This window comes from Photobacterium sp. R1 (assembly GCF_054600795.1).
On the sequence record NZ_BAAHZP010000001.1, the window covers coordinates 171,452 to 286,794 of the forward strand.

At 50.3% G+C, this 115,343-nt stretch carries 106 protein-coding genes, 1 other RNA gene and 2 pseudogenes (2 of these 109 running past the window's edge); 63 read left to right on the top strand and 46 right to left on the bottom strand.

Translation table 11 applies throughout. The features are described 5' to 3' along the window. A protein-coding gene (gene fadI, locus ACYP03_RS00860; protein WP_248143666.1) for an acetyl-CoA C-acyltransferase FadI crosses the window boundary here: on the top strand, positions 1-99 show its end. 1,212 nt of this gene lie to the left of the window's left edge; 99 of the gene's 1,311 nt are visible here — the last part of the coding sequence; its start codon lies beyond the left edge, outside the window; the stop codon is at positions 97-99. A 14-nt stretch (positions 100-113) separates the two neighbouring features. Then, a complete protein-coding gene (gene fadJ / locus ACYP03_RS00865; RefSeq protein WP_459778122.1) occupies positions 114-2,258 on the top strand; it encodes a fatty acid oxidation complex subunit alpha FadJ in 2,145 nt (714 codons plus the stop codon). Positions 2,259-2,352: 94 nt separating this feature from the next. Here fadJ and ACYP03_RS00870 read toward each other — a convergent pair whose 3' ends face one another. Both ACYP03_RS00870 and ACYP03_RS00875 read right to left on the bottom strand, forming a co-directional pair. Further along, entirely contained in the window at positions 2,353-2,658 is a 306-nt protein-coding gene (locus tag ACYP03_RS00870) for a hypothetical protein (protein ID WP_036748566.1), read from the bottom strand. 269 nt (positions 2,659-2,927) lie between these two features. Then, on the bottom strand, positions 2,928-5,693 hold the full coding sequence (locus tag ACYP03_RS00875; RefSeq protein ID WP_330960746.1) for an insulinase family protein: 2,766 nt from the start codon (positions 5,691-5,693) through the stop codon (positions 2,928-2,930). 221 nt (positions 5,694-5,914) lie between these two features. Here ACYP03_RS00875 and sixA point away from each other — a divergent pair, with 221 nt between their 5' ends. Both sixA and ACYP03_RS00885 read left to right on the top strand, forming a co-directional pair. Beyond that, the gene (gene sixA / locus ACYP03_RS00880; RefSeq protein WP_248143669.1) at positions 5,915-6,409 is read left to right on the top strand and encodes a phosphohistidine phosphatase SixA; all 495 of its coding nucleotides are present in this window, start codon (positions 5,915-5,917) and stop codon (positions 6,407-6,409) included. 96 nt (positions 6,410-6,505) lie between these two features. Next, positions 6,506-6,865 (top strand): hypothetical protein, encoded by a 360-nt coding sequence (locus ACYP03_RS00885; RefSeq protein ID WP_459778126.1) that lies wholly within the window; start codon positions 6,506-6,508, stop codon positions 6,863-6,865. 77 nt (positions 6,866-6,942) lie between these two features. Here the strand turns inward: ACYP03_RS00885 and smrB are convergent, their stop codons facing one another. Continuing rightward, positions 6,943-7,476 carry an endonuclease SmrB gene (gene smrB, locus ACYP03_RS00890; RefSeq protein ID WP_248143841.1) on the bottom strand — a complete coding sequence of 178 codons (534 nt, stop codon included), beginning with the start codon at positions 7,474-7,476 and terminating at the stop codon, positions 6,943-6,945. Between the two features lie 54 nt (positions 7,477-7,530). Here smrB and prmB point away from each other — a divergent pair, with 54 nt between their 5' ends. The 9 genes from prmB (at position 7,531) to ACYP03_RS00935 (ending at position 17,617) form a co-directional block, all read left to right on the top strand. Continuing rightward, positions 7,531-8,463 carry a 50S ribosomal protein L3 N(5)-glutamine methyltransferase gene (gene prmB / locus ACYP03_RS00895; RefSeq protein WP_459778128.1) on the top strand — a complete coding sequence of 311 codons (933 nt, stop codon included), beginning with the start codon at positions 7,531-7,533 and terminating at the stop codon, positions 8,461-8,463. A gap of 243 nt (positions 8,464-8,706) precedes the next feature. Further along, a complete protein-coding gene (locus ACYP03_RS00900; RefSeq protein WP_459778130.1) occupies positions 8,707-8,997 on the top strand; it encodes a hypothetical protein in 291 nt (96 codons plus the stop codon). Positions 8,998-9,053: 56 nt separating this feature from the next. After that, on the top strand, positions 9,054-9,452 hold the full coding sequence (locus ACYP03_RS00905) for a hypothetical protein (RefSeq protein ID WP_248143675.1): 399 nt from the start codon (positions 9,054-9,056) through the stop codon (positions 9,450-9,452). A 104-nt stretch (positions 9,453-9,556) separates the two neighbouring features. Beyond that, the gene (locus tag ACYP03_RS00910) at positions 9,557-10,318 is read left to right on the top strand and encodes a VIT1/CCC1 transporter family protein (RefSeq protein WP_330960745.1); all 762 of its coding nucleotides are present in this window, start codon (positions 9,557-9,559) and stop codon (positions 10,316-10,318) included. A 160-nt stretch (positions 10,319-10,478) separates the two neighbouring features. Continuing rightward, positions 10,479-11,969: an alkaline phosphatase D family protein gene (locus tag ACYP03_RS00915; protein ID WP_459778132.1), complete on the top strand. Its 1,491-nt coding sequence runs from the start codon at positions 10,479-10,481 to the stop codon at positions 11,967-11,969. A 66-nt stretch (positions 11,970-12,035) separates the two neighbouring features. Then, a complete protein-coding gene (locus ACYP03_RS00920; protein WP_459778134.1) occupies positions 12,036-12,824 on the top strand; it encodes an alpha/beta fold hydrolase in 789 nt (262 codons plus the stop codon). A 71-nt stretch (positions 12,825-12,895) separates the two neighbouring features. Further along, a complete protein-coding gene (locus ACYP03_RS00925; RefSeq protein ID WP_459778136.1) occupies positions 12,896-13,534 on the top strand; it encodes a glutathione S-transferase family protein in 639 nt (212 codons plus the stop codon). Between the two features lie 416 nt (positions 13,535-13,950). Further along, positions 13,951-16,746 (top strand): hypothetical protein, encoded by a 2,796-nt coding sequence (locus tag ACYP03_RS00930; protein ID WP_459778139.1) that lies wholly within the window; start codon positions 13,951-13,953, stop codon positions 16,744-16,746. A 169-nt stretch (positions 16,747-16,915) separates the two neighbouring features. Then, entirely contained in the window at positions 16,916-17,617 is a 702-nt protein-coding gene (locus tag ACYP03_RS00935) for a hypothetical protein (protein ID WP_459778140.1), read from the top strand. 101 nt (positions 17,618-17,718) lie between these two features. Here the strand turns inward: ACYP03_RS00935 and ACYP03_RS00940 are convergent, their stop codons facing one another. After that, positions 17,719-18,300, bottom strand: a complete 582-nt coding sequence (locus tag ACYP03_RS00940; protein ID WP_248143683.1) for a TetR/AcrR family transcriptional regulator — start codon at positions 18,298-18,300, stop codon at positions 17,719-17,721. Positions 18,301-18,434: 134 nt separating this feature from the next. Here ACYP03_RS00940 and ACYP03_RS00945 point away from each other — a divergent pair, with 134 nt between their 5' ends. Together ACYP03_RS00945 and ACYP03_RS00950 are read left to right on the top strand one after the other, a co-directional pair. Next, entirely contained in the window at positions 18,435-19,475 is a 1,041-nt protein-coding gene (locus ACYP03_RS00945; protein WP_459778141.1) for an alkene reductase, read from the top strand. Between the two features lie 238 nt (positions 19,476-19,713). Further along, positions 19,714-21,018 (top strand): winged helix-turn-helix domain-containing protein, encoded by a 1,305-nt coding sequence (locus tag ACYP03_RS00950; RefSeq protein ID WP_459778142.1) that lies wholly within the window; start codon positions 19,714-19,716, stop codon positions 21,016-21,018. A 53-nt stretch (positions 21,019-21,071) separates the two neighbouring features. Here ACYP03_RS00950 and ACYP03_RS00955 read toward each other — a convergent pair whose 3' ends face one another. Both ACYP03_RS00955 and ACYP03_RS00960 read right to left on the bottom strand, forming a co-directional pair. Next, positions 21,072-21,404 (bottom strand): PBPRA1643 family SWIM/SEC-C metal-binding motif protein, encoded by a 333-nt coding sequence (locus ACYP03_RS00955; RefSeq protein WP_248143688.1) that lies wholly within the window; start codon positions 21,402-21,404, stop codon positions 21,072-21,074. A gap of 176 nt (positions 21,405-21,580) precedes the next feature. Beyond that, on the bottom strand, positions 21,581-22,309 hold the full coding sequence (locus ACYP03_RS00960; RefSeq protein WP_459778144.1) for an SDR family NAD(P)-dependent oxidoreductase: 729 nt from the start codon (positions 22,307-22,309) through the stop codon (positions 21,581-21,583). Between the two features lie 122 nt (positions 22,310-22,431). On the opposite strand from ACYP03_RS00960, the gene ACYP03_RS00965 reads away from it, so the two are divergent. From ACYP03_RS00965 to ACYP03_RS01000, 8 genes and pseudogenes are all read left to right on the top strand, one after another. After that, positions 22,432-23,346: a LysR family transcriptional regulator gene (locus ACYP03_RS00965; protein WP_459778145.1), complete on the top strand. Its 915-nt coding sequence runs from the start codon at positions 22,432-22,434 to the stop codon at positions 23,344-23,346. Positions 23,347-23,454: 108 nt separating this feature from the next. Continuing rightward, positions 23,455-24,291, top strand: coding sequence for a hypothetical protein (locus ACYP03_RS00970; RefSeq protein WP_330960734.1), 837 nt, complete (start codon positions 23,455-23,457; stop codon positions 24,289-24,291). 120 nt (positions 24,292-24,411) lie between these two features. Further along, a pseudogene (locus tag ACYP03_RS00975) lies at positions 24,412-24,604 on the top strand (YkvA family protein); the annotation flags it as partial. Between the two features lie 219 nt (positions 24,605-24,823). Continuing rightward, complete coding sequence (locus tag ACYP03_RS00980) at positions 24,824-25,426, top strand: glutathione S-transferase family protein (protein ID WP_459778147.1); 603 nt, start codon at positions 24,824-24,826, stop codon at positions 25,424-25,426. Between the two features lie 354 nt (positions 25,427-25,780). After that, positions 25,781-26,830 (top strand): selenide, water dikinase SelD, encoded by a 1,050-nt coding sequence (selD, locus tag ACYP03_RS00985; RefSeq protein ID WP_459778149.1) that lies wholly within the window; start codon positions 25,781-25,783, stop codon positions 26,828-26,830. Continuing rightward, positions 26,827-27,597 carry a sulfite exporter TauE/SafE family protein gene (locus tag ACYP03_RS00990; RefSeq protein WP_459778151.1) on the top strand — a complete coding sequence of 257 codons (771 nt, stop codon included), beginning with the start codon at positions 26,827-26,829 and terminating at the stop codon, positions 27,595-27,597. The genes selD and ACYP03_RS00990 overlap by 4 nt, the downstream gene beginning before the upstream one ends. Positions 27,598-27,618: 21 nt before the next feature. Beyond that, positions 27,619-28,764, top strand: coding sequence for a cysteine desulfurase family protein (locus ACYP03_RS00995; protein ID WP_459778153.1), 1,146 nt, complete (start codon positions 27,619-27,621; stop codon positions 28,762-28,764). Between the two features lie 250 nt (positions 28,765-29,014). After that, a complete protein-coding gene (locus ACYP03_RS01000) occupies positions 29,015-29,596 on the top strand; it encodes a GNAT family N-acetyltransferase (protein ID WP_459778156.1) in 582 nt (193 codons plus the stop codon). A 100-nt stretch (positions 29,597-29,696) separates the two neighbouring features. Here the strand turns inward: ACYP03_RS01000 and queC are convergent, their stop codons facing one another. Further along, positions 29,697-30,395: a 7-cyano-7-deazaguanine synthase QueC gene (gene queC, locus ACYP03_RS01005; protein ID WP_330960837.1), complete on the bottom strand. Its 699-nt coding sequence runs from the start codon at positions 30,393-30,395 to the stop codon at positions 29,697-29,699. A gap of 54 nt (positions 30,396-30,449) precedes the next feature. After that, positions 30,450-31,553: a PLP-dependent cysteine synthase family protein gene (locus tag ACYP03_RS01010; protein WP_459778161.1), complete on the bottom strand. Its 1,104-nt coding sequence runs from the start codon at positions 31,551-31,553 to the stop codon at positions 30,450-30,452. Between the two features lie 138 nt (positions 31,554-31,691). On the opposite strand from ACYP03_RS01010, the gene ACYP03_RS01015 reads away from it, so the two are divergent. The 3 genes from ACYP03_RS01015 to ACYP03_RS01025 all read left to right on the top strand — a co-directional run bounded on the left by ACYP03_RS01015 (position 31,692) and on the right by ACYP03_RS01025 (position 35,937). Continuing rightward, positions 31,692-32,153, top strand: a complete 462-nt coding sequence (locus tag ACYP03_RS01015; protein WP_459778163.1) for an Lrp/AsnC family transcriptional regulator — start codon at positions 31,692-31,694, stop codon at positions 32,151-32,153. Positions 32,154-32,410: 257 nt separating this feature from the next. Continuing rightward, positions 32,411-34,156 (top strand): ABC transporter transmembrane domain-containing protein, encoded by a 1,746-nt coding sequence (locus ACYP03_RS01020; protein ID WP_459778165.1) that lies wholly within the window; start codon positions 32,411-32,413, stop codon positions 34,154-34,156. Beyond that, entirely contained in the window at positions 34,153-35,937 is a 1,785-nt protein-coding gene (locus tag ACYP03_RS01025) for a SmdB family multidrug efflux ABC transporter permease/ATP-binding protein (RefSeq protein WP_459778168.1), read from the top strand. The genes ACYP03_RS01020 and ACYP03_RS01025 overlap by 4 nt, the downstream gene beginning before the upstream one ends. Positions 35,938-36,040: 103 nt before the next feature. On the opposite strand, the gene tesB is transcribed toward ACYP03_RS01025, so the two are convergent. Then, on the bottom strand, positions 36,041-36,910 hold the full coding sequence (gene tesB, locus ACYP03_RS01030; RefSeq protein ID WP_459778171.1) for an acyl-CoA thioesterase II: 870 nt from the start codon (positions 36,908-36,910) through the stop codon (positions 36,041-36,043). A 122-nt stretch (positions 36,911-37,032) separates the two neighbouring features. On the opposite strand from tesB, the gene ACYP03_RS01035 reads away from it, so the two are divergent. Beyond that, positions 37,033-37,455 carry a YbaY family lipoprotein gene (locus tag ACYP03_RS01035; protein WP_248143717.1) on the top strand — a complete coding sequence of 141 codons (423 nt, stop codon included), beginning with the start codon at positions 37,033-37,035 and terminating at the stop codon, positions 37,453-37,455. Positions 37,456-37,535: 80 nt separating this feature from the next. Here the strand turns inward: ACYP03_RS01035 and ACYP03_RS01040 are convergent, their stop codons facing one another. Next, complete coding sequence (locus ACYP03_RS01040) at positions 37,536-37,850, bottom strand: MGMT family protein (protein WP_248143719.1); 315 nt, start codon at positions 37,848-37,850, stop codon at positions 37,536-37,538. Positions 37,851-37,947: 97 nt separating this feature from the next. Here ACYP03_RS01040 and ACYP03_RS01045 point away from each other — a divergent pair, with 97 nt between their 5' ends. The 4 genes from ACYP03_RS01045 to ACYP03_RS01060 all read left to right on the top strand — a co-directional run bounded on the left by ACYP03_RS01045 (position 37,948) and on the right by ACYP03_RS01060 (position 42,315). Next, positions 37,948-38,679 carry a VP0952 family biofilm-associated protein gene (locus ACYP03_RS01045; protein WP_459778175.1) on the top strand — a complete coding sequence of 244 codons (732 nt, stop codon included), beginning with the start codon at positions 37,948-37,950 and terminating at the stop codon, positions 38,677-38,679. Positions 38,680-38,829: 150 nt separating this feature from the next. Next, positions 38,830-38,926: signal recognition particle sRNA small type (ffs, locus tag ACYP03_RS01050), an RNA gene on the top strand. Between the two features lie 690 nt (positions 38,927-39,616). After that, positions 39,617-40,771: an SAVED domain-containing protein gene (locus ACYP03_RS01055; protein ID WP_459778177.1), complete on the top strand. Its 1,155-nt coding sequence runs from the start codon at positions 39,617-39,619 to the stop codon at positions 40,769-40,771. Next, positions 40,771-42,315: a nucleotide-binding domain-containing protein gene (locus tag ACYP03_RS01060; RefSeq protein ID WP_459778178.1), complete on the top strand. Its 1,545-nt coding sequence runs from the start codon at positions 40,771-40,773 to the stop codon at positions 42,313-42,315. The genes ACYP03_RS01055 and ACYP03_RS01060 overlap by 1 nt, the downstream gene beginning before the upstream one ends. Positions 42,316-42,889: 574 nt before the next feature. Here ACYP03_RS01060 and ACYP03_RS01065 read toward each other — a convergent pair. From ACYP03_RS01065 to ACYP03_RS01075, 3 genes are all read right to left on the bottom strand, one after another. Beyond that, the gene (locus tag ACYP03_RS01065) at positions 42,890-43,252 is read right to left on the bottom strand and encodes a PaaI family thioesterase (RefSeq protein WP_459778179.1); all 363 of its coding nucleotides are present in this window, start codon (positions 43,250-43,252) and stop codon (positions 42,890-42,892) included. A 124-nt stretch (positions 43,253-43,376) separates the two neighbouring features. Beyond that, positions 43,377-43,778, bottom strand: coding sequence for a hypothetical protein (locus ACYP03_RS01070; RefSeq protein ID WP_459778180.1), 402 nt, complete (start codon positions 43,776-43,778; stop codon positions 43,377-43,379). Then, a complete protein-coding gene (locus ACYP03_RS01075; protein WP_459778181.1) occupies positions 43,775-44,545 on the bottom strand; it encodes an alpha/beta hydrolase family protein in 771 nt (256 codons plus the stop codon). Before ACYP03_RS01075 ends, ACYP03_RS01070 begins: the two co-directional genes overlap by 4 nt. A 172-nt stretch (positions 44,546-44,717) precedes the next feature. On the opposite strand from ACYP03_RS01075, the gene ACYP03_RS01080 reads away from it, so the two are divergent. Next, on the top strand, positions 44,718-45,302 hold the full coding sequence (locus tag ACYP03_RS01080; RefSeq protein ID WP_459778182.1) for a TetR/AcrR family transcriptional regulator: 585 nt from the start codon (positions 44,718-44,720) through the stop codon (positions 45,300-45,302). 272 nt (positions 45,303-45,574) lie between these two features. Here the strand turns inward: ACYP03_RS01080 and ACYP03_RS01085 are convergent, their stop codons facing one another. The 4 genes from ACYP03_RS01085 to ACYP03_RS01100 are packed head-to-tail and all read right to left on the bottom strand — an operon-like array spanning position 45,575 to position 51,576. After that, positions 45,575-47,572, bottom strand: coding sequence for an acetyl/propionyl/methylcrotonyl-CoA carboxylase subunit alpha (locus ACYP03_RS01085; RefSeq protein ID WP_459778183.1), 1,998 nt, complete (start codon positions 47,570-47,572; stop codon positions 45,575-45,577). A gap of 2 nt (positions 47,573-47,574) precedes the next feature. Then, complete coding sequence (locus tag ACYP03_RS01090; protein WP_459778184.1) at positions 47,575-49,179, bottom strand: carboxyl transferase domain-containing protein; 1,605 nt, start codon at positions 49,177-49,179, stop codon at positions 47,575-47,577. Continuing rightward, entirely contained in the window at positions 49,167-50,360 is a 1,194-nt protein-coding gene (locus tag ACYP03_RS01095) for an MFS transporter (RefSeq protein ID WP_248143741.1), read from the bottom strand. Before ACYP03_RS01095 ends, ACYP03_RS01090 begins: the two co-directional genes overlap by 13 nt. Before the next feature lies 1 nt (position 50,361). Further along, positions 50,362-51,576: an aminotransferase class I/II-fold pyridoxal phosphate-dependent enzyme gene (locus ACYP03_RS01100; RefSeq protein WP_459778185.1), complete on the bottom strand. Its 1,215-nt coding sequence runs from the start codon at positions 51,574-51,576 to the stop codon at positions 50,362-50,364. Positions 51,577-51,738: 162 nt separating this feature from the next. On the opposite strand from ACYP03_RS01100, the gene ACYP03_RS01105 reads away from it, so the two are divergent. Continuing rightward, positions 51,739-52,626, top strand: a complete 888-nt coding sequence (locus ACYP03_RS01105; RefSeq protein ID WP_248143743.1) for a LysR substrate-binding domain-containing protein — start codon at positions 51,739-51,741, stop codon at positions 52,624-52,626. Between the two features lie 80 nt (positions 52,627-52,706). Here ACYP03_RS01105 and ACYP03_RS01110 read toward each other — a convergent pair whose 3' ends face one another. Continuing rightward, on the bottom strand, positions 52,707-53,972 hold the full coding sequence (locus ACYP03_RS01110; RefSeq protein ID WP_459778186.1) for an MFS transporter: 1,266 nt from the start codon (positions 53,970-53,972) through the stop codon (positions 52,707-52,709). A 126-nt stretch (positions 53,973-54,098) separates the two neighbouring features. Here ACYP03_RS01110 and ACYP03_RS01115 point away from each other — a divergent pair, with 126 nt between their 5' ends. Together ACYP03_RS01115 and ACYP03_RS01120 are read left to right on the top strand one after the other, a co-directional pair. After that, positions 54,099-54,905: a helix-turn-helix domain-containing protein gene (locus ACYP03_RS01115; protein ID WP_459778187.1), complete on the top strand. Its 807-nt coding sequence runs from the start codon at positions 54,099-54,101 to the stop codon at positions 54,903-54,905. A gap of 224 nt (positions 54,906-55,129) precedes the next feature. Then, positions 55,130-55,549, top strand: coding sequence for a hypothetical protein (locus ACYP03_RS01120; protein WP_459778188.1), 420 nt, complete (start codon positions 55,130-55,132; stop codon positions 55,547-55,549). 225 nt (positions 55,550-55,774) lie between these two features. On the opposite strand, the gene ACYP03_RS01125 is transcribed toward ACYP03_RS01120, so the two are convergent. Further along, positions 55,775-56,686, bottom strand: a complete 912-nt coding sequence (locus ACYP03_RS01125) for a LysR family transcriptional regulator (protein WP_459778189.1) — start codon at positions 56,684-56,686, stop codon at positions 55,775-55,777. 92 nt (positions 56,687-56,778) lie between these two features. Between ACYP03_RS01125 and ACYP03_RS01130 the strand changes: the two genes are divergently transcribed. The 5 genes from ACYP03_RS01130 (at position 56,779) to ACYP03_RS01150 (ending at position 60,737) form a co-directional block, all read left to right on the top strand. Continuing rightward, the gene (locus ACYP03_RS01130; RefSeq protein ID WP_459778190.1) at positions 56,779-57,003 is read left to right on the top strand and encodes a hypothetical protein; all 225 of its coding nucleotides are present in this window, start codon (positions 56,779-56,781) and stop codon (positions 57,001-57,003) included. 67 nt (positions 57,004-57,070) lie between these two features. Beyond that, positions 57,071-57,481, top strand: coding sequence for a hypothetical protein (locus ACYP03_RS01135; protein ID WP_459778191.1), 411 nt, complete (start codon positions 57,071-57,073; stop codon positions 57,479-57,481). Positions 57,482-57,744: 263 nt separating this feature from the next. Further along, positions 57,745-58,752 (top strand): HAD family hydrolase, encoded by a 1,008-nt coding sequence (locus ACYP03_RS01140; RefSeq protein WP_459778192.1) that lies wholly within the window; start codon positions 57,745-57,747, stop codon positions 58,750-58,752. Between the two features lie 137 nt (positions 58,753-58,889). After that, positions 58,890-60,245: an MBL fold metallo-hydrolase gene (locus ACYP03_RS01145; protein WP_459778193.1), complete on the top strand. Its 1,356-nt coding sequence runs from the start codon at positions 58,890-58,892 to the stop codon at positions 60,243-60,245. Between the two features lie 33 nt (positions 60,246-60,278). Beyond that, complete coding sequence (locus ACYP03_RS01150; RefSeq protein WP_459778194.1) at positions 60,279-60,737, top strand: ATPase; 459 nt, start codon at positions 60,279-60,281, stop codon at positions 60,735-60,737. Between the two features lie 207 nt (positions 60,738-60,944). On the opposite strand, the gene ampC is transcribed toward ACYP03_RS01150, so the two are convergent. Next, positions 60,945-62,138, bottom strand: a complete 1,194-nt coding sequence (ampC, locus tag ACYP03_RS01155; protein WP_459778195.1) for a class C beta-lactamase — start codon at positions 62,136-62,138, stop codon at positions 60,945-60,947. A gap of 173 nt (positions 62,139-62,311) precedes the next feature. On the opposite strand from ampC, the gene ACYP03_RS01160 reads away from it, so the two are divergent. Then, positions 62,312-63,205: a LysR family transcriptional regulator gene (locus ACYP03_RS01160; protein WP_459778196.1), complete on the top strand. Its 894-nt coding sequence runs from the start codon at positions 62,312-62,314 to the stop codon at positions 63,203-63,205. A 52-nt stretch (positions 63,206-63,257) separates the two neighbouring features. Here the strand turns inward: ACYP03_RS01160 and ACYP03_RS01165 are convergent, their stop codons facing one another. Continuing rightward, positions 63,258-64,253: a helix-turn-helix transcriptional regulator gene (locus tag ACYP03_RS01165; RefSeq protein ID WP_459778197.1), complete on the bottom strand. Its 996-nt coding sequence runs from the start codon at positions 64,251-64,253 to the stop codon at positions 63,258-63,260. 121 nt (positions 64,254-64,374) lie between these two features. Here ACYP03_RS01165 and ACYP03_RS01170 point away from each other — a divergent pair, with 121 nt between their 5' ends. Further along, positions 64,375-65,043: a glutathione S-transferase family protein gene (locus ACYP03_RS01170; protein WP_330960696.1), complete on the top strand. Its 669-nt coding sequence runs from the start codon at positions 64,375-64,377 to the stop codon at positions 65,041-65,043. A gap of 211 nt (positions 65,044-65,254) precedes the next feature. Continuing rightward, entirely contained in the window at positions 65,255-65,770 is a 516-nt protein-coding gene (locus ACYP03_RS01175) for a hypothetical protein (RefSeq protein ID WP_459778198.1), read from the top strand. 74 nt (positions 65,771-65,844) lie between these two features. Here ACYP03_RS01175 and ACYP03_RS01180 read toward each other — a convergent pair whose 3' ends face one another. From ACYP03_RS01180 to ACYP03_RS01190, 3 genes are all read right to left on the bottom strand, one after another. After that, positions 65,845-67,815 (bottom strand): HEAT repeat domain-containing protein, encoded by a 1,971-nt coding sequence (locus ACYP03_RS01180; protein ID WP_459778199.1) that lies wholly within the window; start codon positions 67,813-67,815, stop codon positions 65,845-65,847. Positions 67,816-67,885: 70 nt separating this feature from the next. Beyond that, on the bottom strand, positions 67,886-68,752 hold the full coding sequence (locus ACYP03_RS01185) for a hypothetical protein (protein ID WP_459778200.1): 867 nt from the start codon (positions 68,750-68,752) through the stop codon (positions 67,886-67,888). A gap of 1,061 nt (positions 68,753-69,813) precedes the next feature. After that, a complete protein-coding gene (locus tag ACYP03_RS01190; RefSeq protein ID WP_459778201.1) occupies positions 69,814-70,980 on the bottom strand; it encodes a multidrug effflux MFS transporter in 1,167 nt (388 codons plus the stop codon). A gap of 99 nt (positions 70,981-71,079) precedes the next feature. Between ACYP03_RS01190 and ACYP03_RS01195 the strand changes: the two genes are divergently transcribed. Then, on the top strand, positions 71,080-71,886 hold the full coding sequence (locus ACYP03_RS01195; protein WP_459778202.1) for an AraC family transcriptional regulator: 807 nt from the start codon (positions 71,080-71,082) through the stop codon (positions 71,884-71,886). A gap of 54 nt (positions 71,887-71,940) precedes the next feature. Further along, positions 71,941-73,449 carry a hypothetical protein gene (locus ACYP03_RS01200; RefSeq protein ID WP_330960690.1) on the top strand — a complete coding sequence of 503 codons (1,509 nt, stop codon included), beginning with the start codon at positions 71,941-71,943 and terminating at the stop codon, positions 73,447-73,449. A 92-nt stretch (positions 73,450-73,541) separates the two neighbouring features. Here ACYP03_RS01200 and ACYP03_RS01205 read toward each other — a convergent pair whose 3' ends face one another. Both ACYP03_RS01205 and ACYP03_RS01210 read right to left on the bottom strand, forming a co-directional pair. Beyond that, entirely contained in the window at positions 73,542-75,836 is a 2,295-nt protein-coding gene (locus ACYP03_RS01205; protein WP_459778203.1) for a penicillin acylase family protein, read from the bottom strand. A gap of 324 nt (positions 75,837-76,160) precedes the next feature. After that, positions 76,161-77,108, bottom strand: a complete 948-nt coding sequence (locus tag ACYP03_RS01210) for an ABC transporter substrate-binding protein (protein ID WP_459778204.1) — start codon at positions 77,106-77,108, stop codon at positions 76,161-76,163. Positions 77,109-77,438: 330 nt separating this feature from the next. Between ACYP03_RS01210 and ACYP03_RS01215 the strand changes: the two genes are divergently transcribed. From ACYP03_RS01215 to rarD, 4 genes are all read left to right on the top strand, one after another. Further along, complete coding sequence (locus tag ACYP03_RS01215; RefSeq protein WP_459778409.1) at positions 77,439-78,398, top strand: HlyD family secretion protein; 960 nt, start codon at positions 77,439-77,441, stop codon at positions 78,396-78,398. Continuing rightward, positions 78,391-79,317, top strand: coding sequence for an ABC transporter ATP-binding protein (locus ACYP03_RS01220; protein ID WP_248143765.1), 927 nt, complete (start codon positions 78,391-78,393; stop codon positions 79,315-79,317). Before ACYP03_RS01215 ends, ACYP03_RS01220 begins: the two co-directional genes overlap by 8 nt. Beyond that, the gene (locus ACYP03_RS01225; protein WP_248143766.1) at positions 79,314-80,432 is read left to right on the top strand and encodes an ABC transporter permease; all 1,119 of its coding nucleotides are present in this window, start codon (positions 79,314-79,316) and stop codon (positions 80,430-80,432) included. The genes ACYP03_RS01220 and ACYP03_RS01225 overlap by 4 nt, the downstream gene beginning before the upstream one ends. Positions 80,433-80,529: 97 nt before the next feature. Further along, positions 80,530-81,435 carry an EamA family transporter RarD gene (rarD, locus tag ACYP03_RS01230; RefSeq protein WP_459778205.1) on the top strand — a complete coding sequence of 302 codons (906 nt, stop codon included), beginning with the start codon at positions 80,530-80,532 and terminating at the stop codon, positions 81,433-81,435. A 45-nt stretch (positions 81,436-81,480) separates the two neighbouring features. Here rarD and ACYP03_RS01235 read toward each other — a convergent pair whose 3' ends face one another. The 12 genes and pseudogenes from ACYP03_RS01235 to ACYP03_RS01290 all read right to left on the bottom strand — a co-directional run bounded on the left by ACYP03_RS01235 (position 81,481) and on the right by ACYP03_RS01290 (position 93,259). Then, entirely contained in the window at positions 81,481-82,611 is a 1,131-nt protein-coding gene (locus ACYP03_RS01235; protein WP_459778206.1) for an HlyD family secretion protein, read from the bottom strand. Beyond that, the gene (locus ACYP03_RS01240) at positions 82,611-83,009 is read right to left on the bottom strand and encodes a DUF3302 domain-containing protein (RefSeq protein WP_459778207.1); all 399 of its coding nucleotides are present in this window, start codon (positions 83,007-83,009) and stop codon (positions 82,611-82,613) included. Before ACYP03_RS01240 ends, ACYP03_RS01235 begins: the two co-directional genes overlap by 1 nt. A 160-nt stretch (positions 83,010-83,169) precedes the next feature. Beyond that, a complete protein-coding gene (gene proX / locus ACYP03_RS01245; protein ID WP_459778208.1) occupies positions 83,170-84,186 on the bottom strand; it encodes a glycine betaine/L-proline ABC transporter substrate-binding protein ProX in 1,017 nt (338 codons plus the stop codon). Between the two features lie 10 nt (positions 84,187-84,196). Further along, positions 84,197-85,342: a glycine betaine/L-proline ABC transporter permease ProW gene (gene proW, locus ACYP03_RS01250; protein WP_248143771.1), complete on the bottom strand. Its 1,146-nt coding sequence runs from the start codon at positions 85,340-85,342 to the stop codon at positions 84,197-84,199. 1 nt (position 85,343) lies between these two features. Continuing rightward, positions 85,344-86,534, bottom strand: a complete 1,191-nt coding sequence (gene proV, locus ACYP03_RS01255) for a glycine betaine/L-proline ABC transporter ATP-binding protein ProV (protein ID WP_248143772.1) — start codon at positions 86,532-86,534, stop codon at positions 85,344-85,346. Between the two features lie 230 nt (positions 86,535-86,764). After that, positions 86,765-88,216, bottom strand: coding sequence for a sensor histidine kinase (locus ACYP03_RS01260; RefSeq protein WP_459778209.1), 1,452 nt, complete (start codon positions 88,214-88,216; stop codon positions 86,765-86,767). Beyond that, on the bottom strand, positions 88,203-88,862 hold the full coding sequence (locus ACYP03_RS01265) for a response regulator (RefSeq protein ID WP_330960682.1): 660 nt from the start codon (positions 88,860-88,862) through the stop codon (positions 88,203-88,205). Before ACYP03_RS01265 ends, ACYP03_RS01260 begins: the two co-directional genes overlap by 14 nt. A 3-nt stretch (positions 88,863-88,865) precedes the next feature. Next, the gene (locus ACYP03_RS01270; protein ID WP_459778210.1) at positions 88,866-89,513 is read right to left on the bottom strand and encodes a tetratricopeptide repeat protein; all 648 of its coding nucleotides are present in this window, start codon (positions 89,511-89,513) and stop codon (positions 88,866-88,868) included. A gap of 14 nt (positions 89,514-89,527) precedes the next feature. After that, complete coding sequence (locus tag ACYP03_RS01275; RefSeq protein ID WP_459778211.1) at positions 89,528-90,337, bottom strand: SDR family oxidoreductase; 810 nt, start codon at positions 90,335-90,337, stop codon at positions 89,528-89,530. Between the two features lie 31 nt (positions 90,338-90,368). Then, positions 90,369-91,061: a TenA family transcriptional regulator gene (locus ACYP03_RS01280; RefSeq protein ID WP_459778410.1), complete on the bottom strand. Its 693-nt coding sequence runs from the start codon at positions 91,059-91,061 to the stop codon at positions 90,369-90,371. A 585-nt stretch (positions 91,062-91,646) separates the two neighbouring features. Beyond that, positions 91,647-92,642 (bottom strand): annotated as a pseudogene (locus ACYP03_RS01285) (AMP-binding protein); the annotation flags it as partial. Further along, positions 92,639-93,259, bottom strand: a complete 621-nt coding sequence (locus ACYP03_RS01290; protein WP_459778212.1) for a thermostable hemolysin — start codon at positions 93,257-93,259, stop codon at positions 92,639-92,641. The gene ACYP03_RS01290 and the pseudogene ACYP03_RS01285, both read right to left, overlap by 4 nt. Before the next feature lie 313 nt (positions 93,260-93,572). On the opposite strand from ACYP03_RS01290, the gene ACYP03_RS01295 reads away from it, so the two are divergent. Both ACYP03_RS01295 and ACYP03_RS01300 read left to right on the top strand, forming a co-directional pair. After that, positions 93,573-93,794, top strand: coding sequence for a hypothetical protein (locus ACYP03_RS01295; protein ID WP_248143777.1), 222 nt, complete (start codon positions 93,573-93,575; stop codon positions 93,792-93,794). A 278-nt stretch (positions 93,795-94,072) separates the two neighbouring features. Beyond that, entirely contained in the window at positions 94,073-94,324 is a 252-nt protein-coding gene (locus ACYP03_RS01300) for a GlsB/YeaQ/YmgE family stress response membrane protein (protein WP_248143778.1), read from the top strand. Positions 94,325-94,397: 73 nt separating this feature from the next. Here ACYP03_RS01300 and rsmS read toward each other — a convergent pair whose 3' ends face one another. Genes rsmS through dinG form a run of 5 tightly spaced genes read right to left on the bottom strand, consistent with a single transcriptional unit; the run spans position 94,398 to position 99,012 of the window. Next, on the bottom strand, positions 94,398-94,595 hold the full coding sequence (rsmS, locus tag ACYP03_RS01305) for a pleiotropic regulatory protein RsmS (protein WP_248143779.1): 198 nt from the start codon (positions 94,593-94,595) through the stop codon (positions 94,398-94,400). Further along, positions 94,595-95,560 carry a histone deacetylase family protein gene (locus ACYP03_RS01310; RefSeq protein ID WP_459778213.1) on the bottom strand — a complete coding sequence of 322 codons (966 nt, stop codon included), beginning with the start codon at positions 95,558-95,560 and terminating at the stop codon, positions 94,595-94,597. Before ACYP03_RS01310 ends, rsmS begins: the two co-directional genes overlap by 1 nt. A 3-nt stretch (positions 95,561-95,563) precedes the next feature. Beyond that, complete coding sequence (gene priC, locus ACYP03_RS01315) at positions 95,564-96,118, bottom strand: primosomal replication protein PriC (protein ID WP_459778214.1); 555 nt, start codon at positions 96,116-96,118, stop codon at positions 95,564-95,566. A gap of 23 nt (positions 96,119-96,141) precedes the next feature. Further along, positions 96,142-96,915 carry a sulfite exporter TauE/SafE family protein gene (locus ACYP03_RS01320; RefSeq protein ID WP_459778215.1) on the bottom strand — a complete coding sequence of 258 codons (774 nt, stop codon included), beginning with the start codon at positions 96,913-96,915 and terminating at the stop codon, positions 96,142-96,144. 3 nt (positions 96,916-96,918) lie between these two features. Next, positions 96,919-99,012 (bottom strand): ATP-dependent DNA helicase DinG, encoded by a 2,094-nt coding sequence (gene dinG, locus ACYP03_RS01325; RefSeq protein WP_459778216.1) that lies wholly within the window; start codon positions 99,010-99,012, stop codon positions 96,919-96,921. Positions 99,013-99,564: 552 nt separating this feature from the next. On the opposite strand from dinG, the gene ACYP03_RS01330 reads away from it, so the two are divergent. Both ACYP03_RS01330 and ACYP03_RS01335 read left to right on the top strand, forming a co-directional pair. Continuing rightward, positions 99,565-100,515: a porin gene (locus ACYP03_RS01330; protein ID WP_248143784.1), complete on the top strand. Its 951-nt coding sequence runs from the start codon at positions 99,565-99,567 to the stop codon at positions 100,513-100,515. 154 nt (positions 100,516-100,669) lie between these two features. Next, entirely contained in the window at positions 100,670-101,299 is a 630-nt protein-coding gene (locus ACYP03_RS01335; RefSeq protein WP_459778217.1) for a YccT family protein, read from the top strand. Positions 101,300-101,338: 39 nt separating this feature from the next. Here the strand turns inward: ACYP03_RS01335 and ACYP03_RS01340 are convergent, their stop codons facing one another. Continuing rightward, positions 101,339-101,686 carry a conjugal transfer protein TraR gene (locus ACYP03_RS01340; protein WP_248143786.1) on the bottom strand — a complete coding sequence of 116 codons (348 nt, stop codon included), beginning with the start codon at positions 101,684-101,686 and terminating at the stop codon, positions 101,339-101,341. 373 nt (positions 101,687-102,059) lie between these two features. On the opposite strand from ACYP03_RS01340, the gene ACYP03_RS01345 reads away from it, so the two are divergent. The 5 genes from ACYP03_RS01345 to recR all read left to right on the top strand — a co-directional run bounded on the left by ACYP03_RS01345 (position 102,060) and on the right by recR (position 106,453). Next, complete coding sequence (locus ACYP03_RS01345) at positions 102,060-102,452, top strand: YbaN family protein (protein ID WP_248143787.1); 393 nt, start codon at positions 102,060-102,062, stop codon at positions 102,450-102,452. A 181-nt stretch (positions 102,453-102,633) separates the two neighbouring features. Further along, positions 102,634-103,194 carry an adenine phosphoribosyltransferase gene (gene apt, locus ACYP03_RS01350; protein WP_248143788.1) on the top strand — a complete coding sequence of 187 codons (561 nt, stop codon included), beginning with the start codon at positions 102,634-102,636 and terminating at the stop codon, positions 103,192-103,194. Between the two features lie 192 nt (positions 103,195-103,386). Beyond that, the gene (dnaX, locus tag ACYP03_RS01355) at positions 103,387-105,486 is read left to right on the top strand and encodes a DNA polymerase III subunit gamma/tau (RefSeq protein WP_459778218.1); all 2,100 of its coding nucleotides are present in this window, start codon (positions 103,387-103,389) and stop codon (positions 105,484-105,486) included. Between the two features lie 31 nt (positions 105,487-105,517). Then, a complete protein-coding gene (locus ACYP03_RS01360) occupies positions 105,518-105,847 on the top strand; it encodes a YbaB/EbfC family nucleoid-associated protein (RefSeq protein WP_330960673.1) in 330 nt (109 codons plus the stop codon). A 3-nt stretch (positions 105,848-105,850) separates the two neighbouring features. Further along, positions 105,851-106,453, top strand: a complete 603-nt coding sequence (recR, locus tag ACYP03_RS01365; RefSeq protein ID WP_248143791.1) for a recombination mediator RecR — start codon at positions 105,851-105,853, stop codon at positions 106,451-106,453. Positions 106,454-106,508: 55 nt separating this feature from the next. Here recR and ACYP03_RS01370 read toward each other — a convergent pair whose 3' ends face one another. Continuing rightward, on the bottom strand, positions 106,509-107,060 hold the full coding sequence (locus ACYP03_RS01370; RefSeq protein WP_248143792.1) for a regulatory protein ToxS: 552 nt from the start codon (positions 107,058-107,060) through the stop codon (positions 106,509-106,511). Continuing rightward, positions 107,045-107,953 carry a winged helix-turn-helix domain-containing protein gene (locus ACYP03_RS01375; RefSeq protein ID WP_459778219.1) on the bottom strand — a complete coding sequence of 303 codons (909 nt, stop codon included), beginning with the start codon at positions 107,951-107,953 and terminating at the stop codon, positions 107,045-107,047. Before ACYP03_RS01375 ends, ACYP03_RS01370 begins: the two co-directional genes overlap by 16 nt. A 164-nt stretch (positions 107,954-108,117) precedes the next feature. On the opposite strand from ACYP03_RS01375, the gene htpG reads away from it, so the two are divergent. The 5 genes from htpG to zwf all read left to right on the top strand — a co-directional run. Further along, the gene (htpG, locus tag ACYP03_RS01380) at positions 108,118-110,016 is read left to right on the top strand and encodes a molecular chaperone HtpG (protein WP_330960669.1); all 1,899 of its coding nucleotides are present in this window, start codon (positions 108,118-108,120) and stop codon (positions 110,014-110,016) included. A gap of 166 nt (positions 110,017-110,182) precedes the next feature. Further along, the gene (gene adk, locus ACYP03_RS01385; RefSeq protein WP_459778220.1) at positions 110,183-110,830 is read left to right on the top strand and encodes an adenylate kinase; all 648 of its coding nucleotides are present in this window, start codon (positions 110,183-110,185) and stop codon (positions 110,828-110,830) included. 159 nt (positions 110,831-110,989) lie between these two features. Beyond that, positions 110,990-111,958, top strand: coding sequence for a ferrochelatase (hemH, locus tag ACYP03_RS01390; RefSeq protein ID WP_459778221.1), 969 nt, complete (start codon positions 110,990-110,992; stop codon positions 111,956-111,958). A 121-nt stretch (positions 111,959-112,079) separates the two neighbouring features. Beyond that, on the top strand, positions 112,080-113,381 hold the full coding sequence (locus ACYP03_RS01395) for an inosine/guanosine kinase (RefSeq protein ID WP_459778222.1): 1,302 nt from the start codon (positions 112,080-112,082) through the stop codon (positions 113,379-113,381). Positions 113,382-114,016: 635 nt separating this feature from the next. After that, on the top strand, positions 114,017-115,343 hold the 5' portion of the coding sequence (gene zwf / locus ACYP03_RS01400) for a glucose-6-phosphate dehydrogenase (protein ID WP_248143798.1). Its footprint extends 173 nt past the window's final position; only the first 1,327 of its 1,500 coding nucleotides appear in the window; the start codon lies at positions 114,017-114,019; its stop codon lies beyond the right edge, outside the window.

The following is a 115,343-nucleotide window of genomic DNA, read 5'->3' on the forward strand; positions in this document are numbered from 1 at the left end:
ACTCTGCGTGAGCTGCAGCGTCGTGGCGGCGGTCTGGCTTTGAACACCGCCTGTGCGGCTGGTGGTCTGGGTGCAGCAATGATCCTGGAGGCTGAATAATGACGGATGTAACCATGACTGAACAAGAACAGAACGCACCGGAAGTCCCTGTATCTGCCTTTCGTCTGAGCTATGGCGACAACGGGATTGCCTGGCTGACGATAGATGTCCCGGGTGAAAAAATGAATACCCTGCAGGCGGCGTTTGCCGAGCAGGTCGGTGCTGTGTTGGATGAGCTGGAAAGCAAAAAATCAGAGATTAAAGGTCTGGTTGTGCACTCTGGCAAGCCGGATAACTTTGTGGCTGGTGCTGATATTCGTATGCTGGCGGCCTGTACGACGGCAAAAGAAGCTGAGCAGCTGGCAACGCAGGGGCAGCAAATGTTCCAGCGTATTGAAGACTTACCGTTTCATGTTGTCGCGGCGATTCACGGCCCTTGTCTGGGTGGTGGTCTGGAGCTGGCGCTGGCGTGTCACAGCCGGGTATGTACCGATGCCGGTGCGACGAAGCTGGGTCTGCCGGAAGTTCAGCTGGGTCTGCTGCCGGGTTCCGGTGGTACTCAGCGTCTGCCGCGTCTGATTGGCGTTGCGAATTCGCTGGATCTGATCCTGACCGGTAAGCAGCTGCGTGCGAAAAAAGCGAAGAAGCTGGGCGTGGTGGATGAGTGCGTTCCGGAAAGCATTTTGCTGAAAGTTGCTGAAACACTGGCCCTGAAAGGGAAACCGACCCGCAAGCACAGTTTCCAGGACTGGGCGATGGGTGGCAACCCGGTCGGACGGTCTCTGGTGTTTGATCAGGCTCGTAAGAAAACCCGAGAGAAAACCCGCGGTAATTATCCGGCCGTGGATGCAATTCTGGATGTCATTAAATATGGCCTTCAGCACGGCATGGCGAAGGGGCTGAAAGAAGAAGCACGCCGCTTTGGTGACCTGGTGATGAGCCCGGAGTCGGCAGCACTGCGCAGTATTTTCTTTGCGACAACGGCGATGAAGAAAGAAACCGGTGTGCGTGAAGATGTTCAGCCTGTGAACGCGAAACGCGTCGCTGTGCTGGGCGGCGGCCTGATGGGCGGCGGTATCAGCCATGTGTCAGCGACCAAAGCCGGTTTGCCGGTCAAAGTGAAGGATATCTCGAATGACGGGATCCTGAATGCTCTGGCCTATAACTACAAGCTGCTGGAGAAGAAACGCAAGCGTAAGATGATCAGTAAAGCCGAGCTGCAAAAGCAGATGCTGCTGATCAACGGTGGTGTCGATTATCAGGGCTTTGACAAGGTTGATGTGGTGATTGAGGCCGTGTTTGAAGATCTCAGCCTGAAACACCAGATGGTGAAAGAGGTGGAGGCGAATGCCAAGCCGGACACCATCTTTGCCACCAACACGTCATCGCTGCCGATCCACCAGATTGCGTCTGTGGCTGAGCGTCCGGAACGGGTCGTTGGTCTGCATTACTTCAGCCCGGTGGAGAAAATGCCACTGGTGGAAGTAATTCCGCATGAGGGAACATCACCGGAAACGGTCGCGACGGTTGTGAAACTGGCGAAGAAACAAGGCAAAACACCGATTGTGGTGGCAGACAAAGCCGGTTTTTATGTGAACCGAATTCTGGCCCCTTACATGAATGAAGCAGCACTGGCACTGCTGAGTGGCGAACCGGTTGAGCACATTGACAGTGCGCTGCTCGACTTCGGCTTCCCGGTCGGCCCGATTACGCTGCTGGATGAAGTCGGTGTTGATGTCGGCGCCAAGATCAGCCCGATTCTGGAAAAAGAGCTGGGAGATCGGTTCAAGAGCCCGGATGTGTTTGACATTCTGCTGAAAGACGGCCGGAAGGGCCGGAAGTCAGGCAAAGGTTTCTATCTGTATAACGGGAAGAAGAAAGGCGTCGACAAGAGCATTTATAAGCTGCTGAATCTGAATCCGGCACGAAAAGCCAGCGGTCATGATATTGCAATTCGCTGTGCGCTGATGATGCTGAATGAAGCGGCCCGCTGTCTGGACGAAGGCGTGGTCCACAGTGCCCGTGACGGTGATATCGGTGCGATCTTTGGGATTGGCTTCCCGCCGTTCCAGGGAGGACCGTTCCGTTATATGGACCAGCTGGGTGCGAAGCGTGTTGTTGAGTTGCTGAATGAGCATGTAGACAAGTACGGTGATCGTTTCCGTCCTTGCGAGCTACTGCTGGAAATGGCAAAGAACGACCAGCGTTTTTACGATTAAATCGTCAGAAATCCATAAATCAAAGGCCTGCAGTTGCAGGCCTTTGTCGTTAGAGGGAGATGGAACATGACGGAAATGTCAGGGAAAACAGAATCTAAACAGTTTTGTGGTGTTTGAAGCCCTGCTGCATGGTGGCATTCAGACGAAAACGGCGATACAGAATTCGGGGTCTGATCAGATGAAGCAGCAGAATTACGGAACCAGCCACCATTAAAGGGTTGAATCCAATCCAGAGCAGGAAGCTCAGGCTGCATAAGGCAATCCCGGTCAGCAGGTACAGCATCCCGTCAAACTGGCGGGGATGAATCGCTTGCATACAGGTACGGCAGAAAAGCCGGCTGTGAATACTCTGATTTTTGGCCGTAATTTTTTCACGGCAGATCGAACAGGCGTGTGACATATCAGTTCCTGAACATTGTCCTGAGAAAAAGTGCTTATTCGACCTCATGGCTTCTTGTGTCTATCTGACACAGACTGCCAGCCAGAGGGGGATATATTTTGATTTCTTAATTTAGTTAATCGACTGAAACCAAAGAAAAATTAGCGGAATTCATAAAAATGTAACCGCGGTTCCAATTTTCAGGGCAATAGTGTGCGATGTCGGCATATCCTCTGAGCAAATTGCTCAGAGGAGATTGAAACGTCAGGGGGAAGGACAAACGGTCAGAATTAGCAGGCCGTTTGCTGAAATGCGGAGACGGAAGTGATGGATTCACCGGCTTCCAGCGGGGTCAGGTTGCTGTGTGCTTCACCCTGGGAGTAGGCAATAAGCCGGTTCGCTGTCCGGGGCTTAATGGCTTCGACCATAAATCGCACCAGCTCAGCCCGGGTTAAGGTCGCCATTTCAGCAGCGATTTTCTGGCGCTGGTCGAAATGCTCGTCTTTGTGACCGATACTGACCCAGTATCGCTGTGCCCGGGCGCGCAGATTGGTGTCCGGTTCCGACAGCTGTGCAATCAGCCCCTGTTTACTGGCCTGCCAGTGGCTTTCGTTCAGTTCGAGCAGGACCAGGGCAAAGGCATTGGTAAATTCGTCGATGGCTTCCAGCAATTGCAGCGGTCCGGCAACCGGAGACTGAATATACAGCAACAGGCCGGGATATCGGTTGAGTGGCAGGTTCGCTGTGCCCACCATATAGCCCAGTTGCTGTTCGGTGCGCAGTTCGTGGAAGAAGGTCGTCGACATCAGGTGATTGGCCAGCGTATAGACGGCAATTTCCCGGGGAGACTGTTCGCGGGACTGATGATAAATCAGGATCGCTGAATCGGCATGGCCGCAGTCGACTTCAAACCGCAGCGTGCCGCATTTCCCCAGATGTACCAGCGGGCGTTGTGCTTCGCCATACAGCTGATCGGTGACCCGGAAGGCATCTTTCAGAACTTCCGCCAGCGCTAAAGCATCATCTTTTCGCCAGTCGCCGTAAACAAAGGCATCAATATGCAGCTCGGCAAACATGGCGTCCACAAATGTTGGCAGCTCAGAAATTTCGACGGTTTCCAGTTCCTGAATCAGGGCCGGATAGGGCGGATTATTGGGCTGCAGCAGACCGGTCAGCTGATTAAACAACTGAGAGATCGGTTTATCTTCCGCGGCATTACGCCAGTTCCGCAGCATCTGCGCTTTAATACTGTTGAAACGATCGGGATGGAAAGTCCGGCCGGAGAATTTCTCCAGCAGCAATTTCAGCAGCAGTGGTTGTTTTTCACTGAAACCAGACAACTGCAACGTGACCCCGCCCTGATGGGCATAGAGGTTATAAGCCATTCCGGCAACTTCTGCCGGATAAGCAGCTTCATTGCAGGATTCCATCAGCATCTCGACACAGAGCCGGGTTTTCACGATGTTCCGGACTGAGCTGACGGCATGCGGGCTGTCAATGGCGACATAGACCTGGCCTTTGGGCACCCGGAATTCATGTTCCTGCTTGTACCACAGGCGAAATCCGGGCAGATCCTGAATCAGCTGCGGAATCTCATCCTGCTGGCTGGTCAGCGGGTGGGGATCCAGCCGCTCACACAGATACGGATTAGGCTTCGGCAGGGTCAGGGCCGGATTCTTACCCGGTTCAGCCCATGCTTTTAACTGGGCATCCGTGAAGGGTCGGACCGAGTATGGGGTGTGATACCAGTTGGCGACGCGGTCATGCTCCTGTCCTTTGGCGACCAGTGTCAGGCGCATGTTATCCGGCCGCAGCATCGACAGGACTTCTTTCAGCAGTGACTCGTCGTAGTGACTCATCATGTAATCGCCGTAGACAATATCTTCCGGCGCATAGTGCATCAGATTCATCACCAGATAGCTGACCGTATCCAGCGGACGGCTTTTTTCCTGATAACGGAAGGCCTGCTCCAGCACGGCCCGTTTCTCGCGATAGCGCCACTCGGCCAGTCCTTGCGCTGCGATTAGGTTGATGTACTGAAAAATGGTGGTCACGATGTGATCCGTCTGCTCCAGCCCTTTCGGGGTCAGATTCAGGCCAATCGTGAATTCCCGGAAATTACTGCCGCTGACACCGCCACCGGCAGCCAGGGTATTGATCAGTCCCTCGCTTTTCAGCAGGGACATCAGACTGCCCGTGCCTTCATTTCCCAGTAAATGGGCCAGATAAGACAATGGCTTGCTGCGATAGTGGACTTCCATCGCCGGGAGCGAGAACGACAGCGTCAGTTTTCTGACTTCTTTTATCGGTTCAATAGCAATAAAACGGGCATTCTCCCTGTCTGTTACCAGAGGGACAGCAATGGCCGGTTTTTCTTTACCGTCATTCGGAATTGCGCCAAAAAACTGTTCGGCAAAAGTCTGAAGTTCATCCAGTGACTGGGGTCCCAACAGGACCAGTCCCATCAGATTGGCAGAGTAGTGCTGTTGGTAGAAGGCGATTAACTCGTCGCGGACCGGTAAATCCGGGCGGTCTTCGAGGGTGCTGAGATCCCCCACGGAAAATTTGGCAAACGGGTGCTCCGGATTGATGGTTTCCTTATGCACCTGATACAGACGACGGACATCGTCTTTCAGCTTCAGTTTGTATTCGGAGTCGACGGCCTGCCGTTCTTTATCGACCGAATCGGCATTAAACAGCGGCGCGGTAAAAAATTGTCCGAAGCGTTCCAGTCCGGCTGCAAATGCGGGCGGGACGATTTCGAAAAAGTAGGTGGTGTTCTCTGTGCCTGTCCAGGCATTGTTGCTGCCGCCGTACTGGTTGACAAACGACTGAAACTCACCCGGATGGGGATATTTTTCGGTGCCGAGAAACAGCATGTGTTCCAGAAAGTGTGCCATACCCTGACGATCCAGCGGATCGTCGAAATGACCAATGCCGACTGACAGTGCCGCTGCCGACCTCGGTGCTGCCTGATCATGGACCAGCAGCACCCTGAGTTGGTTATCCAGGGTCAGATAGCGGTACTCTTTGGGATCGTTCGGACTCTTGAACACAGGAAGCGCCTATTTTTACAGGGAATTAGGCTAATTATGACGCCCAATAATGGCACTGGCAAATTCTGTCTGGCGAGTCGAATTGTTACAGGGAAATGATCCTGTGATCGCGATAGCGATTCAGCCGTCACGCTTTCGTATCGCTTAAGATTAAATGGCTACCCTGTCTGTGCCAGCCTTTGCTAGCATAGCCACAGAAACGCGCAATCGGATTGGAGACTATGCGAATTTTTATCATGCGTCACGGCGAAGCACAGCATTTTGCCCCAAGTGATGCGGAGCGGCCCCTGACCGCACAAGGGAAGTCCTACTCGCGTCAGATGGCGAAGCAACTGGCCAGTCATCTCGACGGTCAGCTGGATCTGGTCTGGGTCAGCCCTTACCTGCGTGCGCAACAGACCTGGCAGGCGATGTCAGAAGAGTTGCCGGTGCCCAAAACGCTGATGACGATTGATGATATTACCCCGTACGGTGATGCCGCGCAGGTAGCCGATTATCTGAAAGCGGTCGTTGAACTGGAAAAACCGGAAACTGTGCTGGTGGTTTCGCACCTGCCGCTGGTGGGCTATCTCAGTGCAGAACTGGTGCCGGGACTGCAACCGCTGATGTTCCGGACGTCCTCGATTGCTGCGGTCGACTTTCATTCTGAAGGTGAACCGTCCGCCTTGTTATGGCAGGAGAACCCTGTTGAGGCCGTTCAGTCGAATCATCGCTAACTTGGGTGCAGGGCGCACTTTTCAATGACCAGACTGTCCTGCCCGGATGGTTCAGGTACAATCCATCTTCAAAGAATGACTGATAATGAACTGGTTATGAAAAAGATACTTTTCGTTCTGTTAGGCAGCCTGGGACTGACTGCCTGTGCAGCCAATATGGTGAAGCCGAATATTGTGGCCAACGGGGCTATTAAATGGGTCAATGGTGTTCGCGAGGAAATGAATATTTCCAAGACGGGCAGTACCTTAACTTTCCTTTCCCCGCCAAGCATTATGGCACCGGGTGGCATTACAATCTTTTCCCGCATCGACAGTGCCCGCAATGGAAACTGCGAACATTACTATAACGAAAGTGCGATGAAAGTGCGTATGCAGATTTGTGACACCGGAGAAGTGACCCTGATTCAGGACGGTCAGGTGATTAACGTCGGTGCCCTGGTGCAGGAAGTGTATTGAAAGTGTTAGCCTAGAGTGCACTTCAGTTCAGAGTCGTCAGGCGTGAACGCCTGACACTCATCGGGTATAAGGAACGGTCAGCGTTCCGGGATCTCAATCAGCACCAGCAGCGCACCGGCACCGCCAAATTCCAGCGGCGCCTGATGGAAAGCCATCACATCCGGGTGCTGAGCCAGCCAGAGCGGTGCTTTCTGTTTCAGAATATGTTTTCCGATGCCATGCATGACGCAGGCGCAGGACACCCCGTCTTTGATACAAGCGGCGATCATTGCTGCCAGCTCGCGTTTTGCTTCCATTTGCGTCATCCCGTGCATATCCAGAAAAATATCCGGCACATAGACACCGCGCCGTAACTTTTTCACTTCATACTTGGACACATCGGAACGGGCATACTGCATCGGACCGTGTTCGCTGAGGTGCGGTTCGAACTCGTCCGAGAAGTAAAACTCGTGGTTTTGGCTGTCTTTGACGTTCACATTGCGCTTATCGGCTTTCGGGCGCTGTCGGCGCGGGGTGATTATGGTATCATTCGACAGCTTTTTAGTGCCCTTAACTGCTTCCTGAAAGAGCGCGAAGTCGTCCTCTTCCAGAGCTGGGTCTTTTTTACTCATCATCAAATTTCCAACTACTTTATCGCGGTATTGTAGCGCCATTTGGAGGCTATTTTGGATAAGATTTTTGTCGACGAAGCCGTCAACGAACTTCACACATTGCAGGATATGCTACGTTGGACCGTCAGCCGATTCAACGATGCGGGCCTGTTTTATGGCCATGGCACAGACAATGCCTGGGATGAAGCGGTGCAGCTGGTTCTGCCGACGCTGCATCTGCCGATTGATATTCCTGCTGACGCGCGTTTCTCGCGCCTGACCAGCAGCGAACGCCGTGCCATTGTTGAGCGCGTGGTCCGTCGTGTGACTGAGCGGACACCGGTTGCCTATCTCACCAACAGCGCCTGGTTCTGCGGACTGGAGTTCTTTGTGGATGAGCGTGTGCTGGTGCCGCGTTCCCCGATTGGTGAACTGATTGAAAATGGTTTTGAACCATTTCTGACCCGTGAGCCAACCCGCATCATGGATCTGTGTACCGGCAGCGGCTGTATCGGCATTGCCTGTGCGTATGCGTTCCCGGAAGCGGAAGTGGATCTGGTCGACATCTCGACCGATGCACTGGCTGTGGCAGAGCAGAACATTCACGACCATGGCCTGGAACAGCAGGTGATCCCGCTGCACTCCGATCTGCTGCGTGATGTGCCGAAAGATCAGTACGACATCATTGTCTCCAACCCGCCTTATGTGGATCAGGAAGACATGGACAGCTTGCCTGAAGAGTTCCGTCATGAGCCGGAGCTGGGTCTGGCCGCAGGTTTTGATGGTCTGGATCTGGTTCGCCGTATTCTGGCTAACGCGCCGGATTATCTGACAGAAGACGGGATTTTGATCTGCGAAGTGGGTAACTCCATGATTCACATGGAAGAGCAATACCCGCACATCCCGTTCACCTGGATTGAATTTGAAAATGGCGGTCACGGCGTCTTCATGATGACCCGTGAACAGCTGCTCGACTGCGCTGCTGATTTCGCTGAATACAAAGACTGATACCTTCCCCCTTTTAGTTTTTCAAACAGCCAGACTGAGGTCTGGCTGTTTTTTTATCTGTCTTTTGTTTTCCCGTCGCTTCCCCGCGCAAAGTCTCAAAACAGACTGCCTCATTTCTCATGTTAAAAATTCATGACCTATAAATGCTGCACAAATATCCGGCATCCGTGACTGAAATGTCAGGGGCGGTAGCGTGTCTGCGCCTGAAAATTTCGGCATAACATAAATGGGAGGGGAAAACTGATGCAACAGAATCCATCGAAACCAACACTTGGGATCGGACTACTTCTGACCGCGATTTTTATGACGGTGTCAGGTTCAGCGTTGTCCTCAGTCGAAGGGAATGTCACAAAACTCATCATCAATGATGGGAAACAAGACCAGTTGGTTCTGACTGGGGATGAGCAGGTAAAATTACCTGAAGCAGCAGCAAAAAAAGGAAAAACTGCACAGAAAGATCAACCTCATGTTGAATCAAATCATGCTGATAATAATAAAAGTAAGGAGGGGAATAACAGTCCCTCTGTGCCGTGAGTAACGGAACATAAACGGACTGAAAAATATGGATGCAGCATGAAAAGGAGAATTCGGTGTTTCTGTCATTATTAGTCGTGACTTTTGTGATTGCTGTTTGTGTTTGTTTTATTGTCTCGAAACTGTTCAGTCAGCCAATTGATGTCATTTTAGAAAGGCTGGTGGCGAGTGATATTGCATTTGCCTGGACCAAATATCTGAAATTCGCCATTTATGTGGTGGGTATTTCTGGTGGTGTGAGAATTTACAGCCTGGAAGAATTTTTACGCGCACCGAGTGAAAACTTCACGCCACCTGTGTTAACGACGGAACGCTGGGTGCTGGAAATTTACCGGACGATTATAGAGTCGCTGCAATCTATCGCCTGGATGTTACTGGTGTTCTTTATTTTTGCACTGATTGCCTATGTCATCGTCAGGGTATTTGAGCTGCGCGCACGCAAGAACGATCCATAAACTCCAGTCAGCTCGCTGGTCTATGCTTACGAGACCTGCTTACGAGGCTTATTTTTAATGTCCGCTTTCGTCAGGCATTTCAGAATCAGTGAGATGGGCTGTATATGCGCCATGACAGTGATGAAAAACTCTCTGAGGAGCACCGTCCGGAAGCGATCAGAGAAAAGCTCAGCAGACCCGCGAAGGAAAATGTTGCTTCGGACGTTGTGCTCGGCGGTATTGACGGGTGTGTGACAACTTTTGCTGTGGTGTCCGGTGTCGTCGGCGCCGGTTTTTCTCCTGTGGTTGCGCTGGTCCTGGGATTTGCCAATCTGATCGCCGATGGTTTCAGTATGGCGGTCAGTAACTATGAGTCGATTAAGACGCATGGCGAATTTATTCAGAGTATCCGGGATACTGAGCAGGAACATATTCAGAAGATACCTGAGGGAGAGCGGGAAGAGATTCGTCAGATCTTCCAAAATAAAGGTTTCACGGGTGAAACGCTCGAAAAGATAGTAGACACCATCAGCGCCGATCAGCAATTATGGATTGATACCATGCTGATTGAAGAACATGGGGTACAAAAAACGAACCGGAATCCGGTGAAAGCAGCCATGGCCACCTTTACTTCCTTTGTCCTTGTTGGCTCTGTTCCGCTGATTCCATTCATGATTCCGGGACTGGAACCGAATCTGCAGTTTGCATTCAGTGCGTGTCTTGCAGCACTGATGTTCTTTTCAATTGGCGCTTTAAAGAGCCGACTGTTCGATAAACCTGTTTTCCGCTCAGGAATCAGCACACTTTTCACTGGTGGAACGGCAGCAGTGCTGGCTTTTCTGGTTGGCTTTGTACTCAGGGAAATCTTTGGTATTTCGGTGTTATAGGCTGAATGGCTTTATCCGCGAAAGCTGAAAAGTGAAAAACACATTTTAAAAATAAAATATTGAGGCAGCCATCTGATTCTTTTAACGTACCCGTCCGGTATTGATAAATCATCATTTTTAAACCTGTCAATAATACATTTATCAAAAGGAAAGGATAAAGATGGCAAATAAAATTTTGGTTGGTCCTTTATTAGGGCTGGAGTCTGAATCGCTCTACACTTTTTGTTTATTAACTGACAGGTCTGTGAGTTCAGTCAAGGTGATGACAGACGCTGGCGAAATCGTTGCAAATGCTGTCGGTGATACTCCTCGGGGGAAATTTTGGCGAGCAGAAGGGAGCTTCGCTGCCAAACCTCTTTACCAAAAAATCACTTATCAGGTGAAGCTAGATAATGAGATTACGGCGGATGGACAGGCGCGTGATGCCTGGACTTTTTATGTACCGGGACAGAATGAAAAACCATTGCTGGCTTATGCTTCATGTAACGGTTTATCGACATTCGACCTCCGAAATAAGACCGATGATCCTTACCGGTTGTGGCGGGAGATGGCTCAATCTCATGCCAGAATTCCCTATTCATTATTGCTGATGGGCGGAGATCAGCTTTACGCGGATTCTGTCTGGAATGATGTGACAACACTGAAAAAGTGGGGAGAACTGTCACGGAAAAGAAAAGTCGCACAAGCGGCGTCTAAAGAAATGCTTGGGCAGCTGGAGCGATTTTATGAGCGTATTTACAGGGAGCGCTGGGCGGATCCTGATATGTCATTGATGCTGGCGTCAGTCCCTTCGGTCATGATGTGGGATGATCATGATATCTTTGACGGGTGGGGAAGCTATCCGAAGGATTTGCATGAATGTGATGTTTACCAGGCAATATTTGGTGTTGCACGGCGATACTTTGAATTATTTCAAATGCGTACGAAAGCGAACCACAGTTTATTAAACCCGTCTGCTGAACATTATGGATTCGCTTTTACATTCAGGGGATATCACATTTTAGCGTTGGATAACCGCGCCGAACGGACGCTGACGCAGGTGATGAGCGAACAACAATGGTCAGATATCAATACTTACCTGTCGAAGACTGTGCAGGGTGGAGATCTGCTCGTCTTATCGGCTGTACCGGTCATCTATCGTGATTTTTCATTCACGGAATCGGTGTTTGACACGACGCCCTGGTCAGAAGAACTCACGGATGATCTCAAAGATCACTGGCGTGCCAAAGAACACCAGGGAGAACGTGCCAGGTTAATCATGCGACTGCTGGATAACACCAAAGCGCGGCAGCAACATGGTAAATACCGGACCCTATTGCTCTCTGGCGATGTACATCTGGGATGCCTTGGCGTGATTAACGACAACAGAGCCGGTGCGAATGTGAAGATCCATCAAGTCGTCTCATCCGGCATTGTTCATCCTGCCCCGAGTCGTATTGCGTGGATTGGCATCATGGCAGTCACCAATGACGATGACGAATTTCTCAATGAAGAACATACGATTCGTATTTCTATGCTCAAACCGTTCAGCTCGGATAAATACATTCGGTCCAGAAATTATGTCAGCCTGAAAGAAGGGACGGATGAAAAATTATGGGTCAACTGGCTCTGTGAGCAAAAAGATCATCCAGCTTATCCGCTGGAATCGTAAAAACGACAGGATATGAATCACACTGTTTTTCGCACTCAGGCAGCATAACCCGAGGAGGCAATTGCGATGAATCCGAATCAGACCAACGTCCGGACAGGCTATGCGCCGGTTAATGATCTCCAGATGTATTTTGAGATTCATGGTTCACCTCATATGGCACAACCGCCAATGGTTTTGCTGCACGGTGGCGGAGATACGATTCAGACATCTTTTGGCGATATTCTGCCCCTGATCGCGCGCGAACGGCAGGTGATAGCGTTTGAGCAACAGGGATATGGCCGTACGGCAGACATTGCTGAGCGGCCATTCACTTTTGAGCAGTCTGCCGATGATACAGCTGCGCTTTTGGATTACCTGCACATCGACAAAGCTGATCTTTTTGGTTTCAGTAATGGCGGTACCATTGCCATGCAGGTGGCGATCCGGCATCCGCAGCGGGTGAGCCGGCTTATTCTAGTGTCGGCACTGTTTCAGCGCGACGGCGCTTACCCATGGCTCTGGGAAGCGATGAAGCATGCCCGGCTCGAGAACATGCCTCAGGAATTACAGGATGCTTATCTTCAGGTGGCGCCACATCCGGAGAATCTGCGCATGTTTCACGATAAGGCTGCCGGGCGGATGGTTGAATTTAAAGACATTTCTAAGGACTCGATTTGCAGCGTGACGGTTCCCGCACTGATTCTTGTTGGCGATGCAGATGTTATACGTCCTGAACATGCGGTTGAAATATCCCGTTTGCTTCAGTACGCACAACTTGCTGTGCTGCCGGGGACGGACCACATGAAAGTCATGACCCGGATTGACTGGCTGGTGCCGATGGTGGATGAATTTCTTGAGAAAACGATAACAATGTGACATCTGCGATTCGGGTGACAGCGGTGTTTCGGCTTAGCCCTCGATGAATGCCCGCACAAAGGAGACGTGAAATGAACAGCTTGATCCTGACAACGTTTGATTGGGTGCCAGAAACGCCGCGCGGATATGTTCGTGATCTTCGGGTGCGCTGGGCGCTGGAAGAGGCCGGATTGCCCTATTGTGTTCGGGGGACATCCTTCCGTGAACGCAGTACTGAGCATTTTGGGTATCAGCCTTTCGGGCAGGTTCCCTGGTTGACTGACGGAGATATCTCGGTCTTCGAAACCGGGGCAATTCTGCTTTATCTTGGCGAGCGCAGTCAGGCACTGATGCCTGCCGATGCGCGCAGTCGCATTGAAGTGATGTCCTGGCTGTTTGCGGCGCTGAACTCTGTCGAGATGGCAGTTTTACCCTGGTCCATTTTTATGTTTACGGGGGATACCGAAACGACACCGGGACGGAAAAGTCTCGACAATTTTCTCGTGTCCCGGCTCAGTCATCTGGAAGAGGCTCTGGCAAAGCGGGAATGGCTCACCGCAAATTTTTCTGTCGCAGATATTGCTATGGCGGACGTATTGAGACTGGTCGATCGGTTCGGCGGGCTGACGCATTATCCTGCTTGTAAGGCCTACGTTCTCCGAGCATCCTCTCGTCCTGCTTTTTTGACAGCTTACGCGGATCAAATGGCATTTTTCGCTGCGGCTGACTGAATAGATGTCGCTCCCGTCTGGCAGTTTCAGGGGATCGTTTTTTCTGGGTACCCAGGTACGGTTTCTCCTTTTCCTTTCTACTTTTTCCTTACTCCCGAAAACTTCATCAGAACGATGCTTTTCCTCATCCCCTGAGTTTTAACTCATCCCAGAATGATTCAAAAGACCAATGAATATAACGTTCAGATTAAATCGGTTGTTCACTCTTGGTATGGAGATCGAATAAAAAAAACTTTGAGGTCAGTGAGTCATTTGAAATAAGCAAATTCAGTTATGCTCGTGCTGACTCAGAAATTTAGTGCATGCGCCGTTTTGTTTGGGGAGGAGGGGAGTGCTGTCAGATGGATGACGAACTTGCCTTTTCTGTGATCGGATTGAGCGCATCAGCGACAAAAAGAAATAAGCCGGAACAAAGCATGAATCATTTTTTTCACTCGAATATTGAAACCGAAAGCGGGAAGCCAGGACTCATTTATATCGATCCGGAGCAAGGGGCCCCACGTATTTATTCAGTTCTTCCGAAAGAGAATGAACCGGGATTGAGTCTGAATTGGGCGACGGCCCTGATGAAAGCCAAAGGCATGACAACACTGACCGATTATTTCAGTGCTGAGCCCGGGTACGAACACAGCCGTATTGCCTGCGATCTCAATGGCTGTTTATATCTGCTGGATGAGAAGCATCAGAAGGCAGAATTCATTCATCACTATGGCATCGATTATACCCAGGCGGTGATGTTGTCTGACGGGCGAACACTGGCTGTGATGTATGAATCCAAAGCGACATACAGCTTTCGTGTTGAACTGTGGCAATTTGTGGACGCTCAATTGTGTCGTTCTGCTCCGATTGAACTGGATTGGGGGACTGACGACGATGATGAGGATGAAGCAGAGGAAGTCTATCTGGAACCCGCTTACGATATTCGCTTTGATGACCAGCTTTTCGCAGGGCCGGATAACAGTCTGATTCTTTATGCCTGCCGTGAGTCCTGGTTTTCCGATCAAATAAATCGCCCGCTGCAATACCTGATGCGCATTGATCTGGATGTGTCGTGCCGGAAAGCCAGCATTCGTACCCAGCAGCTCGAAATATCGCCGAAGAAATGGCAAGCCGAGCACACCACGATTGCAATTGATAAAAAACGAGGCCTGCTGGCGATGCCCAGCACGGTAATTCAGGCGGATGATCTTCAGAACGCAGGGCAGCAGAACTATCTGCACGCTGTGAACCTCATTGATTTAAACCGGATGCCACGGGCTGGTGAACCGCGATTACCTGTTCAGGAACTCACGGTCCGGGTACCGGTGCGTGTCTTTACACAGGCAGAGCTGGGTGAGCGAATTCAGCCTGATAATCATCGTCAGGTGTCTCAATTTATCAACCGGATGTCCGGCTTACAGATGAGTGAGTCGGAAGATGCGCTCTGGATTTGCTGGCAGGATGGTGCCGTCCGTAAAGTGGCACTGGACGGCCAATGGCGTTCGCCCATTCTGGCCGTCGCAGATCAAGACAATCCGGAGCGGATCCGTCAATCGGGCGGTGGAGACTATTTGCTTCGTCCGCCTGTGTCTGCATCGCACCCTCAGATACTGATAGGGAGCTGGCATTCTCTGCATACGCTGAACCTGACGACAGAACAGCTGGCCGCTTTATCTCTGGAAAGTCCGGGGGCTGCGCTGGAAACATGGTCTGCCGTACAGGAAGAAAAATGTTATTGGGGTGAAGACTGGTCCCGGCCTGAAAATCAAAATGATGACCAGAAATATCAACTGGCGATGCTGGGGAAACAAAAGGTGTGGGTTTCAGATTTTCAATCTGAGCAAGCGCTGGGGACGGCGCTGCACCGATTGTCTCTGAAATGTACTGAAATAGAAACATTGTGCACCGGCAATTATCTGATGTTTGCGTTTACGGATGGTCACACGGTCTGGGACGAAGAAAAGTTCTTCAGGACCGTGATTCAGCTCCCCAATGTTTCCAGCGCAGAATGGATGGCAGATATCCTGAACAGCTTTATTGGTTACGATGGGTCGGATTACTGTTTTGGTGAAAATGATAAGCCTGCGCTCGCGGGCTGTGCGCTGCATCTGGGGTTATCCGACAGCCGTTGGCTGCCGCTCATCAGTCGCTATTTGAATGCGATTGACCCCGATCATGAAGCGTTTTTCGCTGGGGAAGGGGTGAACATACTTGCATCACGCCATGACAACAGTCCGGAATGGAAAAGCTTTTATCAGTCTTTACCAGACACAATGGCTTACCATGAAGACGATGATGATTATTTCGATCATGATGACATTGATGGAGCAGATGCGGATGAAGACAGCGAGGTCTGTCATCGTTCCGATGAAGCGATTCTCGCCAGTATTCCTGCTGAGTTGCTGGCGCAACTCGCCGAGAAAAAACAAGCGGCTAAAGCAGCCTATCAGCAGTTGTTAGACAGAATTAATCAGGCCGAAACGCAAGCGCAAATTGGAGTATTGCTGGACGAGTGGTTGCACGAAAGCCATAACGCAGAGATAGATCCGGAGATTGCCAGCTTTATTTACTGGTATCGGTTTGAGGAATGGTTTAAGACGAAAGAACACAAAGCACTGGAAGCTGAGATTGAAAGCTATTTTTCAGACCCGATGGACAGTTTTGTGATGTCGTTGAGTGATGATGACGATATCGATTTCGATCTGGATACTTATCTCGATGCCCTTTTTGAAAAAGCGGAGGCGCTGCAATGCTGGGAATTGCTGGCGCGTTATTTAAGACAGCAAATTCAATGGATCAAAGAAATCAATCATGGGGACGCCTTGTATGCAGAAGAACTGCCTTATGGCAACTATGCTGCGGAAGCCTTGTTGCGTCATGACGTAACAAGGTATGGCGCGCTGTATGTGGAGTTTCTCTCCACATTCCAATACTCTGTCCCGGAAGAAACCGTGGGGGAATTTCTGCGCGAGATCATCCCTGAACTGGGGATCACAACAGAGACTTACCCAATCATCCTAGCTCGCCTGACCTTCGCAGCAGACCAGCATGGCCGGGAAGATTTTGCCGACTGGTGTGAGACGCTGTCGATTCGCGACTGGTTATATGAGCACAATCTGGTTGAGTCGTTTGTGGCCGCTGTTCGGGCACATATCGAGCGGTATCATCATGACGAAGATGATGTGAAAGAAAGTGTGGATGAGATCCGGGAAATGCTGCAACTCGAATCATAACGGAATAGTAAAGGCCGTAATTGAAGCATTGAGTTCCGATGGTGGTTGCTGAAATATGAATAAAAATTAATTCAATTAGCAGGGCTTTGTCTTTCAGATTTGAACGATAAAGCCCTTTTTTGTTTGAGAAGCAATTTCTTTATGAACATAACGCTTTGTGATATTCCATATGTTACTATATGAGAAATTAATTTTTACTCTGTGTTTTGAAATCATGAATGCTGGAATTAACTATCTTTTTGTTGTGATATTCTCTTTAACTCTGGTTGGTTGTGAATCTTTCCGTAGTATAAAGTCAACACCTTATAACCCTCCTAAAACAGGTGCTATAGCCGAGGTTAAATTTCAGCAGTCTACCCCCTTCATCTATGGGACGACTGAAACAGGAATTGAACCTGATACTTCTCTGATGAGTGCAGCGATTCAATATGGCTTTGCTGATTTTAAAGTTTTTCAATACGATGACTCGCAGAAATGCACGGATTATCAAGAGTTGGTTTCGGATAGAAGACTGAGTGGCAAGACATTCATGATCAAAGCGGATGAGCTGGCTACTTTTCAATTAAGACCATTTGGTAATTTTAATAATCCTGATTTTTATTTGTACTGCCCAAATATTTTCACATTTACCCCAGAGGCAGGGAGAAGCTATATTGTAGAGTACGATCTGATAAAATCTGGCGGCCGAGCGTTCTCTTGCAGAGTACATGTCTTCGATGAGGAAAATCCAATGACGCCGGTGCAAGTCATCTCTAGGAGCAAGCCGATTCAGTGGACAAAAAATAGTCCTCAATGCGATAAAGATGACTTAGAGAATATGAAATTAAAACTATTATCAGCTGAGCGTTTTACATATGGCAATCAGATGTGAATATTTAGTGATTTGATAGAAAAAACTGAACTTCGTTTGATCATGAGATAATTCAATTGCTGAATCGATGGCCATTTTTTCAATGGCCATCAGGTCAACTCTTAATTTCCCTGAATGTTCCTCATCAATTCCGCACTGAGCTCACGCAGTACACCGGGAGCCGGGCGGGTATGGGAAAACGCCCGGATGCCGTATATTCCCATCACGAGAAAACGAGCCAGCTGTTCGGCACTGCGTGATGTGGTGATTTCTCCCTCGCGAAGTGCCTGTTCAAACTGGGCGGTGAACAGGTTTTCCCATGATCGGAGCATGGTGCTGATGATGCACTCGATCTCTTCATCCTGTTGTGCTAGCTCACTGAGGGCTTTCTGCAGCAGGCAATCTTTGATGTTTTCCTGCTCGCATTCCGTCACCATTTGATCCAGGTAAGCCGTAATGCCAGCCATGACCGTCGGTTGATGGTCAAACAAGGCTTGAAAGGCCTGACCCCGCTCAGACTGGTATTGCTCCAGTGCCGCCATCAGCAATCCGCGTTTATTCGTAAACGCACAATAGATAGAGCCCGGATGAAGCCCGGTTGCCTGCTTCAGATCCTGCATGCTGGTTTTGCTGTAACCCTTTGCAATAAAAGCATCCATTGCTGAATGTAACACCGCTTCGCGGTCAAATTCGGCACTTCGCATCAATTCACTCTGTATCCTTAAAACCTGCAGGGATTTTAGCTGAACTTGAACACGCATTCAAAAAATACTTGAACGATTATTCAAGTTAGACTAATTTGAATGGGCATTCAAATTACAAACAAGGTGTACAGCGCATGGAAAATTTGTTTCAGCCGGTAGAACTGAATGGTTCTATCACACTCAAAAACCGCATTCTGATGGCGCCCCTGACCCGTTGCATGGCAGATGATGCACTGGTGCCGACTCAGGCGATGGTCGATTATTACGCGCGCCGTGCAGATACCGGATTGATTATTTCTGAAGCAACGATTATTCGTCCGGATGGGCAGGGCTATCCGAATACGCCTGGATTGTATACCCTGGAACAAATCGCGGGCTGGCGGAAAGTCACCGATAAGGTTCATGACAACTGCGGTAAAATCTTTGCCCAGTTATGGCATACCGGCCGGGTTGCGCATCCGCATTTCTTCGGCGGTGAGGACGTGCTGGCCCCTTCGGCATTGGGCGTTGAAGGCTCAGTACCCCGTATGCGTGAACTGAATTACGTTGTACCGAAAGCTGTGACCAGAGAAGAGATTGAAGAACTGGTTGCTGATTATGCTCAGGCTGCAATTAATGCATTGGAAGCGGGCTTTGACGGGGTTGAGATCCACGGTGCAAACGGCTACCTGATTGACCAGTTCCTGCATTTCAGCAGTAATATCCGTGAGGACGAATTTGGCGGCCATGCTGAGAATATGGCTCGTTTTCCGCTGGCTGTCGTCGATGCCGTGGTGGAAGCGATTGGTGAAGATCGGACCGCGCTGCGTCTGTCGCCTGGTGCTTATTTTAATATGACGCCGGATGCCCGCGACCGTGACGTGTTTGATTATCTGCTGGCCGAGCTGGAAAAACGTCACTTAGCTTATCTGCACGTAGGGATTTTTGACGATAACATGGCGTTTGATTATCTGGGCGGGACGGTTTCTCAGTATATGCGGGCGCATTACAGCCAGACGCTGGTTGGTGTGGGCGGTTTTACACCGGAAACCGGAAGTCAGGCGGTTTCAGAAGGTAAGTTTGACTTACTGGCGATTGGCCGTCCGCTGATTGCAAATCCGGATTATGTTGCCAAAGTCAAAGCTGGTGAAGCCTTGGTGGAGTATTCGGACACCATGCTGGCTGAGCTGGTTTAATTGCATCATTGACTGAGATAAACGGAAGGCTGCGGCCTTCCGTTTTTATTTGCAGAGCGGAATGACAAGCTGCCGCGATGCTGACTTGCTTCGACTGGATAATTGGTTTCCTGGCCTGTTTGGGGTGCCAGCAAGTGACATTGGCTCTGAAAAAGCGATACATTGTGTCAATTGATTCGGGCTGTCTTGCCGGGGTGATGCGAATGACACCCGCCACCAAGGCAGGGAAAGAAACCGGGTGGCTTCAGCGCTCTGGTTGCACCAAGAAGGCACTCATGTCATTGTTCAGGGAAAGATAACCGTGATTGAAATCAAACGCTCTCAGGATCTGGCGCGATTACGGCGCCTGGTTTTATCCGCGCAAGGCTTGCTTCATACCCAACCCTTTGGGCGAGGCATTCAGGGGGCACGCAAAGCGATCGATCATTTAGGTTATGTGCAGATAGACACCATTTCTGTGGTGGAACGGGCGCACCACCATGTTTTTCACGCCAGAGTGCCGAATTTCAAGCCGGACATGACGCATCAGCTGCTGCTGGACGGTGACATTTTTGAATACTGGACACATGCGGCTGCGTTTATCCCAATCCATGATTTTCGATTTTCCTTACCTTATAAACACGCAATTAAATCCGGCCAGACGCACTGGTATAAAGAACGTGATCACAAGCTCATGCATGAACTGCTGGCACGTATTCGTGCTGAAGGGCCGGTACGTTCCCGGGATGTGGAAAGCAATACACCCAAGCGAGCGGGATGGTGGGACTGGAAACCGGCCAAAAAGGCGCTGGAGCAGTTATACATGGAAGGTGACCTGATGGTCACTAACCGCGAAGGCTTCCAGAAAACGTACGATTTAACCGAGCGGGTGTTGCCGGCACACGTCAATACACAAATGCCCGGACCGGAGGCGTTCGCAGCGCACCTGCTGGAGCAGCAACTCCGTTGTCATGGTTTGGTTTCACTCAAAGGGCTGACCTATCAGCGGCGAATTCCCGGTCTTCGTCAAGCCATGAAGATACTGGTGAGTGAAAAGTTAGCATCCGGTGAATTAGAACAAGTCAGAATTAGCAGCGGTGATATGTTTGTTCTGGAAATCGGCGCACTGGAGCGTCCGATTCCCCGCCTGAACAACCGGATGCTGATCCTGTCGCCATTCGATAACAGTGTTATCCAGCGGGATCGGCTCAAAGCGCTGTTTCAATTCGACTATCAGATTGAATGCTATGTGCCCGCCGCCAGGCGTCAGTATGGTTATTTCTGCTTGCCGTTACTGTATCGCGGTGTATTCATTGGACGGATGGATTGTAAAGCGCATCGAAAAATCAGCCATCTGGAGATCAAATCACTGCATATTGAAAATCATCCCTTTGATGAAGAGCAGGTGATTGAGGCGTTTGCAGAGGCGCTCCGGCATTTCTGTCAATTTCAGGCTTGCAGTACGGTGTCTCTGACCGAAGCTCAGCCCCGGCATCTTGAAGGGCGTTTACAAAGTGTTCTGAAACTGCTGGACGAATATCAGGATATCGTGACAGGAACATGAGGAAGGAGAGCTGCCAGCAAGTTCATCTGGCAGCTTCAATGATGCAGTCTGGGTCAGCCGCAGCACTTTTTGTATTTTTTGCCGCTGCCGCACGAGCATGGGTCGTTGCGGTTTGGTGTTTTCTCAAACGTCACGGTGGCAGGTTTGTTCAGCAGGGTATCCAGCTCAACCGTATTTTCTTCCCGGGTCGCATCCACGACAATATTGGCCACAATTGCGTGTTCCGCAATGATTGCCTCAATTTCAGCTTTTCGCGCTTCAGTATTCACCACGACCGACACCGGGGCTTCTTCCGTACCTGCTTTGACGTTACGGTTGACGTTATAGCCTGACTGAGCATGGTTTTGCATCACGTCGATGCGGCCTTTGTAATAAAATTTGGACATGGGGACTCATCACTTGCTGGTATGACGTAACAGAGCGGCGATTATACGCAGAAATGGTTATTGATAAAGCAGGGATGAAACAAACACACCGAGAAAATAACCTCAGCGAATTGTTGCAGGGCAGCCTGAATGCCGCCCTTGTGTGTTGCTTTGTTTTCGTTATTTTTTGAAATGCGTTACAACCCATATCCGCCGTTGACTTCCAGGACGGCATTTCGCATTGCAAGCGACTGATCAGAAAGCAAAAATGAAATGGCTCCAATTTGGTCTTCTGCGGACATCACTCTGCCCAAAGCCGTGGTATGCATTGAACCGAATAACTCACTTTGCTGATCTGCCGTCATGCCCGCCTTTGATTGAATTTCTGTGGCAGTGACGCCCGGCCGGACGGAGTTAATCCGAATCCCGTCTGCAGCGAGTTCGAGATTGGCAACCAGGGCAATGGCTTCAAAAGCGGCTTTGCTTGCCGAATAGATCGCGGCGCTGGCAAATGCGTTGGTGACGGCAATGCTGGAAACAAAGACGACACTGGACGGATTGTTCAGGACCGGGTGAAGCTGTTGCAGTGTCATCCAGGGGCCTTTGGTATTGATGTTCATGGTCAGATCAAATGCTTCTTCCGTGGTGGACAGAACTGAGTCCGGATAAAAGACCCCAGCGTTCAGGACCAGCCCATCCAGGCGGATGTTGTCTGCCTGCAGTGTGGTTGCCAGTTGCTTGAGCTGGGCCGGATTGGCGCTGTCTGCAACATAGCCGTCACATCCCAGCGACTGTGTCACCTGATTGATTCTGTCCTGATTGCGGCCGGTAATGATCACGTGATGACCCGTTTTCACCAGATGCTCTGCCAGAGCTTTGCCAATCCCTGATGTACCACCGGTGATTAAAATCGTTTTGCCATTCATGGTGTTTTTCCTTTTCGTAACACATGCTTGAGTGATGCGAGGAGAATATCAGCTTGATTGGTTAACAATAAGGCACCAATATGGACACTTAATGGTGCTGAAAAAGAAACAAAGGAGCAGGGATGGACTTATCTTATCTCAACCTGCCGTTGCTGCATGTGTTTCACCGGGTGGCGGAACGCGGCAGTTTTCAGGCGGCAGCGAATGAGCTGAATTTACCCCGGTCATCGGTCAGCAAGAAGATCAGGCAACTGGAGGCGTTTGTGGGTCAGCCTCTGCTGCATCGTTCAACGCGTCAGCTTCATCTCACGGACGTGGGCCGAAATTTGCTACAGGGGACGGGGGATCTTCGCGCTGTGCTTTCAAATCTGCATGGCATTGTGGATGAAACCCGGGACTCGCCGAAAGGGCGGGTCAAAATTAGTGCCAGTATCCTGATGGGTCAGTGTTTTCTGGTGCCTGTCCTGAAAAAACTGCGCCAGACTTATCCGGACATTGTGATTGAACTGAGTCTGGATGATCAGACCGTCGATTTGCTGGAGCAGAATATCGATATTGCCATCCGGATTGGGCAACTGCCGGATTCTTCATTAATCGCCCGGAAGATCGGAGAAAAACGCTGGGGTTGGTTTGCCTCAGAAAACTATTTGGCTGAACGGGGGTATCCGGCGTCTCCGCAGGAACTGACGCAGCATGATTGCCTGGTGTTCGGCAATGCTTCCAGTACGTTTAATTTCTGGCCTTTCCAGGATAAGGACGGGCAGACGGAAACGCTTGAAGTGATTCCGGCCATTCAGACAGATAACAGCCGGGTGCTGGTGGATATGGCCTGTGATGGCCTCGGCATTGTGATGGTGGACCCCGGATTCATCCAGAAGGAATGTCAGTCGGGGCAGCTTGTTCCGGTACTCACGGACTGGCGACATCCGGAAAGGAGCCCGATTCATCTGGTCTGTATCGGTGAGCGGACCAAGGCTTCGCAGGCGGTGTGGCAGTTTTTGCTGGAGCATTGGCAGCGCACCGGGGAAATCGGGTAGACGCATCGGATCGCTGCGTCAAAAGGTGCAGGATTATCCGTGTCATCAAATCAATCCACCCGATACGTTATTGTATTGCATTATCCGGAATAAAAAGGACGGGAAGCCTTGGACAGTCAGACAATCAAGCTGATATTGACATCAACGGTGGTGTCCGCACTCGTGGGCGGATTGGTGACATTGCTGTCTCAGCAAAGGTTATTAGCCAGGAAAGCTCAGCTCGACTACGAATTTGAAGCAAAGAAGCGGTTGTATGAAGCCGTTGGCCCATTGCGGTTTCAGTTGTTACTGGCGGTCAGGGATGTGGTTCGCCGGTTTCACGCGCATCATGGCACCAACTGGAATATGGATCCGAATGAATATTACGTGAAAAGCTGTATATACCGGATCCTGGCACCTTTAGCGGTCGGGCAACTGATTGAAAGGCAGATGAGTCTGGTTGATTTTGCGGTAGACAAAGAAGCAATCAGTCTGCTTTCTTTCGTGACGGCAGCGGAAAGGATGCTCACTGGCAGCGATATTGTCCTCAATCACCCTGATCTGGACTGGTCTTCTCAAACCCAGCACCTGTTCAGAGATAATCTCCGGTCAGCGGCGGATAAGCTGATTGTTTCGGAGCCCGGCAAACCGGAGCGGGTGATGTCCTTTGCGGAATTTGATCAACAATATGACCTGCTGAAAACAGAGTCTCTGCGAGGTTTGGTCCGGATATTTGAGCATTGTCAGCATTCATTAACCGAAAATCCAATCTTCTGGGTGCGGATGATTGGCTATACCCGGGTCTGTTCCATGCATCTTCAATCCAGATCAGCCGCGAATCTGGGATTTAATGCGCGAGAAATTCCGGTTGATGAAATGATTATGGCAACCCGGGATCCTCATTTTATGTCTCAATTAAATCTGTTCCGGCATTGTCTGAAGGGGATGTTGAATGACGGCATTTAAAGGGTTGCATGTGCCCTGCGACTTAATTTTCACACGTCGTACTGAACAATGAATCGCAAGCCAATGAATCGCAAACTGCAATGGCAGCAATGGGCGGCGGCATTAAAACAAAATACCTATGCGCTGTATTTAGCTTCGCGGGATCAGCGCGTGCCTTGGCTGGCAAAAGTGCTGATTGCCGTGGTGGTTGCTTACGCACTGAGCCCAATTGATCTGATCCCGGACTTTATTCCCGTTCTGGGTTATCTGGACGACCTTCTGTTGTTACCGATTGGGATCTGGCTGGCGATTCGGCTGATCCCCAAAGATGTCTGGCGAGAATGCCAGCAGCAGGCCGAAGAAACGTTCGCTGCATTGCCGAAAAGCCGACGGGCCGCAGTGGTTGTGATGGTGATCTGGGGACTCCTGTTTGCGGGGCTGGCTGTTTTATGCTGGCCGTTCATTGAGGAAAATCTGAGCCGATCATAATCCAGGCATCAGTCAGCTTAAAGCGGTGACGAACCGGTAAAAGAATTCGCGGAATAAGGATATTATGGAAGTCATACTCTACAGTGCGGAAGGCTCAAACAGCGCTGCACGGGTTGAATGGGTACTCAACTACAAAGCTGTGCCTTATACACGCGTTGAAGTGACAGGAGAGGCACTGAAAACAAGTTATTTGCAGGTGAATCCGTTCGGTTATGTGCCCTGTCTGTCCATTGAAGGGCATCTGGTGTCTGAATCGATGGCTATTATCGAATGTCTTGAAGAGCTCTTTCCGCAGCCCAGTGTGCTGGGATGTTCTGTTTTCGGCAGAGCCGCGGTGCGTGAAGTGTGCGAGTATGTGAATTCAAGTATCCATTCACCGCAAAACCGAACCGTCCTGAACACATTCCGTCCTGAACTCTCCGGGCAAGCGAAACGCGAACTCCGGGGCCAGTGGATCTCGGCCTGTCTTCACACGTTGATGAAGAAGCTGTGCCAAACTTCTTCCTTTGCCGTTGGCAGGCAATTTTCGATTGCTGATATTTTTGTTGCTTCTATTTATAAAAAGGCGCTGCAGCATGGTGCTGCCGCGATCCCTTTTTATGACCGGCATTTAGACTGGTTACGACAGGATGAACAGATTGCAACAGCAGAACCCGTTGCGATGTGATGCGCTGACGTCGCAAGATTTCTTAATTTCACGGAAGCACCGGTTTGAAAGTGTGCTTTTTATGTGACTGACCGCAATAAAAAGGAAAGTGACTTGTTTGTTACTTTCCTTTTTTTATGGCTGATTTCTTCATGGGGTCTCTCAGAGAAATGAGACTGGGTGCGGTCGATTCATCTATTAATGAGTTATCTATCATAAGTTATTGTTTTTATTGTCACTTGCTGTCACTAGGCTGACACCTTTGTGAAATAAAAGTGTCATAAACCCGGTGTAAATTTTCCGACGCAAATTTGTCATTATTCTGAAAATAATTTGTAACGTGAAACAATATAAATAAAAAATGGAGCGTCTGAAATGTCAGTCTGTAATTTATTGGACTTTTCTGAATCTGGTGGCTGCGGATGTAAAATCCCGCCTCAGATGCTGACTAATATTCTAAAAACAACACAAAAGAAAAATACCGTTAAAAATGAAGATATATTATTAGGGTTTGAAACCTCTGATGACTGTGCCATTTATAACTTCGGTGGTAAAAAGCTATTATTTTCAACTGACTTTTTTAGTTCAACCGTCAGTTCTCCTTATTTGTTCGGAAAAATTGCAGCGGCAAATGCACTGAGTGATATTTATGCGACGGGAGGCCGTCCTTTAATTGTGAACTCTATTCTGGCATTTCCGCCGGATGATATCCCGATGCCGTACATTGAAAAAATGATCGAGGGTGCACAGGAAGTGATGGCGGAATGCGGGGCAACTGTGGTTGGCGGCCATACTATTAAAAATGCGCAGCCGTTATATGGGTTTGCCGTGATTGGTGAGGCTGAGGATGCGCACATCCGGCAGAATAATACCCCCCGAAATCATGACCTGGTGATTATCACCAAACCATTGGGGATTGGCATTATTTCAAATGCCCTGAAGGCGGGACGCCTGCTTGAAGAAGAGCTGCCTGAGTCAACGCTTGAAATTATGAGCCGGGTGAACCGGATTGGTTACTCGCTGGCTCAGTATCACGGGGTCAGTGCGATGACCGATATTACCGGTTTTGGCCTCGCGGGACATTTGAGCGAGCTGGTGGAAAATACCGGGTTTAACGTCAACATCGACGGAAATGCGGTGCCTGTTATTGAGGGGGTGGAAGCACTGAGCCTGGCGGTGACTAAGAACCCGAGCGGTGCTTATAACAATATCAGCCGTTATGCCCGGTTCATGAAATATGAAGCCGATATCAGCGATGAGCTTCGTCTGATTCTGCACGATCCACAGACGAACGGCGGATTATTATTTACCGTCGACGAGGAAAGCTATCGGGAACATATTCTGCCGTTGTTTGAAGCGGAACAGTCTGAACATTATGTGATTGGGACAATCAGCGAAGGACAAGGGCAGATCATCGTCAAATGAGTCAGGAAATTATCGTTGGCCTGTTAGGGATCATCACAGGCAGTCTGTCGGGTTTACTGGGTATCGGTGGCGGCATTTTGCTGGCACCCTTACTGATTATTTGCATGCCTTGGCTGAACGGAATGGCACTGCCGATGGTCACCATTACCGGATTGACGGTTGCACAGAGCTTCTTTGGCTCCGTCAGTGCACTGTTTCATCACTCCAAATATCAGCAACGGGATAAAAATCTGATTTTCCGTTTCGGCGTACCCATGGGCGTCGCCAGCCTGGCGGTTTCTTTATTCACGTTTCATTTATCCGACGAGGTAATTTTAATCACGTTCTCTATGCTGGCGATCAGTTCAGTTGTGATTACCACCTTAGGCCCGGATTTCTGGAGAAAGTGGCTGGGTGAAATCAGACTGGATTCCGTGGTCCTGCCGGTTATTGGCCTGTTGCTCGGGTTTACTTGCGGGATTGTCGGCCAGGGCGGCGGCTTTATTTATCTGCCGGTGATGATTGCCATATTTGGCTGCCTTCCCAAGCTGGCAATTGCAACAGCGCCTGTGATCGGGATTATTTCTTCTTTCTCGTTATTTTTCGGACGTGCGGCTTCGGACACCCTGGACTGGACGCTCTGCGGCTATCTGGTGGCTGGTATATTCGTCGGCGCAAAAGTCGGCAGCTACCTGTATTTCCGTCTGAATGAAAAGGTACTTGCACGCTGCGTGAATATTTTCGTGCTGCTGAGTTCTATCAAAATTATGTCGATGGCTATCGGCTGATCAGAATCGATTGGTGGAAAAATGATTAATGCGGATGTAAGCGGGTCTGACTGGATCAAGCCCGAGGTTTTTGATTACCTGAAAAAGCAGTTTTCAGAAAAACGTTTTGGTAATCCGAACTCGAATCATTTTATCGGAAACAGATTGTTTCAGGATATTGAGATGGCGAGGGGAACGTTGTGTGGTTTGTTGTCCTGTGACAGCAACCAGCTGATCTTTAATGGTGGTGCAACCGAAGGGATCAGAAATGTGTTTTACAGTTTCTTTGAGCACCACAATTATCAGGATGCAGTGATTCTGCATTCGCCCTATGAGCATTCTGCGACGCTGGAAAACATTCGTTACTGTCGCTCGAAAGGTGCAGAGTGTATCGCCCTCGCGCATGAACAAAATGGGCTGCTGGATATGGCCGGGTTGCAGGCTGCACTGAAAGACTGCCAGGGGAAAGCTGTTCTGGTAGCGGTGATGGCTGCGCATAATGAAACGGGGGTAATCCAGGACTATCAGCAGATTGCTGAATTGTGCCACGCATTTGATGCGGAATATCTGTGTGATACGACGCAACTGATTGGCAAGCAGTCGTTTGATTTTGAGCGAAGCGAGGTGGATTACGCTGTCGCTTCCGGTCATAAGTTTGGTGCTTTACCCGGCACCGGATTTCTGCTGGTGAAAAATTCCTGGCATTTCAGCCCGCTTTTGCTGGGCGGCGGACAGGAATCCAGCCTGCGGGCGGGCACCCAGAATTATCTGGGCATTGCTTCTATGGCCATTGCTTTGCCGCTCGCGCATCAACGGATGGCGAACCAGGCGGAAGTCACCGCTGCACAGCGACACTTTGAACAGGCGCTGAAGCACCACTTTCCCGGAACGGTCATTATCGGAGAAGCGGCACCGCGTGTTCCGGGGCTGACTTTCTGCGCCGTTGGCGGCGTCAGCCGGGAAGCTTTGCAGGCGGTTCTGGAAGATGCCCGCATCATGGTGTCGTCCGGCTCGGCTTGCTCAGACCGGAAATCAGCCTTGTCGAAAGTGGCAACCGGGCTGGGGTACAGCGATGATGTGGCAAAAAATACTCTGCGTTTCAGTTTGGGGTACTCCGGGACGGAAGCAATCTACGCCAGTCTGGCAGAAACGCTCCGGCGTGTTGAGCCTAAAGCGCTGGTCGCCTGATGTTCACGGATGATGTTTGAGCAAAGAGTCAGCTGAAGTTGCTGGCTCTTTTTGTTTTCACTGTTTTTGTACGACAACGGTCATTTTCAAACCAGTGCTGATGGTCGTCCGGCGGGCTCAGAGCCACCAAGAGAGGAGGCTCGCCGTCAGAAGTGGTAAAACTTGTCTCATATCGATTTATGATGCTCCGCCATGCGCTGCTTGCAGGCGCTGAATCGATCATGCTGAATCATGGAGGAGGTTGCCAAAGATGTGGATCAGAAACGAAAAGCTTGAGGGTCAATGGGTTATTTTAGAGCCTTTGGAAGAAGTACATATCGGGCCTTTGAAAAAAGCGGTTTCAGATGGTGAATCCTGGAAGCTGTGGTTTGCCAGTGTCCCGACAGCGGACGCTATGGCTGATTATGTGAACCGCGCCATGCTTGAGGCCCGGGCCGGTGATGTTGCATACGCGGTGCGGCTGAAGTCTTCCGGTGAGATTGTCGGAACCACGCGCTATTACAACGTCGATGAAACGAATCGCAGAGCGATGATCGGATACACCTGGTATTCAGATTCTGTGAAGAGAACCCCGGTGAATACCGAGTGTAAGTATTTGCTCCTGAGCCATTTGTTTGAGGATGCTAATGCCATTGCGGTCGAGTTCAGAACTCATTTCTTCAATCAGGTTTCCCGGGCCGCGATCGAACGCCTTGGCGCGAAACAGGACGGGATTTTGCGCAACCATCAGATCATGAAAGGTGGCTCAATCAGGGATACCGTGGTGTATTCGATCATTGCCGGTGAGTGGCCGGCGGTGAAAGCTAACTTGCTCAGTAAGCTCAAAGATTAAGGGAAGGTCGCGGCTTCATGCGTTGGTTTCATGGTTGATCAAAAAAGCCGACCGCATGATGCGGCCGGCGTTTGCGGTGATGATTCAGGCAATTATTTAATTAAGCCCGGTTTTCTGCCTGTTTATCGGTCAGCGACTTCATCACACCATCTTTGTCATTCAGATAAGATTCCAGACCTTCACGGCGCAGGTCGCATGACGGGCAGTTACCACAGCCGTCACCAATGATGCCGTTGTAGCAGGTCAGGGTATGGTTGCGGATGTAATCCAGCTTCCCGTGCTGATCGGCCAGCGCCCAGGTCTCGGCTTTGTTCAGCCACATCAGCGGCGTCTCAATATTCAGCGGACGATCCATTCCCAGCACCAGCGACTGGTTCAGCGATTTTACGAATGCATCGCGGCAGTCCGGGTAGCCGGAGAAGTCGGTTTCGCACACGCCGGTGATCACCGCTTCTGCGCCGATCTGGTATGCATAAATACCGGCTAAGGTCAGGAACAAAATGTTGCGGCCCGGCACAAACGAATTCGGCAGACCGTTGTCCTGCAACGCATGCGAGACCGGGATGTTGTCCCGGGTCAGTGAGCTGATCGCCAGCTCATTCAGCAGGCCGACATCCATGACTTTGTGAGCGGTCACCCCCAGGTCTTTGCAGATGGCCTCGGCGATTTCGATTTCCAGTTTATGGCGCTGACCATAGTCAAAGGTGATGCAGTGAACTTCATCATATCTGGCCATGGCCTGAATCAGACAGGTGGTTGAGTCCTGTCCGCCACTGAAAACGACAACTGCTTTGCGCATCATGCTGCTCCGGATTTGGTATTGACTGATTGGAGGCACATCCTACCCTGAGAGTCAGGATATGCCAAGCTGCAGTCGCTGCCATTCCGACCAGCTCAGGATGCCGGTCTGCTCGAAAGCCGACAGCTGATCAAAGTATGGCTGAATCTCGCCGATGTTTGCCTCGACCCAGTCTGGATTGAAGTACGTGTCCAGATAGCGCTCACCGCTGTCACACAGCAAAGTCACGATCGAACCGGTTTCGCCCCGCGCTTTCATTTCACTTGCCAGCTGAAGAACGCCGTATAAGTTGGTGCCGGTTGAGGCGCCCGCTTTGCGGCCCAGCAGTTTTTCCAGCCAGAGAATCGTGGCAATGCTGGCTGCATCCGGAATGGTGCGCATTTCGTCTACGACATCCGGGATGAAGCTCGGCTCGACCCGCGGGCGGCCAATCCCTTCAATCCGGCCGCCGCGCTGACCTTTCAGGGCCGGGTTGCGGGTGAGGTAGTAGTCGTGAAACACAGAGAATTCCGGGTCGACCACACAAAGCTGTGTCTCATGCCGCTGGTAACGGATGTAACGGCCAATGGTGGCAGATGTACCGCCGGTGCCGGCGCTCATCACGACCCATGCCGGGACCGGATGTTCTTCCAGCTTCATTTGCTCAAAGATGCTGTTGGCGATGTTGTTATTCCCCCGCCAGTCGGTGGCACGCTCTGCGTAAGTGAACTGATCCATGTAATGACCGTTCAGGCTCTCAGCCAGACGGCGGGACTCGTCATACATCTGGCAGGGATCATCAACAAAATGTGCCTGACCACCATAGAACTCGATCTGCTCAATTTTTTTACGCGCCGTATGACGCGGCACTACCGCAATAAAAGGCAGGCCGAGTAACCGGGCAAAGTAAGCTTCTGACACTGCGGTACTGCCGGAGGATGACTCGATGATGGTGGTGTTTTCACCAATCCAGCCATTACACAGACTGTACAGAAACAGTGAACGTGCCAGTCTGTGTTTCAGACTGCCTGTCGGGTGGGTGCTTTCATCCTTCAGATAGATGTCGATACCGTCAAGCACCGGGATATCCAGTTTGATAAGGTGAGTATCTGCCGAACGTTGAAAGTCGGCTTCAATTTTTCTGATGGCCTGGTTTACCCAGCGAGGATCATGACGCATGACATACCCTTGGAATTTGATATCTGACTGATTGATGAAAAGTTTACTGAATCCAATGGAAAAATCTTTGCTATTATTGTTGTCATTAATCTTAATTGTAGAAAGTTTTTCTACCAGATGAGTTTTTCGGGGGAATATATGGCTGAGATTGATGCAACTGACAGACGACTGCTGGACATGCTGCAGACGGATGCCAGTCTGTCTTTGAACGATCTGGCTGACGCGGTGAATCTGACCACGACGCCTTGCTGGAAAAGACTGAAACGGCTGGAAGAAGCCGGGATTCTGAAACGACGGGTGGCGTTGCTGGATCCGTTGAAACTGGGGCTGTCTTTTATTGCTTTTGTACAAATCAAAACCAGTGATCATTCTCAGGCATGGTATAACCGCTTTGTGGTCACCGTGAGCGAGTTTCCTGAAGTCATGGAGTTTTACCGGATGGCCGGAGAATATGATTACATGATGAAAGTACAGGTGGCAGATATGTCGGCGTTTGATGCCTTTTATAAAAAACTGGTGAACAGTATTCAGGGTTTAACCAATGTGACTTCAACTTTTGCCATGGAACCGCTGAAGTACACCACCGCACTGCCTTTATAAATGTCTGAGACTGAACAGAAAAGTACTGTATGAAAACAGATCTTTTCTTATGACGATAAAAATGCGCAGCATCACCTGCTGTTTTCCAGATTCACCTTATTTTTGAGTTGAAAAACAGGCAGCCTTTTTGCCAATATGTTGCTTAATTGTCACCCTGAAGTGACAGAGTTTCTCCCTCTCAACAGCCCCTGGAACATCATAATTTTCTGTTTTAGCGCTCACCCGGTGTGAGCGTGCCGTATTTTGCTGGAGGAAAAATGCAGGTTTTTTGGCAACTCAGGTGGTATTTCCGGCAGGAATGGCGGCGTTATGGCGGTGCGATCGCCATCTTTGTCGTGATTGCGATTTTTGAACTGATCCCGCCCCGAGCGGTGGGCTGGATCGTTGATGGTGTGGTGGATGGCCAGATCTCTCTGGACACCATGCTGCTGTGGCTCATGGGTTTGGCCGCCATGTGGACGGCGGTTTATCTGCTGCGCATCGTCTGGCGGCTTTGGTTGTTTGGCAGTGCTGCGAAGCTGGGAACCGTGCTGCGGGATAAGTTGTATCATCATTTTACCCGGCAGGCGCCGCAGTTTTTTGAGCGCCATAAAACCGGTGACCTGATGGCCCGTTCGACCAACGATGTGAATGCGCTGGTAATGACCGCCGGGGAAGGTGTCTTAACCGCGGCGGATTCACTCATTACCGGCTTTGCCGTGTTGCTGATCATGACCACACAACTGAGCTGGCAGCTGACTATTCTGGCCTTGCTGCCCATGCCGGTCATGGCGCTGCTGGTGTCCCGTTTCGGCAGTCAGTTACACGACAGATTCGGCGAATCACAGGCGGCGTTTTCTGCCCTGACAGACACGACGCAGGAGTCGCTGAACGGCGTCCGTATGATCCGGGCCTTTGGTCTGGAGCAGCGCCAGCAGGCAGCGTTCGAGAAAGTAGTCGATGCTGCGGGTGACAAAAACTACCAGGTGGTGAAAGTGGATGCCAAGTTTGATCCGGTGATCCAGCTGACCATTGGCATGTCGTTTTTCCTCAGTGTCGGCGGCGGCGCATATTTGATTCACATTGGTGAACTGACGCTGGGTGACCTGACGGCTTTCACTCTGTATCAGGGATTGATGATCTGGCCGATGCTGGCCATTGCCTGGCTGTTCAATATTCTCGAACGTGGTTCTGCTGCCTGGAAACGTTTGCAGGAAATTCTGAATCAAAAGCCGGATATTGTCAGCGGTTATACGCCGTTGCCGGGGCTGCGACAGCCGCTGGAAATTGAGGTGGAGGCATTCAGCTGGCCGCAACAGCGTGAGCCCGCACTGAAAAATATCAACATTCATCTGGCCTCCGGACAGATGCTGGGGCTGGCCGGTCCGGTCGGAAGCGGGAAGTCGACACTGCTGGCGCTGTTGCTGCGTCAGCAGGAGCTGATCCAGGGTCAGATCGCTTATGGCGGGGTGACGATTCGTGAGGCGGTGCTGGATGCGTGGCGAAGCCGCTTTGCGGTGGTGAGCCAGAGCCCGTTTCTGTTTTCTCGCTCCATTGCAGAGAACATTGCGCTCGGAAAACCGGAAGCCAGCCTGTCGGAGATCCGCCGTGCAGCGGCGCTGGCGTGTATCGATGACGACATCATGTTGTTCCCGGAGGGGTATGACACCCTGGTTGGCGAGAAAGGGATCACCTTGTCCGGCGGTCAGAAACAGCGGATTGCCATTGCACGGGCTTTACTGCTGAATGCTGAAATTCTGGTCCTGGACGATGCGCTGTCTGCGGTGGACGGCAAAACAGAGCACCGCATCCTGCATAATCTGCGTTCACAGCCGCAGCGTCAGACCGTGATTGTGATTGCTCACCGGCTGACTGCCCTGGAGCAGGCGGATCAAATTGTTGTCCTTCAGCATGGTGAAATCAGTGAACGGGGAACGCACGCCAGCTTGCTGGCTCATGAAGACTGGTATGCCGAGATGTATCGTTACCAGAAACTGGAACAAGCGATTGAGGAGGGCCAATGAAGGAACAGGCCGTAAATAATGCAGTGCTGAAGCGGTTGCTGGGCTATGCGCTGGCAGATAAGCGTACCCTGGTGGCTGCGATTGGCCTGCTGCTGATTGCTTCTCTGGCTGATGTATCCGGCCCATGGCTGATCCAGCACTTTATCGATAACAACATCACGCGGGATGAATTTCCGGCCACTGAAGTTGCGGTGCTGGTCGCGGCTTATCTGGCCCTGATGATTCTGGCGGGCGTGTTCAAGTACGCGCAAGCGCTTCGCTTTAACCGTCTGGCGATTGATGTGGTGCAGAAAGTGCGGAAGCAGTTATTTGCCAGCGTGATGAACCAACCGCTGTCGGCGTTTGATTATACTCCGAGCGGCAAACTGATCTCCCGGCTGACCAATGACACCGAATCAATCAAAGAATTTTATGTCTCTGTCATCGCGACGTTCCTAAAGAACATCATCCTGATTCTGGTGATGCTGGCTGTCATGACCATCATCAGCTGGCGTCTGACGCTGGTGGTTCTGGCATTGCTGCCTGTTGTGGTGGGCGTCATGGTGGTGTATCAGCGTAAAAGTGCCGGGGCTTACCGGCGGATGCGCGATCTGCTGTCGGATATCAACTCTTCAATGAGTGAATCAATTCAGGGCATGAGTCTGGTACAGCTGATGCGTCAGGAAGAAGGTTTCAAATCGCATTTTGCCAGTCTGACAGACCAGCACCTGAAGGCTCAAATCGGAGTCACCAGGCTGAACAGTTTGCTGTTGCGGCCCCTGATTGACCTGCTGTCAGGAATCGCTTTGCTCACGCTGGTTGCTTTATTCGGCTTCAGCGGGACAACCGTGATTGGGGTGGGGGTTCTTTATGCTTTCCTGAGCTATCTGGGGCGGGTGACGGAACCTTTGATCGAGATGACTCAGCAACTGTCTTTATTGCAGCAGGCGCTGGTTGCCAGTGAGCGCATTTTTGCCCTGATCGACGCCCGTCAGCAGAGCTACGGCGAGGATCGCAGGCCGATTGAAAGTGGTCAGATGGCTTGCCGGAATCTCAGCTTCAGCTACGACGGCAAACAGAAAGTGCTCAGCCATATCAACATTGCGTTGCCGCATCAGGGGTTTCTGGCGCTGGTCGGTCATACCGGCAGCGGAAAAAGTACGCTGGCTTCACTATTGATGGGCTTTTACCCAACATCAGAAGGTGTGGTTGAACTGGATGGCAGACCGCTGGAGAGTCTGAGTCAGCCGGTGCTGCGGCAGGGGATTGCCATGGTGCAGCAGGATCCGCATGTGCTGAGTGATTCGGTGCGTGAAAACGTCAGTCTGGGGCGGGATGTGGCTGATGCAGAGATCTGGCTGGCGCTGGAAACCGTCGGACTGGCCGGTCAGGTGCGTCAGTATACTCAGGGGCTGGATACATTGCTTGGCAGCGGTGAAGTGAATTTGTCGGCCGGACAGCGGCAGTTACTGGCGCTGGCACGGGTGCTGGTGGAGAAGCCCAAACTGCTGATTCTGGATGAAGCCACCGCCAATATCGATTCGGGGACCGAACAGAAAATTCAGCATGCGCTGTCGGTGCTGCGGAAAAATATGAGTATTGTGGTGATTGCGCACCGGCTTTCCACCATCATGGATGCGGACGAAATTGTCGTGCTGCACCATGGCGAAATCATTGAGCGAGGGACGCATTTCAGTCTGCTTTCTGAGCGGAAACAGTACTGGCAAATGTATCAGCTGCAGCAGGCTGGTGATCATCTTCACCAATTGGAAGATACATCGACTGAGACAGTAAAATATTGACGGCAAGCTGACAAAAAAGTACCAGCCTTTCCCTATAAATGGCTCCCGGAATCATGATGACATATCAAAGATTTCGGGAGCTTTATCGTAAGTGGGCACTTATTTAGTGTGAGTGGCGCTGACGCATCAAACCTTCCTGAACAGCTGTTGCGACCAGTTCGCCCTGACGATTGTAAATCTCGCCCCGAACCAGACCCCGCGAGCCGCTGGCTGACGGACTGTCGATGGCATAGAGCAGCCAGTCGTCCATCCGGAACGGGCGGTGGAACCACATGGAGTGGTCAATGGTGGCAACCTGCATCTTTGGTGTCAGCAGTGTGACGCCGTGCGGTTGCAGGGCCGTCACCAGAAATCCCCAGTCGGAGGCATAAGCCAGTACATACTGGTGAATACGCGGATCATTCGGCATTTCACCATTTGCCTTTATCCAAAGGTACTGTCTGGCCGCCTGTGACTGAGGATGAAGCGGATTGATGACATGAACAGGGCGCACTTCAATCGGGCGATCGCAGCCAAAGGTTTCGACAAATTTGCCCGGCAGCTGGTCAGCGATGGCTTTGACGTGTTCCTGTTCTGATTTGAGCGACTCAGGCGGCGGTATATCGGCAGGCATCTGGAACTGATGGTTAAAACCTTCTTCCAGCCCCTGAAATGACGCCGTCAGGTAAAAGATCGGTCGGCCGTTCTGAATGGCCTGCACCCGGCGGGTACTGAAGCTTTTTCCGTCGCGGAGGTTTTCAACATCGTAAATGATGGGTTTTTGAGGATCACCCGGCAGCAGGAAGTAACTGTGGAACGAATGAACAAAGCGTTGTTCCGAAACCGTTTCTTTCGCTGCGGATAAAGACTGACCGATCACTTGGCCACCGTAAACCTGAGGCAGACCAAGATGCTGGCTCTGGCCACGGAACAAACCTTGTTCAAGTTGTTCCAAGTGTAGCAGATTGAGAAGTTCGTTCAGTTCTTTGCTCATTGACGCTCCAATTACAATGTTATCATTAATCAAATTTTTACAATCAGTTGATCAGAAACACAAGACGAAAGGTTCAGAAGCGTTAGAATCATCGACTTGCAGGAGGAATAAGAGGGGCAACTATGAAAAAGATGTTTGCGCTGTTAACGTTATTGATTACAGCAATGGTTATTTCGGCATGTACCAATTTGATCACCAAAGATGCAGGCGTCAGCAAAATTGAAGGCTCACTGGCTTACCGAGAGCGAATTGCGCTGCCAGATGATGCCCTGATCACTGTCACACTCTCTGATGTTTCTCTGATGGATGCCCCCGCAGAAGTGATCAGCAGTCAGTCTTATCTTGCCGGCGGAAAGCAGGTGCCGTTTTCATTCACCCTTCAGTATATGGAAGGTGAGGTCAAACCGGCTCACACTTATGCGGTCAGCGCACGGATTGAACTGAATGGCAAATTGCTGTTTATCACAGATACGGCCAACCACGTGATTACAGACCCGGCTAAAACCACCAAGCTGGATCTGATGCTGGTCAAAGTCAGTCAGTAAAACAGAACAAGTATTCAAGAGCCCGGCGAACATGCCGGGTTTTTTGTTTTGCTCAGGCGGAAAAAGTAACCGAACCTTGGTCAGTGCTCCGGAAAGCCATCCCAGCGGTAGCGTCTGAGTGATACCCGTCCCGTTGATGACACTTCAATGCCGTCAGCAATCAGACATTGACGCTGACGCAGGAAATCTTCTCCCTGCTGCGATATTTTTCCCTGACTGTTAATCACCCGGAACCAGGGCAGGGTTGAGCCTTCCGGTAATTGACCTAATAACCTGCCGACATGGCGCGCATAACCAGGGAAGCCTGCATAGCGGGCGATATCGCCATAGGTCGACACTTTACCCAAAGGGATTTGGGCGATCTGGCTGTAGATTTGGTTTTCAAAGTCGTCCATAGTTATTTCAGGGTCTTTTTCAGGATTAACGAATAACAGATACAACCTGCGAACGTTGCATGGCACCGTTGTAGCCCGTTTGCGCAAGGAGGTGCAAATGCTGAATGCCATTATACTCTCAATCATGAGCGTGGCACTGACTGTGATCGGGGTCAGTACCTTAGGGCTCTCTCAACATTACCTGACGGTGTTAGCCGTTGCTATCCCGGCGTTATGGCTGTTGCCGCAAGGCGGCTTGTCGTCGTTGCTGCTATTGTTCGGCATCGGATTGTATGGTGCTGCATTGCCGTATCAGCCGCTTGCATTGTCTGTCAGTCTTCTGGTGATGCTTCCTGTGTTTTCGGTCAGCTTTTCCTCAAAAGCAAACTGGCAGGTGGGCGCTTTATTATTTGCCATCATGATTGCCATGGACGCCGGGATGCTGGCCTTACAAAGTGAAGGAAAACTGGGCGGTCAGATGTCTTTCACCTTACTGCAGATCATCGCGGTGGGGATGATCTGGTGTGCCGGGCGATTCTGGCGTCCGGTGAAAGGAAATTATGGCTGGCCTTTGCTGCTGGCTGTGCCTTTATGGCTGAGTGATCTGGCACCTGCTGCCTTGATTGTTCTCTGTGTGATCGGACTGATTCTGGCATTGCAGACACTGTACCTGAAACACCCGCAGGGCTGGGTTGACAGGCTGAGCTGGGTGCTCCCGGCGGTAGCCTTTGCGACGGTGGCCATTGATCCTGAATTCGACGTCCCCAATCCGGTACTGGTGTCCTGGCTGATGGTACTCGGCAGCGCCATTTTGGGAGAATACCTGCTGGCTGAAGTCGAAGACGCCTGAGCCGAATCGGACTGCGTTGGGTAATAATCCAGCAGTCAGTGACAGAGTCTTTGTCTTTACCTTGCAATGACTTCGGGGTTCATGGATAATCCATCCCGTTCTCACGACAAGCCAAGCCTTGCGCTGAGATAACAAATCTATGGAGGCCCCCATTGGTCCTCCCGCAACACTAACTCGTGAACCCGGTCAGGCCCGGAAGGGAGCAGCCGCAGCGAGCGACGTGTGTGCCGGGATGTGGCTGGTGGGGGTCTCCACCCATCTGACGTTTGTGTAGTTTTACCATAAGCCGACATATCTTCCTTCGTTCCTGACATCATTTGCAGTATTAGCTGACATAGTCACTTCATTACGTAAATCAATGACATTTCAGTCCTGAAGCGCACTTCTGCGTGTTGTTTGTCTCAGCTTAGATTTGCCCCAAAGTTTGTTAGAGCCGCAACTCTACAGAGTTCTAATCACTTCGTTTTCCCATAATTCTGTTAATGAACGCACATCTATGTGATTGCACTGTGTGTACAGTTCTGCATGCAGCTATGCTGGGTAGATGAGGGGGCACGTAACTTTGCGAACTTAAGTTCGGTAGCGTACCTGAATGGGTTGCTTAGTTAAATAGTACGCTGATGCCCCATTATCAGTTGGGGTCGTCATCCTAAACTATATGTACTGTTCGTTTTTCCCATATTTTTGCTAATGTCATCACGCCTAAATGACCATGCAATACGTGAGGTTATGAATGCAATTGTGGTAGTCACATCTGACGTATGGAGCCTTGATAACGTGGGACGGTAGCGTGTCAAATTGTGCTAACGATGCTAATAACACGTTGATACCCTGAAACTGGTAGAGTTTTTTGCGCCCTATAGACCTCGATGGAGCTAATGGGTGAGCCTAAAGGCACTGACTGGAAAATACAAGTGCACGTTTGAGGATGATTTCTATGGCAAAAGAAGTTACTAGGTATATAAAAGAAAAAGTAAAAACAGCGCTGTGGGGAAAGTCAGCTGGCAGGTGCCAGTTTAATGGTTGTAATAGGCCTCTTTATCAATCTCCAATTACATTAGAACAAGTAAATATATCTGAAGCGGCTCACATCTATTCATTTTCTAAAGATGGCCCCAGAGGATGGGGGCCGCTAGTGATGAATAAGGCTGATCTTAACGATGTGGATAACTTGATGCTGATGTGTCACGACTGTCACAAAACCATAGACCAAGATAAAAAAGGGAAAAAATACTCAGCAGAACTTCTACTAAAGTGGAAAAAAGAACATGAGCATCGTGTATGGACAGTTGCAGGTATTAGTCCATCAAACAAGTCTTATGTGACTTTTTATGGTGCCAATATAGGGGAACAATTGTCTCCTTTGCAATATCAAGAAGCTGTAAGTGCAATGTTCCCTTCTAAGTATCCCTTTAGTGCTGATGCCATAGAGTTATCAATGTCCAGTAGTCTAAAAGACAAAGATCAAGAGTATTGGGTTGCCGAATCAAAGCATTTAGAAGAAATTTTTTGTCAGCAAATAACTCCTAAGTTGAACTTAAATGATTGCACTCATTTCTCGCTATTTTCTCTAGCACCAATGCCTTTATTGATTAAGCTTGGTTGTTTGTTTACAGACAAAATTGACGTTGAAACTTATCAGCCAATCAGAGAACCAAAAACATGGCATTGGCAATCTCCACCCGATGATTTTGAATTTGATGTAACAACACCTGAAGTAATACATGGAACTCCTGTATTATTACTTTCATTAAGTTCACACATCAATCATAGCCGAGTTCATGACGTATTAGGTCATTATGTCGATATATGGGAGGTTAGTACCCCTAAAGGTTTTCAGCATAATGATTTTATTAGAGCCTCTGAACAGCTATCAAAGTTTAGAGTGACGATGAGAAAACTCTTAGATAATATATCTGCCCAATATGGCTTGGATGTGCAACTAAAAGTCTTTCCTGCAATGCCTGTCTCTTGTTCCGTAGAGCTTGGTCGAGTTCGAATGCCAAAAGCAAGTATGCCTTGGCTTATATTTGACCAAAATTATTCAACTAATGCGTTCGAGCCAACAATAACAATACATGGAGGTAAGTAATGAGTAATCTCGTTTCAAGAGAAGAAGCCCTTTTAGAGGCTGCAAGAAAACTAGATATTACACCCTCAAAGTATCGTCAAGCTATTGAGCGCTTCAATTCGATGAAAGCTCACCTAGAACAAGGTGATTACCCAGGAACCACAAGATTACCTGAAGTCTACTTGCAAGGGTCATTTAAACTGGGAACAGAAATCCGTCCATTTAAGAATAGCAATGATGCCGACTATGATATTGATTTGGTATGTAGTCTGGCTCATTCGAAGCAGGTTACTCAACCAAGTACTGTTAAAGAGCAAGTCGGCGATAGGGTTAAACAAAACGGAACTTACTCAAGATTGCTCGATGATGAAGGTAAGCGCTGCTGGACTTTAAATTATGCGGAAGAAGATGGTATCGGCTTTCATATGGATTTGTTGCCTTCAATTCCTGAAAGTAACCAACTGGCACAAGGAAATGCGATTGCAGCGACAAACAAAAGTGAACAAAACCAATATTCTTGGACTACAAGTAATCCAAAGGGCTTCGCACAATGGTTTTACGAAAAAAATGGGATCGCATTTGAACGAGAAAAGTTAACTCAAAAAACGGAAATATTTAATAACCAAAGGCAGCTGTATAATTCAATAGATGATGTTCCTAATATCCATGTAAAAACACCTTTGCAAAGATCTATTCAACTCCTAAAGAGACATCGTGATGTTAGATTTTCTCAATCTGAAGTGGAAATCTTCAAGCCTATTTCCATGATAATTAGTGTTCTTGCGGCAAAGTGCTATCAAAATGAGACAACAATTTTTGAAACTTTACGAAACCTAGTTACGCGGTTGGAGCAGCAATCCAACCAGTTGACTACTCAGTTCGTATATAACCAAGCCCATGCAAATTCACTTTATTCATTAATTACGCGTACACAGGATGGGAAATGGATAATTTCCAATCCAACAAATCCAGGAGAAAACTTTGCCGATAGGTGGCATGAAGATGATCATGCAAGAGCCAAAGCATTTTTTCAATGGGTTGGTTGGCTTAGAGATGATCTGATAAATATAAATCATATGGTTGAAAGTGATTTGTTTACCAAGGCCTTAGTTGATGTTTATAGACCAACTAATCTTCCTGCTTTAAATTTTCAGGTCGCCCACAAAGCTACTGGTAACTGGCCAATAGTATTAAACCCTTCTTATAGTGCATCGGTTAAAGGGAGCTACAAGACAAATGTATTTTGGACGGGGTTTAAGTCTGGTCAACCGCTACTCAAAGGTAAACAACTTAAATTTAAACTTCAAACTGATGTACCTAGACCGTTTGAAGTATATTGGCAAGTAGTCAATACAGGTCAAGAGGCAAGAGATGCGAAGCAACTTCGAGGTGAAATCTCTGAGCATGTGAATATTTCAAGTGCCGACATTTTTAGAACTGAGTCAACCTCGTATACAGGTGATCACTGGGTTGAAGGCTTCATTATCAAAAATGGTATATGCGTAGCAAAAACTGGAGAATTTATTGTTAGCGTGAGAGACACTTATACAAGATGTACATATTAGACTTCAAAGAAGAATTTAGCACCAAGATCCCTGTGCTGACCTTTTGTGGGTGAGTAAACTTGGTCGTTTGGTTAGAGGTTTTGTGATATCCAAGATAATCTGTTAAATGCTAATTTAGCAAAGCTGCTAACTAACTTTTGTCCAGATTAGAGTCTCGATGCTGCCTTACACTCAAATGCATCAATGATTTACCCGTGGGTAAGTGTAAGTAAGTACCTTTTAGACGAATGGTGATTTGGCTGTACTGAGAGAGGATATGTCGACTTATGGTGCAAACAACAAATTCCTTGTTTCAGTCATCTCCCATGTCGTCGTCTTTCCTGACAAATCGGGTTTGATATTCTGTATTGCCTTCATCTCAAATTGCCTGCCGCATTGGAAGTTGTGCCGTGGAGATAAGCCAGGAAGTCAGTATCCACAACGAGCATCGTTAGACTCGCCGAAGAAGCAGCGACCGATTGGGACACCCCAGCAATCGCTGAGGTGTTGTGATTTCAAAGGTGGGTGATGTTGCTGGTATCGAGGACTGTGGTCGATTGGCTCAGGCTAAAGCTAGAGCGAATGGCTGTTTCAATCATGCTTTAGCCGCTGGGCGCTTAATAAAACAGGTGGCTGATCCGCTCGCAAGTAGTTTGCCTTCGCTGTTACGAATCGTGCCTTCAGCAATTCCCAGAGAACGGGAGATATGGGTGATTCTGGCTTCGGCGATGAGCTTTTCATTGATGGGTACCGGTCGCATCATCTTGACTGCAAGATCAACGGTGCCATAGCTGGCCCCGGCTTCGAGCATGCTGTGCACCGCGCAACCTGTGACTGAGTCCAATATCGTTGCGGCGAAGCCACCGTGCACACCTCCCATGGGATTGCAATGTCGTTCGGTTGCGCGACACCCTAAAGTGACAGCACCTTGGGCGACCTCAAGGTTAAACATGCCCATGGTGTCAAAAATACTGGGAGGCGGGATGTCTCCGGTAATGATCGCACTTCAGTGTTCTAAGCCAGTTAATTCTGAAATATTCATGGTTCTTCCTTGATGAGATAAAGAGGGCGCCATAGCCAGACTAGTTCCGTTGTTGCATGAACTGTTTATATAGCACCAAGATATAGCCAATCAGAATGCCTCCCATCAGCGCTTCAAAAAGAATCAGCAAATGGATCTTGGTGGAAATATGACTAAGCGGCGCGAAGTTGTAATGCCCAAGTGTGAGCATGTTACATAGCCCGTACGTTATCAGCAAAAATGCACTGATGTGACAATGTCCTCTTTTTACTTGTTGATATCCCAGGGGAGCCAAAGGCGTCATGGCGAACCAAAACAGGTCAATCATGCGAGGCTGAATCCAAACTGGCTCCGGGTAATTAGCAAAAAACATTATATTGTCGACATAGTGAAAGATACTGCTCACAACAGTCGCCAGCAGTATCCATTTGAGACGGATGAGCGACGGGGTCGGGGGAATCATGCGGATGTATCTTCCGTCGTCAGTGTTTTGAACCAGTCCAGGCTTGCTTGCCACAATGGTTCAGCATGCTTACGGAAGTACCCCATGTGGCCAATCTTTCCTCCCAAGATTTCCGGTGAAAGATTAAGACGAGTGAGAGGGGCGTTGCTGTAGTGCTGAACAAATGCGTCACGTGATTCAGGCATTGCCCAAAGGTCATCTAACGCATTGGCGGCAACGATGGGGGTTTGTACTGATTGATATAATGTTTCGATGCCAGCCATATTCGGATCGTCAAAAAAATAATGACGAAACCGGCACCAGTGACGCCATTGGCTAAAAGCTTGTCTCGGTAAATCTGCACCCATTCCGAGTATGTTCCAGGCGCAATATCCTTTCCACCAGGTTAAAACCGGCAAGACAAGATTCCACATCGTGAGAACCTTCACTTGTTCTGAGAAAGGCATATAACCATGCCACCCGGCGCCTGTGCCAAAGACGTAAAACCCAGAAACATTTTGATGGTTGGGGAGTAATCCGAAGGCGTGTCCGCCATAGGAATGACCGATAATAAAGACGGGAATATCGTCTTTACTCATGAAATCAACCGCCGCTGCCAAGTCAAGCTTGCCCCAGTCCAGCAGATCCATCTCAAAGCCTTTTAGGGTGTCTGGTTTAGACTCCCCAATGCCGCGGTAATCAAAGGTTAAGGTTTCAAAACCTTGTTCGCTGGCAAATTGAGAGAATCGTCGATAAAAGCCCTGAGGCACACCTGTGGCACCAGCCACAATCACTCTCCCTTGTATGGCACCCATTGCGGGGTAAAGCTGTCCGCGAATTAAATACTGGTCTTCGGTATAAAACGACGTTGATATCATCATAGCCTCAAAATTATAACGAGTGTCTTAATTGCTGGTTGCATGTTATCTTATGACAACCGTTATAACAAGAGGTTAACACGTGAGTAAAAACTCGTTAAAGGCGCGCCAACGAGTCATTGAAGCTGCCGCATCGATGCTTGCTTTACATGGTTTGCGAGGGATTAGTATTCGTGAAGTGGTAAAGTTTGCGAATGCACCTCTTGGTTCCACGTATCACAATTTTCCGGGTGGGAAACATCAAATCGTAGCTGAAGCCATTCTGTGGGCGGGAGAGCAAGTATCAGCGCAATTGCAGGCTTGTTTAGAGCAGGATGACCCAAACGGCATCAGCGTGTTTTTGACCCAATGGCGTGAGAGACTGACGAAATCTCATTATCGCGCGGGTTGCCCGATTGTTGCAGCGGCGATTGAAGCGCCTCAGGAAGAGGAAGGGGAGCAGGTTAAAGCTGCTGTATCACACGTGTTCAGTCACTGGCAGTCGCTGATTACGAATCATCTGATCGCTCACGGTCATTCAGTTTCATCGGCACAAACAAGTGCGTTGAGTATTATCGCGAGCATTGAAGGGGCCGTGGTGCTGTGCCGAGCACATCAAAGTATTTATCCGTTGGATGCTATTTTAGAATGCCTGCCTAAAATGGTGGAGTGTCGTTCGGCATCGTAATTGTGTATTGAAAAAATCGCATTGGGCAGCTGTGCCTTCCGGCTTCATTGGTTGTCTTGATAAGCACAAGATGAGATGTCCCCCCTGAAATTCAAACGTGCAAATGTTTAGAGCTGCATCTCCTTCTCATGCCTATTATGCGCAAAGTTAGTTTTCTTATTTTTCGAGCCAATTTGATTACCTTGCAGCGCGTCGCTGGGCCAATCAATAAAATCAACGAAACCATGGGGGAAATGGCTTGAACTGCCGTTCAAGCCATATGAGCTCAGAAATCACGCCTTGGATTCGGAGGGGATATCATTGATTTTAAGCAAGGTATCACCTTTGTTTACGATGTCTCCGGTGAGGACGTTGAGGTGGGAAACCGTCCCTGATTTTTGCGCAAAAATGGTCGTTTCCATTTTCATCGCTTCGATAATGATTAGGGGCTGGCCAAACTCAACGTGTTGCTCATTTTCGACGAGAACCGCGACAATGACGCCTGATATATCTGACTTCGCGGTGTCGGTTTGGCTGGATTGAGAGCCAAACTGATTCGACGCAGGTGTGACTGTGAAAAAAGCCCCTTCAATTTGAATCAGGTAGCGTCCCGCTTCGATCATGGCCTGCCATACGATGGCGCCGACAGTGCCTGACAACAGGTGATCGTTGCGTGAATGCTCGTGGGAACAACGGACACTGAACTCTTCTTCCTCCACAGTAATCACAGACTTATTTGCACTGGCGGAGATCACACAGGGTTGATACGGCGTGTTTTCGACGTCAAAGTGCAGTTTGCCGACGTGTGCTTCACCCAGCTGACGTGGTAATGCAGCCCCGGCGCGGGCGACCCATGGCGTCTGGGTGATATGTTTCAGCGAGTTGCTGAGCTGGAGGCAGGAAGCAACCGCAACCGCAGAGCGGATCAGCATTCCATCGGCCTGACTGTCTAAAAATGCTGAGGTGAAACACCGGTCCGTTAAATCGGTACTGATGTCATTTTTCACAAAGTCCGGATGGGAAAGAATAAAACGCAAAAAGTCAGTATTCGATTTGACACCCAGAATGCTCGTGTGTGCGAGGGCAGCTAACAGCTTGCGTCTTGCTGCGTTTCGATTGGCGCCATAACTGATGATTTTGCCAAACATGGGGTCATAGTAGCTGGAAATCGTGCCCGTTTGAGAAAATGCATGGTCTACCCGCACCTGACCCGGCCATTGCACATTGAAAACCCTGCCTGGATCGGGCTTGAAATCCTGATAAGGATCTTCAGCATAGATCCTCGCCTGAATCGCGTGTCCATGGACACAGACATCTTCTTGTTTCAGCGCTAACGGCTGATTCGCGGCGATACTGATTTGCAGTTCGACCAAATCAATCCCCGTGATCTCTTCAGTGACCGTGTGTTCGACCTGAAGACGGGTGTTCATTTCCATGAAGTAGAATTGATCCTGATCGACGATAAACTCGACCGTCCCCACATTACTATAGCCGGCGTTCTTAACGGCATTGACTGCGGCATTGAGGTATTGATTGCGAACATGCTCACTCAAGTGGGTCACGGGTGCTTCTTCGATGATTTTCTGGTGGCGTCGCTGAATTGAGCATTCCCGGTCGAAGATATGAATGGCATTTCCAAAATGGTCACAGGCGACTTGGACTTCAATGTGCCGGGGTGACTCGACATATTTTTCAAGCAGTAAACGGTTATCACCAAACGCAGTCATCGCGACTCGAAGTGCTTCGTCAATGGCTTGATCAAGCGCGCCTGATTCATGCACGATGGTCATGCCTTTACCGCCGCCCCCCATCACCGGTTTGATGATCAGGGGATAGCCGATACTCCGGGCGTCAGTGATCAATTGCGCTTTGTCAGACGTCCCCTGAAGAGAACCGGGCAACACAGGCAAACCCGCCCGAGCCATGATATCTTTCGCGATCGATTTATTGCCCATGAGGCCGATCATTTCGGAGGTCGGTCCGATCAGCGTGATGTTTTGATCTTCTATTGCCCGGGCAAATTCTGCATTTTCGGATAAAAAGCCATAGCCGGGGTGCACCGCATCGCATTCTGTGTCAATGGCGGCTTGGACGATTTTCTGTATATTCAGGTAGGTGTCCAGCGCCGCGCTGCCTTCCAGATGGACGCATTGCACGGCATGTTCCAGGTATTCACTTCCTTTGTCTTCATCGGAATACAGGCCGACATAAGCAATGCCCAGCTCCTGACAGGTTCGGGCAATTCTTTGTGCTATTTCACCCCTGTTTGCGATCAGAATTTTATTAAACATGGTTACATCCTAAATATACCAAAGTGAGTGTCTTCAACATCCTGTTGCTTACTCAGAGACAAACAGATTGCCAGCCATTCCCGGGTTTGTGCTGGTGAAATGACGGCATCAGCGTTCATTCTCGCACCGACATAGAGGGCCGAGCCTTGACGTTCGTACGTATCGATAATGGGTTGCATGAATTGCTGCTGTGCAGATTCATCCATCTCTTCACCCATGCGCTGGCGCTTTTCCTGTTCCATCATGAGCATCACTTTTGCAGCTTGAACCCCGCCGACAACTGAGGTCTTCGCGTTTGGCCACATGGCCATAAAATCAGGCTCCATGGTGCGCCCGCACATCGCTAAATTACCGGCACCATAACTGCCGCCGATCACCAGGCTGATTGTTGGCACTCGCAGGCAAGAAATAGCGTTGACCATTTTAGCGCCGTGCTTGGCAATGCCGCCGGCCTCATATTCTTTGCCGACCATAAACCCATTGATATTGTGGATAAAAATAATGGGTAAATTGCGTTTGGCGCAGATGGCCATAAAGTTCGTGGCTTTGATGGCACTTTCAGAGAACAGGACACCGTCATTGATAATGATGCCGGCAGCATAGCCACCAATATGACCGGTGCCACAAATGATGCTTTTACCAAAATTGGCTTTGTATTCGATGAGCTCGCTGCCATCCAGTAGCCTTGCCAGAATTTCCCGGGCTAAAATCGGCTTTTTGGGATCCCGGCTGATGAGATAAGGGATTTCCTCGAGCGAATACGCGCTGTCACGGGGTTCAATGTCCGGGCCGCAATCCGGCTCATTGTGGTGGCATCTGCTGACGAGATCTCTGACCAGGTGGAGTGCGTGCGTTTCGTCTTCTGCAAAGTGATCCGCGACTCCGCTGACTTCAGTATGCAGATTCGCGCCGCCGAGGGATTGAGCATCGACTTCGACACCGGTTGCAGCTTTCACGAGCTGTGGACCACCGAGAAAGATCGTCCCGTTTTCTTTCGTGATAATGGTTTCATCGCACATGGCCGGGATGTAAGCCCCACCAGCGGTACAGGAACCCAGCACGGCAGAGATTTGAGCGATGCCCAGGCTAGACATCTCAGCAATGTTTTTGAAAATTTTGCCAAAGTGGTGTTCACCCGGGAACAAATCGTCCTGAAGCGGCAGGAAAACACCTCCCGAGTCAACCAGATAGATGCAGGGCAATTTATGCTTTCGGGCGATATGCTGCATTCTCAGGTGTTTTTTCAAGGTCACCGGATAGTAAGTACCGCCTTTCACCGCAGAGTCGTTGGCAAAAATTGCGCATTTACGACCGTTGATGACTCCGACGCCAGTGACAATCGCAGCGCTGGGAAGCGGTTGATCGTAAACCATGTATCCGGCGATTTGCCCCACTTCAAAAAACGTCGTACCGGCATCAATTAACTGGGCGATACGCTCACGGGGAGAGAGCTTTCCCCGGGATTTTTGCTTGGCGCGGCTGGGAATATCATAAGCGAGCGCTTCACTTTGGGCTTCGTAAAAACCCGCTAAAATGGCGTTGTAATTGTCAAAGTTGACGTTTGCTTCTTCAGACTTGAGGTCCAGTGTGGAAATTAGTTTAGACATGCTGTTTGCTCTTTTCTTGTGAACCCCAGGGTGAAAATGACAACCCCCATAATCGCGACCCAATACGTCCAGCTGTGGCTGTGACCTGCGCCAACCGCCAAGGCTGCGGCAACCCCTGCCATGGATTGCTGCAAGAAACCACACAGGGCAATACTGTGTGCGCCGCTGTGAGCAGAATTGCTTGCCGCCAGAGACATACTGTTCGGAAAAATCACAGCCTGGCCAAAGATAATCAGCAGATACAAAGCGATGTAGCTACCGACAAGGATCTGGCCTGGTATTGATTCACTGAACAGCCAGATCGTCAGCATGAGCAGGGCGCCTGTCAGAAGGATGTATGCCCCTCGATTCATCAGCTGTTGGCTGCCGACTTTGGTGACATAGCGTTTGACATACAGAGATCCCAGGAAGTAAGTCACGCCAATCGCGAGGCCAAAGAAGCCAAACAGTTGACCAGAGAGTTGCAGGTCATGATCGAAAATAAATGGGCTGACTTCCTGTAATGTCACAATCGTGGCAAAACCCAGTCCCCCCTGGGTACAAGGGATGAGGAAGCCCCGGTCCTTCACAATCTGCATGTAACTCGCACTGGATTTTGGCTTCTGCTGGTCACTTTGGGCTGGGCCTTGAAGTTGCAGCTGAGTGATGGCGAGCAAAGAAAAAGCAGCGATGGATGACAAGATTAAAAATCCGATGCGCCAGTCGCTGTACTGGGTGAGCAATGAGCCGATAAACTGGCCGATGCCCAGTGCAGCGATAAATGCCATCGATAACAAAGACAGCTTTTGCGTGAGCGCATCGCCATGCCAGTAGTCTCTCACGATAATCCGGGCAATGATCGCAGCGCCGCCAGCCCCAGCCCCTTGTATCACCCTGGCAATCAGTAAGCTTTCGAGAGACTGGGTAAAATAAAGAACGAGACTGGCCGTAATGAATACGATCAGCGCCATTGAGAGAGAACGTTTCCGGCCGTATTTTTCTGCAGCATGCCCCCAGTAAATCACGGGCAGCGCTGCACCAATCACAAAGAGTGAAATGGACAACTCAGCGGAGTGACGGCTGATCGCCAGTTCACCAGCGACTTGGGGTAAGGCCGGTAAATACAGGGTGGTGGCCATCTGTGCCATTAAAACTAACGTACAAGAGAGCAGTATGACGATTCGGTTACTTTGACTAAGCATGTTATGCCCCATATTTTTGCTTGAGCTGATTCAGTACCAGTGAAAACGCACGGATCTCTTCATCCTGCATGTTCGAGCGCAGCATAATTCTCAAGCCAGCTTTTCCACGCGCAATCACCGGGAAAAAGATCGCAGATGTATAGAAGCCTGAGTCGAGTAAGCCACGGGCAATGTCGATGGTGGCTTGTTCATCACCCAGCGAGACAAATCGAATCGGCAGGCCATCGCCACGTGCTTGTGTCTCGACCAGTTCATCAAACAAATCGACTTTGGCGGCTAATGTGTTTTGTAACTGATTGATCGTGCCGTCTAAGTGAAGTTCTGTGGAGGCAATAATGGCGCCAAGACCCGCCGTGTTGATGCGCTGGGACCAGGTGATTGGGCCGCCATATCTCGCCAGTAAGTTTCTCACTTTATTGTCTGGGTTCTTGCGGAAGAAAACGGCGCCGCCAGAGGCTCCGAATCCTTTATTCAGAGAGGCAATGAGTATCGTCTTCTCGTTCAGTTCACCCGTCTCACTCAATACCATGCCTACGCCATTGTGGCCTTTTGTTGATAGGCCGTGGGCTTCATCAATCAGCAGAAACAGACCGTATTTGTCCTGTAATTCGAGCAGTGCTTTGATTGGGGCAGCCCCGCCAGTGCTGTAGATCGAATCTGCGACAAATGCGACTTGACGGTGCTGTTTACAGATATCTTCCAGTGCCTCGATATCGTTGTGATTAATTGTGATGATTTCCGTTTCATCTGCACAAATCGGCTTCATGTAGTTCAGGCAGAAGTGAGCATGCTTATCAAAAACCATGACTGGCGGGACGTTGTTGGTGAGTGCGCCTGATGCGAGTAATGGAAGTGTTGCCGCCGCGGCCGCTGCACAGGAGGGCAAAGTGAACACATCTGAGTTTGTTAGCTCACCTAACCGGGATTCTGCTTGATTCAATATCTCGTATTGCACTCTGATTCTTGATGTTGAAGAGTTGAGTGCGCCCGTGGACTGAATCCCCTGGATGGCACCTTCGAGGATTTTCGGGTGGCTATCCAGTCCAAGATAGGAGTAAGACGACATGTTGATGAAACGCTGTTGGCCGGGAACAGTTTTGTGAGCGCCGTTACCTAAATTTTCACTGATGATATTAGCGAGCCCATTATTGTTGGTGACATCCCAAAATCCATTACTGATGTCGATTGACTTTTTTATATTTGTATATTTATTCATAACCATTCCTTGTTGCTTTATTGTCAGGTTGTTCAGGCTTTTAAAATCAAAAAAACTCAATTGACGTAATTGTCAATTGAGTGGTAGTGAGTTTTATATTTTTGTGAATTTGTGTTAGCCTGACAAGCAATCTTTTCTTACCGGTGGTTAAGGTGATCTTAATTGAAACGCCACAATCTTCCCTTACAAGGATTACTTTATTTTTATAAATCAGCCTCTTTAGGAAGCTTTAAATCTGCAGCGCAAGATTTATTTGTATCTCCCGCGGCGGTCAGTCAACAAATCAGGCAACTCGAAACCAGTCTTGATACTTGCTTGTTTTACCGGAACCATCGAGGAATAGAGCTGACGCCTTGCGGAGAGAACCTGTACAAAGAAGTTAAGTTAGGGTTTAGTCACCTGCAAGCTGGTGTTGATGATCTGATTGATGATGAACATCCAAACAAGCTTGCGATATCTACCCCAAGCTCTTTCGCTCACCATTGGCTTATCCCGAGATTACAAGGATTTAGAGAGCAGTTTCCCGACATCAGTATACTTATCGAACCCACAAATCGTCTCGCGCTGCCCAGTGATTTAAGTATCGATTTGTGTGTGAGATTCGGCCAGGGTCAGTATCAGGGGATGCACAGTGAATGGTTAATGAAAGACTTAATTTATCCTGTCTGCCATCCTTACTATCAAGAAAAGCACGGTATTTATAGTATCGATGATTTGCATAAAGGGGCATTAATTGAAGATATATGGACGGATATGAGCTGGGAATTTTGGTTAAAATACAATGAAAAGAAACCGGTTAAACCCTCACTTTTATTTGATGGTTCTCTATTTGTTGTAGAAAGTGCTTTGGCCATGCAAGGGATTGGATTAATCAAGCATAGTTTAGCTCACAGATATATTCAGAATGGCACACTGGTTCGAATTGGAGAGCAAGCCATTGAACCCGATTCTTCTTATTTTATTTGTTTGCCGGAAAAGAACCTAAAGCGACCTAAGGTCAAGCTGTTCATTCAGTGGCTGAAAGAACAGGCAAAAGTCTATTCGTCCTGATTGCGATATATTGCTTTATTATCAGCACAATCTGACAGAGTCATTTCATTCTGCCGGTTCATCACTGCCGAGCAGGGCGTTTAAGCCGTTTGCGGCTCTGATTTCTCAGGAATCAAGATAAACAGAGCGGAAGAAACAACAAGCATCACGCCACAAATTGTCCAGCTGACTGAAATGCCGTAATACTCTGAGAGAAAACCGAAAAACAGGGATGCGATCACACCACCACTGGTGACCATACATGAACGGATGGACAGCATGGTTGAACGGACATGCTCTTCTGTGTTTTCGTGCAGCATGACACTTTCTGAATTATTGCCTGCAGTGAACAGGAAGAAAAATAGCAGATAACACAAGGCAAAGCTGAACAGGTGTGTGGTATTGGCCAGGGCAATCAACGCAAGGCCAGCTGACGCTCGGGTCGTGAACATCAGGAACTTGTGTGAGCCTTTTAAATATCTGAGTAATCGGATCGACAGCAGTGATGCGCCGGCAGACATCAGAAAGTAAAGGGCGGAGAGAATACCAAATACCGTGACACCATAAGCCGTCCCCTGAATGAGCTCTGCCAGGTAAGGCTGCCAAAAGTTCTCTATGCAACTCAACACCATGCCAAACACCAGTGTTGTCTGCATCAGCCGATTGAGTACATGATGGCGAATAGATGTTTTGATGGCTTGCAAACTAGCCTGCAGAAAATCCGCGTTATTCTTTTTGGTTTGTGTTGTTTTCGCTTGTGATATTTCAACTTGAGATGTTTTGAGGTGAATCTCTGAAGGAATCAATACCAGAGTCATCAAAATCAGGACCAGGTTGGAGAGAGCAACAATGACGATGTTCAGGTCATAAATACGGGTTGAATTGAAGAATGAACTGGCACTGCTATCGGGAAGCCATCCACCAATGAGTGAGCCTGTTGCCAGGCCGATCGTGACGAACACATTGATTATCGCTAACGCTGAATGAAAAGATTGGTTGCCCTGTGTGTGTCGGAAGCTATCGTAGAACCACGCATCGAGCGTGCCAGAATAGACCGCGTTGGATGCTCCCAGCAGCGCAGCAGCAAACAGAATGAGGGGCAGGCTATCAGCGATAAAAAGTACAATACCCCCCAGGATATTCATGAGCAAAGAGAACAGGTAAGTCTTTCTGCGCCCATAAGTATCCAGAGGTATCTCGAGAATCGCGGTACTGCCAATCCAGACAGCCATGACGAAACCAATATCAAATAAGCTCAGTCCTCTGGACTGAAAGAGCAGCGCTATCACTGGAATCATAATTCCAGCAATCGTCCAGTGTAAGCTCTGCTGAATCCCGAAACGGATGGTCAGTTCTTTTTGGCTCATGATGACAGTTTCCTTCCCGTTGAATATCAGAAAAGAATCTCATGTTGACCCATTGTTTCAATTCATTATTTTAATGGGTCGTATTATGATGCTTTTGGTATCAGGCTGCGATGCAGAGAGAGCAAGATGGATGATCGATTGTCACAAGAAGTGTGTTCCATTCTCAAAAAGGAGCTGAAGAGATGTAATATCTCTTACCGAACTCTGGCGCATGAGCTGGAAATCTCTGAAGTGAGTGTGAAGCGATTACTGAATAATGTGCAGCCACTTTCGATGCAAAGATTGATCAGCATCGGCCGTTTGATTCACTTCCCCCTGTCAAAGCTGCTAGAAGAAGCTGAAAAGAATATCAATGCGGTCCCTATTTTTACCCGGGAGCAGGATCTGGCTTTCTTTGAATGCCCTGCGTTATTTACGTTCTGGTCCGAATTGACGGAGCACCGAACGGTCAATGAGATTGCAGAACGGTATGCACTCAATGATGCTTCAATTCATCTTTATCTGAGAAAATTAGAAATCCTCAGGTTAATTGAGTTACGGCCGGGTCATGTTTGCAAGCTGTTAGTTCCTTCACATACTTCATTTGAGAAAGGTTCCAGGTTCCCAATCTTCTTTACCCAGACGGTGCTGAACCGACTTCAAGCGCGGGTGATCGACTTACCAGCAAAGGATAACCAGGCATTTCTGATTACTTTAAAAGCAGAACTCACCCATGAGGAGTTTCTGGAAATCACGCATAAATTAGATGACTGGATGTTCAACAAGCTGCGAGAAAGCCAGGAGACAAGGGCGAGAGAAGGGCTGAACGTCGCACCCTACACATTTGGTTTTATGGCAGCAAAAGGGGCTTTTCACGATAAGCTTCCGGCAATACCAAATCTTACAGAGAATTTAAGAAACTCAGTCTTCAGCCCAACTCAAAAGCAGTCCTGAACTTCAGAATGGAATAAATGCTTGAGCAAACGGGTGTCCGGCAGGGACCTTATCGAAGAAGTGAGGAGCTTTTGAAAAGGTGATGTGGCATTTCCAGATGCGTTACTTTCATGTCAACTCGAGTCAAAATTCTCTGCAACACTCTCATTTATCGCCATAATTAGGTGGAGCAATCATAGAAAACTGCAACAAAATTTTCGGACCGACTGGGTTAGGGAGACCAAATGAAGCATAAGGCATTGGCGATTTGTTTGACTGCGATTTTGACGATTCAGCTGTCAGGGTGCGGTGTCCTGCTGCATCCGGAAAGAAAAGGCCAAAAGGGCGGCAATCTTGATCCGGCCATTGCAGTATTGGATGCGGCTGGCTTGTTACTCTTCATTGTTCCCGGGCTGATCGCGTTCGGGGTTGATTTGTATTACGGCACGATTTACCTGCCGGGCACAGTAAAAACTTTAAATCAAGAAGAGCTGAATAGGCTCAAGTCAACAGACGGACAGATTCGGCCAGATATGTTAGCCAGGCTTATATCTGATGAAACCGGTCAGTCTGTCTCTGCAGAAGCGATGGTTTCCTATGAAGTCAGCTCTGTTGATGAGTTAAAGCGATTGTTAATTGAAACAAGTCAAAACTCATCCTCATAGATTGTATGGCAGCGGATAGCCTTTCGAAGGCTGGCTGATGAAGAAATCAATCAACCAGCCGTGAATGCGGTTAATTGAGGAAAGGATTGTTGTGTGTCGAGGGTTTGAACAGCCATATTTGATACTTCAGGCAGCCCGTGGGTCATGTGTTTTTATTTCTCACCGGTTGTTGCGACAGTGAAAATCTTCTCAGGAAAGAATTTTTCAGCGCCACTGATGGGAAGTTCAATCCAGTGAAGATGATTCAGCCGGTGCATTGGATTGGTTCAGGATGTGTGAATATTCACCTTTGACGTGCTCAATAAATAGGTCGACAGATTTTGATGTTCTGCTTGGGTTCCACACCATATGAATATCCCAGCTTGTATCTTCCGGAAAGGGAATAAGCTCGATTGCTTCATAGATACCTAAAATTGATTTCTTCGGTAAAATGGCAACGCCTGTATTCGAGAGTATTAATGTAATAATGGTTTGTATGTCTGCCGAGATATTAGTGATGTTGTATACTCTGTTTTTCAACAAGGCCATGGTGTGAATATGCATCATCGATTTGCTGTGATTGCCCATCATCAGTAAATTAAACTTTTCTAAATAACCGTCAACGTTTTCATTTGTATATTGATCTTTTGAAACAGCCAGGACAAATTCATCATTTGAAACTTTAATGCTGCTGAGTGCGTCGGATATAGGTTTTCTCATAAAGCCAATATCTAAAGAGCCAGACAGCAATTGTTCTTCCTGTTCATGAGAGCAAATATCTGAGAGTGATATCGAGATGTTTTGATGCTTATTCTGAAATTTCCGGATGTAGTGTGGCAGAAAGTCATAACTCGACTTTCCAAATCCTATGGATAAAGATGTGAAATTACTTCTGGAAATATTGTTCAGGTGGTCGTCTACTTTTTGAATATGTCTGTTGAGGGCAATAATCTCGTCGATGACCTGTTTTCCTGTGCTCGATAATGTGACGCCCTGGTTATCTCTGATGAAGATTTCTATTTCATAGGCTTCCTCAACATTTTTGATCTGTTTAGAAAGTGCGGGTTGCGAGATACAAAGGATCTGGGCTGCAACTCTGAAGTTTTTTACTCTTGCAAGGGTTTCAATTGAATGCAGGTATTTAGGATTAATCTTCATAACTTTAAGTTATCGCCATTCAAAAAATTCACTATGCACTATAGCATAAAAGTAGATAATTCTGATATCAACTACTGAGGACCGGAGTTTATATGCAGTACTGTGTATTAGTAAAAGAAGATGTGCTCGTATTTGAAGCCGTCAATTCAGATGAATCTTTCAGTGTTATTTTTGGGTTGTTTAAACAGGGCTTTGTCTTGGCGCCTGTATTAGTTGAGGCGAATAATACAGAAAATGCGCGTGTCTGTTTTCACAATCGTTTTCAATGGGAAGATTTGAAAAAGGCCTTCGATACAAAAAAAGTATTACTCTGCTGAATGATGTCATGTCATAATCTCTTTTGATAGTTCTGATTTTAACAGATATTTCAATATGAGGTTTGGCTTGAAAATTTCATTATACAAATTCATGTTCATCTGTGTGTTGCAACTGCTATCAACCGGGATTGCTGTTGCTTCCACGGTGAATATCACCGGCGTTTATTCAAGTTTTGACCTTCATCAAGAATCGGGTGATGTGATTGGGATCGAAGTGATTATTTCTGAGTCATATTCTGGGAGGTATTTTGTGAGCTTTCAGGCCAGTGAAGGGGCGCCAAGAATACCTGTCGTTTCTGAATTGACTGTTCATGAAAACGAAATTAATTTCCAGGTCAAAGAAGAAAATGGGTATCAGGGTTTGTTTCAGGGAACTGTTTTTCAGAATGAATTAAAGGGAAGCTTCGTTGAAGGACAACTTTCACCCAGTGGTGATCAGATGATTGTTCTACCGAGAACGCAAAGTTACTGGCAGTAGCGATTGGCAGTCGTGATTGGTCATCGTGTTTTTAAATGACCGTTCAGGCTGAATCTTTTCTCATGTCTTCAATATGATTAACTCGGCGTCTCATGTCAGATAAAAACACATCAATATGATTGAAGTAACAATGATATTGATTTGTCTCCTAAAGTGAGAGGTTTATCTTGCTTGTTTTTGTGATATTAATCACGTGCGACCTTTGCGCTTGTGCTTAACTTAAAACGTTTTTCATAGCGAAAAGAGGCGAATCGAAGGTGACGATGCATGCGATTAGACCGACATTAGCACTGATGAGGTACGCGTTTCTTTTGCTGTTTGTCTTTCCTCTGGTCTCAGAGAGCAGCGAAGCTGATGCGTTGCCATCCTGGAACGATGGTCCAAGCAAACAGGCCATCATTCAGTTTGTTCAGGAGGTCACGCGTGAAAATTCTCCTCATTTTGTCCCCCCGGGAGAACGGATTGCGACTTTCGATAATGACGGGACATTGTGGGTTGAGCAACCCATGTATACCCAGCTGTTCTTTGTCATCGACAGAATTCAGGCTTTAGCACCGTCACATCCTGAATGGAAAACGCAGGAACCCTTCAAATCGGTGCTGCAGGGAGATGTCAAACAAGCCCTTGCCGGCGGGAATCATTCAATTCTCGAACTCATGATGGCAACCCATGCCGGGATGTCGACGGTAACTTTCTCTACACTCGTTGAGGAATGGATAGCCACCGCAAAACACCCGTCTACGGGGCGTCTTTTTACCGAGATGGTTTATCAGCCTATGCTGGAACTGATTGCCTACCTTCAGGAAAATCACTTTAAAACCTATATCGTTTCAGGTGGCGGAATTGAGTTCATGCGTCCCTGGAGTGAAAGGGTGTATGGCATTCCTCCGGAGTGGGTGATTGGCAGCAGCTTTAAAACCGAATACAAACTGATTGATGGTGTCCCTCAGTTGTTGCGGATGCCGTCCGTTAATTTTATTGATGATAAAGAAGGAAAACCGGTTGGGATTCATCAGTTTATCGGGCGGCGCCCAATCGCTGCCTTCGGAAACTCAGACGGCGATTTTCAAATGCTTCAGTGGGTCACGGCTGGTGACGGGAAACGCTTAGGATTGCTTGTACACCATACGGATAAAGCGCGTGAATGGGCATACGATCGACATTCATCTGTCGGAAAACTGGATAAGGCACTGGATGCTGCGAAGGAAAATGGCTGGGTTGTTGTGGATATGAAAACGGACTGGCGAACCATCTACCCGTCTCCACATTAAGTTCTGTGTACAACTTTGTATCTGCCTTGAATAACCCGTTGAGCGTACCTAATCTAACCGATAGCCATTGCTGTTAGACGAAGCCGCGGCTGATTGTTTTGCAGCGGTCAAACTGAGTGAAACCAGGGGGATGCCGGATGAAAATTACTTTTCTTGGCGGGACCGAAACGGTGACCGGCTCCAAGTTTCTGCTGGAAACCGAAAATACCAGCGTGCTGGTCGATTGTGGTTTGTTTCAGGGATATAAGTGGTTGCGGGAGCGCAACTGGCAGACATTGCCCATGGACATCGACAAGCTCGACGCCGTTCTGTTAACCCACGCCCACCTTGACCATTCTGGCTATCTCCCGGTGCTGTACAAGCATGGCTATCGCGGACCGGTATTTACCCATCACGCCACGAAGGATCTGTGCCAGATACTGCTCGCCGACAGCGGTCATATTCACGAGGAAGACGCCAAGTATTACAGCAAACACAAGCTGGGAAAACACGAACATCCGGAACCGCTTTATGACCGGGAAACCGCTGAGGACTGTATGGTGCTGTTCCAGCCGGTCGATTTTGACGAACCGGTCGAAGTCGGAGACATCCGGTTTCATCTGCAACCGGCGGGGCATATTCTCGGTGCCGCCAGTGTGATCGTGGAAGCTGAAGGAAAACGGATTGGTTTTTCAGGCGATGTGGGTCGTTTTGACGATGTCCTGATGAATCCGCCCCGGCCTTTACCGGCGCTTGATCTCCTGCTGATGGAATCGACTTACGGTAATCGTCTCCACGATACTCAGGATCCGTTTGAACAACTCGCAGAAGTCGTGAATCAGGTCGCGATGCAAGGCGGTGTTTTACTGATTCCTGCTTTTGCGGTGGGACGTGCACAGGCGTTGCAACATATGCTGGCAACTTTGATGGAAAAAGAAGAGATCCCCCGAATCCCCATTTATCTCGACAGCCCGATGGCGATTAAAGTGTCGGATATCTTCTTCCGGTACAGCGATCAGCACCGGTTAAATCAGGAGCAATGTCACCGCATGTGCAAAGACATCACCTATATCCGCACTGTGGATGAATCCAAGGCGATAGAGAAGCAGGCCTTTCCCCATATCATTATTGCAGGCAGCGGGATGGCAACGGGCGGACGTATTCTGCATCACTTCAAACGCCTGCTTGGCAGTCCGAAAACCACGGTGCTGTTTACCGGCTATCAGGTCGGGGGAACCCGGGGCGATAAAATGCTCAACGGCGTCGAAACCGTGAAAATTCATGGCGAATGGATACCGGTGCGTGCCTCGGTGAAAATGCTTTCCAGTTTGTCTGGCCATGCGGATTACCTGGAACTGACCCGGTGGTTACAGCAATCGGCACTGGAAGAAAAAACGCGTATTCAGCTGACTCATGGCGATCCCGAAGCCCTGGAAGGGCTGCGGGTCCACTTGCAGGAGCAGACAAAATTTACGGTGAACGTGGCGGGCTACTGGAGTATTTTGCGCCTGTAGTCTCTGGTTGACTCAACCGATGAGGAAACGGCTATGCAAGTCGAAACCCTGAAAGATGTGCTTCACTGGACGAAAGAATTTCACCATCACCTCAGCCATTGTTTGTCCCGTGGCGTGAACAAGCATACGGATGAACGTGCCCGGATGGTCCTGAATTATCTTGCCGATCATGAGAAACGCCTGAGCCAGGTCGTGAGTGAATTTGAAATATCCGGCGATGCGCATGCTCTGAATACCTGGTGTTATGAGTATTTACAGAAAACCCCGATTGTCCGGCATCAGCACTGCGACGTGCCTTTTGCCAGACTTGATGCCGCACAGATCATGGATGTGATTGTTGATCAGCACCAGCAGGTGATCGCGCTATATCGCTATCTGGCTTCCCGGGCCGATATTCCTGCTACACGGGAATTGCTGGAGACGCTCGAATCGCTGGAACAACATGAGATTATGCGGATGGTTCATTCCACCCACCGGTTTGATGACTTATAGCGACCCCGCGCCTGATGCCGCGAGTTGGTTGCAGGGAGGTAGTTACAGGGGGAGTTTCAAGGCGTTGGTCACCGAAAGTCGGGCGCAGCAAGTCTGGGCACAGAGTCAGGTGTCAGAATTCAGACGGATCAACTGATGCACCCGGTGTTCCCCCTCGGTTTGACTGAGCGAGGAACACACGGAGATTGGCTGTGAAATCCGGACAGATTACTGGACGGCAGCCTTCAAAATCGCGTAGGCAGCTTTGATTCTGTCGGCATTGGGATAATTTTTGTTGGCTAAAATCACGATACCGGTCTTTTTCGCGGGGATATAAGCCACGTATGCGCCGAATCCACCAGTTGAGCCCGTTTTATTCACCCAGATGTGCTCTGGCAGGGGCTTGGGTTCAGGGATGATATCAATGGGCATCGGGTTGAGAATCGTCTCGTTAGAATTGCCTGTAAGCAGTGCATTCAGCGTCACCGGATACGCATACATTTCCCAGGCCAGCCCCTGTGTCAGGGTCGCGGACTGATAATACCCCGTCTTCGTATTGGCCAGCGCTCGCTTCATCAGCGGGCTGACCGGAGTTGTCCCGATATTTGCCTCGATATACCGTACCATATCTGCACTGGTCGATTTGATCCCGTAGGCTTCGGCATCCAGCACGCCGGGGGTGACCCTCACAGCATCACCAGCCTTGTTATAGCCGAAAGCATAGTCGCGCATATTCGCTTCCGGCACGTTCACAAAGGTGCTGGACATCCCGAGTTCCGGCAGGATGCGATTTTCCATCAGCGCCGGATATTCATTCCCCATACTCCGGGCGGCGAGATAGCCAAAGAGACCAATGCTCGGATTTGAATATTGCCTGCGGGTACCTGCCGGAAATACGGGTTGCCATTGGCGGTAATAATCCAGCATCGTCGCGTGGTTCGTGACGTTTTCAGGGAACTGAAGCGGCAATCCGCCTGCGGTGTATGTGGCTAACAGGATGAGCGGCGTGTTTCCAATCGTGCTGCCTGTCAGTTCTGGCAGATACTTTGATACCGGATCGTTGAACGATAGTTTTCCTTGCTGTTGTGCATAACTGGCCAGTGTTGCAGCAAAGGTTTTACTGACCGAACCCAGTTCAAAAATGGTGTTTTCAGACACAGGCTGATGTTGCTGAATATCTGCCAGTCCATAGTTGTAGTAATGTGATTTGCCATTGACGGTGATGCCAAACGCCATGCCCGGAATCTTGTATGCTTTCATCAGCTGCTCAGCCTGCTGATCCACAGCCTGTCTGAGAGGGGCATCATTCTCTGTGGTTTGGTTGTGAACCGGAGCAGCGGTTGATGCCAGGGGCACTGCGGCTGATGCCAGGCAGAGTGCGGAAATAAACAGTGTTCTTGTATTGCAGGCGATGCTTTTCATTGTGACTTCTTTATCAATGTAACGTGAATATGAGTGATATGAACCCATGGAGACAGGGCGGATATTAAAATGAGTCATTTTGATGCACAATGTGCGAAATCTAATAAGAGCAATAAGAAAATCTAGGGTCATGGCCTGAGGGCATTGGATCATAGAGCCATAAGGTTATCGGCATGAATATTACCCATTTGCCGCTGAACGCGATTCGTGCGTTCCTCGTATCGGCGAAACATCTGAACTTTACCAAGGCTGCGGTTGAGTTGTGTGTCACTCAGGCTGCCGTCAGTCAGCAGGTGAAGGCGCTGGAAGCCCAGCTGGGCGTGTCCTTGTTTATTCGTCAGTCCCGGGGGTTAAATTTAACGGAAGAAGGCATGATGCTGCTGCCAGTCGTGAATGGAGCCTTCGATCATTTGTCTGATGCGCTGGAGATGCTGGCGCAGGGGATCCACCGCGAAGTGGTATCCGTTGGTGTGGTCGGCACGTTCGCGGTGAACTGGCTGTTGCCTCGTCTGGCCGATTTTCAGGCGCGTTATCCCTTGATTGATCTGCGCATCTCAACGAACAACAACACGGCAGATCCGGTAGCCGAAGGTCTGGATTATCTGATTCGCTTTGGAAAAGGCAGCTGGCATGCAACGGAAGCGACGAAGCTGTTCCCCGCGCCGTTTACCGTGCTGTGTCAGCCATTGATAGGTCAGGCCATGTCCTCACCGAGAGATGTGCTGAACTATACCCTATTGCGCTCTTACCATCCCGATGAGTGGCAGCTATGGCTGGACGAAGCAAAAGTCGCGGTGCCGAAAGCAAAACTGAGTGCTATCGTCTTTGATTCATCTATCAGCATGATAGAAGCGGCGATTCAGGGCCACGGTGTGGCGCTGGCGCCGCCTGTAATGTTCGAAAGGCAGCTCGCGGAAGAAAAGCTGGTGCAGCCCTTTGAGATCTATTTGCACAAAGGCGCTTACTGGCTGACCAAACTGCACGGTCAGCAGGAAACTCAGGCGCAGCTTCAATTTAAAGCATGGTTGCTCAAGCAAACCGGTGAAGGGAGAGGCACCCTGGGATGAGGTGCTCATATTTTGATGAGACAGGCTTCAGTTCATGGCACTGATTGTGCCATCAGCGGATTGACGTTGGCTCATCATTCCCATCAGCATAATATCCACGCATCACTTCAATCACATTTCTCATGGCCTGCCGCAGCGCTTCTGGCTGGACGACCTGCACTTCCGGGCCGAATCTGAGCATTTCAATCAGCGCCTGTTCTGTATTGCCCGACGGTAAGGTCACGGTGGTCCAGCCGGAATCCTCGGTTTGTGTAATATGCGTATGCTGCCGGACATAAGGGGGACTCAGGCCGGGTAACATTCTGAGTCCTTTCGCGGTCAGTTTGATTTCAGCAGTATTGGGATAGAGTTCTGCTTCCATCTGCCGGGTACTTGCCTGCCAGTAATCGGACAGGTCAAAAGGCGTCTGCAGCTCGAAATTTTGATTCAGTCTGTTCAGATTCTGGATGCGGGCAACCCGGTAGGTTCTGGCCTGATGACGATCCTGAGGCTGAGCCACCAGGTACCAGTTCCCTGCCTTTAAAACCATCCCCAGCGGATTGACGATCCGATGGCTGCTGCCTCGCCAGCTTTGATAATCGAATTCAATCTGTGTTTTTTGCCATGCTGCGGTGAACAATTCCGGCAAATGGCTGACGGTTTCACTTTCTGTAAACCAGCCCGGGGAATCGAGCAAAAAGCAGGACTGGAAACGTTCCGCGTGACTGCGCAGTTCCGCCGGAATGGCCGCCATCAGTTTCAGTCTGGCTTCTGACATGGCAGGGGCGACTCCAAGCGCTTTCGCGGGGCCGGATAAGCCAAGCATCAGCAGTGTTTCGACTTCTTGCTTCGAGAAGCCGTTGAGCTGGGTTTTATACCCGTCCAGCAACCGGTAACCACCATTGACACCTTGTTCGCTGTATACCGGAATGCCCAGCGCACTCAGACTGTCGATGTCCCGGTAGATACTCCGGACGGACACCTGACATGCTCGGGCTAACTCAGGGGCACGGACCAGATCACGGGATTGTAATGTCATCAAAATGGTGAGGAGTCGGCTGGCACGCATGTGTTTTGCTCAGATGATAAAAAAATACAGGTGAAGCATAAAATAAATCCCAAACCTGACAAAAACTGACAGGTTTCTTCACTATATTGGTCTGTAAAGGTCATCACAAGAGGAAAAAACCATGTCAGATTCACCTGCGCAACATGAACTTGTTCTGTTTCATTCGCCGCATTCACGTTCAGCCAGCGCCCTGATTTTGCTGAAAGAGTTAGGCGTTCCTTTTCACCTGCATCTGTTAAATATGAAAGCCGGGGAGAACCGGGAAGCAGAATATCTGGCTGTGAACCCGCTCGGGAAGGTACCGGCAGTGCTGCATCGGGGGGCGTTGATCACGGAGCAGGTTGCCATTTATTTATACCTGGCGGATACCTATGCCGCTGGTGAGCTTGCCCCTGCGCTGGATGATCCGTTGCGTGGCCCTTATTTACGCTGGATGCTGTTTTACGCCGCTTGTTACGAACCGGCCGTTTGTGACAGAGCCATGGGCCTGGTGCCTGAAAACCGGATTGTCAGCCCTTACAGTGATTATGAAACGGTGACTCAGACGCTGATCGATCAATTAAGCCAGGGCCCGTATCTGCTGGGAGAGCGCTTTACGGCTGCTGATCTGTTATGGGCAAACTCGCTCGATTACTGTATCGCTTTTGGCTTAGTGGAAGCGCACCCGGTGCTTACGGCCTATGTGCAGCGCGTGGTTCACCGTCCGAGTTTTGCTGAAGTGAAAGCGTTTGATGCAGAACTGGCCGCCGCTCACGAAGCACAGATTGCCCGGCAGGACGTTGAGTCATAAAAGATAGGCTTCACGAAGCCCTTTGGCGGGCATTACCAGAGAATGACGGAAACGGTTTGCGGAATCTGATATTGAAGGGCGTGTCCCTCATCCTGACGCTAAAATCATGACTGTGGGTTCCACATTCACTGAGATGACCTTCAGGTTGCTTTTCCGAAGAGCGGCTGCGTCCGAACGCTCTTGCCGGCAACCTGAGGGTTAAGGAGACATCATGAATTTTAAATCGTGGAGTGTTTTCTGTCTGGCGTTGGGGCTGAGCGCCGGGGTTATGGCTGAAGAAGCAGATCAGTCTATTTATAACGGCTCTCTGGAAAACCGGGTGAAAGCGCTGAGTGCGATCCAGCCTGGTCTGGGCGTTGTGATGCATGAAATCGGGCGGCGGATGGTGAGTGCGCATCAGGCCGCCAATGGCGAAAACTGGGGATTAGCCCAGTATGAGCTGAAAGAGCTGCTGGAAGCTCAGGAAGTGGCTGAACTGACGCGCCCGAACCGGGCAGAAATGCTCAAAGCGTTTGAAAAAACGTATCTTGACCCGCTCGGCGAATCGATTGAGAAGAAAGATCTGAAGCAGTTCAATCAGCGTTTTTCTGATGCGGTGACGGGTTGCAATGCTTGTCATACGGCGCTGGGTCACAGTTTTATCAAGTTCCAGCTGCCAATGGGGCAGGGCCGTTCGATGTTGGATGTCAATGTGAAGACAGAGCCCAGTTATGAGGAAGGGGATTAGGACAAATAACGCTGCGGTCATTGCTTTCGAACTGAGCCTGCCGACATTACATCAGGCAGGCTCAGGGAGAGGATTTACGGAGTCACATCAGTTTGCGCTTGCGCGTACTTATCAACGATTCCCTGTAACCTGTCTTTAATTTGCTGATTCGATTCCTGCGCAATCTGCTGCTGAATCTGATCGAGCGTTTTGTTGTCGAGTGAACGGTAACTCAGAGAGTTGGCTGCAACTTCGCGGGTTGCGGAATTGGCGTCATCTCTGAGCGTTTGCATCAGATACTGAGTGGCGTCTGCGCCCGGTACAAACCGGAGCGCATGGGTCGCCCGCTGACGAATGTCGGCATTTGACTGCTCGGTATAGCTTTTCAGATCGGAGAATGTCAGATACTGCCCCATATTGCCCAGTACGGTTAAGTGGTGCAGGGTTTGTGAAGGTTCTGCCGATGCTTTCAGTTGCTGCAGTTGCTCCGAGACATAGCCGTTTGCGGTTGTCGTATCTTCCACACCCATGCGCTGAACCATGGCACTCTTCGCCAGATCGACATTGGCAGACAGATTGTCTGTCATCGCCCGGCTGTCCATCAGATTTGAGAAGCGCTCAAACGTTTGGGTATTCCCCTGCGGTGACAGTGCCAGCGAAGCCATGATCGAGGTTGCCGCCTGCGTTTCACTCATCCGGGCGTTTAGTGTGGTCAGCATGGCGTCCTGCGCCGGACGGCTCGCGACTGTACTTAAAGCGCTCAGGTACAGGCTGAAACCCGGTTCACTGGTGCCAAACTTGGTCAGATCGTTCGTGAGCAAATCCAGATTGCCGGGGTAGGCGCGGGCAAAGTTTTGCAGCATGGCGCTCAGCTGGTTTTCTGCTTTCATTCGTTCCAGACCATCCAGTGCGAGCATGGCGTCGTAGAGGTCTTTGATTTCCTGATAGGCCGCTTCAGCGGTCGTGTTCACCCCCTGGGTCGCCTGATCCCGGGCGTCTTTTGCTTCGGCTTGTTGCTGCTGAGAGCCTGAAGCCTTGTTCGTCCCATTTCCTGTCGACAGGAAAACATCGCTGGCAGAAAGCTGAACCTGACGTCCGGCTTGAGTGTGCTTGATCAGCGCCAGCTCGACTGGACTGATATTGTCCGTCCAGGATGTCAGTTTCATGTCCAGCAGGTTTCGGCTGGTGGCCAGCGGCTGGCCGTTCATGTGGTGCTGAACGCTCTCGTCCACCGACAGCTGCGTGAGCATGCGGTTGGTTTGATTCCACAGGGCTTTGTGACTGAAAGTGTATTCAGCACTCAGCTTATTCTCTAAGCCGCGAGCCTGATCATACAGGGCTTTTTTGAGTTCACGGCGCTTAAATAATTGATAGATATTGTTTGCTGAAGTCGTACTGTCGTCCAGTTTCAGGGTGTAGTTGGCGGAGAATTCGCCGTTGTAATCCTGTTCTGTGCGTTGCCATTGATCCTGATCGTTTACTGTCTCAGGAACGATGTTTTGCATCAGGAAGGCGATGGTTTCCATCGTTTTCAGCGACGTATGCGGCTGTGACAGATACACTTCCTGGATTTCCCCTTCAGGGGTGGTGACAAACTCAATGCCTTCCTGAACCTGCTGACGGATTGCATCCACAATTTCCGGGCTGGTCTCCTGGTTGATCACAGCAGTCACGGTCGGATCCGGCATTCGGATCAGATGATAAATCTGATCTTGACGCATTTGACGGTACTGGAACAAATTCCCGGAGAGGTCAAACCGGATGCTTTGTTCAACACTGGTGCCCGGCGCTGAGAAGGCGATATCGCCACCATACCGGACATCAAAAACCTGTTTGTTGTATTCGTAAGAGGCGCTATCAGCTGGTGATGAGGCAGGCTTGCTGCTTTGCTGAAAAGCAGGTGTTTCATTTGTTTCGTTGGACTTTGAGGTCTGTGTCTGGTTTGAAGCGGCCGCGGACTGAGGCTTCGATGCCTCGGCACCGGAAGAACCTGAAAATAGATACAGCGAGGCGCCTGCAACCACACAGCAGACCAGAGCCAGCATGATCAGTAACTTGTTTTTCATAGAATTTTGACTCTTGACACAGAAATGCTCCCCGTACCAGAGGTACGGGGAGAAGGATATCACCCAGAGATTATTTCACTGGAAGGAAGGCCTTACCTTCCGCCAGAGTATGCTCGAAGGTGTAGCCTGGCCACTCATAGATCGTCAGTTTGTACTTGTCGTTCACAGAGCCGTAGATGTTACCACCTGCCAGGTTTGCAGTGTTGGTGATGCCGTAGCCAAATCCGAAACCGTGCTGCTCAGCTTCCCAGCGACCATAGGCTTCAAAAGCCAGATCGTCTTTGACGACAGACATTTCGCCACCTAAAGAGATCTTGTTCAGCAGAATTCGTGCTGAGGCTTCCGCAAAACCTTTTACATCCGCACTCGGCACAGCTTTTGCCGTCAGAGCCAGGTTTTCATAACCGGCTTCCAGACCTACATTCAGCTTGGTTCTGACGCCAACGCCAACATCCAGAATTACAGGACCCAGCGGGATACCGGCATACAGACCCAGGTCTGGGATCGGCAGGATTGGCATATCTTTTTTCAGGGCGCTGCCTTCTTCAGAAGACATGGTGTATTCCTGAGAAATGATATCCGTACCCATGATATTGACGTGGCCGTCAACACCGAACTGCGCATCCGTTGTGGCGGTTGCACCCGCTTTGACGGAGGCTACCTGGATATCGTTGTCCAGCAGGTGACCGTCAATTCCGGCGACGCCTTCAACACGCAGACAGCTCTGACGGCCCTGAACATACAGGAAGCCCTTGATGGTTGAGGATGCCAGATCCTTTGAAGAATCATCGACATCTTTGGTGTAGGAACCGCCAAACTTCGCATCAACAAGCGGGTCGCCAGAGGCAATACAGTCACCATAAAGCGAAGCTTGCGCAAAAGACGAGATTCCTAAAAGTGGTAATGCAGCAAGTGCTAATCGTTTCGTCTTAGTCATTTAAGATTTCCTTATATAATGGTTTGAAAAGGTAATCTTGAGTTCCCCTGAAAATATCCCTGATGGTTGAATACCAGTGAAATATACAAAGTGTCCGCTAATTTCCAACCATCTACACGATTACGCTTCATTTGGAAAACGAAGTGACAGGCAGAAATATTTCTGAACTCTTTTGTCAATGTGTCGGGAACGAGTAATGAGGAAGCAATAGACTTGTTCATCATTCGCCGATACGAAACAATCATTTTTTATTCTTGTTTCCTGACAATTTCAAAGCTATCAAAACAGTTGTTTAAAGTCTATTCAAATTTGTATTTTTTTAATCGAATCTTATTGATGTTATTTATTGATAAATATTGTTGTAAATAAATTTACAATCGAATTACATATGTCGGCTTGTTTTCATTCTAAATCTATTTTTCGTATATTAGTGGAATATGTTTTCTTGGGTGTTCATTGATTTCAATTTCATGTCTTCCGCATAATTATTCCTGTGTTCTGAAATGTATGAATACAATGGTTTACGTTATGCTTTATTTTTAACTTATTGTTTTTAGTGATTTTTATTTGGTTTTGATGTGGGTTTTATTTAGGGGTTTCTGTTTTAGCTCCTGCTGGTTGATGTTATGGAATACTCTGGGTTAGTCAGGTTTTGAACGATGTTCCAATAAATCTGGAATCTAGATAATAACCCGCCAGATGTTGGTTTTTTTACAACAGGAACACGATTTTGGTTAAGAATTATCCATGCCGGATAATTTCAATCTTCCTACTTTAGTATTTATGAATATTTTGGAACCAGATAAAAGTCATGATTTTTTTATGGTTTTTTAAGTCCCCAAATAATTATGGAAACTGGTTTTATGATTTGTATGTCATGAGACTGCTGATGTCAGACGGACTCACTGTATTTAGAATACCGAAAAACAGGTGTTTTATTCTAAGGCGAAATAAGTTGATCAGGACGTGTCCAGAAATTCTCATTTGATAGCACCTTGTCAAAAATGCCCGTCTGAAAACAGACAGGCAATACGGGGCAGATATAAAGTGAGCGATGTGGCTTATTTGTTCTGAATATTCGAAGCACGTAAATCTGCTGTATGAGTGACCTGAATCCACAGCGTCACCAGCATCATGCACAAGGCAGTGAAAAGCAGTATCAAACCCAGATTGCGGACAAGTCCGCACAATGCCAGCGATAAACCAATCAGCAGATAATAAAGAAGCCCGAATAATGCACCTGCGCTTCCGGTGCAATGCTGGTAGCTGACCAGTGCCTGGCTGAGAATATTTGGAATCGCGACTCCGAAGCCCATCACAACCAGCAGCATCGGGGCTAAAAAAGCAATGCTGTCTTGCAGTGCCAAGACACCCAGACTTCCCATGCAGGCAAGGATTGCTGAAATCATCAGTAACCGGGCGTAGTTGAATCCGGTTTGAATGGCTTTCTGATTCAACAGACTCCCCAGCATCGTACCCAGTGCAAGTACCCCCCCGCTGTATCCGAATTGCTGGCTATTCAACCCGAGCCGTTCAAACAGAAAGGGACCTTGCAGGTAATAGGAAAACAGCAGTACGTTGAATCCGGCGACCAACAAGGCGCTGCGCACAAGGTGCGGATCCTGCAACATGGAAACAGCCAGTGTCATCAGTGCTGGCCTGGCAGCCCGTTGTGTCTGTGTTTCAGGAATGAAAACGAGGCTCAGCCCCCATAACAGGGCGGCCATGGCACTGAGTGTGGCAAATACAGCCAGATAGCCGCCCCAGTTGACCATGATGCCTCCGAGCAGCATACCAATCACCGGGCTGATGGAAAGTGCAATGCCGACCCGGGCGAATGCTTTGCTTAAGGCGTGGCCCCGGAAACAATCGCGGAACATGGTCTGGACGACGACAGAGCCGACCGCTGCACCAAATGCGCTGATGGCCCGAAGCACCAGTAAGGTCTGGAAGTTTTCTATCCAGAGCGCGCTCAGGGCGCTGACACCATAAATCATCAGCCCCGCTAAAAGGACAGGGCGACGTCCCCAGATATCACACAAGATTCCCCAGGTGACAACACCGGCTGCAAATGCTGCGAAATATACGGCGAGTGTCTGTCCGGCCAGTGCTTCAGAAACAGAAAAGTGAGCCGCAATATCCGGCAGGGCGGGACTGTAGATCGTTTCTGCAATTTGCGGAAACATGATGAAGCAAATGAGCAATGCGACAGAAGGCGCTGCTTTCATGGGATTCTCCTGAGTGAATGAAAGTGGCGCTAGTCTAAGGTCCAGAGAAATGTTCCAATAACGAAGCTCAGACAGAAAACATCAAAATAGAGACATCTTATGTTGATCGATGCCAATGCTAGGTTTGACCCGGATGCCCTGCCTTCTCCGGTATTGGGGATTGCGTCACGCTTGGGCCAGCATGACTCCGGCCTGCACAAGCACGGTATGTTTCAGTTATTGCATGCCATGCAGGGCTGCATGTCGATTCAGCTGGACGGGATGAAGTGCGTCCTGCCGCCCAACCGGGCTGCCTGGATCCCGGCGCACACGCTGCACTGTGCGACAATGCGCAATGTCGTCGAGTACAGATCGCTGTATTTCGACGCACAATGGGTGCAAGGCCTGCCCCGGGAACTGGCGGTGATTGAAGTCACACCGCTCTTACGGGAATTGATTGAGCGTATGTCATTCTGGGAATGGGATAAGCCCCTCGACAGCATGAAAAACACGCTGGCGCTATTTTTTGAAGAGCTGGCAGAGGCGAAAACGCAGTCCTTATTTTTGCCGTTGCCTCAGGACAAGCGGCTGAGCCGATGGCTTGAGCAACTGGAACGAAAAGAAGACATTGTGCCGTCGCTGAAGATCCTGAGTCAGCAAATTGGCGCCAGCGGGAAAACAATCAGCCGGATCCTGCAAAAGGAGACGGGTATGAGTTATCAGGCATGGCGCCAGCAATGGCGGCTGCTGAAAGCTATCGAATGGCTCTCGGAAGGGAAAGCCGTCAATGATGTTGCCTATGGGCTGGCGTTTTCCAGCGACAGCGCATTCATCAGTTTTTTTAAACAGCAAGTCGGGGAGACACCGCTGCGTTTTCAAAAGATTAATGACTGCAGATTTCTGTCTTCAGCGCAGAAAATAGAATAGCTTTATCCATTCAATTGCATGAGAATACCCCGCTTCAGCAACTGGGTGGGTATTATGGGACTCGACACAACATATGTGCCTGTGAAAGAAGAAGACATCGAAGCATACATTCTTGATGTGATCAGGCAGCCTGAACTCCAGGCACAAAAAATTTCTCAGTTATCACAGATTGAAGCGGATCAGAGCTTTCTGGCGGAAACCTTATACCCGGCACTGCTGGGCAGTCAGCCTTCAGATCCTTTCGACAGCCACTTTGGCCGGGTGGCCGGATCCATTCTTGCCCATTTGCATCCTTATTATTATGAACGCGGCCTGTCTCTGGCCATGCTGAGCGGAAGTGAACCGCTGCGTACACTGGGTTTGGCCGGGCTGTTTCAGGATTTCAGAACATGTTTTCCAGACGTGATCTCCGGCAATGACAGCGGCGACCTGAACTATCGCTCCGGCATGTTTGTTCCTGCCCGGTACGTTGATAGCCTGCTGAACCTGATGCGTCAGCCGGAAGTGCTGCAATGCTTTGACGGTGAGGAGCCCAAAGGGCTGATTGCGGCGCTGCAGTATGCCGGCAGGCACGGAACCGGGGTGCTGGAAACGTTTGATATGGTTGAACCGGGCTGCGGCGAATTTTATACCACGCCTTATCAGCTGCGGGCCGGCTATCTGGGAAACCTTGATGATGAACGCAATGCGCTGCAGGGCGCAGTCGGAACCCTGCATCTCGGATTCCCCATGCCAGGCGGCCACTGGGATATGGATGAGGTCGGGCGTCTGACTTTAACATGGGCGCAGCAGGAAAATTTGTTACCAGCCATCGGGGAAATGGACAGCCGACAGCGTGCGGTGAAAGGTTCGGTCCGTCTGACCTTGATCAATCAGCAGCATATTCCAGTTATTCTGATTCATTCCGAAGAGGAGATTTATGTCCCTGATGTTGACGCTTACCTCGCGGCACTGAAAACATCGGTGTCGGATTTCTTGGTGCAGCACGGGATGGATACCCGTTATTTTGTCTCGCTGACCAAAGCGCAGGAGGTTCCCGAGGCGTTCAGGATCCAGTCAACCTGTCAGGTCGCGCACTCATCCAAACCAAGATTCTGCATGATGAATCAGAAAGCCGCATTTAAAGTGGATGATCTGCTCGTGCAACTTGAATTGACGGCGTTTGGCAAGTGTACGATCCGGGTGAATGATGTCGTGGTCGAGACGCTGAAAATTAAAGCGCGACGTAAAAGACATGTGCTGTTTTATGGCAATGGCGACTGGTATGGCCTGACCCTTGAAGAAGAAAGCGCGTTCACGGGCACGCTGAATATCGGTATTTTCAAAAACATTTATCAGGTGGCGTCTTACAGGTTGATCCGGGGCAGCGAGCGCTTTTCGAGAAAAACGAATTTTGCGATGTCAGCAATGGAGTACTTGTTTTTGTTTACGCTGGTGCTGTCTGTCATGATGCCGCGTCCGGCGGTAATGATCCCATGCATGATTGTGTTTTCACTGATGCGGCGGCTGAATAAGCGTCATCATATTTTTCTGGAACCGCTGGAAATTGGGGAGCGCGCCTGAGCTTCTCAGCGCATGCGGGAAGTTGTTGTGATCACTTCCCGCATGGTAAATAAACCTGTGTTTCATGACGCCGCGTTTCATGAATCAGTGTTTCATTGAGGGATGAGCGTCAGCCGGTATTGAATATTTCCCGGTAATAAAGGTGTTTTCCGATGGAAGGCATAATCATCAAAACCGGCACGGAAGAAGGGTGACAGCGGATTGGCCGATTGCCCGCCGGGGATCGTTAAGATGCCGTCGTCTTCCCGTCCGGGCTGAACCACAAAGCGTTCAGAAGCGCCAAATGCCCGGGTCTGCACCGCCGGTTCATATCGCCCGCCAAACCCCTTAATTTCAGGCATATTCAGCAGCCAGCCCAGTTGCGGCATCGTTTTCGCAAACGGGTGCTGAATTGCGAGTGTGTTGACCCTTCCCCAGTTGAGTTCAGCCAGCTTCTGGTCCGGACTGTATCGTTTGAAGAGTGCCTCTTTTGCATCGGTATAAACATTGATGAGCAGGGTCGCCCAGTCTTTTTCTCCGGCTGGCAGCCAGGATGCTGGTTCTTCCTTCAGCAGTTGCCAGATAGCTGGCTCAAGGTTGTCTTTAATAGGTTTCAGGCTCAGTCCCTCGGCAGAGAGCAGATGCTGGAGCGGGGCAAAAACGGTATCAAGCAAACGGTCCCTGAAGGCACGGGTGAGGGTATAGCCGACGGACTCAGCACAGGCGCATCTCTGCCATTGTTTTAAATACCGGATATCGTCCTGAAAGTGCTGCGGATGTAATGCCAGCTGAGATAACAACAGGGCCTGCCAGCGAGCCATAAATTGTGCTTCATTATCAAGCTGCATCTGGAAAAAATCTGATTCATTAAATTGCTGTCTGGCCATCAGCTTGTCACGGATCTGAACCGCACGGCTGGCAATGGCATACCCGCCATCGCCAAACCGGGCATCGTCACCGGCGCTGACCACCCGGCTGTTGGCACTCCACAGCCGCTGATGTGCCGGGTTTTCGACAACCGGCACCTGTTCTGCGCGCTCCTCCCATAAGGTTGCCGGATAGGCTGATGCTGTCACCGGGTTTTGTTGCGGAGCGGCTCTGGCCGGAATGGCCCCGGTTAAACGCCATGCCGCATTGCCCTGGCTGTCAGTGATCAGCATGTTCTGTACCGGAATCCCCGTGGACCGGGTTGTGGCTAACCCGTCTGCGACACTGGATGCCGTTTCGAGTGCCATGAGATCAAGATTGACCGCGTAGGGCTGATGCGCCACCCATGACAGAGCATAGCGTGCAGAGCCAATGCGGGTAACCGGGCCATCGGCCGAGAGTTCGACCGGGTATTCCACTGCGTTTCCCGGGGTTTTCAGCGTCTCCGTGACCTGAACGGTTTCAGTGTTGTCATCGAGCAGAACCCAGTCCGCGGTATCAATATAGCCATTGGTAAAGCCCCAGGCGATCTTGCCATTGGCGCCAACCACAATGGTCGGGGTTCCCGGCAGGCTGACACCGGTGACCTGGATATTTTGTCCGTGATCCGGATAGTTCAGCTGGGCGCGGTACCAAATGACAGGCACATTTAAGCCCAGGTGCATGTCATTGGAAATCATGGCATGCCCTGACGAGGTCAGTTGTCCGGTCACCGCCCAGTTATTACTACCGTATACCTTTGGTTCACCGATGGGCTGGTGGGCCGCGAGCGAGACGGCCGGAACGTCCAGAGGCGGAATCTCAATCTGTGTCAGTGGCAGATGGGAATTATCTAAAGCGGCCTGCAGCGGATCGGTTTGCGTGACAAAGGCTGTCATCTGCGGCCCGAAGGCCTGTCTCAGACGCTCCATAACCTGTTCGCGCTCAACGGTACCGTTCTGCAGATCCAGATACATGGAATAGATCACCAGAAAACTGTCTTCAGGTTGCCAGGGGGCCGGTGATGTGCCGCTCAGCAGATATTCAAAGCTTCTGACCTGTTGGGCATCCAGCGCTGCATTGACGCCCCGGGCATATTGTCCGAGCAGCGTGCGTTGCTTATCGGTGAGCTGCGCCAAAGCGAGCCGGGCTCGTTTTCGGAACTGATGAAAGCGGTGTTTTTTATCGATCGCCAGCGCATCCTCACCAAAAAGTTCAGCCAGTTCACCGGCGGCATTTCGCCGCAGTAAATCCATCTGGAAAAAGCGATCCTGGCCATGGGCGTACCCCAGTGCAAATGCAGCATCCGTCCGGCTGGATGCATGAATCACGGCGGTTCCAAGACTGTCTCGGTCGAGATGAGCGGGTTGTTCCGGCCCCTGGATGACAATGTTGCCATCCAGTTGAGGCAGGTTGGCCCATAAGAGTCCGTAGCCGGCACCGACGGAGAGAGCCAGTATGCCGGCGATCATGATCAGAGCTTTTGTGATCTTTGAGGTCATGCGCAGTCCTTTGCTGATGTGATTTACGTCATACCGCAGGTTTTACCCAGGCCTTTGTTTATCCGGTGTGTTTCAGAACCAATGGCTTAAAGGAAGGATAGTGATATTTGGTCTGACTTGCAGATTTGATGCGGTAAAGCGGTTGCCGGATCGCGAAGCAGGGGTTAGGAAGAGAAAAAGACAGCCCGCAGCTTGGTGGAATCTCAAAACTGCCGGACTGTCTGTGCTCAACTGTCTTTGCTTGAATGTGTTGTGTCCAAGCAGAGTTCAAAACAGAGTTTAAATTTGGCCGGGATGCTGGTGTAAGCGGGCACCGGCCAGGTCTCAGTTGAGAGTGGTGGTCTGGATATCTGTCGCTTCAAGCGTGAATTGAGGCAGGGTTTTGCGTAACGCATCGGCCATGGCCTCTGAGGCGAGTATGCCCCGGCAATGGGCCCAGTACCGGCCATCCACCTGATAAAACTGTTCACTTTTCACCGCTTGCAGGGTTGGCCAGACCGGTTGCTGCTGCCATTGCTGCAGGGCATTGTCCGGTACGATGGTGCCTGAAAGCAGAATATCCGGGTTGATGGTGCTGATTTCTTCCAGCGTCACCAGACGAAGTGCCCGGTCATCGAGACCAATCTGTTCCGGCACTCTGAGGCCGATGGCTTTCAGGACACCACCGGGATAGGCCGAGCCGGAATAGGCATAAACCCCGTTTTCCAGAGCAACGGCAAACAGGGCTTGCTGGCCGTGAACCGGACTGAGCTGCTTTTCAATGTGACGCATGTAGATGTCGTGTTCTTGCAAACGGGCAGTCATCAGGGCTTCCTGGTCGACCAGCTTGCCGATTTTTTCAGCCACTTCCAGGTTTTCTGCGTAGGTCTCGCCGCGCGATGCCAGCAGTGCCGTTGGAGCAATAGCACTCAGTGCCGGGTAAATCGCCTGATGGCGGTTGACGTCCGCAATGATTAAATCGGGCTTCAGGGCCGCAATCCGGCTCAGATCCGGGCTGGAGCGGTCACCGACAGAGACCCAACCGCTGATGCGCGAAATAACGGCCGGATGCAGGTTCAGCGGGTCATTGTCATCTGCGATCCCCACCGGACTGATCCCGATGGCTGCAAGTGCATCCGCAAAAGCATACTCCAGCGTCACAATGCGTTGCGGCGGTGTGTCCAGAGTCATACTTTTTCCAAGGCTGTCTGTCATGGTTGCAGTGAAGGCGGCAGTGCTGGAGAAAAGAAACAGAGAAAAGGCGATCCAGCGCAGATATCCCAACAGAGGCATGGTACTCCCTTGATTAACAGAGAAAAATATTATGGATTGTGGAGCTGTTGCTGCTTCATTCTAATGGCTTTCGAACGCAGTACAAGGGAAGTCTCCGGATAAAGAGGGGACTTCGGCCAGTTCTGGATCGGGATCGGTTTCCGGTTGCGGTTCCCTAATGCTTTTCCGCAGCTGAGGCCCTATCCTTGCTTTAAAGGCAGATTCAGCTGCGGAGATTTTTATCGAAGGCAAAAGGCGACAGAAAAATATGCAATCCTTGCGCAAGTGCATTGAATTTATGCCATTTCTGATTAGGATTTCAGCAACCATTCGTCATGGAGTGACATATTGATGAAACTTGTCGGGAACTGGGGCATAGCTGTCATGATTGCCCTGCTGCTTACCGGATGTAACCGCGCGTCAAACTCACAGGCGCTGGGGACGCTGGAGCGCGACCGGATTACGCTGACTGCCACCGCAACTGAAATTATCCGGGTGATGCCTGTGGAAGAAGGGCAGCCCGTGAAAGCCGGCGAAGTGCTGGTGAGGCTCGATACAACACGTCAGGCTGCGGTGCTGGCACAGGCAAAAGCACAGCAGGTAAAGGCCGAAGCTTATCTTCTGAGGCTGACCAACGGGGAGCGGGTTGAAGATATTGCGGCCGCCAAAGCGGGACTGGATCAGGCGGAAGCCCGTCTGGTGGATGCTGAAAAAACCTATGAGCGCCGGGAACGTCTGGTCAGACAAAAACTGATCAGCGTGGCAGAACGGGATAATGCCCGGGCGGAACGGGATGCGGCACGTGCCGAAGTGACAGCAGCCCGTGAGAATCTGACCAAGTTGACCCGGGGCGAACGAACCGAAGATATCCAGCAGGCGCAGGCTGAACTGGAAGCGGCGCAGGCGAATGTGGCGTTGCAGCAACGTATTTTGGATGACTTAACAGTGGTCGCAACCCGGGACGGGATTGTCGACAGTCTGCCCTATAACCTGGGGGAGCGTGTGCCGGTGAATGCAGTGGTTGCCGTGCTTCAGGCCAACAGCCGTCCTTATGCCAGAGTCTATGTGCCGGAGCCTTATCGTGTGGCAATGCAACCCGGCAAACAGGCAGCCGTCTATGTTGACGGTGTCTCACAACCTTATGAAGGCAAATTGCGCTGGATTGCGACAGAGCCGGCATTTACCCCGTATTACGCACTGAATGAAGATGACAGGGCCCGGCTGGTCTATCTGGCGGAGTTTGATTTGCCGGATGAAGCCCGATCCCTGCCTTCCGGGGTGCCTGTTCAGGTGGAGATGTCCGTTGAGTGAACTTGCAATCAATGCCGTCGGACTGACGCGGCGGTTCGGTGATTTCACCGCGGTGAATCAGCTGAATCTTCATGTGCCGAAAGGCAGTATCTACGGTTTTCTGGGACCCAACGGATGCGGAAAGTCGACTACGCTGCGGATGCTGACCGGACTGCTCAGTCCGAGTGAAGGGGAAATCAACGTGCTGGGTCTGCGGATTCCGGAACAGGCTGAGGCGCTTCGGATGAAAATCGGCTATATGACGCAGAAGTTTTCGTTGTACGAAGACTTGTCCGTCTCAGAAAACCTGCAATTTATCGGGCAGATATACGGCCTCTCTTCCCGTGAACTCAAACCCAGGGTGGCAGAACTTGCGGACACCTATCAGCTGAGCCGGCTGATGAAGCAACGGGTCGGCAGTATGAGCGGCGGTCAGAAACAGCGTCTGGCTCTGGCGGCTGCGGTAATGCATCAACCGGATTTACTATTTCTGGATGAGCCGACATCGGCTGTCGATCCTCAGTCGAGGCGTGATTTCTGGGAGCAGTTGTTTGATTTGTCTGATCAGGGCACCACGATTCTGGTCACCACCCACTATATGGATGAAGCTGAACGTTGCCACGGACTGGCGATTATGGAGTCAGGTGAGATCAAAGCGGATGGCCCGCCCAGCGAGCTGATGGAACAGATGGGCGTGAGTGTGGTGGAAATTGAGGCGCCGGGTTTGCGGCAGATGAAAGAGCGTCTGCTCTTGCTGCCCGAAGTGGTGTCGGCTGCTCAGCTGGGGATCCGGCTTCGTGTGCTGGTTCGGGCGGCTGAAACCGATCCGGTGGCCTGGCTGAAGCATCAGATGCCGTCGCTGCAGCAGGCAGAACTGACGGTTGTCCGGCCCAGTCTGGAAGATGTGTTTGTTACCAGCACAGGGAAGCCACGCCAATGAATCTTGTGTCCAGCCTGATCCGGATGAAGGCGATTCTGGTCAAGGAGTTCCGTCAGCTTTCCCGCGACCGGATCACCTTCGGGATGGTGGTAATGATCCCGCTGATTCAGCTGTTGCTGTTTGGGTTTGCAATCAATACCGATGTGCGCAACATTCCGGTCGCCGTGGTCGATCAAAGTCAGTCTCAGTACGGGCGGATCATCACTGAAGCGGTCAAGGCCACGCAGGTGGTGACCGTGGTGGATGTTTACGCTACGCCTCATGATGGCGAGCAGGCCATTACTGCGGGTAAAGTCCGCGGCGTTCTGGTACTGCCCCGGGATCTGGACCAGCGGCTGGCACAGCACCGGGAAGCGGGCCAGTGGCTGGTGGACGGGTCCGATACCATGGTCAGCTCGGCACTGCTGCAGCTTCAGAATATGCCGGTGCAGAATCTGGTGGGAGACTATAAAGCGCAGCAGTCCAGCGTCATGACACCGACCTTTGAAGTCGCATTGTATTTCAACCCGGAACGCCGGACGGCGGTGAACATTGTGCCCGGCTTACTGGGGGTGATTCTGACAATGACGATGATTCTCTTTACCTCGGCTGCCATTGTCCGAGAACGGGAGCGGGGGAACCTGGAGCTGCTGATCACAACCCCGGTGCACTCGCTGGAACTGATGCTGGCGAAAATTGCCCCTTATATTGTCATTGGCCTGATTCAGGTGGTGATTATTCTTGGACTGGGTCATTTTATTTTTGATGTACCAATCAACGGCCCACTGAGCCAGATCCTGTTCGGCACCTTATTGTTTATCTCTGCCAGCCTGACGTTAGGACTGGTGATATCCACCATTGCGCAGACACAGCTTCAGGCCATGCAGATGACGGTCTTTATTCTGCTGCCTTCCATCCTGTTGTCCGGCTTTATGTTTCCTTATGAGGGGATGCCGGTTGTCGCGCAGTGGATTGCGGAGGTGCTGCCTGCAACACACTTTATGCGGATGATCCGCGGCATTGTGCTGAGAGGCGCGGATTTGGCTGTGCTTTGGAAAGATGCCTTGTGGTTAGCCGGTTTTACCTTGCTGGGGCTGCTGGTCGCGTCCTGGCGCTTTAAGAAAACGCTGGACTGACAGATCCCGGTTTCTGAGATCGCAAACTGAGGCAACATACTGATATGATGCCGTTCAGTGGCCGCAGGGCCGTGGGTTGCGATTTGCAGGAGTGGATGTGGGGAAAGGTGTTTTTTTATCTGTGTTGTCATCTTGCCTGTTCGGCGGGATGTATTTCTATGCAACGTTACTTCATCCGCTGGATGGAGAAGCGATTTTCAGCTGGCGGTTATTGCTGACACTTCCTTTTCTGACGCTCTTTTTGCTCAGCAGTCATGCCTGGGGGCAGGTGACAGAGATTGCCTTGCAGATCCGTCAGCGTCCGCTGCTCTGGTTGGGAATTCCCCTGTCGGCCGGTTTGCTGGGGTTACAGTTCTGGCTCTTCTTGTGGGCGCCGGTCAATGGCCGGGCCCTGCCTGTTTCTCTGGGCTATTTTATGATGCCGCTGGTAATGGTGGTGCTGGGCAGACTGGTTTACAAAGACAGACTGAGCGGATTGCAGAAAGTCGCTGTGCTTTTTGCCGGGGTAGGGGTTGCCAATAAGCTCTGGCTGTCTGGTGGTCTGTACTGGGAAACCCTTGTGGTCGCGATGGGTTATCCGGCCTATTTTATGTTGCGGCGGAAAATGGGCACGGACAGCCTGGGTGGTCTGTGGTTTGATATGGCGATGATGTTCCCCCCGGTCATCTGGTGGCTGTTTATTCAGACCGAAAGCCTGAGTGTGTTGATGCAGCATTCACAGCTGATTGCACTGGTTCTCGGACTGGGTGTGCTCAGTGCGCTGGCGGTGGGCAGTTATATTGTAGCCAGTCGCCTGCTGAGTTTCAGCCTGTTCGGACTGCTGAGTTATGTTGAACCGGTATTACTGGTGATCGTGTCTCTGTTGCTGGGGGAACGTATTGAGGGCGGAGAGTGGCTCACTTACCTTGCCATCTGGGTTGCCGTGGCGTTTCTGATACTGGATTGTGTGCGCCAGATCCTGACTCAACGGCAAGTCCGGCTGGCCGCCGGAATGAGTGACTGATCCGGTCATGCCCGCGGATTTCAGCGGGCATGGTTCAGTGAGGGTTTAATGGTCCAGGTACAGGTAGTTTTGCCAGCTCTTCATCCGAATCAGTACTTTACGCATCACTGCCAGATGGTGCGCATGATCGGAGTAGACCGCAATTTCCATATTCGCCCCTAAAGGCAGCTTGTAAGCACTGATGTCATCAATCATTTTGAGTCTGACCAGCGGCCGCCCCTGACGCATCAGGATTTCGGTGCCGTATAGCACGCCTTGTGCCTGCGCCTGACCTTCTCCGATGGCTGGCAGTACTTCCACGATTTCTGCTTTGAACGTTTTTCCCGGAATGGCGCGGAAAATCACATCGGCTTCATAACCGGGTTTGAGGCGTAACAGCGAGTTCTGACGAAAGGCACCGATAATGAATTCATCATCGGTATTGATAAAGGTCATGACCGGACGCAGCGGGAGCGGAACAGCCATCATGCCCGGCCGGAGCAGAACCTGAGTGACAAATCCACGGGTCGGCGCCCGGACAATGGTGGAGTCCAGATCAAACCTAGCTTTGACCAGCAGAGCTTCAATCTGGGCTATGCTGGTGTTCTGCCCGTTAATATTGGACTCGAACGCCAGTTTGGCTCGCCGTTCTTCCGCATGCGCAGCATCGAGCGATGCTTCGGCGCTCCGGTAGAACTGTTCGCGGTTGTCCACATCTGCTTTGGTGAATGCACCGCGTTTGTAGCCGGTCGCATAGCGCTGGTATTGCTGGTAGGTTCGATCGCGTTCGGCCTGAGCTTTGACTCTCGTTGACATCGCAGCTTTGTAGGCGGCTTCCAGTCCCAGCACATTTTGTCTGGTTTCTTCCAGCTGTGCTTCCAGTCTGTCAACCTCAGCCTGAAAAGGCGTCGGGTCTATTTTAAAAAGCACATCGCCCTGGTTCAGAGGGGTGTTTGGCCTGACCGGCACTTCGGTGACTTTGCCACGGACATTCGGCATGATGGGCGTCGAAACATAGTATTCTCCTCCCAGACTGGTGTGCGGATGGTTGTAGTTCATCAGCAGTACCAGTGCACCCACCAGGACAATGCCGCCCAGAACGGCAGTCGGAACCGTCCATTTATTCAGAGGGATCCGGAAGATCTTAAAAATAAAAATACAGATTGCAGCGTATGAGAGAACCAGCAGGGTTTCCATTATTGATGGCCCTCGTCATTGTCATTGCTTTTCTGTTGACTGGCGGGATTGACCGGCGGACGGGGAGCGTGTCTGAGTGCGGTCAGTTCGGTTTGCAGCAGCTGAATTTGTGCTTCCATTTTGGAAATCTGGGATTGCAGCAGAACCTGCTCATTCTGAATTTGCTGAAAACCCCATCCCCGTTCTTTTCTCCACAAGGTGGCCCAGATCCATAAAAATGGCCACAGCGCGTGCAAAGTGAATAAACTGACCCATCCGGCATAGTGGATAGCGTCCTGATGGGGATGCTCCCTTTCCTTGGCAATCTCATAGGGAATGTCGTGAATTGCGATGATGCCATAAAACATCACCAGGGCGACGAAGATAAGCAGCCCTAATGCAAAATAATCTAAAAACATAGAGTTACCCTAAATTCCGGACCATGATCTCAAGAGTATAGCGAAAAAATAAGCTTAGCCGATGTAAGGTTTTTGACTTTAAGGCGTCGTTCAGATCAAGCAGGCCGGCGAAATGCCGGCCTGTCGGAGAGAAAGTCTTGTGTGGTGTGTCACCGGAGGATTAAGACGCATCCTCTGCAGCTTGTCTTGCTTGTGCAATCCAGCTGTTAAACAGTTTCTGGTGCGATTTGATCCAGCCGTTGGCGTGGTTCTCAATGTCCTGCTGGGAGTTCTGGCCCTGACTCATCCGCATATTCTGGGCACTGACGTCATTGATATCCAGCTGCATGACTTCAAACAGTTTGGCGGCCGCCGGATTGTCTTCGGCAAATTTTTTGTTTGCCACAATCCGCATGCTGTTCATCTGAAATCCGTAGTTTTTGCCGTTCGGCAAAGTGGTGTCCACTTTTTTACGCTCGCCCGGCAGTGCGGAAAAAGGAACTTCCAGCCAAACCACGTCTCTTCCCGGAACCAGCACGCCGCTGACCCAGTAAGGCGTCCATGTGTAGTACAGAATCGGAGAACCGTTCCGGTAGCGGGAAATTGTGTCGGCGATAATGGCGGCGTAGTTACCCTGATTATGGGTGACTGTGTTGCGCAGCCCGTACACATCCAGCTGATGCTCAATCACACCTTCACAGCCCCAGCCCGGGTTACAGCCGGTGAGATCGGCTTTGCCGTCACCGTTGGCATCAAAGAGTTTGGCCAGTTTCGGATCTTTCAGCTGGCTGATATTGGTGATGCCGTATTTTTCAGCGGTTTTCTTATCAATCAGATAGCCCTGGGCTGCACCGGTAATGTATTCCCCTTTTCGGTAAAACTTATTGTCTCCGCCGGATTTGATAAATTTGTCTTTATGCAGGGGAGACCAGTTCACCGCGAGGAAAGTAGCATCCCCATTGGCAATCGAGGTATAGCCGACGTTGTAATCGACCTCTTTGGTCGGCAGAACCTTGTACCCCAGCGCTTCCAGAGCTTTATTGACAATCAGGGTCTGAAAGGTTTCTTCCGCCACCGTACTCTGTACGGGCTGAACGGAAATTCCCTGACCGGGTTCTTCGGCCGCGGTGGCGGTCCATGTTGCGACACCGGCAAGCAGTGCCGCTGAGAGTGAAAGTGACTTCCAGCGTGTTGTCATGGTGTTCTCCTTAAGATTGTGAATGGGTCGTCAGTTGCGGGGTCTCATCTTTTTTGAACCGGCGATAAATGAAGCCAATCGGGCCGTGTTCATACCAGTGACGGTATGCTTTGCCGCGATCAGATGCCCCCATGGCCTGGGTCAGACGGTCCAGCAGAATAGCCAGAATGACAATGCCCAGACCCCCAATGGCGGCCAGTCCCATATCCAGACGACCAATGCCGCGCAGGACCATTTGTCCCAGACCGCCTACGGCGATCATTGAGGCAATGACGACCATAGATAGGGCCAGCATCAGTGTCTGATTCACGCCAGCCATGATGGTTGGCATGGCCAGCGGCAGCTGAACCTTGTAAAGCATTTGTTTTGGATTCGCGCCAAAGGAATGTGCGGCTTCAATCAGTTCTTCCGGTACCTGCCTGATCCCCAGAATCGTCAGCCGGATGATGGGGGGGAGGGCAAAGATGATGGTGACGACCACACCGGGGACGTTCCCGATACCGAAGAGCATGACAATCGGCACCAGATACACAAAGGCCGGGGTTGTCTGCATTGCATCGAGAACCGGCCGGATGATTTTGGCGGCTTTTTCACTGCGTGCCAGCCAGATCCCGGTGGGCAACCCGATCAGCAGGCAGAAAAAGACCGACGTCAGAACCAGTGCCAGCGTGACCATCGCCTGATCCCAGGCACCGATGGCGCCAATCAGTAAGAGCGAGAGCACGGATGCGATCCCCATCCGGGCGCCCGCAATCTGCCAGGCCAGAATCATGATCAGGAAAATCATCAGCAGTGCCGGCGTCGACTGAAGTAAGGCCTGAAAAGCCGTGAGAATGTAATCAATCGGGACACTGATGGCCTGAAACGCGGGCCGGAAATTAGCGACCAGCCAGTTGATTCCGTCTTCCACCCAGCGATCAAAGGGGATCAGCGCATCCTGAAACGGGTGCATCCAGTCGATACTGGGATCGGCCGGGGCTGATGCCGCTTCGTTCAGCCAGTCAGACCCTGAATTGGGCGTTGAACCGGCGGCATTCCCCCAAGGGTCGGTATTGGCAGCATCTGTCGTTGCAGACCAGGGATCCTGCACAGGTGGTTGTTCCGGCACCGTTTCTGTTCCCGGAGCGGATGATACGGTTTGTGTTTCCTGGCTCATGTCAGGCCTCCCGGTCTAGTGTCTGTAGCAGGCGAGCTTTGGTGATAATGCCATGGTAGCGCTGCTGCTCATCAACGACGGGCACACCGTAAGGCAGGCTGGCAACATGACCAATCAGTTCACCTACCGGGGTATTGGGTAAGAACGTCACCGTGTCATTCAGCAACGCTTGTGTCAGCGGGTGGTTGGCTTTCGTGGCACTTTGTAAGGATTCGGTGGAGACAATCCCGACGTACTGATTGCGGCGATCGACCACGATGCCAAATTCGCGATCCTGGTCGTTGAGTAGCTGCAGGGCGGCGCGCGGGCCGTCGGTTTCGCCTTTTTTGATGACCGTGACCTGCTGTTTGCGGGCAATATCTTTCGCTGTGAAAACATTGGTGACATCCACGCCTTTGAAGAAGGAACGGACATAGTCATTGGCCGGGTGGTGGAGGATCTCATCCGGGGTCCCGATCTGGACCACTTCACCATTCTGCATAATGGCGATGCGATCCCCGATGCGCATGGCTTCATCCAGATCGTGGGAGATGAAAACGACGGTTCGTTTGTCATCACTTTGCAGCCGGATCAGCTCGTCCTGCATTTCGGTCCGGATCAGCGGATCCAGCGCGGAAAATGCTTCGTCCATCAGCAGAATGTCCGGGTCATTCGCCAGCGCTCTGGCCAGACCCACCCGCTGCTTCATCCCGCCGGACAGCTCGTCCGGATAGGAGGCTGCGTAGGCATCCAGGCCGACACGCGCCAGCGCTTTCAGTGCCGTCTCGTAGCGGGTATCTTTATCGACACCGGCCAGTTCCAGTCCGAAGGCGGTGTTGTCGATCACGGTCATATGCGGCATCAGTGCAAATGACTGAAACACCATACTGATGTTGTTTCTTCTGACGGTCCGCAATTCCTCTTCAGAAATCTTGGCAATGTCTTTTCCGTCAAGCAGCACCTGACCATGTGTGGGTTCTATCAGTCGGTTGAGCAGCCTGACCAGTGTTGATTTTCCTGAACCTGAAAGGCCCATGATGACGAAAATTTCACCTTCCCGGATGGTCAGGCTGGCATCTTTGACCCCGACGGTGAGGCCGGTTTCTTCAAAGATGGCATCCTTATTCAACCCTTTTTCCAGCAGTGGGAACGCCCTTTCCGGAGCGCTGCCAAACACCTTGTAAAGGTTTTTTACTTCAAGTTTGACAGTCATAAATTGTACTAGTCCTTCAAAATGAATCTTCCTCTGCAAAGAAATTATTACAGATGAAACATTTGTACTCTAAACAATTATGGCATGTCTTTCAAAGTGATAAGGGGTTTATTTGAATATTTATCAGGTTTTAGGGTGCGGTTATGAATCAGAAACTGCCTATTTGTCTTATAAATAGACAATTTCTGGGGGTGTCTGACAAAAACAGGAATCAGGTGAAGGTTAGATGACTACTGATTGAGGGCGCGGTGAACGGGCAGTGTGACCAGAAAACAGTTCCCGGATGCCGTCTGGTTACCCTCAAGGACGATATCTCCGCCATGGAGCAGAGCAATATCGCTGATAATCGACATGCCGAGTCCGGCGCCATCGCCCCGTTCTGTATTGGCGCGGAAAAACTTTTCAAAGATCCGTTCTCGAATCATGTCCGGGATGGGCTGGCCGGAATCGCAGACACGGATCGCCACCCAATCCTCTGACTGCAGGGTGACGGAGATATTGATGTCGGCATTCTTTCCGGCATAACGGATGGCATTATCAATTAAGTTACTGAATAAACTGGTGAGCAGGACACCATTGGCGTCCATCATGAGGGTATCCGGGCCATCCAGCGACAGATTCTGGTCCTGTTTTAATGCCAGGGGCACCAGAGAGCCGATCACATCGCGCAGGCAGGCCATCAGATCGGTCTCGTTGAAGGGAAAAGCATTCCCGCCTTCGACCCGGGCGAGCATCAGCAGCTGCTGAATCAGGCGGTCGGTCCGTTCAATGCCTTTGAGAATATGGGTCAAGTCGTTTTGCAGATCTGTCGGGTTATCACTGGCCAGTGCATTCTCAGCATTCAGACGCAGCACTGCTAATGGCGTTTTCAGCTCATGGGCTGCGGTGTGTGTGAAACGTTTTTCTCTGACCCAGGCTTTATCCAGCTCTGACAGCAGATAATTGAGCTGATCAATCAGAGGCTTGAGCTCGATGGTGGGCTGAGAAACCTGAATTGCATGCAGTTTGTTGATGGTGCGCCGAGACAGGGCCTGCTGAAGTTCCCCGACAGGTTGCATGATATAGTTGACCAGCAGAATAATAGCAAGCGCCAGACAGGGGATTAGTAAGAGCTGCGGGATCCCGGTTGAGAAGGCGATATCGTCGATCAGTTCATCCCGGATTGCCTGTTTTTCTGCCACGATCAGAAAGGCTGCTTCCTGGTCCGGTGCTGTCGAAGGCAGGCGAATCTGGAAGCTGCGCCAGAGCTGACTGTCAAATGAGATCGGGTGGTAGCCAATTTTATCCGGGACAGAGAGCGGGGTCGGCGGGGCCGCAGGCGAGCGGAGCAGGACACCTTCGCTGGCACTGAACAACTGAAACATCAGTTTCTGTTCATAGGGGTGTCCGTAAGGGGTCGGGTCATCATCATCAAGCCCGGCATGATTGCTGATGCCCTGATACCATTGCTCATAAAACAATTCGAGCTGTTCGGGCGGCATCATCAGTAACTGGGGGGCACTTAACGCAAGCAGTTTTGCGGATTGCCCCAGCCGGGCATCAAAAATCTCGTCAATCTCATGTTTGGATTCAGCGAAAATCAGGCTCCAGGAGATGGCAATCAGCACAGTGGCGGCCGTCACCGTCATCGTGATCAGCCGTTTTTTTATCGACAGCATCGGACGGATTTCAGCGATTCTCAATGATATACCCTACGCCACGGATATTTTTGATCAGCGTGCTGCCCAGTTTTTTCCGCAAATTATGAATATGGACTTCAATGGCATTGTCACTGGCGGTGTCATCCCAGCCGTGCAGGGCTTGCTGAAGTCTGTCCTTACTCAGTACCCGTCCCGCCTGTGCCACTAATGTACTGAGAATTTTGAACTCATTTCGGGTAAGTTTGACGGGTTTTCCCTGAAAACTCACACTATTGTTGTCCAGAGACAGGGTTAAATCCCCGAGCTGGATTTCAGTCTCCGTACTCCCGGACAGACGCCGGATCATGACCCGCAGCCGGGCCAGTAATTCTTCCAGCGCGAAAGGCTTGACCAGATAATCATCGGCGCCACCGTCGAGTCCTTTGACCCGGTCGTCGATGCCATCCCGGGCGGTCAGGATCATCACCGGAACCTGATGGCCGGCACGGCGGATATGACGCAATACCTGCAGGCCATCAATATCCGGCAGCGTCAGATCGAGAATCACAGCCAGAAAATCTTCAGTTTTCAGTGCGTGTTCAACCCCCTGGCCGCGCTGCAGCCAGTCGACGGTATAGCCACGGCGGCTGAGCGAGGCCACCATAGACTCGCCCAGCATCACGTCATCTTCGATCAGTAAGATCCGCATTGACTATTGCAGCTCCTTCAGTTTTTCCTGGATTTCACGCTGGCGACCCGCGTCGGCCAGTTTACGGCCCGGACGTGGTTTGGCATGGCTGGCACGAGTGAGGTAAACAATGGCATCATCTCGCCGTCCGTCCTGCGCCAGAAAATCCCCGTAAAAGTAATTTGGATCAATCCCATCCGGATTAATTGCCAGTGCTTTTTGCAGCATGGCTTCGGCTTTGTCGTCATCCCCAAATGCAATCGGCCATCCGGGCACCTGGTAGTATAACGTGCCCAGGCTGGTATAGGCAGATCCGTCCAGGACTTTCGGGTCGGTCCTGATCACGTCTTCAAGCAATGCCTTTGCTTCTTTGACCAACGGTAGTGCGCCCAGGCCACCTTTGGCACCAGCCAGGCTGCTTTTGTTAATAGCCAGCCAGACTTTCAGGTCAGCGCGGTCCGGTGATTGCTGCAAGGCTTTTTTTGTCACGGTGATGACGTTTCTCAGACATTGCACTTTGTTGTCTTTATTAAAGGTGTCGTACTGGCATTTTGCCCACTGTTGCTGAATATCACTGAGCTCATCGGCATACGCAAGGCTGCTGAGCGAAGCGCCGGTCACACAAGCCATGACCAGCAGGGGTTTGATGAGATTAAAAGATGGCTTTTTCATATGACCTCTAGAAGTTAATGCACTTCAGCTTTGGTAAGAAATTGGCGAATCGTGGCACTTTGTTTACGTATTGAACCTGCAACCGTTGCAGGCAGGAGCTGATTGACTCTGACCCAGAGTTTTTCCGGCCAGCCCAGCCAGCGGACAGGCGTTTCCTGTTGCAGGCTGAGTAAGAGCTGTTCTGCGACCCACTTTGGATGGTCTACCTGATTGCCCAGATGCTGGTTCAGCTCGTTCACGTGGGTTGAGTTCAGCGCGGTATCGGTCGCGCGGGGGGCCAGATAAAGCACGCGGATCCCTGTGCCATCCAGTTCGCGGTCGAGCGCTTCGCTGAATCGGTGAAGACCAGCTTTTCCGGCACAGTAGGTGGTATAGCCCGGGTAGCCGATGGCAGAGAAGGTTGAGCCAACGTTCAGAATCAGACCCGGATGTGCCAGCCACTGGATGGCTTGCTGACTCAGAAGAATCGGTACTGTCAGATTCAGCTGAATTTCTTCGCTGATACTGCCGGCATCTCGTTGGGACAGGCTGGAAAACTGGTTGCTTCCCGCGTTGTTGATCAGACCATGAATGGCTAAGCCTTCGGATTTCCATTGCTGGCAGCTGTCGTGAACTGCATTAACGCCGGCCGTTGTATTCAGATCGGCAACCAGTGTTTTGTGCGCCGTTTCCCGGGGCAGAGACAGTTGCAAGGCTTTGAGTTTGCTCAGATTGCGGCCAACCAGAATCAGGTTGGCTCCGGCATGCGCCAGGACACTGGCAATCTCTGAACCAATTCCCCCGCAGGCGCCGGTTAAGACCAGATATTTATCGTTGATATCCATCACATATTCCTTTTTAAATCAGCGCAATCAATCAGTGTGTTTGTGGGGATGACGGTTCCGGCAGCGGCAGGGAAGCCAGCATCTGGCCGTAGAGGTCATAGACCATGTTGGCGCTCTCAATAATGGCCCGCTGATCGGCCGGATCCGTGATTTGATTCATTAGCTGCTCGAACGTTTTGATGTGCTCCTGATCCAGTTCACTGTGTGACTTCAGGTAGGTCATGGCCTGATCCGGCAGACCCAGAACCTGCTGTACCTGTTGTGCAATCTGGCCGCCGATGCTGACGCTGGTGCCTTCCAGTACCCAGACCATGCCGAAAAATCCGATCGGGTTCCGGCGGTCAATCTGGTGATAGAGATAAGCGACCATCAGTTCGATGGGGGCACAGACCCGGCCCTGGTCCCGATTGTCGCGCACGGCTTCCGCATCGCCGCCGCAGGCTTTGATGTCATTGAGGATCCAGACCTGATGGCCCATTTCTTCTTCAATGTAATGCCCGATAGCCTGGCGCAGCCATTCGTAACTTTCGTCCAGCTTGCCGCCGCAGGCCATGAGCAGCGGGATGGTGTGCTTGACGTGGTGATAAGCCTGAGTCAGGAAAGCAGTGTAGCCGGTAAGATCGATAGCACCCTGCTGACAGGCAGCAAAAATCGGGGCATCAGCCATCCGGTTCCGGGCCGCTTCTGTTTCGGCGATCAGTGTATGAAAAAAACCAGAACCCATTGTTGTGTCCTCTTGAAGATGAATTGGGGTCAGTGTCAGACGTTCGGCGGTGTGCGCAGTCATCAGCACTCGGGGTGATGTCGCCCGATGATTGGTGTCGTCAGAGTGATCCGGGAGTGCAGCCAGTGCAGGCACAATCAATTGCTGAATGGCGTCACGTTTAGGACGCCCGTTTGCAGTCATCAGTCCCGGAATCGCTGAAAGCGGCTTATCCAGCACAACCAGATTGCCGATTCGGGCATAATCCGGGAGTCGCTGATTCAGTGCGCTGATGGCATCTGACAGGTGAGCCGGTGACGGGGTAAACAGCACGCCGGTCAGCTGGGTCTGAGCATCACCGATCACCACCATGCCCATGAGTGCCGGGAAAGCCTGCGCTTCAGACTCAACCCATTCCGGAGAAACATTGCGGCCAAAAGCCGTAATCAGCAGATTCTTTTGCCGACCGGTAATATGCAGGAAGCCGTCGTTGTCCAGGTGCCCCAGATCTCCGGTATCAATCTCCTGTTCGGGGGCATGCTGACCGAGGTAACCCAGCATGGTACTGCCGCTGACGCGGACAACGCCGGATTCAGAAATGCTGACCTGACAATGGGGAAGCGGTCTGCCGCTGCTGCCCGGTTTATCGTCACCGGGCAGGTTGAGACTGACCACGGAGCCGCATTCTGAGAGTCCGTAACCTTCATAGGCCGGGATGCCCAACGCTCTGGCCTGAGTCAGCAGAGCGGGAGAGACCCGGGCGCCGCCAACCGCCACAAATTTCAGCGGACTGACCAGCTCAGGCTGCTGGATTGCGACCTGGCAAAGTGCCATCAACAGTGCCGGAGTCAGAACCAGACTTTCAGGACAGTGGCAGGCCAGGGCATGTGCGAATCGTGCCGGGTCAAACTGACTGGAACCGGACAGCCCGACTTGTTCGCCGGGTAAAATAACCGTGGTTGAGCCCATCAGAATTGGGATGTAAAGGCCGGTAATATTTTCCAGCAGGGTTACCAGAGGCAACAGAACCAGGTGTTTTTGAGGCCGGACGTATGATGACAGGCGCTCGGCCAGCACCTGGCTGGTCGTATGCAGGTGTTCCTGGCTCAGACAGACCCCTTTGGGCTGACCGGTTGAACCTGAGGTAAAGGTAATTTTGCCGGTCAGTGGTGGTACGGGGTGAACTTGTGTGGCCGTAGCATTCAAAGAAGCACACCTATATACAGGCAGATCTGCAATCGTTGTCTGGAAGGAATCCTCATACGCCGTCCAGTTACCCCAAAGCGTATCCACACTGGCTTCCGACAGCATATGCTGAACCTGTTGCTCTGAGAAAAAAGCAGGTACCGGAATCAGCACTTTGTCTGCCGCCATCGCCGCCAAATCCGCAATGGCCCACTGGATGCCATTGTCGGCTCTCAGCGCAATGTGCTGAGCTCCGAGCTGGTTCAACTGAGTGACAGCCAGCATCACTTCTTCAGCCAGCTGGCCGTAACTGACGGTAAATGACTGGCCTGATTCTGAATCGAATCCGTGCAGGGCATCTTTCCCGGGCATCTGTTCTGCGAACCGGAACAGGTGTTTGATGATCTGGCTTCTCATGCCTGACCTCCGAAAGCTTGCAGGACAGGGAAGCGACGCTGGTTCAGCACCTCTAATCCTGAAGCCAGGCTCCCGCCGGAAATTCTGGGCTGCTGCTGATAATAAGTTCCCCAGATAGCATCGGCATTGGGAATGCGTTCAGCGGTGGCTTCGGCCAGTACTGTCGGATTCAGCCCCAGTCGCCGCATCATGGCCTGAAGTGGGCCGGTCGCAGTGAAAATACACCAGTTGTAGCCACAGCGGACCAGATGCTCGGCAATCAGGGTGAAATGCAGGTAAGACATCCCTTTTGAAAATGCCGCCAGCTGCCCGAATTCAATCAGTTCAGAACGGACAATCGCCTGACCGAACCGCTCGGACATCAACTGTTCTGCTGGTTGATCCAGGTATTGTTCAAGAAAAAGGTTGCCGGTATGGGCGGCCTGATAACCGCAGACAGACAACAGCTGTTCATTGTTATCCACCAATGCCAGGAAAGCCGGCATGAAGGAATGAATTCGGGCCTGAAATGCGGAGGCATAGCGAGAAGCAACATAACGTTCTGTTTTTTCACGGAAAGGATGATCTTTATCAATATGCACCAAGGTTAACTTGTTAGAATTATTGTTATTGTCCATCGCATATTCCCTCAGAAGGTGTGTATTAACACCTTAGAAAGGGAAACTTAAGAAAGTCTTAAGGCATAAAAATTTCAGTCGGAATGTCATAAGTGCGAAGTTGTTGTGCGTCTAATTTAAATGTTTTTGTGATGTTTTATTGATCTGGTATTTGTGAGGCAGGTCTGCTTACTCAGCTGGTAGGGCCAGTTTATTGAGGGCTATGTCAATTTTTGACATGGATTTAACGTTTAACATAAATGTCACATCGAGATTTTTTATTGTCATATTCTGTTGCGATGATGGCGGCCAGGGAAAGGAGTACAAGACCGCAATGAACATGAAAATTCGCCCTAATCATCTTGAGCCCATGGGATTCGAAGAGTTTTCCAGGTTGATCGATTTGATACCTGCTACTCGCAGCCCAATGAAAGTGGAACCTTTGCTTGGGATTGTGGCTTCCAGGACTGAAGTTGGCCGTGAAGGTAAAATCATCAATCTGTCCTCCGATTCACAAGTCCGTCCAAACCGGTTACGTCTGGTGAATGGCTATTGAACCCTGCGGGTGAACTGCACTCAGCAACCCGCATCTATCCGTGAGATAACCTCCCTGTTTGCATCGGCCTGAATCTAGGCTGTTTCTGCGACTTCAGATTTTCAGTGACTGTTTCCGGTCATCGCTTCGGTGCCTCCTTTTTCATGCAATACATCAGATTGCAATCCACTGTGATGGTTCTGACGAATCTTTCCTTCGCATTATTTTCGATACATCAGGTTACGTAGAGTCAGCTAAGCTTCTTCTGAGATGGGTCATGACCTTATGAGGAGCGAAACATGGGCATTATTTCCTGGATTATTCTGGGTCTCATCGCTGGGGCTCTCGCCAAATGGCTGATGCCGGGTAAAGATGGTGGCGGTTTAATCGTGACAATGGCTCTGGGGATTGTCGGGGCTTTTGTGGGCGGCTGGGTTGGCAGTTTAATTGGATTCGGTCCGGTCACCGGCGTGAATATCGGCAGTATCTTCACCGCAACCGTTGGGGCATTTATCGTCTTATTTGTTTATAACAAGTTCATCCGTTCTTAATGTGCCCGGTTGTGATTTCTGTCTGAACAGATAGCCGCTCGTTCAGAGCGGCCTGGGCAGATGCGGTGTCCTGCTATTGATGTTGTTTCATTTTCGTCAGCAGGTCATTTTTCACAATTTCAAGGGCAGACAGTGCCACTTCGGGGTCAATCTCATTGGTTTCCAGTAAATAAATCAGATCTACAGCCAACTGAACATCTTTCGGTGCATCAGCAAGGGCTGGGTGCCCGGATGCTGGTGTGTTCGCTGGTTTCTCATGTTTTTTCGTCATCAGATATCCTGAAAATCGTTCGTTGTGCCGGGTTGAGTCGGCTGGTGATGTGGCTGATGCACAGCCAGCGCAGCTAGGAAGAGCTGTGCATGGATGTTGACCAGCTGCTGATGGTCATCACGATAGCCGCCGCCGACCACTGCGGCCAGCGGGATACCGGCATCATGGCAATGGCTGATCACCAGATGATCCCGCCGGAATATGCCTTCTGTGGTGACCTGAAAGTAGCCCAGCGCGTCATCCTGATGGATATCCACACCCGCATCGTATATCACCAGATCAGGCTGATACTGGGCCAGAGCCAGCGTCAGAACGGCACTGAATGCAGATAAATAGTCTTCTGTATTTGTTTCGCGGGGCAGCGCCAGATCGATGTCGGAATCGGGTTTTCGGGCCGGAAAGTTTTTATCGCAATGCACTGAAAATGTAATGATATTGCTGTCATCTGCCAGTAACGTTGCCGTTCCGTCGCCCTGATGGACATCACAGTCAATAATCATCACTTTATCGATACCGGGTAGTGTCAGCGCATGCTTTGCTGCAAAGGCCAGGTCATTGACCAGACAAAAACCGCTGCCAAAGTCGTGGTGAGCATGATGATACCCCCCGCTCAGGTGCAGGCTGATCCCGTGCTGATGTGCCAGCTCGACGGTCAGCCGGGTACCAGCGGTGGACGTCAGTGTCCGTTCAATCAGCTGCGGGCTCCAGGGGAACCCGATACGACGCATTTTAGCCGCTGGCAGTGTGTTGTTTACAAGGTTGTCGATATAGTCGGCCTGATGCAGGGTTTTCAGTTCTGCAGCCGTCACCGGTTCCGGCTGAAAAAAACAGACGTCGGCCCATTGCTCAATGTGCATCTCCTGAGTGAGATGCAGGAATAACCTGTGGTACTTGGTGATGGGATACCGGTGTTTTGGCGGCAGAACCAGTTCTGAGTACACGGGATGATAGACCAGTGGCAGCATGGTTTATCCCTGACGTTCCCGGCGGACGATCGCCTGTTCTATACCGGCCATCGCCTGCTGACAGCGGTTCAGCCGTCCTTCCAGAGCGATGAGTTGTTGTTGCAGCGGTTGCCGCTGGCTGACTTCTGTTGCCTGTTCGAGCTCAAAGGTTTTATCTTTGACCATGGCAGACAGTCGTCTTTCCCAGTCCTGATGCTGAGCCAGATCGTCATACAACTGATGCAGGCTCTTCCGTTGTTTCACCACGTATTTCGGTTCTGCCTCACGAATTTGTTTGGTGGCCATCTCTCGCTGAATTGCCTGGATCTGAGTCAGAATTTTTTCGCAGACGTAGCTGGCTCTGGCGATTTGCAGGTTCCCCGCGGCCTGTTCTTTCATCAAAGCGGCAATTTCCTGCTGGATTTCGCGAATACAGGGCAGCAACAGGCGCGCCCGGCAGTGAAACAGCTGATTATCGAAAAGGGGCTTATCACTTTCTCCCCGCTGATGATCCAGTGCGGAGGCCTGCGGGATCAGCTGTTCAACCAGGCCAGCAAGACGGCTAATATCGGTCGCCACGATATTCTCCTTATCGTTTGGTGTTACAGCCAGGCCTGCCATGCCAGCCGGGCGGCCAGAATGACAACAACGGTGACAAAAACCGGGCGGATAAACCGGCTGCCGAAACGGATCGCAGAGTGCGCGCCAATATAGGCACCCAGCATCAGGCAGACGCCCATCGTTAAACCTAACGCAACATTGATATGGCCAAGTATGGCAAATGTGACGAGTGAGGTCAGGTTGCTGGTGAAGTTCATGGCTTTTGCCAGCCCGGACGCCAGCAGGATGTCCAGGCGATACAGCGCCATATTGGAAACAGTCCAGAAAGCACCGGTACCGGGTCCGGCAAGGCCATCATAAAATCCCAGACCGGTTCCCTGTATCCATTGCTTTCGTTTAAAGCGCGGGCATGGCGTGGGCAGTTTACGGCTGTCACCTTTGGGATGGGGATGCCAGATGGTGTACACCGCTGCGGCCAGGATGATCAGCGGCAGGACTTTTTCCAGCCAGGCTGTGCTGATGATATCGACGACCAGCGTCCCCGCAATGGCGCCGCTCAGCGTTGCCAGAAAAGACGTTTTCCAGAAAGCCGGAGAAAACAGCTGCTTCCGGTAATAGGTCAGCGCAGCGGTGGAAGACGCGAAGGTTGCTGCCAGCTTATTGGTTCCTAAAGCAATGTGCGGCGGCAGCCCTAATGACAGCAATGCCGGAACGGTCAGCATTCCGCCACCGCCGGCAACAGCGTCTATAAAACCAGCGGTCAGAGCAACCAGACCGAGGATGAGCATCATGCCCGGATCAATTATTTCAATCATGCATTATCGTTTTCGTTCGATGGCGTGTTCAATTACGCGTTTAAATGGGGGCAATGAATCGAGCAGTGCTTTGCCGTATCGCCGTGTAATCACCCGACGGTCGAGCAGGACAACTCTACCAAAGTCCTGCTCTTTACGCAGCAATCTCCCGACGGATTGAATTAGCTTTTTACTGGCTTCCGGAACGGCAATTTGTAAAAAGGGGTTACCGCCACGGCTTTCAATGTATTCTGCATGAGCTTCCTCGACAGGTGAGGTTGGTACCGCGAACGGAATCTTGGTAATGATTAAATTTCTCAGCAAGTGGCCCGGTAAGTCGAGACCTTCGGAAAAACTGCCGGTGCCGAATAACACGCTGACTTTGCCCTGTTCACAGTGGCTCTTGTGCTTTTCCAGCAGGGAAGTCCGGGATTCTTCTCCCTGAACCAGCAATGCCCAGCCATTTTTTTCACACTGGGGCCGGATGGCCTCTGCGACTTTGTTCATTTGCCAGTATGAGGCAAACAGCACCAGGCTGGCGGTTTCGCCTTCCAGATATTCCGGAAGGGTTTCAATCAGTAAATCCGTGAACTGATCCGCCTGAGGTTCATATTTCATTTGCGGAATGACTAAGCGTCCGTTGTTCTGATAATCAAACGGCGAAGCCAGAGCTAGAAAGCGTGCGCCCTCATTTTCCTGAATTCCGGCCTGACGGCAGAAGTAACTGAACTGGTTGAGCGCACGCAGGGTTGCTGACACCAGAATTGCGCCCGCGGCACGGCTCCAGAGCAGCTGATCTAACCGGTAGCCAATCTCCAGGGGCGAAACCTGCACAATATAATCGCCTTCCTGTTCCGGGCTTTTTTCAAGCCAGCGGGCTAAAGGGGCGCCTTTTTCTTTGTCCGGCTGGGCCATCAGGGTCCAGACTTTTTCCAGATTTTCCAGACGTTGCAGATAAAAGCCTGATTCGGAGAGTGCCGGTTCAGCAGATCGTGCCGGTACTTCGTCATCTTTGAGGCGTTCGGTGATCATCTCGTGAATTTTCGCCAGTGACTGTCGCGCTTTCTTGCTGGCATCCCGGCATCCCTGAGCTTCTTCTGCCAGCCATGCAGGCAGCTCTCCGTGGGGAAAACGGTAACTGCCATCTTTGCTGAAGACAGCTGGGTCGACCTGGCCGGACAGTTGTCTCAGTGTGGGAACAAGATGCTGGATAGACTCCTGCAGCGTGGTCTGGAAGCGTCCGGACTTTTGCCGGTCGGCGAGTTCCGCCAGTTTACTGACCGACTGATTGAGTTTTTCAAGCCAGTTGCTGGCACCCTTCAGGCTGGCGGCGGCAGCAGAAAAGTCTCTGGCGACCTGCGGCAGATGGTGTGCCTCATCGATGGCATAAATCGTCTGCTCGGGTTCTGGCAGAATGATGCCGCCACCCAGCTCCAGATCAGCCATCAATAACGCATGGTTGGCGATCACAACATCGGCTTTATCCAGGTGCTCCCGCGCCTTTGCAAAAGGACAGTGGCGGTGTTTGGCCATGCCTGAATGGCAACTGTGTTTATCGGACACAATTTGCTGCCAGACACGGTCAGGAATGACCGTCGGCCAGCTGTCCCGGTCACCATCCCATTTATTTTGCTGCCAGGCTGTCAGCATTCGCTTCAGCAGGCTGAGGTCCGATTTTTTAGGTTTTTCCTGCCATAGCGCCAGCTGACCGTCATCTTGTCCTGAACAACTGGCTTCCAGCTTGTGGCTGCAGCAGTACCGTTGACGTCCCTTGGCCAGGATAAAACTAAATTCTTTGGGAAAAATTTGCGCAAAGAGCGGCAGATCCTTATGAATCAATTGCTCCTGAAGCGCGACTGTTGCTGTGGCGATGAGTACCTTCTTATTGTTAAAGAGTGCGTAAGGAATACATCCAAGCAAATAAGACAGAGATTTCCCGATGCCGGTTCCGGCTTCAGCAACCAGCATTCTGTTTTTGGCGTGATACTCACCTGCCAGTGTTTTGGCAATTTCAGCGACCAGATAATTCTGTGCACGGCGGGGAATGAAGTGATCCAATTGTGCACTCAGGTTAGCATAGCACTGTTTAATATCAGTTTTGATCTGGTTGTGTAACATGACTGAAACTTAATGTTGGCAGGGGTGAGCATTATAACATGAAGCTCTGCTGTAGGGATGTCCGGTTGTTTATAGGGGATTTTTGATATGAAATGAGATTTCCCTCACGAAATAAGATTGAACCCCAGTTTAACCAAGGGTGAGTTATAGGTGAATTGATTGATTTGACTATAATTTGCGGCTTTTAATGGTTTTATATTCTGATTTATCTTGTTAATTCTGGCTTTTGTGGGATTAAAATGCTGTTTTTTATTGCTATTAAGAAACATGCAAATAGCGGGAGATACTTGATTCTTTGTTAATTTTTTGCCCTCAAACCATGTTAAGTTATTGAAAATAAATATAATATAATAAATTTGTTGTTACAGTGTGAGAATTTGACATCGCGATTCATTCTCTGTCAGGATGAGTTCCGCAAGTTACGCCATCTTGGCATGGTCAGTTTTGCTCTGATTTACTGAGCTTTGTGTGACCTGCCGGGAAGGGAAATAAGAAAAGCAATAGGGATTCTGGAAATAGGAATTCCATCCATAAGAAAAGGCAGTGGATATCATGAAAAAAACGCTTATTGCACTATCTGTACTAGTAGCTGCAGGCTCAGCAAACGCTTCTATCAACCTGCTTGACAAAGACGGCGTTATTGTCGACCTGTCAGGTTCAGCGGAAGTTCAGCTGTTCCAAGACATCGTACCAAAAAATGGTGATGAAGACCCTACCATTCGTCTGGATGATGGTGACATCTCGCTGAATACCACTATTCCAGTCAACAACAACCTGAATGTGGTTGCAGGTTTTAACCTGGATCTGCATAACTCAGATAATAATGGTAAGCCTGGAGATTTCTTCAATGATGAGCTGTACGTTGGTTTCCAAGGTAAAGACTTTGGTACGCTGACGTTTGGTCGTCAATACCTGATCTCTGATGATGCAGGTATCAGTAAAGACTACGAGCTGGGTACTCAAGCTCTGGGCTTTGATGCTACTCGTGGCAGCGAAGTCGTGAAGTATGTTTACGACAACGGTATGTTCTACGCTGGCGCTTCTCACGACATCAATGCAGACGACAACGGCGGCATCACTGACGCACGTCTGGGTGCACGTTTTGCCGGTCTGGACGTTCGTGGTTACTACTACACGTCTGAAGACGTTAATGCTCCTGGTGAAGACATTACCGGTTATAACTTAGAAGCTGAGTACGTTATTCAGGCTATCTCTCTTGCTGCTTCATACGGCCATGGAGAAGTTGAGAACTCTGCAGGTGTAACGACTCTGGATGTCGATTTTATTTCACTGGCGGGTTCTTACACTATGGGTAAGAACACTTTCGCTCTGGGTTACAACCTGAGCGATATTGATGGTGGCGAAGCGACTGACAACGTTTATGCAAACGTAACTCACCAGCTGCACAGCAACGTAAAACTGTATGCTGAGCTGGGTTGGGCTGACGGTGACAACACTGAATACGACCTGGGTTATGTAGCTGGTATGGAAGTTCTGTTCTAAGAACGGTTCTTACCGCACAGATATTGCAAAAGCCGCCATTTAGGCGGCTTTTTTGTATTGTGATTAATCAGATGAGTTAGAGTCACGTCTGGGTTAATTTCCGGCAAGAGACTCATTTGATTTTGTAAGTCATACAACGAAAAGAAGATTGGCGATGAAAAAATTAGCGTTTCTGGCAGCTCTGCTGGTTGCCAATGTACAGGCGGCAACGCTCTCTGTGGGAGACGGGATTGAACTTTTGGTGGTTGATGGTAAAGAAGTGAACCAGTCCCTCTGGTCCAGGACGACTGAAGTCGATTTACCTGCCGGAAAGCATCAGGTCGTGCTTCGTTATGACCGGGAACTGAAAAACGGCAGCCGGAACAGCATTTACACAACCCGCCCGTATCTGTTTGAGATGGTGATGCCAGAACAGGATGTACGTATTGAGTTGCCTGTGTTGGTAGCTTACAGCCAGGCACAGGCTTATTTCCAAAAAGGTCCGGAATGGACCATGACGCAGGCAGACGGCAGCCAAAAAATACTACCTTTCGTTGAGATGAAAGGCGATGGTATTGCAGCGTTCAGTGATATGGAAAAGCTGGTGGGAGAGTATAACCGCCAGCATGGGATAACGTTCGAGCAAGGCTATGCGGTTGATCTGGAACAGGCCGTTGTTGAGGTGAATCAAGACGGAAAAGTTGAAATATCCGGTGATGCTTTAGCACAGCTTAAGCTGTGGTATAGCAAAGCAAAACCAGAAGAAAAAGCCGCCTTTAAAGCCTGGATGGCAAAACAGCCTTAAAAGCGATTGTAGGGTACCACGCCATCACCAGACTGGCACTCAGCGCTGGTGATGGTACTTATTATGAGACTGGCACTGCTGACAGCGCGGCTGTGCAGGGTCATTATCGAGAATGATTTTTTCTATTGGCTCTTCGCAATCAGCACAGACTCCGTAGAGGTCCAGACGAATCGCACAGAGAGCGGCATCGATTGCTTCCAGGCGATTGGCTTTATGACGCAGCGAAGGATTGATGCTTTGCGCTGCTAAAGTCAAAAGCTCATTTGCTGTTTTTTCTGCTGTTGTCACAAGACTGGCAGCGTCTAATTCAGCATAAAGCTTTGCTGAAAGGGCCTCATATTCCTGCTCCAGCCGGATTGTTTGTTGCTTCAGATACTCACTATTCATAGTGGCACTCCATTGTAGACTGGATCACAGTCTATGCTGAATTTCTGTTCTGATACTGATATAAGTCAAACCAGATGCAAAATAACCCTTCTTTTTGTCGGTTTTTGTAATCTATCGAATGCTTTATAGTGCTGAACGGTTTTTAGGTGGCTGAATTGCTGCTTTTTATTACATTTCAGTGTCTTAAGACGAGAAGAAAGGAAGATAGAATGGAACATAACTTTAAAGAACCCTATAATCTGAAATACTTTATTGGTTTTCTGGTGGCAATGCTGTTGCCGACATTACCAGCAAGCCTGACCTGGTTGGGTATACTGAGCCACTGATCTGTCTGTAACACAGGCGGCTCAGGCAAATGTAAAAGAGAGGGAATGTGAGACAACTGTTCTGGCGAACGCTATTGCTGGTTTCAGGCTGGTGTTTCGTGATTTTAGGTGTGTTGGGCATTTTCCTTCCTCTTTTACCCACCACCGTTTTTCTGCTTCTCGCCAGTGCCTGCTTTATGCGGGGCTCTCCAAAGCTGCACAAATGGCTCCACAGCCACCCCCATTTCGGACCTGTTTTAGAAAACTGGTATCAGCACCGGGCTATCAGTGCAAAGGTCAAGCGACGGGCGAATCTGATGATAGTTCTCAGTTTTACGCTTTCCATCTTTATTGTTCCTGTTAATTGGGTCAAAGTCCTGCTGATTGTTATTGCAGTGATTTTACTGATTTGGTTTAACCGTCTTCCGGTCCGGGAGCTGGATGGTCTGTCATCTCGGTGACTGTTGATGCATCAAAGGATTCATCCTCTGCTTTCTCAATCAGAGCAGTACGATAGTTGCCCATTCCAGTAAAAATCACTACTATTTGCGCTTAATTCGCTCGTCGTACCAATTTGCATGGGTATGCGCGACCAAATTTCTTAATAACCTGCTGTGTGCAGTACAGCAGATGGAAGAGACTATGAGCCAAGTAAAAACTGTTCAAGACGACTTCAGCCTGATTAAAAACAGTATTAAGACGATTCCGGATTACCCAAAACCAGGCATTCTGTTTCGGGATGTGACCAGTTTAATGGAAGATCCTGATGCTTATCAGGCAACCCTGCAGATCTTTCATCAGCAGTTCTGCGATAAAGGGATTACCAAAGTTGTTGGCACAGAGGCTCGTGGTTTTCTGTTTGGTGCGCCATTAGCTTTGGCGCTGGGTGTAGGCTTTGTTCCTGTACGTAAACCGGGTAAATTGCCGCGTAACGTCATCAGTGAAAGCTATGAACTGGAATATGGCCAGGATACGCTGGAAATTCATACTGATGCCATTGTGGAAGGGGATAAGGTGCTGCTCGTCGATGATCTGCTGGCAACCGGCGGTACGATTGAAGCAACCACCAAGCTGGTTCGCCGTCTGGGCGGTATCGTAGAAGACGCAGCGTTTGTGATTAATCTGCCTGACATCGGCGGCCAGCAGCGACTGCGTGGCCTGGGTCTGAATGTCTTCAGCATTTGTGATTTCGACGGCCACTAATCAGCCTGAATCAATGCCATCAAGCAGGGGGATGTTATCTTTGTGGTCAAAACGATAGCAGTAATGACTTGAAAGGATAAACTCCTCCTGTGTTCTCTCGCGCCGTGAATCTCCCTGTGCTAGCATAACCGACTGGATTCAGTCAGGCTTTCTGATGCCGCTGAATGATCGTGTTCTGTAGGATTTATCACCATGAGTTATCAGGTTCTGGCACGCAAATGGCGGCCGCATCGATTTGAAGATGTGGTGGGCCAATCCCATGTCCTGACAGCGCTGACCAATGCGCTGACACATAACCGACTTCATCATGCCTATCTGTTCAGCGGAACCCGGGGCGTCGGTAAAACGACGATTGCCCGGCTGTTTGCCAAAGGGCTGAACTGCGAACAGGGGATTACGGCTTCTCCTTGCGGGCAGTGTCATACCTGTCTTGAAATTGATCAGGGACGCTTTGTTGATCTGCTGGAAATTGATGCTGCTTCCAGAACCAAAGTTGAAGATACTCGTGAATTGCTGGATAACGTTCAGTATCAGCCTGCGCGCGGACGGTTTAAGGTTTATCTGATTGACGAAGTGCACATGTTGTCTCGTCACAGTTTTAATGCCTTACTGAAAACGCTTGAAGAGCCGCCAGAGCATGTGAAATTTATTCTGGCGACCACAGATCCGCAGAAATTGCCGGTCACGATCCTGTCGCGCTGTCTGCAGTTTCATTTAAAGCATCTGGATATTGTCCAGATTCAGCAGCAACTCGATCATGTCCTGACGGAAGAAGGGATCAGCTTTGAGACCAAAGCGCTCAGCTTGCTGTCCCGGGCTGCTGAAGGCAGTATGCGTGATGCCCTCAGCCTGACCGATCAGGCTATTGCACTGGGTAATGGTCAGGTTCAGGCTGATACCGTAGCGGGGATGTTGGGTACACTCAACACGGAGCAGGCGCTCTATCTACTGGAGGCTATGGCGCAAGGGCAGGCGGAACCGGCGATGGCATGTCTCGCGGAACTGGCTGCGGTTGGTGTGGCGTGGGATAGTCTGCTCAGTGAAATGGCAGCCCAGTTACACCGAGTCGCTATGTATCAGGTTTTGCCTGCTTCGCTGGATACTTCTTTACCGGATGCGGACCGAATTGTTCAATTGAGTCAGGTGATGCCGCCTCAGGATGTCCAGCTGCATTATCAGATTGCACTTCAGGGCCGGCAGGACTTACCACTGGCTCCGGACGGTCGGACCGGGCTGGAAATGGTGATGTTGCGCATGCTTGCATTTCGGCCGGTTGCGGCCGGGACGCTGATGCCGCAGTCGATCCCGGTGCCTGCCGCTGCACCTGAGCCCAGAGCTTCGGCTCCGCATGTGAATCAGCCGGATGTCCGAGCTGTTGCACCAGCGCTGCAACGACCTCAGCAAACGGTACAGTCACAGGCAGCTACTCCTCAGGTGGCACCGGTTGCTGAGCCGGTGCAAGGGGCATCATCAGTACCGGTCTCAACGAAAGCGCAAATGCCAGCACCAGCACTAGCACCGCAGCCAGAACCGGCGCCGACGCAGCCGCCGTCATCACCGGCTTCTGGTTTGCTGGCTGCCAGAAATAAGCTGCGTAGTAAAACAAAGCGTGGACAGGAGTCTTCCGAGCCAAAAAAGGCTGAACCGGCGTCAGTCAGAAAACCTGCTGTCAGTGTGCTTGACCGGATTTCGAGTCAGCATGCAGGTCGTCGACCTCAGCAGGCTGGACAACCCATGGCGCCGGGGAACGCATCGCAACCTTCAGAGCCGAAACCGGCTGAAGAATATCAGTGGCAGCCGCTCAGTCAGCCTGAAGTTGATCATGAGCCTGAAGTGGTGGTTGCACCCACAGCACTGAAGCAAGCGCTGGAGCACGAAAAAACGCCTGAAATGGCAAAACAGCTTGTCAGTGAAGCGGCAAATCAGGATAGTTGGTCCGACATGGTGACGAAGCTGAATGTTGACCGTCTTGTTCAGCAATTAGCATTGAATTCTGCAATGTCGCTGGAAGAGCAGCAGCTTACTCTGCAATTGCGCCCGTCTCAGCAACATTTGGATACGCCGAAAGCCAGAGCGCAATTGAGCGCGGCACTGGCTGAGATGCTGGGACAAGAGATAGAATTACAGATAGAACTCAGTGATAAAGGACGATCGCCGTTGGAGTGGCGGGAGTTCATTTATCAGCAAAAACTGGATCAGGCTAAAGTCAGTCTGCAGCAGGATCCGAACGTTTCCTTCATCTGTCAGCGATTCAGTGCTGTACTGGATGAAGAAAGCGTAAGACCCGTCTAATAAATTAACCAGACCCATAGAGAGAGAAGATATGTTTGGTAAAGGTGGTATGGCGAACATGATGAAGCAGGCGCAGCAGATGCAAGAGCGCATGCAGAAGATGCAAGAAGAAATCGCCAACATGGAAGTGACTGGTGAAGCTGGTGCCGGCCTGGTGAAGGTGACACTGACTGGCAGCCATAGCGTGCGTCGTGTTGAGCTGGATGACAGCCTGATGGAAGACGACAAAGATATGCTGGAAGATCTGATTGCAGCTGCATTCAATGATGCTGCACGCCGCATCGAAGAAGCCCAGAAAGAAAAAATGGCCAGCGTGACAGGTGGTATGAACCTGCCAGCCGGCTTTAAGATGCCATTCTAATCAATGCGCACCAGTCCGTTACTTGAGCAGTTGATGGACGCGCTGCGCTGCTTGCCCGGCGTCGGGCCGAAGTCTGCACAGCGTATGGCTTTCAGCCTGCTGCAACGAAACCGTCAGGGAGGCTTGCAGCTGGCTGATATGCTGGGTAAAGCCATGACTGAGATTGGCCATTGCCGCGATTGCCGCACTTTTACAGAAGAAGATGTGTGCGCAATTTGTGAGAATCCGCGCCGCCAGGAAAGTGGGCAGATCTGTGTGGTGGAAAGCCCGGCAGATATCATGGCCGTTGAAGCAACCGGTCAGTTTTCCGGCCGTTATTTTGTGCTGATGGGGCATCTGTCTCCACTGGACGGAATCGGTCCGAGTGATATCGGGCTGGATATGCTGGAATACCGATTGCAGAACGAGCAGATTGCCGAACTGATTCTGGCAACCAACCCGACGGTTGAAGGAGAGGCTACCGCGCACTATATTGCTGAGCTGTGTCAGGCCTATCAGGTGCCTGCCAGCCGAATCGCACATGGTGTCCCGGTCGGTGGTGAGCTGGAGCTGGTTGATGGGACAACTCTGTCACATTCAATTGCTGGCCGGCAGAAGCTGTATTGAATCTTTTGAGTCAGTCATACATTGAAAAGCCGACGTATATTGTCGGCTTTTTTCGTTAAGGAGCCGCATTCAGGACTTGTGAGCGGGTATTTAATCCGGTGAGCAGAACTGAATACTCGGTCAAAATATCAACCCGGTTACTCTGTTCAGCATTTGCCTGAAAATATTGATAAACAGACATGATTTGTTCATTGCTGAAAGCGTTCTCATCCCCGGTCTTCAACTTGTTGAATTGTTTCGGACGAACCTGCAGATAACCGCCGCTGACTTCCCAATAGCCGGACTCTGTGATTGTCAGATGCAATTGAATACGACTTTGATTGGTCATGCTCATGCGGGTGACTCGTGAATAGCTGTGATTCGGCAAAAACAGAACCTGGCTTTTTTCGGTAATTTTTTTCAAGCGCCCCAGACCAGGCGCTTCCGTTGAAGCCACGTTGGTGACGGTGTAGGACTCCCAGTCATGGGATGCCAGAAAACGGTTTATCCGGTGATCGCTTTTGAAATAGTAATAGAGGCTGCCGAGGAACATCAGTGTGATAAAAGCCAGCAACAGCAGCGGAACATATGCTCGCTTCAAATTTGAACGGGTTACTGAACGCGACATGGCTGCTCCCTTTCCTTGTCCAGTGTCACAATGGTGAGTGTCATGTTGTTCCGGTAGTCCGCGGTTCCATATATCAGGTTTATCCAAAGCTGATTATGTCTTCCGCCAGTGACAATGACCCGGGCTGGCGTGGATGCTTTGCCGTGCGTTTGGATATGGGCTGCAATACATTGTCTGATCAGCGGATACCAGGCGTCTGTCATGACCGTTTCACTGGGGATGAGCACCGGTATCCCCTGATAACTGAACGCCGGATAGAAAGCACTTGAGGTTGGCGGCGGACTAAAATAAGCCCAGAGTGGCAGCACGACACAGAGTAGCAGGGCAGTCACCAGAGTGAGTCGGTAACGATGCTGCTTGTGTCCGGATATTTTGTTTTCGGGCATAGTCGCGGCGGTTGAAATCACAGGATTAACCTGAACGGCGTCAGTGTCTGCTATCTGCTTGTCTGCTGGCGCAGTTGTGGCAGCGAGAATGATGTGCGAGTTGAGAATCGCCTCCGGTTCCGGATCATTTTGCTGTATTTCACCGGATTCGACCGGGCGGTCGTCAATGCGATCGACACTGGCAATCATCTGGTAGCCGCGTTTCGGAATCGTTTTGATAAAGGCAGGAGAGCGGGTTGAATCTTGCAGATATCGCCGCAGGGTTGAAATGGCCTGGGTCAGGCTGGAATCATCCACTTCGAATCCCTGATCCCGCCAGATATAGTCATGCATTTCCTGCCGGGAAATAATGGTGCCTGGCTCAGTCAGCATCCGGTGTAAGGCCCGGCTTTCATTGATGCCTAAATGGATGGTGTCTTCAGACTGAGTATTGTCAACCAGACTGTTGTGGTTCGGTGAAAATATAAATCGTTGTCCAATCAGAAATTTACAATGCGCTTGTTCCATTCCCAACCTATTCATTCAGTGTGATTTGTTTTTCCGGAACTCTGTCATCAGTATGAGCCGTTCAGGGACGATCGGACAGAAAATTAGCCGACAGGTCTTGAAAATGAGTGGCGAGCCCATATCTAGTTGTCAGTAATGACGTAAACATGGATTACGGAGTTCAAATGAGCGAGCAAACCCTGGAAAAGAATAAAGAGACACGTGGCTTTCAATCTGAAGTGAAGCAATTACTTCATTTAATGATTCATTCACTGTACTCAAATAAAGAGATTTTTTTACGAGAGCTGATTTCCAATGCTTCCGATGCGGCGGATAAGTTACGTTTCCGTGCGCTTTCTGCCCCTGAGCTGTATGAAAATGATGGCGAGCTGGCTGTTCGTCTGTCATTTGATGAAAAAGCTGGGACAGTCACGATCAGCGACAATGGTATCGGGATGACCCGTGATGAGGTGATTGAACACCTGGGTACCATTGCCAAATCAGGGACGAAAGACTTTTTCGCCAAGCTGAGTGAAGAGCAGAGTAAAGACTCGCAACTGATTGGTCAGTTTGGTGTGGGTTTCTATTCTTCCTTTATTGTTGCTGATGCTGTGACGGTCAATACCCGTGCAGCAGGTGCGTCAGCTGAGCAGGCTGTTTGCTGGCATTCGACCGGTGAAGGCGATTACACGGTTGAAGATATCGAGAAGTCGACCCGCGGGACCGAAATTATTCTGCATCTGCGTGAAGATGAAAAAGAATTCCTGAGTGAATACCGTCTGCGCAATATCATCAGCAAGTATTCGGATCACATTGGCATTCCGGTGCTGATGGAAACGGCTGAACGCGATGAGGAAGGCAACGAAACGGGTAAGCAATGGGAGCAGGTCAACAAGGCACAGGCGCTGTGGACCCGCAGTAAATCTGAGATTTCTGATGAAGAATATCAGGAATTCTATAAGCACGTCTCTCATGATTATGCTGAACCACTGAGCTGGAGCCACAACCGTGTGGAAGGTCAGCAGGATTACACCAGCTTGCTGTATATTCCGTCAAAAGCCCCTTTTGACTTATATAACCGTGACAGCAAGCACGGCCTGAAACTGTATGTACAGCGCGTCTTTATCATGGATGACGCGGAACAGTTCATGCCGATGTATCTGCGCTTTATGCGCGGCCTGATTGATTCAAATGACCTGCCGCTGAACGTTTCCCGCGAGATCCTGCAGGATAACAAAGTGACTCAGGCACTGCGTAAAGCCTGCACCAAGCGTGCACTGTCGATGCTGGAAAAACTGGCGAAGAAAGAAGACGAATATCAGCGTTTTTGGAAAGAGTTCGGCCAGGTACTAAAAGAAGGTGCGGCAGAAGACTTCGCGAATCGTGAAAAAATTGCCGGTCTGCTGCGTTTCAGTACGACTCACAACGATACCGCTGAACAAACGGTGTCTCTGGCCGATTACGTCAGCCGGATGAAAGAAGGTCAGGACAAGATTTACTACATCACGGCAGACAGCTTCAATGCCGCGAAGAACAGCCCTCATCTGGAGCAGTTCCGCACGAAGGGTCTGGAAGTGGTGCTGATGCATGACCGGATCGACGAGTGGCTGATGGGTTACCTGCCTGAGTTCGACGGGAAACAGTTCCAGTCCATCACCAAAGCCGGTCTGGATTTGTCCAGCTTTGATGGTGAGGAAGAAAAAGAAGCACAGAAGCAAACGGAAGAAGCCTTTGCGTCTGTTGTTGAGCGCACCAAAGCTTATCTGGGTGAGCGTGTGCAGGACGTTCGTACCACTTTCAAGCTGCAGGATACGCCTGCTGTAGTGGTCACAGACGAAAATGAGATGGGAACACAGATGGCGAAACTGCTGGCGGCTGCCGGCCATGAGGCGCCTGAAGTGAAATACATCTTTGAGCTGAATCCAAATCATCCGGTGGTGAACCGGATGGCAGATGAAGCCGATGAAGAAGCTTTCGGCCGCTGGGTTGAAATGCTGCTTGGTCAGGCGATGCTGGCGGAGCGTGGGTCGATGGAAGACCCGTCGCAGTTCCTGTCGGCAGTGAATAAGCTGCTGGCTCAGTAATGAAAACCAAACGGGCGCAGTTTAGCGCCCGTTTTGCTTCAAAGAGTATGCTGATAAAGAATGTAAACTCAGGGCTGTTTCGGCAGCGGACTTGCGAGTATGGTCTAATCAGTGTATTTTTCTGACTTTCCAAAACTCCGGCTAATTTCTAGAAAAGGGGATCAAGATGCGCATCATTCTTCTGGGCGCTCCAGGTGCAGGTAAAGGCACACAGGCACAATTCATTATGGAGAAATTTGGTATTCCTCAAATTTCGACTGGTGATATGCTGCGTGCGGCAATCAAAGCGGGTACTGAGCTGGGTAAGCAAGCGAAAGCCGTGATTGACGCAGGTCAGCTGGTGTCTGACGATATTATTCTGGGTCTGGTCAAAGAGCGTATTGCTGAAGACGACTGTGCACAAGGCTTCCTGCTGGACGGTTTCCCACGCACGATTCCTCAGGCTGATGGCCTGAAAGAAATCGGTGTAGACGTGGACTATGTGATTGAATTCGATGTTCCGGACACCGTGATTGTTGAGCGTATGGCTGGTCGTCGTGTTCACCTGGCATCAGGCCGTACTTACCACGCGGTTTACAATCCGCCAAAAGTGGAAGGTAAAGATGACGTGACTGGCGAAGAGCTTGTGATTCGTGAAGATGACAAAGAAGAAACAGTTCGCGCGCGCCTGGGTGTTTACCACAATCAAACTGCACCACTAATCAGCTACTACAGCAAAGAAGCGGAAGCAGGCCACACGGCTTACATCAAGATTGACGGCACTCAGCCAGTTGCGGATGTAAGCGCAGAGCTGTCAGCAGCACTGTCGAAGTAATGTGATATCACGCCCTGCAGTATTGTGACCGCAGGCAGACAGCACAGTGAAAAGCGGGGGGTGAATCACCCCTCGCTTTTTTTTGTCCGATAATGCAAATCAATCGCGGAATGGTACACTGTTCAGGCGAAAGAAGATGAGTATGACCTGTAGGTGAAGATGGAAAATCAAGGTATTGGTGTACTTTTAGTGAATCTGGGTACGCCGGATGAAGCAACACCTGCTGCCGTGAAACGGTTTCTGGCAGAGTTTCTGAGTGATCCTCGTGTCGTTGATCTGTCCCCCTGGATCTGGCGTCCGGTTCTGTTTGGTGCGATTCTGCCCATTCGTTCTCCGAAAGTAGCAAAACTGTATCAGTCCGTATGGATGGAAGAAGGTTCACCGCTGATGGTGTATTCCCAGCGCCAGCGGGATGCGCTGGAAGCGAGGCTGGGTATTCCTGTGGCTCTGGGAATGACCTATGGTAATCCCGGGATTCAGTCTGCGCTGGCAAAACTCAGTGATCAGGGCTGCCGTAAGATTGTGGTTCTGCCTTTGTATCCCCAGTATTCACGCACGACTACTGCCGCTGTGTTCGACAAAATTGCAGCCAGTCTGAAGCAGACCGCTTATCTGCCGGAACTGAGGTTCATCAATCATTATCAGGATCATCCGGCATATATTCAGGCTTTAGCAGAATCTGTTTCTGATTTCTGGGCCAAGCAGGGAGAGCCCGATTATCTGCTTTGTTCCTATCACGGCATCCCCAAACGATACGCGGTTCTGGGTGACCCTTACCCGGTTCACTGCAATGAAACTACAGCATTGCTTGCCGAATCTCTGGAAATGCCTCGTGAGAAAATGAGCATGAGTTATCAGTCGATTTTTGGCCGGGAAGAATGGCTCAAGCCTTATACAGAGCCGACAATTATTGAGCTGGCCCAAAAAGGGGTACAACGGCTGGATGTGGTTTGTCCGGCATTTTCGGTGGATTGCCTGGAAACCATTGAAGAAATTGCAGAAGGATGCAAAGAAGCTTTCCTGAAAGCAGGCGGTAAGGAATTCAATCTTATCCCGTGTCTGAACGACAGCTCGGCGCACATCGGAATGATGGAAGCTTTGGTCCAGCAGCAAATTCAAAACTGGTAACCTTTTCTTAACTTTTACAAATACTATGATTCGGCTCGCACTAATTGTGCGAGCCATTTCTTCATTGGACTATATTTTGTGATATCATCCGCAAGTTTTTTCTATCCGGCAGCGCGATATCATGAAATTTCCTGGTCAACGTAAATCAAAACACTATTTTCCTGTTCATGCCCGAGATCCCCTTCTGACTCAGGCCAGCTCGCGACCTCTTGCCCGTACGCATGTCGTCGGTATTGATCAGACCCTGGTGGATATTGAAGCCTGTGTGGATGATGAATTCCTGAGTCGTTACTCGCTCAGCAAAGGCCATTCTCTGGTGATTGCTGAAGATGCAGCCGAAGCACTGTACCGTGAACTGAAAGAGAATGATCTGATTCGTCATGAGTTTGCCGGCGGTACCATTGGTAATACGCTGCATAATTACTCTGTGCTGGCGGATGACAAGTCGGTTCTTCTTGGGGTGATGAGCCAGGATATTCAGATTGGCAGTTATGCCTACCGGTATCTGGTAAATACCTCCAGCCGTATGGATTTGAACCATCTTCAGCCTGTGGATGGCCCGATCGGACGTTGTTTTGCGTTGATCACTCCCGATGGCGAGCGCACATTTGCCATTAACGAAGGACGAATGAACCAGCTGGAGCCAGACAACATTTCTGAATCCATTTTTGAGCGTGCTTCAGCGCTGGTTCTGACGGCGTATCTGGTTCGCTGTAAAGAAGGCGATCCGATGCCGGAAGCGACAATGCGTGCTATCGAATATGCGAAAAAATACGATGTGCCTGTCGTTCTGACGCTGGGAACCAAGTTTGTGATTGCGGACGATCCTCAGTGGTGGCGTGATTTTCTGAAGGAGCATGTCACCGTTGTCGCGATGAACGAAGACGAAGCGGAAGCCCTGACCGGGTATTCTGATCCGCTGCAGGCCTCCGACAAAGCGCTGGATTGGGTTGATTTTGTTTTATGTACGGCTGGACCGGTCGGTTTGTATACGGCGGGTTATACAGAAGAGAGCACCAAGCGTAAAACCAGCCTGCCGTTGCTGCCGGGTGAAATTCCTGAGTTCAATCGCTATGAATTCAGTCGTCCAATGATGAAAGCGGGCTGTGAGACGCCGATTCGGGTGTATTCGCACATTGCGCCTTACATGGGTGGACCTGAGCGCATCAAGAACACCAATGGTGCAGGGGACGGTGCGTTGTCTGCGCTGCTGCACGATATGGCTGCCAATCGCTATCACAAAGAAAATGTGCCGAAATCCAGTAAGCACAGTTACGATTTCCTGACTTATTCGTCATTCTCCCAGATTTGCCTGTACTCGAACCGGGTCAGTTATGAAGTACTGGCGCAGCATTCACCTCGTCTGTCGCGTGGTTTGCCTGAGCGGGAAGACAGTCTGGAAGAGGCCTACTGGGAACGTTAATCCGGTCTGAAAATCTGCTTGTAAAAAACCGTCATTTTGACGGTTTTTTGCTTTCTGGTGATGAAAGAAATGACAAATTCGTACGGTGAATCTCACTGAAAAATGAAAGCAAACGATTTCGTCATGATAGGTTTTGTTAATTACTTTCAGAAAATCTCCGGGTAAGCGCCAGCAGCACGTCATGATGAAAAAGAGCGGAACAGGGTGATTTTTGACTGGACCTCACAGTGTCCGCATCAGAGGAAAATGGGTTTCAGGGCAGATTTTTTGGGGCGGGTGAAAAAATCGGCCTGGCTTGTTTTTATCATTTTAAGTGCATTTTTCTTGTTTTTCAGGTGATTTCGGATCAGCTCTGTTCATCGTGCAGAGGATGGGTTCTGACTGTAAACGCGCAGTGAGATATTTTATCAGGCCTTGATGTTTCAGTTTTTACGTCAATTGATAGAATTAGCGGGATGTAACTTTGTGACAAATGCAGCTATAGTGTGCTTCACCCTGGGTAACCCCCCATTTTGATAGGCTTTGGCTATTAAATTGAGAGGCCAGGACATCGGCATACTGTCGTTCTGAATGTTATGCTTTGCCGGACTTTCAACCCGTCAAACCTGTACACCTGTTAGGGAAAGAAAAAGAACATGGTCATACCTGAAAACAGCGATATCGTTATTTTTGGCGCCTCAGGCGATCTGACATATCGTAAGCTTATCCCAGCGCTGTATCATCTGTATGTCAATCAGATGTTACCTTCTGATTTCTCTATCCTTGGCGTCAGCCGTACCGCTCACAGCGATGAAGAATACAGAGAAAAAGTTCGGGCCTCTCTGCTGAAAACTGAGAAGACCGATCCTGAAAAGCTGGCCGAGTTTTGTCAGCATGTTGGTTATCAGGCCATCAACACGCTTGATTGTGATGACTATGGTAAGTTGCAACAACGACTGCAAGAAAAAGCCGCTCAATCAGATGCACCCCGTAATAGCCTCTTCTATCTCGCCACGCCACCAAGTCTGTACGATGTGATTCCAGCCAGTCTCGCGGCCCATGGCCTGAACGATGAAAGTACCGGCTGGAAACGCCTGATCATTGAAAAGCCTTTTGGATATGATCTGGAAACGGCTCAGGAACTGGATAAGAAGCTGCATAAGCACTTCAAGGAAAGTCAGATTTTCCGGATTGACCACTACCTGGGGAAAGAAACGGTACAGAACCTGCTGGTTTTCCGCTTTGCGAACGGTATGTTCGAGCCGTTGTGGAACCGTAATTTCATTGATTATGTGGAAATTACAGCCGCAGAATTTCTCGGAGTAGAAGAACGTGGCGGTTATTACGATAACGCCGGTGCCGTACGCGACATGCTTCAGAACCACCTGCTTCAGGTGCTTGCGATGGTTGCGATGGAACCCCCTTCAGCAATCAACGGTAACGCGATGCGTGATGAAGTGGCCAAAGTGCTGAACAGCCTGCAGCCGTTGTCTGATGAAGACCTGCGTCAGAATCTGGTGCTGGGGCAGTACACAGCCTCTGAGCTGCGTGGTAAAGAGTTGCCGGGTTACCGCGAAGAAACGGGTGTGTCTGAAGAATCCCGTACCGAAACTTACGTGGGCCTGAAAGCTTTCATCAACAACTGGCGCTGGAATGGTGTGCCATTCTACATCCGTACCGGTAAACGTCTGCCGACCCGTGTCACTGAAGTTGTCATTCACTTTAAGAAAACACCTCACCCGGTATTCGGCAAAGACGCTCCGGATAATAAGCTGGTGCTTCGCATTCAGCCGGATGAAGGCATTCTGATGAACTTCGCCCTGAAACGTCCGGGCGCAGGATTCAAAACCCAGGAAGTTGCGATGGACTTCCGTTACGACGAACTGGTGGACAGCAACGTTCTGACTGCCTATGAGCGTTTGTTGCTGGATGCAATGGGTGGCGATTCAACTCTGTTCGCCCGTAGCGATGCGGTTGAAGCCT

Excerpts from the sequence above, each read along its gene's own strand:
- fadJ (WP_459778122.1), top strand. The coding sequence starts at position 114 with ATGACTGAACAAGAACAGAACGCACCGGAAGTCCCTGTATCTGCCTTT.
- ACYP03_RS00870 (WP_036748566.1), bottom strand. The coding sequence starts at position 2,658 with ATGTCACACGCCTGTTCGATCTGCCGTGAAAAAATTACGGCCAAAAAT.
- sixA (WP_248143669.1), top strand. The coding sequence starts at position 5,915 with ATGCGAATTTTTATCATGCGTCACGGCGAAGCACAGCATTTTGCCCCA.
- ACYP03_RS00885 (WP_459778126.1), top strand. The coding sequence starts at position 6,506 with ATGAAAAAGATACTTTTCGTTCTGTTAGGCAGCCTGGGACTGACTGCC.
- smrB (WP_248143841.1), bottom strand. The coding sequence starts at position 7,476 with ATGAGTAAAAAAGACCCAGCTCTGGAAGAGGACGACTTCGCGCTCTTT.
- ACYP03_RS00900 (WP_459778130.1), top strand. The coding sequence starts at position 8,707 with ATGCAACAGAATCCATCGAAACCAACACTTGGGATCGGACTACTTCTG.
- ACYP03_RS00910 (WP_330960745.1), top strand. The coding sequence starts at position 9,557 with ATGCGCCATGACAGTGATGAAAAACTCTCTGAGGAGCACCGTCCGGAA.
- ACYP03_RS00915 (WP_459778132.1), top strand. The coding sequence starts at position 10,479 with ATGGCAAATAAAATTTTGGTTGGTCCTTTATTAGGGCTGGAGTCTGAA.
- ACYP03_RS00920 (WP_459778134.1), top strand. The coding sequence starts at position 12,036 with ATGAATCCGAATCAGACCAACGTCCGGACAGGCTATGCGCCGGTTAAT.
- ACYP03_RS00925 (WP_459778136.1), top strand. The coding sequence starts at position 12,896 with ATGAACAGCTTGATCCTGACAACGTTTGATTGGGTGCCAGAAACGCCG.
- ACYP03_RS00930 (WP_459778139.1), top strand. The coding sequence starts at position 13,951 with ATGAATCATTTTTTTCACTCGAATATTGAAACCGAAAGCGGGAAGCCA.
- ACYP03_RS00935 (WP_459778140.1), top strand. The coding sequence starts at position 16,916 with ATGTTACTATATGAGAAATTAATTTTTACTCTGTGTTTTGAAATCATG.
- ACYP03_RS00940 (WP_248143683.1), bottom strand. The coding sequence starts at position 18,300 with ATGCGAAGTGCCGAATTTGACCGCGAAGCGGTGTTACATTCAGCAATG.
- ACYP03_RS00945 (WP_459778141.1), top strand. The coding sequence starts at position 18,435 with ATGGAAAATTTGTTTCAGCCGGTAGAACTGAATGGTTCTATCACACTC.
- ACYP03_RS00955 (WP_248143688.1), bottom strand. The coding sequence starts at position 21,404 with ATGTCCAAATTTTATTACAAAGGCCGCATCGACGTGATGCAAAACCAT.
- ACYP03_RS00960 (WP_459778144.1), bottom strand. The coding sequence starts at position 22,309 with ATGAATGGCAAAACGATTTTAATCACCGGTGGTACATCAGGGATTGGC.
- ACYP03_RS00965 (WP_459778145.1), top strand. The coding sequence starts at position 22,432 with ATGGACTTATCTTATCTCAACCTGCCGTTGCTGCATGTGTTTCACCGG.
- ACYP03_RS00980 (WP_459778147.1), top strand. The coding sequence starts at position 24,824 with ATGGAAGTCATACTCTACAGTGCGGAAGGCTCAAACAGCGCTGCACGG.
- selD (WP_459778149.1), top strand. The coding sequence starts at position 25,781 with ATGTCAGTCTGTAATTTATTGGACTTTTCTGAATCTGGTGGCTGCGGA.
- ACYP03_RS00990 (WP_459778151.1), top strand. The coding sequence starts at position 26,827 with ATGAGTCAGGAAATTATCGTTGGCCTGTTAGGGATCATCACAGGCAGT.
- ACYP03_RS00995 (WP_459778153.1), top strand. The coding sequence starts at position 27,619 with ATGATTAATGCGGATGTAAGCGGGTCTGACTGGATCAAGCCCGAGGTT.
- ACYP03_RS01000 (WP_459778156.1), top strand. The coding sequence starts at position 29,015 with ATGTGGATCAGAAACGAAAAGCTTGAGGGTCAATGGGTTATTTTAGAG.
- queC (WP_330960837.1), bottom strand. The coding sequence starts at position 30,395 with ATGCGCAAAGCAGTTGTCGTTTTCAGTGGCGGACAGGACTCAACCACC.
- ACYP03_RS01010 (WP_459778161.1), bottom strand. The coding sequence starts at position 31,553 with ATGCGTCATGATCCTCGCTGGGTAAACCAGGCCATCAGAAAAATTGAA.
- ACYP03_RS01015 (WP_459778163.1), top strand. The coding sequence starts at position 31,692 with ATGGCTGAGATTGATGCAACTGACAGACGACTGCTGGACATGCTGCAG.
- ACYP03_RS01020 (WP_459778165.1), top strand. The coding sequence starts at position 32,411 with ATGCAGGTTTTTTGGCAACTCAGGTGGTATTTCCGGCAGGAATGGCGG.
- ACYP03_RS01025 (WP_459778168.1), top strand. The coding sequence starts at position 34,153 with ATGAAGGAACAGGCCGTAAATAATGCAGTGCTGAAGCGGTTGCTGGGC.
- tesB (WP_459778171.1), bottom strand. The coding sequence starts at position 36,910 with ATGAGCAAAGAACTGAACGAACTTCTCAATCTGCTACACTTGGAACAA.
- ACYP03_RS01035 (WP_248143717.1), top strand. The coding sequence starts at position 37,033 with ATGAAAAAGATGTTTGCGCTGTTAACGTTATTGATTACAGCAATGGTT.
- ACYP03_RS01040 (WP_248143719.1), bottom strand. The coding sequence starts at position 37,850 with ATGGACGACTTTGAAAACCAAATCTACAGCCAGATCGCCCAAATCCCT.
- ACYP03_RS01045 (WP_459778175.1), top strand. The coding sequence starts at position 37,948 with ATGCTGAATGCCATTATACTCTCAATCATGAGCGTGGCACTGACTGTG.
- ACYP03_RS01055 (WP_459778177.1), top strand. The coding sequence starts at position 39,617 with ATGGCAAAAGAAGTTACTAGGTATATAAAAGAAAAAGTAAAAACAGCG.
- ACYP03_RS01060 (WP_459778178.1), top strand. The coding sequence starts at position 40,771 with ATGAGTAATCTCGTTTCAAGAGAAGAAGCCCTTTTAGAGGCTGCAAGA.
- ACYP03_RS01065 (WP_459778179.1), bottom strand. The coding sequence starts at position 43,252 with ATGGGCATGTTTAACCTTGAGGTCGCCCAAGGTGCTGTCACTTTAGGG.
- ACYP03_RS01070 (WP_459778180.1), bottom strand. The coding sequence starts at position 43,778 with ATGATTCCCCCGACCCCGTCGCTCATCCGTCTCAAATGGATACTGCTG.
- ACYP03_RS01085 (WP_459778183.1), bottom strand. The coding sequence starts at position 47,572 with ATGTTTAATAAAATTCTGATCGCAAACAGGGGTGAAATAGCACAAAGA.
- ACYP03_RS01090 (WP_459778184.1), bottom strand. The coding sequence starts at position 49,179 with ATGTCTAAACTAATTTCCACACTGGACCTCAAGTCTGAAGAAGCAAAC.
- ACYP03_RS01095 (WP_248143741.1), bottom strand. The coding sequence starts at position 50,360 with ATGCTTAGTCAAAGTAACCGAATCGTCATACTGCTCTCTTGTACGTTA.
- ACYP03_RS01100 (WP_459778185.1), bottom strand. The coding sequence starts at position 51,576 with ATGAATAAATATACAAATATAAAAAAGTCAATCGACATCAGTAATGGA.
- ACYP03_RS01110 (WP_459778186.1), bottom strand. The coding sequence starts at position 53,972 with ATGAGCCAAAAAGAACTGACCATCCGTTTCGGGATTCAGCAGAGCTTA.
- ACYP03_RS01115 (WP_459778187.1), top strand. The coding sequence starts at position 54,099 with ATGGATGATCGATTGTCACAAGAAGTGTGTTCCATTCTCAAAAAGGAG.
- ACYP03_RS01120 (WP_459778188.1), top strand. The coding sequence starts at position 55,130 with ATGAAGCATAAGGCATTGGCGATTTGTTTGACTGCGATTTTGACGATT.
- ACYP03_RS01125 (WP_459778189.1), bottom strand. The coding sequence starts at position 56,686 with ATGAAGATTAATCCTAAATACCTGCATTCAATTGAAACCCTTGCAAGA.
- ACYP03_RS01130 (WP_459778190.1), top strand. The coding sequence starts at position 56,779 with ATGCAGTACTGTGTATTAGTAAAAGAAGATGTGCTCGTATTTGAAGCC.
- ACYP03_RS01140 (WP_459778192.1), top strand. The coding sequence starts at position 57,745 with ATGCATGCGATTAGACCGACATTAGCACTGATGAGGTACGCGTTTCTT.
- ACYP03_RS01145 (WP_459778193.1), top strand. The coding sequence starts at position 58,890 with ATGAAAATTACTTTTCTTGGCGGGACCGAAACGGTGACCGGCTCCAAG.
- ACYP03_RS01150 (WP_459778194.1), top strand. The coding sequence starts at position 60,279 with ATGCAAGTCGAAACCCTGAAAGATGTGCTTCACTGGACGAAAGAATTT.
- ampC (WP_459778195.1), bottom strand. The coding sequence starts at position 62,138 with ATGAAAAGCATCGCCTGCAATACAAGAACACTGTTTATTTCCGCACTC.
- ACYP03_RS01160 (WP_459778196.1), top strand. The coding sequence starts at position 62,312 with ATGAATATTACCCATTTGCCGCTGAACGCGATTCGTGCGTTCCTCGTA.
- ACYP03_RS01165 (WP_459778197.1), bottom strand. The coding sequence starts at position 64,253 with ATGCGTGCCAGCCGACTCCTCACCATTTTGATGACATTACAATCCCGT.
- ACYP03_RS01170 (WP_330960696.1), top strand. The coding sequence starts at position 64,375 with ATGTCAGATTCACCTGCGCAACATGAACTTGTTCTGTTTCATTCGCCG.
- ACYP03_RS01175 (WP_459778198.1), top strand. The coding sequence starts at position 65,255 with ATGAATTTTAAATCGTGGAGTGTTTTCTGTCTGGCGTTGGGGCTGAGC.
- ACYP03_RS01180 (WP_459778199.1), bottom strand. The coding sequence starts at position 67,815 with ATGAAAAACAAGTTACTGATCATGCTGGCTCTGGTCTGCTGTGTGGTT.
- ACYP03_RS01185 (WP_459778200.1), bottom strand. The coding sequence starts at position 68,752 with ATGACTAAGACGAAACGATTAGCACTTGCTGCATTACCACTTTTAGGA.
- ACYP03_RS01190 (WP_459778201.1), bottom strand. The coding sequence starts at position 70,980 with ATGAAAGCAGCGCCTTCTGTCGCATTGCTCATTTGCTTCATCATGTTT.
- ACYP03_RS01195 (WP_459778202.1), top strand. The coding sequence starts at position 71,080 with ATGTTGATCGATGCCAATGCTAGGTTTGACCCGGATGCCCTGCCTTCT.
- ACYP03_RS01200 (WP_330960690.1), top strand. The coding sequence starts at position 71,941 with ATGGGACTCGACACAACATATGTGCCTGTGAAAGAAGAAGACATCGAA.
- ACYP03_RS01205 (WP_459778203.1), bottom strand. The coding sequence starts at position 75,836 with ATGACCTCAAAGATCACAAAAGCTCTGATCATGATCGCCGGCATACTG.
- ACYP03_RS01210 (WP_459778204.1), bottom strand. The coding sequence starts at position 77,108 with ATGCCTCTGTTGGGATATCTGCGCTGGATCGCCTTTTCTCTGTTTCTT.
- ACYP03_RS01215 (WP_459778409.1), top strand. The coding sequence starts at position 77,439 with ATGAAACTTGTCGGGAACTGGGGCATAGCTGTCATGATTGCCCTGCTG.
- ACYP03_RS01225 (WP_248143766.1), top strand. The coding sequence starts at position 79,314 with ATGAATCTTGTGTCCAGCCTGATCCGGATGAAGGCGATTCTGGTCAAG.
- ACYP03_RS01235 (WP_459778206.1), bottom strand. The coding sequence starts at position 82,611 with ATGGAAACCCTGCTGGTTCTCTCATACGCTGCAATCTGTATTTTTATT.
- ACYP03_RS01240 (WP_459778207.1), bottom strand. The coding sequence starts at position 83,009 with ATGTTTTTAGATTATTTTGCATTAGGGCTGCTTATCTTCGTCGCCCTG.
- proX (WP_459778208.1), bottom strand. The coding sequence starts at position 84,186 with ATGACAACACGCTGGAAGTCACTTTCACTCTCAGCGGCACTGCTTGCC.
- proW (WP_248143771.1), bottom strand. The coding sequence starts at position 85,342 with ATGAGCCAGGAAACACAAACCGTATCATCCGCTCCGGGAACAGAAACG.
- proV (WP_248143772.1), bottom strand. The coding sequence starts at position 86,534 with ATGACTGTCAAACTTGAAGTAAAAAACCTTTACAAGGTGTTTGGCAGC.
- ACYP03_RS01265 (WP_330960682.1), bottom strand. The coding sequence starts at position 88,862 with ATGCGGATCTTACTGATCGAAGATGACGTGATGCTGGGCGAGTCTATG.
- ACYP03_RS01270 (WP_459778210.1), bottom strand. The coding sequence starts at position 89,513 with ATGAAAAAGCCATCTTTTAATCTCATCAAACCCCTGCTGGTCATGGCT.
- ACYP03_RS01275 (WP_459778211.1), bottom strand. The coding sequence starts at position 90,337 with ATGGATATCAACGATAAATATCTGGTCTTAACCGGCGCCTGCGGGGGA.
- ACYP03_RS01280 (WP_459778410.1), bottom strand. The coding sequence starts at position 91,061 with ATGGGTTCTGGTTTTTTTCATACACTGATCGCCGAAACAGAAGCGGCC.
- ACYP03_RS01290 (WP_459778212.1), bottom strand. The coding sequence starts at position 93,259 with ATGGACAATAACAATAATTCTAACAAGTTAACCTTGGTGCATATTGAT.
- ACYP03_RS01295 (WP_248143777.1), top strand. The coding sequence starts at position 93,573 with ATGAACATGAAAATTCGCCCTAATCATCTTGAGCCCATGGGATTCGAA.
- ACYP03_RS01300 (WP_248143778.1), top strand. The coding sequence starts at position 94,073 with ATGGGCATTATTTCCTGGATTATTCTGGGTCTCATCGCTGGGGCTCTC.
- rsmS (WP_248143779.1), bottom strand. The coding sequence starts at position 94,595 with ATGACGAAAAAACATGAGAAACCAGCGAACACACCAGCATCCGGGCAC.
- ACYP03_RS01310 (WP_459778213.1), bottom strand. The coding sequence starts at position 95,560 with ATGCTGCCACTGGTCTATCATCCCGTGTACTCAGAACTGGTTCTGCCG.
- ACYP03_RS01320 (WP_459778215.1), bottom strand. The coding sequence starts at position 96,915 with ATGATTGAAATAATTGATCCGGGCATGATGCTCATCCTCGGTCTGGTT.
- dinG (WP_459778216.1), bottom strand. The coding sequence starts at position 99,012 with ATGTTACACAACCAGATCAAAACTGATATTAAACAGTGCTATGCTAAC.
- ACYP03_RS01330 (WP_248143784.1), top strand. The coding sequence starts at position 99,565 with ATGAAAAAAACGCTTATTGCACTATCTGTACTAGTAGCTGCAGGCTCA.
- ACYP03_RS01335 (WP_459778217.1), top strand. The coding sequence starts at position 100,670 with ATGAAAAAATTAGCGTTTCTGGCAGCTCTGCTGGTTGCCAATGTACAG.
- ACYP03_RS01340 (WP_248143786.1), bottom strand. The coding sequence starts at position 101,686 with ATGAATAGTGAGTATCTGAAGCAACAAACAATCCGGCTGGAGCAGGAA.
- apt (WP_248143788.1), top strand. The coding sequence starts at position 102,634 with ATGAGCCAAGTAAAAACTGTTCAAGACGACTTCAGCCTGATTAAAAAC.
- dnaX (WP_459778218.1), top strand. The coding sequence starts at position 103,387 with ATGAGTTATCAGGTTCTGGCACGCAAATGGCGGCCGCATCGATTTGAA.
- ACYP03_RS01360 (WP_330960673.1), top strand. The coding sequence starts at position 105,518 with ATGTTTGGTAAAGGTGGTATGGCGAACATGATGAAGCAGGCGCAGCAG.
- recR (WP_248143791.1), top strand. The coding sequence starts at position 105,851 with ATGCGCACCAGTCCGTTACTTGAGCAGTTGATGGACGCGCTGCGCTGC.
- ACYP03_RS01370 (WP_248143792.1), bottom strand. The coding sequence starts at position 107,060 with ATGTCGCGTTCAGTAACCCGTTCAAATTTGAAGCGAGCATATGTTCCG.
- ACYP03_RS01375 (WP_459778219.1), bottom strand. The coding sequence starts at position 107,953 with ATGGAACAAGCGCATTGTAAATTTCTGATTGGACAACGATTTATATTT.
- htpG (WP_330960669.1), top strand. The coding sequence starts at position 108,118 with ATGAGCGAGCAAACCCTGGAAAAGAATAAAGAGACACGTGGCTTTCAA.
- adk (WP_459778220.1), top strand. The coding sequence starts at position 110,183 with ATGCGCATCATTCTTCTGGGCGCTCCAGGTGCAGGTAAAGGCACACAG.
- hemH (WP_459778221.1), top strand. The coding sequence starts at position 110,990 with ATGGAAAATCAAGGTATTGGTGTACTTTTAGTGAATCTGGGTACGCCG.
- ACYP03_RS01395 (WP_459778222.1), top strand. The coding sequence starts at position 112,080 with ATGAAATTTCCTGGTCAACGTAAATCAAAACACTATTTTCCTGTTCAT.